The sequence below is a fragment of the Rhizobium sp. 05L419 genome, assembly GCF_056397845.1.
The window spans coordinates 57,672-139,155 of the sequence record NZ_JBFTOF010000017.1 but is presented as its reverse complement, the minus strand read 5'-3'; the positions used below and the strand labels follow the sequence as shown (position 1 = coordinate 139,155).

Annotated in this window: 74 protein-coding genes and 6 pseudogenes (1 of these 80 running past the window's edge); 34 read left to right on the top strand and 46 right to left on the bottom strand. The window is 56.9% G+C overall.

The window, feature by feature from the left end:
* The 4 genes and pseudogenes from AC1DMK_RS20705 to AC1DMK_RS20690 all read left to right on the top strand — a co-directional run.
* Positions 1 to 1,025, top strand: a pseudogene (locus tag AC1DMK_RS20705) (ABC transporter substrate-binding protein); the annotation flags it as partial.
* 88 nt (positions 1,026 to 1,113) lie between these two features.
* On the top strand, positions 1,114 to 2,067 hold the full coding sequence (locus tag AC1DMK_RS20700) for a carbohydrate ABC transporter permease (RefSeq protein WP_477861568.1): 954 nt from the start codon (positions 1,114 to 1,116) through the stop codon (positions 2,065 to 2,067).
* Positions 2,064 to 3,008, top strand: a complete 945-nt coding sequence (locus tag AC1DMK_RS20695; protein ID WP_477861567.1) for a carbohydrate ABC transporter permease — start codon at positions 2,064 to 2,066, stop codon at positions 3,006 to 3,008. The genes AC1DMK_RS20700 and AC1DMK_RS20695 overlap by 4 nt, the downstream gene beginning before the upstream one ends.
* A 3-nt stretch (positions 3,009 to 3,011) precedes the next feature.
* Positions 3,012 to 4,124 carry an ABC transporter ATP-binding protein gene (locus AC1DMK_RS20690; protein WP_477861565.1) on the top strand — a complete coding sequence of 371 codons (1,113 nt, stop codon included), beginning with the start codon at positions 3,012 to 3,014 and terminating at the stop codon, positions 4,122 to 4,124.
* Positions 4,125 to 4,161: 37 nt separating this feature from the next.
* Here the strand turns inward: AC1DMK_RS20690 and AC1DMK_RS20685 are convergent, their stop codons facing one another.
* On the bottom strand, positions 4,162 to 5,415 hold the full coding sequence (locus AC1DMK_RS20685) for a D-amino acid dehydrogenase (RefSeq protein ID WP_477861563.1): 1,254 nt from the start codon (positions 5,413 to 5,415) through the stop codon (positions 4,162 to 4,164).
* Positions 5,416 to 5,439: 24 nt separating this feature from the next.
* Positions 5,440 to 6,558, bottom strand: coding sequence for an alanine racemase (alr, locus tag AC1DMK_RS20680; RefSeq protein WP_477861561.1), 1,119 nt, complete (start codon positions 6,556 to 6,558; stop codon positions 5,440 to 5,442).
* Between the two features lie 131 nt (positions 6,559 to 6,689).
* Between alr and AC1DMK_RS20675 the strand changes: the two genes are divergently transcribed.
* Entirely contained in the window at positions 6,690 to 7,145 is a 456-nt protein-coding gene (locus AC1DMK_RS20675) for an Lrp/AsnC family transcriptional regulator (protein ID WP_477861559.1), read from the top strand.
* Positions 7,146 to 7,408: 263 nt separating this feature from the next.
* On the opposite strand, the gene AC1DMK_RS20670 is transcribed toward AC1DMK_RS20675, so the two are convergent.
* From AC1DMK_RS20670 to AC1DMK_RS20655, 4 genes are all read right to left on the bottom strand, one after another.
* On the bottom strand, positions 7,409 to 7,777 hold the full coding sequence (locus AC1DMK_RS20670) for a phosphomannose isomerase type II C-terminal cupin domain (RefSeq protein ID WP_477861557.1): 369 nt from the start codon (positions 7,775 to 7,777) through the stop codon (positions 7,409 to 7,411).
* 366 nt (positions 7,778 to 8,143) lie between these two features.
* Positions 8,144 to 10,063: a polysaccharide biosynthesis protein gene (locus tag AC1DMK_RS20665; protein ID WP_477861555.1), complete on the bottom strand. Its 1,920-nt coding sequence runs from the start codon at positions 10,061 to 10,063 to the stop codon at positions 8,144 to 8,146.
* A gap of 331 nt (positions 10,064 to 10,394) precedes the next feature.
* Positions 10,395 to 10,970, bottom strand: coding sequence for a sugar transferase (locus AC1DMK_RS20660; protein ID WP_477861584.1), 576 nt, complete (start codon positions 10,968 to 10,970; stop codon positions 10,395 to 10,397).
* A gap of 183 nt (positions 10,971 to 11,153) precedes the next feature.
* Positions 11,154 to 12,086 carry an NAD-dependent epimerase/dehydratase family protein gene (locus tag AC1DMK_RS20655; RefSeq protein ID WP_477861553.1) on the bottom strand — a complete coding sequence of 311 codons (933 nt, stop codon included), beginning with the start codon at positions 12,084 to 12,086 and terminating at the stop codon, positions 11,154 to 11,156.
* A gap of 471 nt (positions 12,087 to 12,557) precedes the next feature.
* Here AC1DMK_RS20655 and AC1DMK_RS20650 point away from each other — a divergent pair, with 471 nt between their 5' ends.
* Entirely contained in the window at positions 12,558 to 13,376 is an 819-nt protein-coding gene (locus AC1DMK_RS20650) for a Wzz/FepE/Etk N-terminal domain-containing protein (protein ID WP_477861551.1), read from the top strand.
* Positions 13,377 to 13,443: 67 nt separating this feature from the next.
* Here AC1DMK_RS20650 and AC1DMK_RS20645 read toward each other — a convergent pair whose 3' ends face one another.
* The 21 genes and pseudogenes from AC1DMK_RS20645 to AC1DMK_RS20545 all read right to left on the bottom strand — a co-directional run bounded on the left by AC1DMK_RS20645 (position 13,444) and on the right by AC1DMK_RS20545 (position 34,935).
* Complete coding sequence (locus tag AC1DMK_RS20645; RefSeq protein WP_477861549.1) at positions 13,444 to 14,211, bottom strand: glycosyltransferase family 2 protein; 768 nt, start codon at positions 14,209 to 14,211, stop codon at positions 13,444 to 13,446.
* An 86-nt stretch (positions 14,212 to 14,297) separates the two neighbouring features.
* Positions 14,298 to 15,470: a glycosyltransferase family 4 protein gene (locus tag AC1DMK_RS20640; RefSeq protein WP_477861547.1), complete on the bottom strand. Its 1,173-nt coding sequence runs from the start codon at positions 15,468 to 15,470 to the stop codon at positions 14,298 to 14,300.
* Positions 15,467 to 16,417 carry an NAD-dependent epimerase/dehydratase family protein gene (locus AC1DMK_RS20635; protein ID WP_477861546.1) on the bottom strand — a complete coding sequence of 317 codons (951 nt, stop codon included), beginning with the start codon at positions 16,415 to 16,417 and terminating at the stop codon, positions 15,467 to 15,469. The genes AC1DMK_RS20640 and AC1DMK_RS20635 overlap by 4 nt, the downstream gene beginning before the upstream one ends.
* Complete coding sequence (locus AC1DMK_RS20630; RefSeq protein ID WP_477861544.1) at positions 16,417 to 17,280, bottom strand: class I SAM-dependent methyltransferase; 864 nt, start codon at positions 17,278 to 17,280, stop codon at positions 16,417 to 16,419. Before AC1DMK_RS20630 ends, AC1DMK_RS20635 begins: the two co-directional genes overlap by 1 nt.
* Before the next feature lie 38 nt (positions 17,281 to 17,318).
* Positions 17,319 to 17,471, bottom strand: a pseudogene (locus AC1DMK_RS20625) (LbetaH domain-containing protein); the annotation flags it as partial.
* Positions 17,472 to 17,588: 117 nt separating this feature from the next.
* Positions 17,589 to 17,855, bottom strand: a pseudogene (locus AC1DMK_RS20620) (acyltransferase); the annotation flags it as partial.
* An 11-nt stretch (positions 17,856 to 17,866) separates the two neighbouring features.
* Positions 17,867 to 18,958, bottom strand: coding sequence for a glycosyltransferase family protein (locus AC1DMK_RS20615; RefSeq protein ID WP_477861542.1), 1,092 nt, complete (start codon positions 18,956 to 18,958; stop codon positions 17,867 to 17,869).
* Positions 18,959 to 18,964: 6 nt separating this feature from the next.
* Entirely contained in the window at positions 18,965 to 20,353 is a 1,389-nt protein-coding gene (locus AC1DMK_RS20610) for an O-antigen polymerase (protein WP_477861540.1), read from the bottom strand.
* Positions 20,343 to 21,503, bottom strand: a complete 1,161-nt coding sequence (locus AC1DMK_RS20605; RefSeq protein WP_477861538.1) for an N-acetyl sugar amidotransferase — start codon at positions 21,501 to 21,503, stop codon at positions 20,343 to 20,345. Before AC1DMK_RS20605 ends, AC1DMK_RS20610 begins: the two co-directional genes overlap by 11 nt.
* Positions 21,504 to 21,508: 5 nt before the next feature.
* Positions 21,509 to 22,258, bottom strand: coding sequence for a HisA/HisF-related TIM barrel protein (locus AC1DMK_RS20600; protein ID WP_477861536.1), 750 nt, complete (start codon positions 22,256 to 22,258; stop codon positions 21,509 to 21,511).
* A complete protein-coding gene (gene hisH / locus AC1DMK_RS20595; protein WP_477861534.1) occupies positions 22,255 to 22,869 on the bottom strand; it encodes an imidazole glycerol phosphate synthase subunit HisH in 615 nt (204 codons plus the stop codon). Before hisH ends, AC1DMK_RS20600 begins: the two co-directional genes overlap by 4 nt.
* Positions 22,870 to 24,453, bottom strand: coding sequence for a lipopolysaccharide biosynthesis protein (locus AC1DMK_RS20590; RefSeq protein ID WP_477861532.1), 1,584 nt, complete (start codon positions 24,451 to 24,453; stop codon positions 22,870 to 22,872).
* Positions 24,450 to 25,553, bottom strand: coding sequence for a DegT/DnrJ/EryC1/StrS family aminotransferase (locus AC1DMK_RS20585; RefSeq protein ID WP_477861530.1), 1,104 nt, complete (start codon positions 25,551 to 25,553; stop codon positions 24,450 to 24,452). The genes AC1DMK_RS20590 and AC1DMK_RS20585 overlap by 4 nt, the downstream gene beginning before the upstream one ends.
* A 46-nt stretch (positions 25,554 to 25,599) precedes the next feature.
* Positions 25,600 to 26,091 (bottom strand): acyltransferase, encoded by a 492-nt coding sequence (locus AC1DMK_RS20580; RefSeq protein ID WP_477861528.1) that lies wholly within the window; start codon positions 26,089 to 26,091, stop codon positions 25,600 to 25,602.
* Entirely contained in the window at positions 26,088 to 27,152 is a 1,065-nt protein-coding gene (locus AC1DMK_RS20575; RefSeq protein ID WP_477861526.1) for a Gfo/Idh/MocA family protein, read from the bottom strand. The genes AC1DMK_RS20580 and AC1DMK_RS20575 overlap by 4 nt, the downstream gene beginning before the upstream one ends.
* A gap of 30 nt (positions 27,153 to 27,182) precedes the next feature.
* Positions 27,183 to 28,301 (bottom strand): GDP-mannose 4,6-dehydratase, encoded by a 1,119-nt coding sequence (gmd, locus tag AC1DMK_RS20570; RefSeq protein WP_477861524.1) that lies wholly within the window; start codon positions 28,299 to 28,301, stop codon positions 27,183 to 27,185.
* Between the two features lies 1 nt (position 28,302).
* A complete protein-coding gene (locus AC1DMK_RS20565) occupies positions 28,303 to 29,283 on the bottom strand; it encodes a GDP-L-fucose synthase family protein (protein WP_477861522.1) in 981 nt (326 codons plus the stop codon).
* Positions 29,284 to 29,511: 228 nt separating this feature from the next.
* Positions 29,512 to 31,668 carry an O-antigen ligase family protein gene (locus tag AC1DMK_RS20560; RefSeq protein ID WP_477861520.1) on the bottom strand — a complete coding sequence of 719 codons (2,157 nt, stop codon included), beginning with the start codon at positions 31,666 to 31,668 and terminating at the stop codon, positions 29,512 to 29,514.
* Positions 31,669 to 31,988: 320 nt separating this feature from the next.
* A complete protein-coding gene (locus AC1DMK_RS20555; RefSeq protein WP_477861518.1) occupies positions 31,989 to 32,744 on the bottom strand; it encodes an ABC transporter ATP-binding protein in 756 nt (251 codons plus the stop codon).
* Positions 32,738 to 33,802: a FecCD family ABC transporter permease gene (locus tag AC1DMK_RS20550; protein WP_477861516.1), complete on the bottom strand. Its 1,065-nt coding sequence runs from the start codon at positions 33,800 to 33,802 to the stop codon at positions 32,738 to 32,740. Before AC1DMK_RS20550 ends, AC1DMK_RS20555 begins: the two co-directional genes overlap by 7 nt.
* A 2-nt stretch (positions 33,803 to 33,804) precedes the next feature.
* Complete coding sequence (locus AC1DMK_RS20545; protein WP_477861514.1) at positions 33,805 to 34,935, bottom strand: ABC transporter substrate-binding protein; 1,131 nt, start codon at positions 34,933 to 34,935, stop codon at positions 33,805 to 33,807.
* 111 nt (positions 34,936 to 35,046) lie between these two features.
* On the opposite strand from AC1DMK_RS20545, the gene AC1DMK_RS20540 reads away from it, so the two are divergent.
* Positions 35,047 to 35,859 carry a class I SAM-dependent methyltransferase gene (locus AC1DMK_RS20540; protein ID WP_477861512.1) on the top strand — a complete coding sequence of 271 codons (813 nt, stop codon included), beginning with the start codon at positions 35,047 to 35,049 and terminating at the stop codon, positions 35,857 to 35,859.
* A 10-nt stretch (positions 35,860 to 35,869) separates the two neighbouring features.
* On the opposite strand, the gene AC1DMK_RS20535 is transcribed toward AC1DMK_RS20540, so the two are convergent.
* The 6 genes from AC1DMK_RS20535 to AC1DMK_RS20510 form a co-directional block, all read right to left on the bottom strand.
* Positions 35,870 to 36,220 (bottom strand): hypothetical protein, encoded by a 351-nt coding sequence (locus tag AC1DMK_RS20535; RefSeq protein WP_477861510.1) that lies wholly within the window; start codon positions 36,218 to 36,220, stop codon positions 35,870 to 35,872.
* A 197-nt stretch (positions 36,221 to 36,417) separates the two neighbouring features.
* Positions 36,418 to 36,606 (bottom strand): hypothetical protein, encoded by a 189-nt coding sequence (locus AC1DMK_RS20530; protein WP_158447638.1) that lies wholly within the window; start codon positions 36,604 to 36,606, stop codon positions 36,418 to 36,420.
* 297 nt (positions 36,607 to 36,903) lie between these two features.
* Positions 36,904 to 37,074: a hypothetical protein gene (locus AC1DMK_RS20525; RefSeq protein ID WP_477861508.1), complete on the bottom strand. Its 171-nt coding sequence runs from the start codon at positions 37,072 to 37,074 to the stop codon at positions 36,904 to 36,906.
* Entirely contained in the window at positions 37,075 to 38,253 is a 1,179-nt protein-coding gene (locus tag AC1DMK_RS20520) for an acyltransferase family protein (protein WP_477861506.1), read from the bottom strand. It lies immediately after the preceding gene.
* Positions 38,254 to 39,148: 895 nt separating this feature from the next.
* A complete protein-coding gene (locus tag AC1DMK_RS20515; RefSeq protein WP_477861504.1) occupies positions 39,149 to 39,292 on the bottom strand; it encodes a hypothetical protein in 144 nt (47 codons plus the stop codon).
* Between the two features lie 2,315 nt (positions 39,293 to 41,607).
* Positions 41,608 to 41,796 carry a hypothetical protein gene (locus tag AC1DMK_RS20510; RefSeq protein WP_477861586.1) on the bottom strand — a complete coding sequence of 63 codons (189 nt, stop codon included), beginning with the start codon at positions 41,794 to 41,796 and terminating at the stop codon, positions 41,608 to 41,610.
* Between AC1DMK_RS20510 and AC1DMK_RS20505 the strand changes: the two are divergent.
* Positions 41,788 to 41,877, top strand: a pseudogene (locus AC1DMK_RS20505) (3'-5' exonuclease); the annotation flags it as partial. The gene AC1DMK_RS20510 and the pseudogene AC1DMK_RS20505 overlap by 9 nt on opposite strands.
* A 30-nt stretch (positions 41,878 to 41,907) precedes the next feature.
* On the opposite strand, the gene AC1DMK_RS20500 reads toward AC1DMK_RS20505, so the two are convergent.
* Together AC1DMK_RS20500 and AC1DMK_RS20495 are read right to left on the bottom strand one after the other, a co-directional pair.
* Positions 41,908 to 43,893 carry a CHASE2 domain-containing protein gene (locus AC1DMK_RS20500; RefSeq protein ID WP_477861502.1) on the bottom strand — a complete coding sequence of 662 codons (1,986 nt, stop codon included), beginning with the start codon at positions 43,891 to 43,893 and terminating at the stop codon, positions 41,908 to 41,910.
* The gene (locus AC1DMK_RS20495) at positions 43,893 to 47,594 is read right to left on the bottom strand and encodes a FecR domain-containing protein (RefSeq protein ID WP_477861500.1); all 3,702 of its coding nucleotides are present in this window, start codon (positions 47,592 to 47,594) and stop codon (positions 43,893 to 43,895) included. Before AC1DMK_RS20495 ends, AC1DMK_RS20500 begins: the two co-directional genes overlap by 1 nt.
* A 112-nt stretch (positions 47,595 to 47,706) precedes the next feature.
* Here AC1DMK_RS20495 and AC1DMK_RS20490 point away from each other — a divergent pair, with 112 nt between their 5' ends.
* Together AC1DMK_RS20490 and AC1DMK_RS20485 are read left to right on the top strand one after the other, a co-directional pair.
* The gene (locus AC1DMK_RS20490; protein ID WP_037066958.1) at positions 47,707 to 48,246 is read left to right on the top strand and encodes a Pycsar system effector family protein; all 540 of its coding nucleotides are present in this window, start codon (positions 47,707 to 47,709) and stop codon (positions 48,244 to 48,246) included.
* Positions 48,247 to 48,506: 260 nt separating this feature from the next.
* Positions 48,507 to 49,478 carry a 3'-5' exonuclease gene (locus tag AC1DMK_RS20485; RefSeq protein ID WP_477861497.1) on the top strand — a complete coding sequence of 324 codons (972 nt, stop codon included), beginning with the start codon at positions 48,507 to 48,509 and terminating at the stop codon, positions 49,476 to 49,478.
* A gap of 61 nt (positions 49,479 to 49,539) precedes the next feature.
* Here the strand turns inward: AC1DMK_RS20485 and AC1DMK_RS20480 are convergent, their stop codons facing one another.
* Positions 49,540 to 49,737 carry a hypothetical protein gene (locus AC1DMK_RS20480; RefSeq protein WP_477861495.1) on the bottom strand — a complete coding sequence of 66 codons (198 nt, stop codon included), beginning with the start codon at positions 49,735 to 49,737 and terminating at the stop codon, positions 49,540 to 49,542.
* Between the two features lie 438 nt (positions 49,738 to 50,175).
* On the opposite strand from AC1DMK_RS20480, the gene AC1DMK_RS20475 reads away from it, so the two are divergent.
* The 6 genes from AC1DMK_RS20475 (at position 50,176) to AC1DMK_RS20450 (ending at position 55,355) form a co-directional block, all read left to right on the top strand.
* Positions 50,176 to 50,619: a helix-turn-helix domain-containing protein gene (locus tag AC1DMK_RS20475; protein WP_477861493.1), complete on the top strand. Its 444-nt coding sequence runs from the start codon at positions 50,176 to 50,178 to the stop codon at positions 50,617 to 50,619.
* Between the two features lie 3 nt (positions 50,620 to 50,622).
* The gene (locus AC1DMK_RS20470) at positions 50,623 to 52,461 is read left to right on the top strand and encodes a peptide antibiotic resistance protein (protein WP_477861491.1); all 1,839 of its coding nucleotides are present in this window, start codon (positions 50,623 to 50,625) and stop codon (positions 52,459 to 52,461) included.
* Positions 52,462 to 52,485: 24 nt separating this feature from the next.
* Complete coding sequence (locus AC1DMK_RS20465) at positions 52,486 to 52,701, top strand: hypothetical protein (protein WP_037066948.1); 216 nt, start codon at positions 52,486 to 52,488, stop codon at positions 52,699 to 52,701.
* A gap of 48 nt (positions 52,702 to 52,749) precedes the next feature.
* Positions 52,750 to 53,904 (top strand): YcaO-like family protein, encoded by a 1,155-nt coding sequence (locus AC1DMK_RS20460; protein WP_477861488.1) that lies wholly within the window; start codon positions 52,750 to 52,752, stop codon positions 53,902 to 53,904.
* Positions 53,905 to 54,164: 260 nt separating this feature from the next.
* Positions 54,165 to 54,422, top strand: a complete 258-nt coding sequence (locus AC1DMK_RS20455; protein WP_051974177.1) for a hypothetical protein — start codon at positions 54,165 to 54,167, stop codon at positions 54,420 to 54,422.
* 438 nt (positions 54,423 to 54,860) lie between these two features.
* Positions 54,861 to 55,355, top strand: a complete 495-nt coding sequence (locus AC1DMK_RS20450; protein WP_477861486.1) for a hypothetical protein — start codon at positions 54,861 to 54,863, stop codon at positions 55,353 to 55,355.
* A 313-nt stretch (positions 55,356 to 55,668) separates the two neighbouring features.
* Here the strand turns inward: AC1DMK_RS20450 and AC1DMK_RS20445 are convergent, their stop codons facing one another.
* The gene (locus AC1DMK_RS20445; protein WP_037066940.1) at positions 55,669 to 55,944 is read right to left on the bottom strand and encodes a DUF4242 domain-containing protein; all 276 of its coding nucleotides are present in this window, start codon (positions 55,942 to 55,944) and stop codon (positions 55,669 to 55,671) included.
* A 67-nt stretch (positions 55,945 to 56,011) separates the two neighbouring features.
* On the opposite strand from AC1DMK_RS20445, the gene AC1DMK_RS20440 reads away from it, so the two are divergent.
* The gene (locus AC1DMK_RS20440; RefSeq protein ID WP_477861483.1) at positions 56,012 to 57,397 is read left to right on the top strand and encodes a tetratricopeptide repeat protein; all 1,386 of its coding nucleotides are present in this window, start codon (positions 56,012 to 56,014) and stop codon (positions 57,395 to 57,397) included.
* A gap of 246 nt (positions 57,398 to 57,643) precedes the next feature.
* On the opposite strand, the pseudogene AC1DMK_RS20435 reads toward AC1DMK_RS20440, so the two are convergent.
* A pseudogene (locus AC1DMK_RS20435) lies at positions 57,644 to 57,783 on the bottom strand (IS6 family transposase); the annotation flags it as partial.
* Between the two features lie 229 nt (positions 57,784 to 58,012).
* Between AC1DMK_RS20435 and AC1DMK_RS20430 the strand changes: the two are divergent.
* The 12 genes from AC1DMK_RS20430 to AC1DMK_RS20375 all read left to right on the top strand — a co-directional run bounded on the left by AC1DMK_RS20430 (position 58,013) and on the right by AC1DMK_RS20375 (position 68,923).
* Positions 58,013 to 58,267 carry a hypothetical protein gene (locus AC1DMK_RS20430; RefSeq protein ID WP_477861481.1) on the top strand — a complete coding sequence of 85 codons (255 nt, stop codon included), beginning with the start codon at positions 58,013 to 58,015 and terminating at the stop codon, positions 58,265 to 58,267.
* A complete protein-coding gene (locus AC1DMK_RS20425; protein WP_477861479.1) occupies positions 58,264 to 59,088 on the top strand; it encodes a COG4705 family protein in 825 nt (274 codons plus the stop codon). Before AC1DMK_RS20430 ends, AC1DMK_RS20425 begins: the two co-directional genes overlap by 4 nt.
* An 82-nt stretch (positions 59,089 to 59,170) precedes the next feature.
* Positions 59,171 to 59,848 carry a winged helix-turn-helix domain-containing protein gene (locus tag AC1DMK_RS20420; protein ID WP_477861477.1) on the top strand — a complete coding sequence of 226 codons (678 nt, stop codon included), beginning with the start codon at positions 59,171 to 59,173 and terminating at the stop codon, positions 59,846 to 59,848.
* Entirely contained in the window at positions 59,835 to 61,217 is a 1,383-nt protein-coding gene (locus AC1DMK_RS20415) for a HAMP domain-containing sensor histidine kinase (protein ID WP_477861475.1), read from the top strand. Before AC1DMK_RS20420 ends, AC1DMK_RS20415 begins: the two co-directional genes overlap by 14 nt.
* 110 nt (positions 61,218 to 61,327) lie before the next feature.
* The gene (locus AC1DMK_RS20410; RefSeq protein ID WP_477861473.1) at positions 61,328 to 61,930 is read left to right on the top strand and encodes a hypothetical protein; all 603 of its coding nucleotides are present in this window, start codon (positions 61,328 to 61,330) and stop codon (positions 61,928 to 61,930) included.
* 1 nt (position 61,931) lies between these two features.
* Positions 61,932 to 62,594: an ABC transporter ATP-binding protein gene (locus AC1DMK_RS20405; protein WP_477861471.1), complete on the top strand. Its 663-nt coding sequence runs from the start codon at positions 61,932 to 61,934 to the stop codon at positions 62,592 to 62,594.
* The gene (locus AC1DMK_RS20400; RefSeq protein WP_477861469.1) at positions 62,587 to 63,258 is read left to right on the top strand and encodes an ABC transporter ATP-binding protein; all 672 of its coding nucleotides are present in this window, start codon (positions 62,587 to 62,589) and stop codon (positions 63,256 to 63,258) included. The genes AC1DMK_RS20405 and AC1DMK_RS20400 overlap by 8 nt, the downstream gene beginning before the upstream one ends.
* The gene (locus tag AC1DMK_RS20395) at positions 63,255 to 65,909 is read left to right on the top strand and encodes an FtsX-like permease family protein (RefSeq protein ID WP_477861467.1); all 2,655 of its coding nucleotides are present in this window, start codon (positions 63,255 to 63,257) and stop codon (positions 65,907 to 65,909) included. The genes AC1DMK_RS20400 and AC1DMK_RS20395 overlap by 4 nt, the downstream gene beginning before the upstream one ends.
* A gap of 211 nt (positions 65,910 to 66,120) precedes the next feature.
* Positions 66,121 to 66,372: a DUF1344 domain-containing protein gene (locus AC1DMK_RS20390; protein ID WP_477861465.1), complete on the top strand. Its 252-nt coding sequence runs from the start codon at positions 66,121 to 66,123 to the stop codon at positions 66,370 to 66,372.
* A gap of 265 nt (positions 66,373 to 66,637) precedes the next feature.
* Positions 66,638 to 67,180 carry a Chromate resistance protein ChrB gene (locus AC1DMK_RS20385; protein WP_037066916.1) on the top strand — a complete coding sequence of 181 codons (543 nt, stop codon included), beginning with the start codon at positions 66,638 to 66,640 and terminating at the stop codon, positions 67,178 to 67,180.
* A 50-nt stretch (positions 67,181 to 67,230) separates the two neighbouring features.
* Entirely contained in the window at positions 67,231 to 68,490 is a 1,260-nt protein-coding gene (locus AC1DMK_RS20380) for an MFS transporter (protein ID WP_477861463.1), read from the top strand.
* Position 68,491: 1 nt separating this feature from the next.
* Positions 68,492 to 68,923, top strand: a complete 432-nt coding sequence (locus tag AC1DMK_RS20375; protein ID WP_477861461.1) for a YkvA family protein — start codon at positions 68,492 to 68,494, stop codon at positions 68,921 to 68,923.
* Positions 68,924 to 69,026: 103 nt separating this feature from the next.
* Here the strand turns inward: AC1DMK_RS20375 and AC1DMK_RS20370 are convergent, their stop codons facing one another.
* On the bottom strand, positions 69,027 to 69,776 hold the full coding sequence (locus tag AC1DMK_RS20370; protein ID WP_477861459.1) for a phosphatase PAP2 family protein: 750 nt from the start codon (positions 69,774 to 69,776) through the stop codon (positions 69,027 to 69,029).
* Positions 69,777 to 70,573: 797 nt separating this feature from the next.
* Here AC1DMK_RS20370 and AC1DMK_RS20365 point away from each other — a divergent pair.
* Together AC1DMK_RS20365 and AC1DMK_RS20360 are read left to right on the top strand one after the other, a co-directional pair.
* A complete protein-coding gene (locus tag AC1DMK_RS20365; RefSeq protein ID WP_477861582.1) occupies positions 70,574 to 72,268 on the top strand; it encodes a phosphoethanolamine transferase in 1,695 nt (564 codons plus the stop codon).
* 213 nt (positions 72,269 to 72,481) lie between these two features.
* Entirely contained in the window at positions 72,482 to 73,036 is a 555-nt protein-coding gene (locus AC1DMK_RS20360; protein WP_477861580.1) for a dual specificity protein phosphatase family protein, read from the top strand.
* Positions 73,037 to 73,172: 136 nt separating this feature from the next.
* Here the strand turns inward: AC1DMK_RS20360 and AC1DMK_RS20355 are convergent, their stop codons facing one another.
* The 4 genes and pseudogenes from AC1DMK_RS20355 to AC1DMK_RS20340 form a co-directional block, all read right to left on the bottom strand.
* A complete protein-coding gene (locus AC1DMK_RS20355) occupies positions 73,173 to 74,324 on the bottom strand; it encodes a phosphatase PAP2 family protein (RefSeq protein WP_477861578.1) in 1,152 nt (383 codons plus the stop codon).
* A 405-nt stretch (positions 74,325 to 74,729) separates the two neighbouring features.
* Positions 74,730 to 75,092: pseudogene (locus AC1DMK_RS20350) on the bottom strand (DedA family protein); the annotation flags it as partial.
* 125 nt (positions 75,093 to 75,217) lie between these two features.
* Complete coding sequence (locus tag AC1DMK_RS20345; RefSeq protein WP_477861457.1) at positions 75,218 to 75,769, bottom strand: phosphatase PAP2 family protein; 552 nt, start codon at positions 75,767 to 75,769, stop codon at positions 75,218 to 75,220.
* A gap of 227 nt (positions 75,770 to 75,996) precedes the next feature.
* The gene (locus tag AC1DMK_RS20340) at positions 75,997 to 76,278 is read right to left on the bottom strand and encodes a hypothetical protein (protein WP_477861455.1); all 282 of its coding nucleotides are present in this window, start codon (positions 76,276 to 76,278) and stop codon (positions 75,997 to 75,999) included.
* 475 nt (positions 76,279 to 76,753) lie between these two features.
* On the opposite strand from AC1DMK_RS20340, the gene AC1DMK_RS20335 reads away from it, so the two are divergent.
* Positions 76,754 to 77,137: a response regulator gene (locus AC1DMK_RS20335; RefSeq protein WP_477861454.1), complete on the top strand. Its 384-nt coding sequence runs from the start codon at positions 76,754 to 76,756 to the stop codon at positions 77,135 to 77,137.
* 100 nt (positions 77,138 to 77,237) lie between these two features.
* Here the strand turns inward: AC1DMK_RS20335 and AC1DMK_RS20330 are convergent, their stop codons facing one another.
* Positions 77,238 to 77,948: an acid phosphatase gene (locus AC1DMK_RS20330; protein WP_477861452.1), complete on the bottom strand. Its 711-nt coding sequence runs from the start codon at positions 77,946 to 77,948 to the stop codon at positions 77,238 to 77,240.
* A gap of 176 nt (positions 77,949 to 78,124) precedes the next feature.
* Here AC1DMK_RS20330 and AC1DMK_RS20325 point away from each other — a divergent pair, with 176 nt between their 5' ends.
* A complete protein-coding gene (locus tag AC1DMK_RS20325; protein WP_477861576.1) occupies positions 78,125 to 78,793 on the top strand; it encodes a response regulator in 669 nt (222 codons plus the stop codon).
* Positions 78,783 to 80,198 (top strand): sensor histidine kinase, encoded by a 1,416-nt coding sequence (locus tag AC1DMK_RS20320; protein WP_477861450.1) that lies wholly within the window; start codon positions 78,783 to 78,785, stop codon positions 80,196 to 80,198. The genes AC1DMK_RS20325 and AC1DMK_RS20320 overlap by 11 nt, the downstream gene beginning before the upstream one ends.
* Positions 80,199 to 80,285: 87 nt before the next feature.
* Here AC1DMK_RS20320 and AC1DMK_RS20315 read toward each other — a convergent pair whose 3' ends face one another.
* Positions 80,286 to 81,161 (bottom strand): ABC transporter permease, encoded by an 876-nt coding sequence (locus tag AC1DMK_RS20315; protein WP_477861448.1) that lies wholly within the window; start codon positions 81,159 to 81,161, stop codon positions 80,286 to 80,288.
* Between the two features lie 11 nt (positions 81,162 to 81,172).
* Positions 81,173 to 81,484, bottom strand: partial view of an ABC transporter ATP-binding protein gene (locus tag AC1DMK_RS20310; RefSeq protein ID WP_477861446.1) — the end only. It continues 507 nt past the right edge of the window; only the last 312 of its 819 coding nucleotides appear in the window; its start codon lies off the right edge, out of view — the gene reads right to left on this strand; it ends in the stop codon at positions 81,173 to 81,175.

Genomic DNA, 81,484 nt, shown 5'->3' with positions numbered 1-81,484 from the left:
AGCGCGCGCGGATGATGTGAAGGAAGTCCAGATGCTCCATTGGTGGACGTCTGGGGGTGAGGCGGCGGCCCTCAACGTGCTGAAGGGCGATCTGGCCAAGGAAGGTTATGCCTGGAAGGACGTGCCGGTCGCCGGCGGCGGCGGCGATGCTGCCATGACCGCGTTGAAGGCCATGGTCGCTGCGGGAACCTACCCGACGGCTTCGCAGATGCTTGGTTATACCGTGCTGGACTACGCCCAGGCGGGCGTCATGGGCGATCTGACCGAAACGGCGAAGAAGGAAGGCTGGGACAAGTCGGTTCCGGCGGCCCTGCAGAAATTCTCCGTTTACGACGGCAAGTGGGTTGCGGCCCCTGTCAACGTGCACTCCGTCAATTGGCTTTGGATCAACAAGGCGGTGATGGACAAGATCGGCGGCACCGAGCCGAAGACCTTCGACGACCTGATCGCGCTGCTCGACAAGGCCAAGGCAGCCGGCGTCATTCCGCTGGCRCTCGGCGGTCAGAACTGGCAGGAGGCGACGATGTTCGATTCGATCGTGCTGTCGACGGGCGGTCCTGRATTCTACAAGAAGGCCTTCAACGATCTCGACGAAGCGTCGCTGAAATCAGACACGATGAAGAAGTCTTTCGACAACCTTGCCAAGATCAAGGAATATGTCGATCCGAACTTCTCCGGCCGTGACTGGAACCTTGCCACCGCCATGGTCATCAAGGGCGATGCCCTCGTTCAGGTCATGGGCGATTGGGCCAAGGGCGAGTTCGTCGCGGCGAAGAAGACGCCGAACACGGACTTCCTTTGCTATCGCTTCCCCGGCACCGAYGGCAGCGTGATCTGGTATTGCCGATCTCAAGGCTGCCAACGAAGGCGGCACGCTGTTCGGCTCGCTGGCACAGGGCTACGGCGCTCCCCCGGCAGTCGCCAACGCTTACAAGGACGTCGTGTCGAAGTTCGTTCATGGCCAGATCACGACCTCCGACCAGGCTGTCGAAGAACTCGTCAAGGCAATCGACGACGCCAAGTAGGCATTCGTTCATCGAATAGAAGCCTTCCCCGCGCGAGCGGGGGAGGCATTCAGACACACGGATACGGCCCTGGGAGGGGACGAACTACATGAGCACCGTCGCGACGCCCGAAATCAACCTGACGTCGGAGCGCAGAACACGCAATTCCATCCGCTCCCGTCTTCAAGATGCGTTGCCGAAGATCGTCCTGGCGCCGAGCTTCGCCGTCACCGTGATTTTTGTCTATGGCTTCATTGTTTGGACGGTCTATCTGTCCTTCACCAATTCCAAAACCTTCCCGTCCTATGTGCTGACCGGGCCACGCGCCTATCAACGGCTCTGGCGCTGGACGTTCGAGAACGATCCGCCGTCGAGCTGGTACACTTCGATCACCAACATGGGCATTTTCGGCTTCCTCTATGTCGGGATCTGCCTGGCGCTTGGATTGTTTCTGGCGATCCTGCTTGATCAGAAGATCCGCGGCGAAGGCCTCCTCAGGCCCATCTATCTCTATCCGATGGCGCTGTCGTTTATTGTGACGGGCGTTGCCTGGAAGTGGTTCCTCGATCCCGGTCTCGGTCTTGAGCAGACGCTGCATCAATGGGGTTGGACAAGCTTCCACTTCGATTGGATCAAGAACAAGGATTTCGTCATCTACACCGTTGTCATCGCCGGCGTCTGGCAGGCCTCCGGCTTTGTCATGGCGATGTTCCTTGCCGGGTTGCGCGGCATCGACGGTGAGATCATGAAAGCCGCCCAGATCGACGGCGCGACGACCTGGCAGCTTTACAAGCGCATCGTCATTCCGATGCTTCGGCCGGTGTTCCTGTCGGCCTTCATCGTGCTCGCTCACATGGCGATCAAGTCCTACGACCTTGTTGTGGCGCTGACATCAGGCGGACCCGGCGGTTCCGCCTGGCTGCCGTCCAACTTCATGTATGAATACACGTTCAAGCGCAACGAGATGGYGGTGGGCTCGGCGAGCGCGATCATCATGCTGATGACGATTACGGCGATTATCGTTCCCTACCTCTATTCCGAACTGCGGGAGAAATCGCGATGAGTGCCGTCGTCGCCTCCGGCAGCGCCCAGCGCCGCACGGCCAACGCAAGAATGCTCAATCGCATCGTCATCTACGGGCTCCTTCTATTCTTTGCGATAGTCTATCTGATGCCGCTGTTCGTGATGCTGGTGACCTCGTTCAAGACTATGGACGAGATCCAGAACGGCAACATGCTGTCGCTGCCAAAGGCTCCGACGCTCGATCCCTGGTTCAAGGCATGGGGTGAAACCTGCGTCGGCCTGACCTGCGCCGGCATCAAGGGTTACTTCTGGAATTCCATCAAGATGGTGGTTCCGGCGGTTGCGATTTCGACGCTGCTCGGTGCTCTCAATGGCTACGTGCTGACCAAATGGCGGTTTCCCGGTCATACGCTGGTCTTCGGCTTGATGCTGTTTGCCTGCTTTATCCCGTTCCAGTCGGTGCTGCTGCCGATGGCGACTATTCTTGGATCCCTCGGCCGCTTCGGGACAACGCTTCAAAACATGACGGGCTCCTCGTTCGGGTTCGGCAATCCGACCGCAAACCTTGTCTTCGTCCACGTCGTCTACGGTCTCGGCTTCACGACGCTGTTTTTCCGCAACTACTACGAGGCCTTCCCGACCGAACTGGTCAAGGCCGCCCAGGTCGATGGCGCCGGGTTTTTCCAGATCTTCCGGCGGATCATGCTGCCGAACTCGCTGCCGATCATTGTCGTGACCGTGATCTACCAATTTACCAACATCTGGAACGACTTCCTGTTTGCCTCTGCCTATGCGGGCACCGGTGAGTCCATGCCGATGACGGTCGCGCTCAACAACGTCGTCAACACCTCGACCGGTGTCGTCGAATACAACGTCAACATGGCTGCGGCGATGATCGCCGCCATGCCCACGCTTCTCGTCTACATTCTCGCCGGCCGCTACTTCGTTCGCGGACTGATGGCGGGCGCCGTCAAAGGATAATCAATGGCTTTTCTCGAAATTTCCGGCCTCAGGAAACGCTTCGGTTCTGTCGAAATCCTCAAAGGGATCGACCTCGAACTGGAGAAGGGTGGGTTCCTCGTCCTCGTCGGTCCATCGGGTTGCGGCAAGTCGACCTTGCTCAATACCATTGCCGGGCTGGAGTCGATTACCGAAGGCCAAATCCGTGTCGATGGACGGGCGATTGACGATCTGCATCCCTCGAAGCGGGATATCGCCATGGTGTTCCAAAGCTATGCGCTCTACCCCAACATGACGGTCGCCGGGAACATATCCTTCGGCATGGAGATGCGCGGCGTACCGGTAGAGGAGCGCAAGAAGGCCATCGACAAGGTGGCCAAGGTGCTGCAGATCGGCCATCTTCTGGATCGCAAGCCGAGCCAGTTGTCGGGCGGCCAGCGTCAGCGCGTTGCCATGGGACGGGCGCTGGTGCGCGATCCGAAGCTCTTCCTGTTTGACGAGCCCCTGTCGAACCTCGACGCAAAGCTTCGCGTCGACATGCGCATCGAGATCAAGCGCCTCCACCAGGCGACGGGAACCTCCATCGTCTACGTCACCCACGACCAGATCGAGGCCATGACGCTTGCGACCAAGATCGCCGTCATGCGTGACGGCGAGGTACAGCAGTTCGGAACGCCTGCGGAAATCTACAACAATCCGGCCAACCTGTTCGTCGCCGATTTCATGGGCTCACCCGCAATGAACCTTCTGACGGCGACCGTCGGCACCGACAGCAAGGGGCTTCACGTGTCGCTGGAAAGGCCGCATGCCGCACCGCTGAGCCTCGCCTTGCCGCAATTGGACGGGCTTGCCGCCTATGTCGGCAAGCAGATTGTCTTCGGCATCCGGCCCGAAGCATTGACTGACCCCGATGGCGCAGATCGTAACGCCAGATCGCTGGCAGAGGGTGATTGCCTCATCGAGGTCGTCGAACCGGCAGGTTCCGACACCTTCGCCGTGACGAAACTTGGGGGAAAGGAGGCCGTCGCACGGCTGCGCGCCGACATTCACATCACCGCCGGTCAAACCACCCGACTTACCTTCAACCTCGACAAGGCAGTCTATTTCGACCCGCAGAGCCAGCAGCGGATCGCATAGAGATCATTCGGATTTCGAGCCTCCAGCGACCGGTCCTCTAGCCGCGATATCGGGCAAGAGAGAGATCGGCCGTTTCGATGTCGGCCTTCCTACCACTGACGATGTCGGTCAGGACACGTGCCGATCCGGTGCTCATGGTCCAGCCAAGCGTGCCGTGGCCGGTGTTGAGGAAGAGATTGCGGATCTTGGTTGCGCCGATGACCGGCGTCCCATCTGGTGTCATCGGCCGCAGTCCGCACCAGTAGTTGGCCTTTGCGAGATCCCCGCCCGGGAAGAGATCGGTCACGGAATGTTCGAGCGTCCGGCGCCGGGCAGGGCCGAGGTCGTTCGTGTAGCCCGATATCTCGGCCATGCCGCCAACGCGGATCCGGTCGCCGAGGCGGGTGATGGCGATCTTGTATGTCTCATCCATGACAGTCGATTCGGGCGCACGCGATGCATCAGTAATCGGGATCGTCAGCGAGTAGCCTTTCACCGGGTAGACAGGCAAGGCTATGCCGAGCGGCTTCAGGAGCAGCGGTGAATAGCTGCCGAGCGCTACGACAACAGCATCAGAGCGTAGGGCGCCGCGATCGGTGACGACGGCCCGTGCCTCGCCGCCATCGACCTGGATGCTCTTGATGGTGCGCTGATAGTCGAAAATGACGCCCATCTCGACGCACTTTGCGGCCAGCGCATTGGTGAATTTGAAACAATCACCGGTTTCGTCCTTGGGTGTGAGGAGGCCGCCGACAATACGATTGCCGACATGTTTCAGCGCCGGCTCGACGCGCAGGCAGCCCTCGCGGTCGAGCACCTCAAAAGGAATCCCGTCTGCCGCGAGTGCCTTGACGTCCTTGGCGCAGGCATCCAGTTGCGCCTGGGTACGAAACAGCTGCAGCGTGCCCTGCATGCGCTCGTCATAGGCAATGCCGGCCTCCGCGCGCAATTGGCCAAGGGAAAGGCGGCTGTAGTCCGCCAGACGCAGCATGCGCGACTTGTTGATTGCGTAGCGTTCGGCGGTGCAGTTTAAGAGCATCCTCGCCGTCCAGGAGAGCATCGCGATATCAACCTTCGGCCGCAGGACCAGCGGCGCATGCTCCATGAACAGCCACTTGAGCGCCTTCTTTGGAATGCCGGGGGCGGCCCATGGCGAGCAATAGCCGAACGAAACTTCACCGGCGTTGGCAAAGCTTGTCTCCAGCGCAGGCCCGGTCTGCCGGTCGACGACCGTGACCTCATGTCCGGCCTTGGCCAGGTAATAGGCGCTCGTGACGCCGATAACGCCGGCGCCGAGAACTGTCACTTTCATGGTAGCCCCTGTTATGAAGGTTAGTCAGATGTATTGGCGATGATAGCGCTGACCCAGTCCGGTCAACATTTCGTAGGAGATGGTTCCGGCATCACGGGCGATATCTTCAAGTGTCTGATGCGACCCGATCAATTCGACTAGACTCCCGAGACCAAGAGCGTCGTCCGGCAGGGAACTGATGTCGACCGTCATGCTGTCCATTGAGACTCGCCCGACGATTGGAAGGCGGCGACCGAACGCATAAGCCGCACCGCTGGCGCTAAGGCTCCGTGGCAACCCGTCCGCATAGCCGGCCGCAAGGGTGGCCAACCGCATCTCAAAGGGAGCGCGATGACTGCCGCCATAGCCGATGAGCGTTCCTTCAGGCACGGTGTGCGTTTGAATGACTCGCACGCTGAGGCTGACGACGGGCGTTGTCGGATTGGGGACGCCGTCGCTGGCAATCCCTCCGTAAAGTGCCAATCCGGGCCTGGCCATGGCGCCGTGGAAACCACGGCCGAGAAAAATCCCGCCGGAATTTGTAAGGCAGACACGCATCTCCGGGAAACGCGCGGCAACCGCGCCCATTGCTGAAAGCTGGTCGGTGTTTTGCAGGTTCAGGCTCTCGTCGGCGCTTGCGAGATGGCTCATGATGAACTCCACATCGACATTGCGCAGGAGGTCAGGATCGCTGCAGAGCGCATTTGCTTCAGTCGGGCTCAGTCCAAGCCGTGACATTCCGGTGTCGAACTGCAGGACGGCCGGAAGTCGGGCGCCATAGCGCTCCGCCTCTTTGGACCAGTTCCTCAACTGTGCCAGGGAGTTGAGCACCGGAATGAACCCGCTGGCAGCAGCAAAAGGTTCGCCGCCTGGCAGAAGGCCGTTCAAGACGACGATCTTTGCCTCGCGCGGCAGATACCGTTTGAGGTCTTTTGCCTCAACGAGGTGGGCGACAAAGAAATCCCGGCATCCGGCCTCGACCAAAGCCGGGCCGACGCGATCAGCGCCCAGGCCGTAGGCGTCTGCCTTGACAACCGCTCCGCAGATGGCCGGAGAAACCTTGGCTGCGAGCAGCCGGTAGTTCGCCTTGAGAGCTTCAAGATCGATCGAGAGAATGCCCGAAAGCGCGCACTTGTTGACATCGTTTGCCGCGCTGGCGTCCATCGTCATTCCCCTGGTTTCATGATGGCCAGCATAGCGAGACAATCGAGCAATATCCCACCGATCGGATCGTTTTTATTGCAAATCTGGCAATGAAATAGAATAATTGAGCGTGCAACAGAGGATTTGTGCGCGTGACATTTGATACAATCGATCGCAACATCGTGCGGCTGCTGCGGCTCAATGCACGGATTGCGAACGCGACTTTGGCCGCGGAAGTGGGCCTGTCGCCGTCAGCATGCCTTCGCAGGATCGCGAAGCTTGAGCAGTCCGGTCACATACGTGGGTATACGGCGCTGATCGGCACCTCCGACAGCGACGACGCGATTGCCGTGATCGTCAACATTACACTGGAGCGGCAGACGGAAGAGCATCTCAACCGGTTCGAGGCCGCAATTCGCAAGCATCCCGAAATTCAGGAGTGCTTTTTGATGACGGGAGGATCCGACTACATTCTGAAGGTCGAGGTCGAGAGTGCGCGCGACTTCGAGCGCATCCACAAGGATATTTTATCAGCGCTTCCGGGCGTTGCTCGCATCCATTCAAGTTTCGCTATTCGCGACGTCCTGAAAAGATCGCGTGGCAAGTGACCTTGCCCCGTCGAAATAATCCATTTTGAAGTGAGCTTTGGCCCCATTGAATGACTCCAAGCATGGCAACAGTGCGATCTCCATTCCGTTCCGCTCCTGTCGATGAAGGAGCATATCTCGCGGCCCCGGTGCTCCGGTCAGCAAAGGAAGGTGGAGTGTTCGTCTCGCACATTCAGAACGCCCGAGAGCTCCAATTGGGCGGCTGCGCGACGAGTTCTAGAATGAGAGGCTCGTCTCATGCATTCGGCCGACCGAGCGCGGGATTAGACTCGGCCATAGTCGTCGCTCAGGCGAATGATGTCTTTTTCGTCCAGCAATTCACCGTACTGAATTTCGATAAAGACAAGAGGCTGATCTCCAGTGCAGGAGACGCGATGCTTCGTTTTGACGGGGATCTCGACAGTGCGCCCAATCTCAAATCTGAAGTGCGCACCRTCAATTTCGGCAACACCTTGTCCGGATACTGCAGTCCAACGCTCGGTTCGGTGGTTGTGATACTGGAGCGAAAGCCGCTCACCAGAATTGACAACAATGCGCTTGACGACGTGGCGCTCGCCAACATCCAGGACGCGCCAGGTGCCCCAAGGGCGCTGATCATGGTCACCGACTTCATAGAGGCTGCCCGACTGCATTACATTACTTCCTAGTCCGCTGGGTTCACTCCGCGACTAGTATGATTGAGGGGCTTCTTCAAGCACCCTTAGTTCGATATCAACATATCAACGAGGAAACCGATAGCTTTGATGCACGACGCTAACCATAATAGGAGGTGCCTTGTGATCGACGTTCGCGACGGCCACACGCCACGAGTGCTGATTTAGCATCCCAACGCCTCATCTCCGCGGCTACAGATTTCAGCCCTAAAACTGGTCGCGTTAACCGAAAGTCGGATGAGCTCGCGGCCAAGTCCGCCCCCGCCAACGCGATCTGTGCGACCAGAGGCAATGCATTTTACGCATCGGAAGGGAGTACCGCTGCATTCTAGCTCGCAGGAGGCCTCACTCTCCGAGCCGGTTCCTAACTGATACAAGATCTACTATTTCCGCAAACGCACTGTAGTCGCCGACTAGCTCTGAAAGTTTCGCCCGGAGGCGATTTACGTCGCCATCGATTGCTGCCATCTCGAGTTCTTGTAACTGTGGAACCAATGCGGCCAATGACAGGAAGCCCTCGCGAGCCCGCATAATCATCGGGTGTTCAGTTGGCTCAGGGTTGTCCCCGATGAGCAATTCCTCGTACAATTTCTCGCCCGGACGTAGGCCAGACATAACAATCGCGATATCTCCATCGGGGTGATTGGAATCTCGAACGGTTTGCCCCGACAATTCGATCATTCTGCGAGCAAGATTGTATATCTTGACTGGCTCACCCATATCGAGGACATAAACGTCACCACCTTTCGCCATCGCCCCGGCTTGTATAACAAGTTGGCTTGCTTCCGTTCCCGTCATGAAGAAACGGGTGATCTCAGGGTGGGTCAATGTGACGGGGCCACCTTTTTGGATCTGCTGTCGAAACAGGGGGACGACTGAGCCGGACGAACCGAGAACATTTCCAAATCGCACCATTGAGAAGGTAGTAGAACTTTGTGCTTCCGCCAGCGACTGAAGAACCATCTCGGCGAGCCGCTTTGTTGCGCCCATAATGTTTGTCGGTCTGACGGCCTTGTCTGTGCTCACCAATATGAACGTCGCGACTAAGGAATCGATCGCGGCTTGTGCAATTGTCCTAGTGCCAATCACATTGGTTTTCACTCCCTCGACGGGGTTCTGCTCAACTAGCGGTACGTGCTTGTAAGCTGCGGCATGATAGACAGTATGAGGCCGCCATGTGTCGAGGATCTTGCGAACTCTTAGATCGTCACAGACGCTTGCAAGTAAAGGAACTAGGGGCACATCATGTCCCACTTCGCTTACTTGAAGTTCATTCTGGAGCGCGTAGAGACCATACTCGTTTTGGTCGAGAAGCAACAAGCAGGCGGGCTTTAGCTTCACGAGCTGCCGGCAGAGTTCGCTCCCAATTGACCCAGCAGCGCCGGTAACAAGTACCACTTTGCCGAAAGCGTTCCGCTCCAGTAGCATCTGATTTGGATCCACCGGCATTCGACCCAAAAGGTCCTCGATTTCAAGTTCTTGAAAGTCTGAAATATGCGATTTGCCACCGGCGATCGCACTCAAGTCGGGTACCGAACGGACCGCGACCTTTGCTTCTCTCAAGCCGTCGAGTATTGCATTCCTGCGGGCGCGATCGATGTGCGGCAACGCCAGGAGAACGGCTTTGACTTTTAGGCGGCTGGTCAGCCCGCCTATATCCACGGGGCTGTAGACCTTCACACCCTCAATCACGCTTCCGACTAAGCCGGGATCATCATCGAGATATCCAACAACTTTAAAGTCGGCATCATGATTTATGCCGCTGGTGAATTGCCTTCCCTTTCGTCCGGCACCATATACCAGCACATTTGACTGCACCCTTTTCCTCAGTGCGCGATTATACGCGTCGTGCAAGAAATATCTGGGAAGAAAACGAGATATCCCAATGGCAAGCAACAACAGCAAAGGCTGGAGGATTCCAATGGTACGCGGGATACCAGGAACGCCAATGACCGTAAATATGATGGCAAAAGCCAGGCCGTAAATTACGACGGCCTTTGTAACCGTCCAGAAAGCGGCCAAGCCGATGAATCGAAATATGGCTCTATAAAGCCCCATCACTACGAATATTGGTAGCGCCAAGCACAGTGATATGGGGATAGGCAGGAACTGTATCCCCGAGAGTGTCACCCAATCATTCAGACGAAAACAGTAGGACAACCATATCGTTAGAATGCATAGATTGCTATCGACCAACAATGCGAGCGCACGTTTGGTTGGTCGTGGCAGGCCCAGAATACTGTGGATATATTTTTCGGAGATCATGAGCTTTCTGGATGACGATTAAGAACTAAGCATTTTAGAATCCCTGGGTGGAATTGGGAACTCATCAAGTAAATGTATCCCACTTTCTCGGTGTTGGACAACCAAAGAAAGAGAATTCACTTTGCCAAACGCTCTCAGGTTGATCCACCCGCGCGAGCCGTTCGGTCCAGCAAAAAAGCAGGACAGCAATCTGACAAAGACGATCGCTGGGTTGGTGGTATACTGACGTTTCCATGAAAGCTCCGATTATCCTCTAGTTAGTCTACTTAGCTCCCGGCCGTTAGAGTCATTCATCGCACAATGGTTGCAGAGCCACGCCTATTGGATAAACTCAATGCGAGATCCCGTCTCTCTGCACGACTTTCAATGCCGTTTGGATGATAATTTGAATGTCGAACAGACACGAGCGGCGTTGTAGGTACTCTAAGTCGAACTCGACCTTCTCACCGATCGGCAATTCATCGCGCCCGTTGATTTGCGCCCATCCGGTGAGACCGGGTAACAGGACCTCGATACCATGTTCCGTGCGAAGCTCAATGAGGTCGCTCTGATTGAAAAGTGCCGGCCGCGGCCCAACCAAGCTCATGTCACCATTTAGTATGCACCATAGTTGGGGCAACTCATCGAGACTGGACTTCCGAAGGAAAGAACCTATGGGTGTCAGGTAATCGGCGGGAGTCCCTAGAAGGTGGGTAGCAACGGCGGGCGTATCGATCCGCATGCTACGAAATTTTGGCATCAGAAAGATCTGGTTGCCTCGTCCCACGCGGTTCGACCAGTAGAGAACCGGTCCCTCGGAGGTGATCTTAACCGCGCATGCCACCAAGAGGCAGGGTACTAGGAAAAATACTGCGGCTACGAGGGCGACAATAAAATCAAAGACGCGTTTGCACAGTGAATACCACATCATGGCGCGTCACATTTTTGATTGTGCGCGTAGGTAGGCTTGATGGCCAAATAGGTGGCATATGCAGTCATAGATGGTGCTGAAACCTGTCCGCTCTCGATTTATGTCCTGATAGCTTTCTGTGTCCGTGTCAGCAACTGATTTTTCGCTTCTTGCCAGGTCTATGACCAGGCGGTCACGCAGCTAGCTATTTTTTGTTGCTAAATCCGCGAGCGAACGGCGTAGCCCTTCCGAGACCGAAAAGGGAGCACGCCAGTCGAGAAATTGCCGCGCTTTGCTCGTATCAATTTGAAGCGAAGCCAATAGCCGCGTAGCGGCTTCGTCTTGGGCGAGGCACCTCGCGAGTAGCTTGAGTGTGCCAGCTGGAAATGGAACGAGACGCGACGGTCGGATCATAGCATGAGCCATCCTTCGGAGGAGATCGGTTGTTGATATGTCTTCGCCGTCGCTGACGAGGAAGGTTTGATTCTTCGCGGCAGGGTGATCGACGCAGGTGATCAGCAGATCGACCAGATTTTCAACGTATATGAAACTACGCCTATTGTTAATCGATCCCAAAGGCAGTGGCATTCCAGTTCCAACCAGGCGTTTGAGCAGTGCAAAGTTTCCGGGGGCATCTCGGCCGTAGATCAGTGGTGGCCTTATGATCACCGCATCCATGTTGCTGCGCTCAGCTATGGTTTGAAGGCCTATTTCCGCTAGGTGCTTGGACCTTGCGTAAATGGAATGTGGGTTTGGTATTGCCTCCTCCGTAAACGGCAGGTCTGTTGTAAACGATCCATTCACACCAATCGAGCTTACGAATACAAACCTGCGAACCCCAGCGGATTGAGCCTGGCGCGCCAGATTCTGGGTACCCTCCGTGTTTATCGAAAAGAACGCGCGGCTCGGATCCGCAGCGTCTTCGCGAAGAACGTGCGCTCTTGCAGCGAGATGGATGATAGAATCCACTCCGGTGAGAATGTCCTTCCAATTAGTTTGGCCATCTATCACCTTCACATGGTGAAAGTCATGGTGCGACGTTCGGCTTGTTGCCTTGTATGAAATACCACGTAGCGAGAGTTCGCGTGTCAACGCTCGTCCGACAAATCCCGTGGCACCGGTTATGAGAATCATTTGCTCTGCCTGTATTAGTCAACGCCGCGCTGGCAGCTCTTTCGGTTGTTTCAGCCGCGATTGGGTCACCTACACCCCATCGGCGGCTTAGATCATATATCACTGTCTATCGCTACCGCGCTTCTTGATTGTGTCCTGCGCGCCGCTCATCCGTCTTTCGCGCGAAATTGGCAAGAAAACCGCGAGCGAGTGCTAGCTTCTCAAGTCGAACGGACGAAGGTAGCACGACCCTTGTCCGTTAAGGCGCTCAACGGGGGCCTTGCTCACTAGCGCAAGTGCTAACCGAGCTGACCCCATTCTAGGCCGCTTCATCCCGGAGTTGCATATGTCGGCGAACGAGATTCCGACCATGTTGCCGCCGCATCCGGTTTCTCGATTGACATATTGACCCTTATAGGTTCGAAAATGCAGTTAAGGTTGCCTTGGATCTCCTTCCAGGTTTCAGTTTCCATTGAGTTTTAGGAAGATAAGATGACAGAGCGGAAGTTGTTCGATGAAGAAATTAACCTCTTTGCGCTCGTCGGTTTTCTGAGAAGTAGCGCAATGACCGTTGTCGCATGCGGTCTAGTTGGTGCGATTCTCGCAGGTGTCTTTTGGGCGACGAGTGAACCGAAATACGAGGCCACTGCACAGCTTGTGCTGGCGAAGGTCAGCATGCCCTCGCGTGACGATCCGGATGCGATCGGATTAGTGGAATCTCGTGAGCGCTTATTGCTTCGCCTGCGATCGCCGTCGATCTTTGACGCAACGACGGTTTCAACCTGTTCCGAGACAGGCAGCGCAAGTTCTCAGCAGCTATCACGTGATTTTCGCGTAACCTCTCCGTCGGTACCCGGTGACGTCATCGCACTGTCTTTCACCGCACGTACGGCCGCCTCCGCAGGGCGATGCCTGGAGGCGATAGTGCAGTTTGTGGAGTCGGCGCAAATGGCCGCGGCCGCTCCTAACTTGAACAATTTGAAGGCACAGATTGCCGCCGACGAGGCCCGGCTTGCAGATAACGTTAAATTGCTCACGGAGACACAGAGTTCTGAATGGCAGAAGGCCATTTACCTTACGACCAGGGACGATGCCATCTCTCTTCGTGAAGATATATCACGGCTTGAATTTAAGTTGGCACTAAGCGAGTCGGCAAAGCTTATTGCACCGATTTACACCGAAATGCCGGCCGGCAAAGTCAGAATTGTGGCCGCGGGCCTGTTGACGGGGCTTTTGATTGGCCTCGGCGCTTCGTTCGCCAAGCGACTTTATACTTCGCAGCGTGCTCGATCGCAGAGGGTCAAAAAATAATCCTCGCCCTATTCGACAGTTTTACTCTTGCGGCGGGGGGACCTTGACGTCTCGCCCTCGTAGCAGGCTATAATCGTTTTGCGCGCAAGAATTGCATCGACCGAGAGGCAAACTTTCGCAGCAAGAAAGTCAGCGCACTGACATTCGATCCGTGGGACGCAAGCGCGCGCAGTATCTCCCTATTCTGCGCAATGATGTTTCGAATGCTGCGATTCGTGGTTCCACCCATTCTCATCTTCACCATGGCGCCGGGGAGATATCTCGAATGAACGCGGTGTCGTTCGAGAAAACGCATCATTAGCTCGAAATCAGCAGCGATTGCATAGTCCAGATCAAAAGATCCAAAACGTTCGTAGATTTCGCGACGAACAAAGAACGTCGGGTGAGGCGGGCACCAACCGCTTTCGAAGGCTCGTGGCACGTGGGGCGATGAGCGCCAATGTCTAACCACCGTCGACACGTCTTCCTGCTTTACATAATATAGATCGCCATAGCAGGCCTGTAGTTTTGGATCTTCGAATGCTTCGGCCACCTTCGCAAGTACGCCGGGAAGGTAGAAATCGTCACCGTTTATAAAGCCAATCACGTCACCCGTGGCTAGACGAATTCCCTTGTTCATGGCGTCATAGATGCCCTTGTCCTTCTCGGACACTAGCTGACTAATGAACGCTAGGTTTTCACGAACCCGATTCAGGGTGCCGTCGTTGGATAGGCCATCGACAACTATATACTCTAGATCCGAATAATTCTGAGCGCGAACAGAGTCGATTGTGTCAACAAWCGTTTCAACGTTGTTAAACACCACAGTGATGATCGATATTTTCAATTTGCTCATTCGCTTGCTTTCAAACGCCGAGTGCAAGACCAAAGCCTGTGGAGCCTCGCGACGACTCCGTGGCTCGAAGCCTGCTTAGCGGCTTCTTACGATCTTTTCTCAGAAATCTTCCGGATGAGCGCAGTAAATTCGGAAACAAACCGTGAGACGCGTTCATTGGCAATGGTGCGCGCGGCTACCGCGCGAGCGCGCGCTGTTTCCGGCAACGCCGCGGTTGCTGTGACGAGGGCGTCGGCTAAGGAAGTTGCGTCGAAACGGTTGAAGTAGGTAGCGGTTTCGCCCGCCTGCTCGCGGTTGACATCTAGATCGGATAAAATCAGCGGAACCCCCCATGAAAGCGCTTCCTCCACCGTGGTGCTCCACCCTTCGAACAGAGAAGGATTCAATAGGGCCATACTTGAGAGGGCTAGCGGCGCCAGGTCGTCGTAGGGGATTAGCCCCAGAAAGGTAAAGCTCTCTCCAAGATCTGCGTTCTCTATGGCGGCGTTAAAGCGGGAAAAATACGACGGATCGCGCGGATCCGATGGATTTCCTGATGCGACAACTGTCACTGACTCGCCCCGCGTCCGCAGAATTCTGAGCGCCTCCACAACCAACAGATGGTTTTTATGCTGCCAAAATTGGTTGGGTAGGAAGACATATCGCTCTGGTAACGAATATCTGTCAGCAGTAATGCGCGCCGTGGCGGGATCAATTATCCCCCTAGGTGGTACGGCAAACCTGACAACATGCGTGTGCCCTCGCGAAGTAGGGTAAAACAACTCGCAAGATTTGCGGGAATCTTCGCTGCTCAACATGATCGCGCGGTTTCCCGCTATCTGAACTCTGAATCCTATTTCTCTTTTCCAATAGGCGAGTTTGCCAAATAGGTGCGGCAAGAACCGGTGCTGAAAATCGGGAATCCAAGCAATCGTCGGTATGCCGAGGCGGAATCCTAAAAAATGGGCGACTTCAAAGACGACGTCAATTCGATTTGAGCGGAACAATCTGCGAACGCCCTGGTCGGCGCCCGTCGAAAGACTAATCAGTAGCGACCGAAGATTTCGAGATTTGTTGAAAAGCGAACTACGCACCACTTCCACTCTAGGGAGGGACGCAAACGGCGCAATATCAGTGTCGTTCACATCCGTCCCAAAGAACATCACGGGCGACACTTCTTCGCTTGGATCGGCCGATAGCAATGTGATCAGGTTTAGCAGATAGTTGTACCCACCGGTCCAATTTTTGCCGCCGATCATCATAAAGGCGACGCGAGTCATGATTTTTCTCTCGCTTCCGATCGAAACCAATTCACGTAAGCAGCTAGCCCTTTCGGAACGTCTATCTCCCATTCAAAGCCGATAGCAGCGAGCTGTTCGGAATGGGCGACGAGGCTTTGAGGGTCGCCGGCGCGGGTCTCACCCGAAAACCTGATCTCTGCAGGTAACGTTTCTCCTGCAGACCAAGCGTCTACGATTCCCCGGGCAATCTGACTAATATTCGTCCCGTGACCGGTCCCAATATTGATGATCCGAAAAGCCACGTCGATATTGTCACCCACCAGCCCAAGGGCCCGGGCGACATCATTAACTTCAGCCCAATCCCTTAGCTCACCTCCGCTTCCTCCAAGAATGAGATGGCCTGGATGAAGCGCGAGTTGCGAGCAAATATCCCACAGGAGTTGCTTTCGCAGCCCAGGACCGTAAACCGAAAAGAGTCGCGCGATTGCGACGCTTAGGCCGTAGCTATCGCAATAGGAGCGGCAAAGTAACTCCATGATGTTCTTGTGGTGGCCGTATGGCGAAAACGGGTTGGTCGGAGTTGTTTCAGCGATTGGCCCAATGTGACCTCCACCGTAAACGGCAGCGCTTGACACCGCGACCAATCGGCTTTGCGCAGCATCCAGCCGCAGCCACTCAAGCAGCTCGATCGTCGAACCTACGGTCCGATGAAAATCCTCACGCGGATTGGAAATTGCAATTCCAACCGACGAGCCACCAGCGAGATGGTAAACTAAATCCGGCGTTCCGAACCGCTGTTGAATTAACCTCAGGTTGGGCCCGTCAATCTCGCCATTGTGCCAATGGCTAATACCCCATCTCTCTGCATACTGGCTCGGCCAGATCCCATGACCAAGGCCAACTACGCAGTTGCTTGCAAGTGCAAGCGACTTAGCAAGATGTCTTCCTATAAAACCATGGGCCCCAGTAACTAATATAAGTGCCATTATTTCTCTTTGTCGGGCCTGGTGGCAACGAATGAGTATAGCCGACCAGGGCGATGATCCAATGCGGCCGCAATGCGAGAAACAATAGCCCAAATCGGCCGAAAGTTCAAAGCAATGGAGGCAGCCTTCTTAACGAAAGGAAGCCGCGCGGCGACACGCACCGACATTTCCTCATTTAACTCCCGTCGTGTGTAAGGTGAGAAGTTTATTTCACTTTCAAGCGGCGCGAGAATTTTGTCCACCTTGAAGCCGGCGGACGCGATTGAGTGCCGATACTTTTCGAGGAGGAAGGCATTTTCTCCGCCATACAGTTTGTGCAGCGGATGACGTTCCAAAAAAGTTGGCAGATCGCTTTCGCGCGAAATCACATGTTCGCGCACAGCTACGAACCGCCCACCAGGCTTCAAAACGCGAAAAAATTCGCGACAGGCTGAAGCAAGATCAGTCGTATGATGTAATACAGCTCTCGCAAATACAATGTCGAAGCTTTCATCGGCGAAGGGCAGTCTCTCGGAGAACTCCTCTACCACCGAAATTGGAAGTCCAGCATCTTCCGAGAGCTGCCGAATCGCGCCAGCGCCAACCAGGTTGCTCGCATCTGGCTCAAGTGCGGTAACTTCGTAGCCATCCTTCGCCAATGCGTAACTGGCGATGCCTCGACCCGCGCCGATATCAAGCGCTAATGCTCGAGCTCGCGGGAGAAAATGACGGATAGCCTTCCATTCGCTACTGCGCCAATAGCGGTCGGCAGCTTCGAGCAAAGGGTCGTCGTAGTACGCATCATGAACCAGCTTCCGCTGGTCAGGCTGCTGACGGAGCCATTGGACGGCCTTCTCCCATGTATCCAACTCTTGCGCGGTCATAGATCAGCCTTCGTCTCTGCGTCTGTCAACTTCATATTCCGTACGACACGGGCAGGGTTTCCCACAACAATTGCGTATGGCGGAACATCGCGCGTCACAACAGCGCGTGCTCCGATAACCGCCCCTTCACCAATTGTCACCCCCTTGAGGATGCTCACACCAAACCCGATCCACACCTTGTCCTGAATAACAACAGGTTTGATGGCGACGTCGGTCCAGTCCTTCAAACCTTTTGCCCAGTCCCTAACGTCGTTCTTTCGAGACTGCCAGTCTAGTGAATGGGAGTCGTGGTCAAAAATCGTCACGCCCCAGGAAATAATGACGTCGTTTCCAATTGCTATCCTAGAGTGGCAGACAAGCTGGCTGGCACCAATGTAGCACCGATCCCCAATCGTGACAGACCCGCCTGCATCGTCAAAATTGAAGGCGCAATTGATAATGGAATTGCGACCAATTTCGACCTTGCCGCCGCGGGTGGATCGCAACGCTATCCAGCGCACGCGGCTACCAACCCCGACAATAAACCTGCTCCGTTTGCGAACCAACCACCCCGCTAAAGCATTCACGAATAGCATCACTCTAGAACTCATGCGTTCTCAGCCAGGCGCTTAAATTGAAGCCATTGAGCGTCTTTGCTAAAATTTGTGCTTATCATATTGTGTCCGTTTTCTGCCACCGAGCGGAGATGTTCCGGCTCATTGAGCATCTCGGCGATTTTCAATGCAGCGGACGCAGGGCTGTCGTAAGTTATCATGGTGACATCGTTCGCCATACCTTCAGGATATGCGCCGACGTCCGAGACCATAAGTGCCGCACATCCCATCGTTTCCCAGCATCGCATGTTGCCTCGTTCAGCGCCCGCCATGTCGACGGCGCCGTTAAGTACTATCTTTGCGTTCGAGATCGCCGCATAAAGATCGCGTCCAAACACCGGAGGTTTCGATACCGCTCGAATGTTCTTTGGTCGTCGGTGCTGTCCAAGTGGAAGTAGGGCACCGATCGTACTTTCGGCCAGTCTAGTCAGAGACGACTGGTCAAGATGGTACTCGACTCTAAAATGCTGTCCAAGAGAAGATACTGCCTCGAGCACTTCCGAGCGATTTCTATGATGACGACTATAGCCGCCGACAAATAGGRCATCGACGGGTCGATCCTTGTTTGCTGCGTAGATGTCCATTGCGGGATCATGGGCGGGTGAGAAGTACTCGGCACGCCACCCAAGGCTGCGATATCCCGCCAAGATAAGAGGAAAGTTACACAGTATCATATCAAATGCCCCGAAATCGGCATTTCGCGAAGGCGCGGCCCTCCACATTATGGATTTGCGTACATTCCCTGGCAGTTTGCGAACAAAATCGCTGCCATATCGCATGGGGTCCATGTTGTAAAATATCTCAGTGCGATGATGTTCAATCTGACTGAGCAGAATCGCTTCCATTTTTGTCGACGGTGGAAGGCCGTTCTCGTGTGCCCAACGCCTTTGAAGTTTCTCGTCGTCGCCGTTTGTGAAGAACATCTCAGGATGACTATCGAAAACCGGCTTGAGTACATGACATGCACCATATCTGTCACCAAGGAATACGTTCAGCCTGTCGGAAAAGCTCGTTGCATTTGCTGCAAGCTTATCAAGCCGATGCATGTAGGCGGTGTAGACGCCAGAATTCTGAAAAACACGCATGCTGTCCTAAACCTGCCGGGATTGGACAGATGCTTCGTGCCCAATGTTGTCTTCATTGGAGGGCGCCCATCTCAATTTGCTGGATAGGACTATGACAAGTGGCGCAATCAATATTAACCCCCCCGTCAACATTGCCGTTTGAAGTGCCGTCGACAGCATCACGAAAATGCCATAGTGGCCGAGAGCAATGCCCGCTATTGATGCGGCTGTCTTCCCGCGATTAATTATGAGTTCTACATCAAGCCAACGGATGAAGAAACCAGCAAAAAGCGAGAACACGCAGACACCGAACCATGAGAAGTCGGCCCAGGCATCTGCGATGAACATCGCGGTGGAAGTCGAGCCCTCTACGCCTCGGTGCGCGGCACCGACCAATAAGTAGGTTGGATGCGTAGGTTGTGTGCTCAGTAAGCCGACAAGCCAGCTGAATTTCGTTCCCCATGTGTGCGGAATGACACTTGGAATCGCGGCATAATATTCAAGCAAGCTCTCATTCGGTATCATGAATATGCGGTAGAAGAGGAATCCTAACGTATCGTCAAATCCATGCAATTCTCTGATCGCGATCAGCGTCATCGCGCCGAATAAAGCAATGCAAATGACAAGAAATTTTACGATCGTCCTCATCGGGAGATCCAGAGACCTGCGCATATACTCAACGACGAACAACTGCAAGATGAATATGGAGGGGGGAGCTTTGCTCAACGTTGCTGTTTTTGCCAGCATGAGTGCGGTGACGAACAACCACGCGAAACTCTGCGGCTTCATGGAGCGTTCCCGCAAGGCAACGTAACAACAGAACGCGAAGAATGGAAAGATGCTCGATACTGCGAGGTTTAGAATATAAAAACGGCTTCCGCCGAATTCCCGGCGCAACGCTATCTTCGCAAATTCACCAAGATCAGAGGCATAAAACATTATGAGCCCCGAGAACTTGTTCTCAACCGCCGCGAAGGTGACAAGCAGAAATAAGCTTATCGCCGCGACGAATTGAAGTCTGTTGGCAACACCCGGGGTTACCCGGGTAGGCTGAGAAGTCCAATCCCGAAGCCCTGCCCGCATACGCCGACCGTCTATTCCAAACGCAAAGTCTGCCGCGACAACGCCAAGGCATATGCTAGCAAAGGAAATCGCGAGCGCCAAATCGAGCGTTCCAATAACGTCTGTGTAGGGTGCGGCCGATAGGATTTTTTCGAAGAACGGAGACCTCGGCTGCCATGCAGTCGGTCTGTAGTCGCTTCCCCATACCCGCGTGTAGTAAAGATATGCAGGACCGTGCAGTGTGAGCATCAGACCAAGGAGAACAGATGACAGAGTTAAATTTATACCAACCCGCCAGACATAGAACCCCGCCGAGAACATCAGCGCGGCGACAAAAACGAGGCTAGTCGACATTTGTACCCTTTGCTGTCGTCTGACGTGTTCGCGAAAATGTTCTGATCGTACTTTGTAATCGCAAAAGTAGTCTATGAACACGCATGCCATTCGGATAGCGGCTATGTGGGACCGGCGGGGACTCGGTGTAAGACTGAAGTTCTTCGACTTTCAGTCCGAGCTTTTTAGCGACGAATTTCGTTTCACGGCGAGCGTCTTGAGTAGTTATGATTGGCTTCGAGAGCTCTACCAATGCTTCCTCTCGACTCATTTGGCCGGCAACTATCAGACTCGAAAGGTGAAGCCTTCGTTTGTCGAAGTTAAATTTAGTTGGGAGATAGATATCCTGATAGAATTTAGTAAATCGAGATTCGCTGTGCTTGCTTCCATAATCACGCCAGCCATAATCATTCTTCAGCTCGGTTCGAGCGCCTTCCTTATTATAGTCTATATAGTTAAGAGGCCGATGAACCGTAAGTTGCCGGCGGACGCGCGTTAGCCAAATGTACTCTACAGGAGTCATAAAAGGGTAGGTCGTCAGCTTCATCGTGCCGAAGCGTTTATGAATCGCCCGCGCATGCGTGCCATCAATCGAGGGGTATCCGAAACCGCGAGGGACCACGGATTCAGACGCAAAGTTCACACCGCTCAGGAAATGGCGAATGCCGAACTTTGTTGCGGTCTGATAGAGCGTAGAAAAAAACGCATGGTCTTGCGGGATGTCTTGATTGAGTACAGATGCTTTCAAAAAAGCCACCTGTAAGTCTCGCATTTCCTGCCATTCCACGACATACGTGTGGAGATCGAGATTTAGTTTTCGGACTAGGAGTTCGATGTTGTGAACTGCTGGTTCGGAATTCCACCCCCCGTCAACATGGACCGCGAGCAAGCGGAGGCCGTGTTTACGGGCAGCAAGGTGTGCAAGGAATGCGCTGTCAATGCCGCCGCTGAGGCCCACCATTGCGTCGTAGGGCTTTCCTTTGCCCTCTGTCTTCAGGGTGGTGACTAAACGCTGCATCCGCAAGTCGCCTTCAGCGCCGGTCCACCATTCATGCGGACGCCGCTTCAGAGCATCGCGGCAGCAGTTGCACTGACCATTGACGTCGAATTCAATTGATGGATTGGAATCATCCATTACGCAAAACGAGCATACGATCTGCTTATTGCCCATCGCGCTTACTCCGTTCGCTCAAGCATTTCGGGAGCAGGATAGTTAATTAGAACGGCGCGCAATCGGCCAACAAAGGTAAACGCACTTCCCGAGGCAGCAGCAGAAGCGCCTGCCTTGAGGCCTTCCAAGAGATGGTCATAAGTGCCGGCGCCGCCCAGAGCAATAACGGGAATGCTCAACTTGCTCGCAATTGAGCTAATTAGCTCAAGATCATAGCCGTTACGCGTTCCATCGAGAGTGGTGGATTGGAGGATAATTTCGCCAACGCCCATTTCCTGCAGCTTGAGGCAGAACTCAAGGGGGAGTTGGTCAACCGGTTGGGCGACTGATCGCCTCATGCATGTTGCAGATGCTCCGCGCCCGGCAACGTCCACACAAACAACCAGAGCTTGACTGCCCATATCGCTCGCAATTGCTGTCAGCAATGCCGAATTAAATGCGCCAGCGCCAAGAACAAACTTCTCGACACCCGAGCGGTTAAGCTCCTCGCATTGCTTCAATTGGCTGATCCCGCCGCCGTAGGCGAGCGGCATGAAGCATTCAGTTGCAAGTTCACGCATGAAGCCGAGATCAGGGATGCGACCTGTCTTCGATGCATCAATGTCAAGTATGCATATCTCGTCCACCTCTTTTTCATTAAAAAGGCGTACGACATTGAATGGATCGCCCACATAGGTTCGGTCGCCGAATTGCACCGTCTTAACGAGGCGGCGTCGCTCGTCAATCAAGAGAACTGGTATCAGTCTTTTTCTCATTGAATCTTTCCGAACGCTTCAAGGACCCGCATCCCAAAGCGATGACTCTTTTCCGGATGGAACTGAACGCCAGCTACATTGCCTGAGTTTACTGCGCAACATAGTTTGCCTCCATAGTCGATAACTGCGGCGACATCTTTAGGATCATCACACTGAACGTGATAGCTGTGATCGAAGTAAAATCGTTCAATTCGGCTCGGCTCATCGAATAGCTCACTGGAACGAACTGGATTGACCTCGAGCCAACCGATATGCGGCACCTTAAGTGGAGATGACGATGGCAGGTCAATGCGCCGGACATCCGCTTGAATCCAGCCAAGGCCGCGCTCAACGCCTTCTTCGCTTGATCTTGCAAGAAGCTGCATGCCCAGACAAATGCCCAGTACGGGCACTCGCCTGTTCAATACCGCATGATTGAGAGGGTCGACTAGGCCTCTGTTCCGTAGTGTCACCATTGCTTTGTCGAAAGCGCCAACGCCCGGCAAAATTAGCTTGGACGCGGCCTCAATTACCTTTGGATCGCTGCTGGTCTGAGCGTCTAGACCCAAGTATTCTGCCATGTTGACAATCGCGCCGATATTGCCCACACCGTAGTCCACAATGGTGATCACTCAGTGTCCCCTCTTGTCCTGATTAAACGGATTTTTCCTGCTGGCAAATCGCCGTGCGAGTAGCGCGTTTATAAATGATATCCAAATGCCGGATAGAATAATACGACCTGTTTTCGACAAAAGTCCGACGAAAACAGTTGCGCCGGCGACAGCGAACGAAAAGAGACAATAAGCGAAACCGAGCACCAACCAATTCTGAATCCAAATAAAATCTGTCGAATAGAAAGCTAGGGCGCACAACGAGCCCACAAGCGTTGGCGCGATAGTGCTCGCAAACATCTGTTCGAAAGTGAAAACGGAGAAAAACCGTTTGCGTGCCATCAAAAGGATCAACGGGATTCGCACAATGCTCGCGGCAAGTAGACCAGTGCCGGCCGCATGTGGGCCGAACTGCCAGATCAAGACAATGGAGAACGCGACGGTCATAGTAGAGTAAGCTAGCGACATGGTCGTCGCCAGAGCATTTTTCGCCATTCCGAGTGCGTAGTAGAAGAAGACGTTGGACGCACATCCAACGACTCCACCAACTACCAGTATTTGCAAGAGACGTGTCGCTGCGACGGCAGTCTCTCCGCCAACCCATAGTGTTAGCAGTGGCTTTGCAAGAATTGCAACGGGTGAAAGCACTATAGCGCCAAATGTCGCTCCTACCCAAGAAGCCGCCAAAAAGAAACTAAGCCGCGCATCTTCTTCGCTATTCGCAAGGCTCCCAAATCGCGGAAAGATCACCTCGCAGACACGTATGACGGCAACATAAGCAGCTTCCTGAATGCGGTTGCAGATATTGTATTGTCCAACAAAGGCAGCTGGCGCGAGCGAAGCGAGGACATATCGGTCCATTTGGTTGCCAAAGATTCCCGCAAGCTGGGCGATCCCTTGCCATTTCCCAAAGTGCAGCAGCGATGCTCGTTCACCGGAGTTCGACGCCCGCCTCGGTCCTTTGACCCTCAAAGTTTCGGCAGTCACAACAAACCAGCCGGCTGAAGTGAGGATCAGGCTTGCTGTAAAACCTATCAGGTAGCCGTTAACGGTGGGCACAAGCCAAGAGCATCCAAGCGTTGCAACGACTGTCGAGAATGAACTCCAGGCGGATGCCTTCGCTACGTTTCGAAAGTTCTGGCAACCGACGGAAATGCCCTGCAACACAAGTGAGAACTGCTGCGCAAATATACCGCATGCAACGATCAGAAATGGAAGGGTACTGTTCAAGTTTGTCGGCGCATCGTGCCCGCTAATTCCCGAGGTGATCCACGGCCCCACGATCAAAAGTGCAACCCATGAGACTACGGAGGTTGCAAGGCAGACCTTCAGCGCCTCCCGTGACACGTATGCGGCCGCGTTATGCTCTTTCCTGCCGATTCTTGCAGAAACCTCTCTGATGGCAGCTTGTCCAAGAACGGTGCCGGCCAGGGTGAATGGCGCCGCGACAGCAATCACAATGCCTGCACGGCCAAACTCCTGTAGTCCTATCCATCTCAAAACGAACGGAACCGTAGCCAAGTTGGCTATCAATGTGAAAACGAAGGCAGCAAGGTTCCAGCCGGAGTTTCCAAGGAGAGAACTCCGTCGGTTCTCCGGTGTCACGAAGAAAACTGCCTGATTGTATCAATGACGTGGACCAGTTGATCGTCGTCCATCTCCGGAAATATAGGAAGCGACAGAATCCGAGACTGATCTCTAAACGCGTTTGGGAATTCGCCCGGGTTATGTCCTAGCCGTTCATATGCAACTAGGAAAGGCAATGCGACAGGGTAATTTATAACCGTTTGAATACCGTTCCGTTTCAGGTAGGCCGCGAGGTCGTCTCGGTGATCGTGTTTGATAACGAAAAGGTGGTAAACATGCCTTCTTCCAGGGCCTACCTTTGGCAATTCGAGACCGCTGACCTGCTCCAGAGCGCTGGTGTATCGGGCGGCGATATGTTGCCGCTTTGCGGTCCAATCCGCGAGTCTGGGCAATTTGGCTGAGAGTATTGCAGCTTGCAGTCCGTCGAGACGGCTATTGATGCCCTCGATGTGGTGATCGCCTTTGGTAAGGCCGCCGTGCCGTGCGAACATCGCCATGCGTTCCATTAGCGATTTGTCGTTGCAGGTAATTGCACCTGCATCACCCATGGCACCAAGATTCTTACCGGGGTAAAATGAATACGAGGCGGCATCGCCGAAGCTGCCCACCATTTTCCCATTTATTTCTGCCAAGTGTGCCTGGGCGCAATCCTCAATTACCCAGAGCCCATGCCTCTCCGCTATTGCCATAATCGCGTTCATGTCGGCCGGTTGGCCATAGAGGTGAACTGGAATGATACCCACAGTTCGGGGCGTAATCTTCGCTTCAATTTTAGCCGGATCAATTGTGAATGTAGATGCCTCCGTATCACAAAAAACGACCTGACCACCCGCTTGAGTAATCGTCTCGCTCGTGGATATCCACGAATGAGCGGTTGTGATGATCTCATCACCCGGTTTGACGCCCAACGCATGCATGGCAACAAACAGAGAATCCGTTCCATTCGCGCAAGAAACGCAATAGGTAGCGCCCACGGCAGACGCAAATTCTTCCTCGAATTTTTCGACGAAGGGCCCCCGGATGAATGCGGAGGACTCGATCACTGCCGCGATCGCGCTATCCACCGGCTCCTTTAACGATAGATATTGCTTGTGCAGATCGGCGAAGGGAACTTTCATGATGTCGACTCTCGGTAGGTTCGATTGATATCTAAATCGTCCGCTGTCAGGAGATATCGGTAGCGTCCGAATCTAGGGTTCTCAAAAGTCGGGCCGGATTGCCGACGTAAATCCCGGAAACGTTGATATCTCGAGTAACCACAGATCCAGCGCCAACAACCACATGGTCACATATAGCAACCGGCAGAATTGTGGCGTTGGACCCAATGGAAACGTGGTTGCCCACTCGTGTTTCCTGCCAAAGCGTGCGATTTCCCTTCGCAGGGCCGCCTACGGAAAACAGGTCGTTTATGAACATGACCCCATGACCAATGAAACAGTCTTCGCCAATTTCGACAAGTTCGCAGATAAAGCTATGAGACTGCACTTTCGTACGAGCGCCGATGCGGACACCCTTTTGGATTTCCACGAAAGGCCCCACGAAACAATTGTCAGCGAGTTCGCAGTCGTACACATTGGCGGGTTCAACGATCTTTACGCCAACACCGCAAACTACATCTCTGATCTGCGCTTTCCAAAGTGTAGGTGGATGGGTCACGACGACGACCGGCCCAGCTTTGAATACTTTACTTCCAGCGGCAAGCTGACTTCTTGTTTCGAAGCAATAGACTCATAAAGTGCCATAATAAGCTCAAGGCTCTGGCGCCCCTCGTGGCCGTCGACAAGTGCCGTTTTGTCGTTGGACAGGCAATCAACTACGTGCTCGTAGTAGGCTTGGTGTCCAAATCCATATACATTTGGCGGATTGACCGAATACTTCTCCATCACCTCGGCATCACTATCATTGCTGTCGCCAAATTGCCAAGTGCGTATCTTATTGACCGCAAAGCCGGCAATCTCAACCGATCCTCCAGCGCCAAGAATCGAAATTGATCCTTCGATGTCCTTCGGTCTCGTCGCTGCCGTAGCTTCGATTATTCCGAGTGCCCCATTCCGGAATTTCAATGTTGCGACAGCTGTGTCTTCCGCCTCGATATTGACAAGCGCCGTCGTGCCACGAGCGTGAACACTCTCGACGTCACCCATGAACCAAGTCAGCATATCTATGTGGTGGCTCGCCTGATTGGCGAGAACGCCGCCATCATATGCCCAAGTTCCGCGCCAGCTATCCTGGTCATAGTAGCTCTGATCCCGACACCAGCGCACCCGAACCGTGCCAAGCACCAGCTTTCCGAAGCGGCCGGCGTCGAAGGCCTCTCGCGCCTTTACAACAGGGACGTTGAAGCGGTTCTGCTTAACCACGAAGAGGCGAACACCGTTTTCATCGCACGCATTGATCATGGCGCTTGCGTCTGTCAGCGTCAGCGCCATCGGCTTTTCAACGACCACGTGTTTTTTTAGGTTTGCAATTTTGATCACATGCTCAGCATGCATGCCGCTGGGCGTTAATACTGAGACGACATCAATGTCAGCTTTGCTAAGCATCGTCTCGATGGATTGGTAGTAGGGGACATTAAACCGCTCCCCGAATTCCTTCGCCCTTTCCAGGACTACGTCACAAACAGCGACAAGCCTCGCTCCATCTATTTGTGATAACCCAAGGAGCTCGGAATGTCTCTTTGCGATACGACCGCACCCGACAATAGCAAAATTAATCACGGTTCTTCCTAACAGACATATCTCTGGCGGCTATTMAGCACTGACGTTGACTTTAAAGCCATGTTGTCTCAAGAGGGCATTTTTTTTCGCCTGTCCCAAGTCATGCGCAATCATTTCTCGGCACATTTCTCGCGTCGAAATTTCTGGAATCCAACCGAGCAACTCCCGAGCCTTGCTTGCATCTCCCAAGAGCGTTTCGACTTCGGCGGGCCGAAAATAGCGAGGGTCTATCTTAACAACCACCGCACCCGGCTTCAGCGCTGGTGCATTGTCGCCGACCACAGAATCGACGATGCCAAGCTCCTCCAAACCCGTTCCCTCAAACCGAAGCCTAACACCCAAATCTTCGGCCGCCCAATGAATGAACTGCCGCACGCTGTACTGAGTTCCCGTCGCGATCACGAAGTCCTGTGGGTGATCCTGCTGCAGCATCATCCATTGCATCCGGACATAGTCTTTGGCGTGACCCCAATCGCGCAAAGCGTCGAGATTGCCCATGTAAAGACAATCATCAAGACCCTGTGCAATATTGGATAGGCCTCGAGTGATCTTTCTGGTGACAAAGGTCTCGCCGCGCCGCGGACTTTCATGATTGAACAAGATTCCGTTGCATGCATACATGCCGTACGATTCGCGGTAATTTACGGTAATCCAATAGGCATAGAGCTTCGCAACGGCATAGGGGCTCCTTGGATAAAAGGGGGTCGTTTCTTTCTGCGGCGTCTCTTGGACAAGGCCATAAAGCTCGCTAGTGCTGGCTTGATAGAAGCGCGTCTTCTTTTCAAGTCCAAGGATGCGGATGGCCTCTAGAATGCGAAGGGTACCTAGCGCGTCAGTATCGCCTGTGTATTCCGGGCTTTCAAAGCTCACTGCGACATGGCTCTGCGCACCGAGATTGTAAATCTCATCAGGTTGAGTTTCCTGAATTATGCGGATTAGGTTGCTAGTGTCGGTTAAGTCTCCAAAGTGGAGCTTGAACGACCTGGTATCGCTATGCGGATCCTGGTAAATGTGGTCAACGCGCTGCGTATTGAACGAACTCATTCGACGCTTCACACCATGTACCTCGTACCCCTTCTCCAGCAGAAACTCCGCTAGATAGGATCCATCCTGGCCGGTGACGCCAGTTATAAGTGCGACTTTAGTCATTTTAAGCGGCTCTCTCCCGAGACAAGAAATCGTCATAGGCCATCTGCAGGCCTTGCTCCAGCTTGATCGCTGGTGACCAACCTAGGCTCTTGGCGACTGCGCTGTCCATAAGCTTTCGAGGGGTACCATCTGGTTTCGACGCATCGAATTCGATGATCCCCTGGAAACCGACAAGTTGGCTGATGATTGTCGCAAGTTCACTAATCGATACGTCACTTCCAAAGCCGACATTGACGTGAGTCTGCTCGTCGGGCACCGAAATCTTGTAACGCTCGCGTGACAAGTTCATAACATGAACGCTGGCAGCGGCCATATCGTCTACATAGAGGAACTCTCTCATCGGCGTTCCGCTACCCCAAATTGTTACGCGCGGTGCATTGCTAATTTTGGCTTCGTGAAACCGTCGCAAAAGGGCCGGAATAACATGTGAGTTTTCAGCATGATAGGAATCCCCAGCTCCATAGAGATTGCTGGGCATCACCGATCGATAGTCAATGCCGTGGCTGTCGCCGTATTGCCGGTTGTAGCTCTCGCAGAGCTTGATGCCTGCAATCTTTGCAATAGCGTATGGTTCATTGGTAGGCTCAAGCGGACCGGTCAGCAGAGCATTCTCTTTTATCGGTTGATCAGCGAGTCTTGGATAAATGCAACTCGACCCAAGTAGCAGGAGTTTTGAGATCCCCGTACGGAAGGCCGTCTCCACGACGTTTAACTGGATCATCAGATTGTCGTAAATGAAATCGGCCGGATAGGTGTTGTTCGCGTGGATGCCACCAACTTTCGCCGCAGCAAGATAAACCTGGCTCGGGCGTTCTCTTTCGAAGAACTGCCGAACGTCAGTCTGCTCCTTTAGATCCAACTCCTTATGAGAAGCAGTAACGATGTGGCTGGCGGGATGGCCATGGGCGATTAAGTGACGCACAATAGCTGAACCCACCATGCCGGTGTGGCCAGCCACAAATATCTTAGGAAAATTGTTCACAGTTCGCTCGTATATTCCTGGCATACCGAATTTACTGGCGGCGACAAGCCAGCGTCACTGTGCTGCGCTCTTGTAAACGCTGGCAATGGGCTTCATTGGGTGTTTCAACAGTAAATGTCAATCTTTCAAGGACCCTTCGACAGTGACTTCCCCAGCGAATCTACGAAATGACGAACGCTTTTCATAGGGCGAAGTCGCTCTGGCGGTCGAGTTTATGCGACCGAGGCATCATGAAAATGAATACCTTGCTCGTCGGCCGAGTTCGGCGATGCGAAAAATGTGGGTGGGTATCTTCTTATAGCCTCTCACCTTGATCGACCGGTATCGCGCGCGATCAGCTATCTGGCTTTCGAGCGCCCTCACCGAAAGCTCCAAGAGATTGCGCCTCACCGTGAAGATCTGAATGCCGGTGTCCCAACCCCGCTCAAGACCTACATCGAAGGGGAACTTTATTTCTTCCATGGACCTKAGTAATTTTTCAGCACCGCGGCGGGTCACAAGATAACAGGCTGCAGAACCTTGCGGGCCAAAGGCACATTTGCCTATCACGTCACCCCGACGGGTGCGCGCGACCGGGCGATGCAGCACAGTGCGGTGGTTAAGTAGCTTTACGGCCTCAGCAAATGGAGCTGCCTCCAAAATCGCCTCCACACGCTCCAGCAGATCAGCCTGTAGCTCTACATCGTCTTCCATAATCACGGCGCATTTTGCGTTGCTCCTGAGGAAGGTTCGAAGAGCACTCAAATGGGCCAAGTAACAGCCATACTCCTGCGGAAGCATTGGTCGCCCATTTCCACGAACAAACTTCTCATGGTTGTGGTGCAAACCCTCTTCTACGGATATTTTGCTGCCATCGACGCCAGGCACGCGCTCTATATCTATGCCCAGCTCTTTCGCTTGATCGCTTACGTGCCGCCATCGATCAACAGATCTGTCCAAATTGATGACATAGGCGACCACTAGAGGGCGTTCAGTCGGTGTGACAGGGTCCTGTTCATCGTAGTGTCCGTGCTCACCGTCGGTGATTGACGGCTCTATCGCCTCGCTGGACGCAGAACCATTTGTGCCCGCTGCGTTTTTGCGCAAACGCAGGCTGCACCAGCAGGCAAAGGCGGAACTGATCAACGCCAGGCTCTCGCCGATAGCCAGCCTGTTGTTGGAATTGCTTAGAAGGGTTAGTGCAAAGAAAAAAAGGCATACCAAATATGTGTGCATCGCCGCAGGCGGAATAATGCCCACGCGCTTGGCTCGCCAGACCGACCTTGCTAGGCTGGCGAGAATAGCGGTCATGATCAATGCGCCGAAGAGGCCGAAGCGAACCAGGATTTCTAGGTAGCCATTGTGGAGCAGTGTATAGGAAACGCCCGTATAACGGGCCTGATGCCAGCGCTCCAGCCATTGGTTTCCCCAGCCGAAGACCGGCGCTTCCGAGAATACTTCCCAGGCGTTGGACCAGAGCTGCAGACGCTCATCCATCGAGGTGGGCGTGGCGGCGGATGCGATCGCTTGCGTCATCGTTTGTGAAATATCACCACTGCCGACGACGTTCCCTATCATCGAAAGTGCGGCGAGCGTTGTCGGTCCAGCTGTCTGGTCGATATTGTGCCGCACTGCATAGAGCCCGGCAATCAGCAGTGCTGCGGCGCCGCCGACGATGAGTACGGCCGCCCGCGCGTTGACGTACCTTAGTGCAGCGAAGGCGAGCAGGGGAAGGGTGATCCCCAACGCCAGCCAGACGCCCTTCGATTTTGCACCATAGATGGCGATAAGGCACAGCAACACTATGCAAGGGACGACGATGTAGGCGATCCTCGCGAAAACGGGGTTGCCCGACGGTGACGTCAGATAGTGAAGGAGCCAGAAGGTCGACGCCACGATGATGAGGCCACAGGCCACAGCACCGTGAATTTGGTTGTGCATGATTAATGGTCGGACGGCTTCACCGCTGACGATTTGCGGAGCATCGATCGAGACCGTCACGGCAAGCATCGCAAGTGAAATGAGGAAAAAGGATGCGATGATCTTTTCCATTTCGCTCTCGTAAAGCGCAAAGGCCACCCCGAGAATCGGAAAGAAAAACGGAAAGGCGTAGAGCCAGTCTGAGGCTCCAATATCGTGATGCGGCGTTACTAGATATATGAATGCGAAGCGCAGGATCACGTAAGCACCCCAGCCCATGCAGAGCCAGCCCAGCCAGTTGGTTCGCGGACGCAACGGCTCTTTCATGTAGTACACCAGCGCAATGCAGACGAGGATCAACGAGGCGTAGCGATATGCATCGCTCTCAACCAGCACGGGTGATATGCCGATCAGCCACAAAAGACAGCCAAAGATCGTGAGGGAAGGGCGCATCGCGCTGGCTGAAACGTTGAACCAGTTATTCAAGATTGGTCTTCCACGTGCGTGCTTCGTTTGATCCGGCTTAGACGGCACCTTGTCTTAGACGCGCCGCGCCAGCGTTGCTCAGACCATTTTGGTCGGATCACCAAACGCATATCTATGAAAACAATGTGGCCGACAAGCGTTTTCGCGTCTGTCGGCCGCCTCCGATCATCTCAAAACGCAATCCGGGGGCGACGACTGCCGCGGCCGACCTTCAAAGGCGGTGCCGGGCAGCGATCCCCAATGATTGGAGCCATTGCAGACTTGATCACACCTCATGTGCCATCCGCGGTGTTGTGATCTCCGACAATCGCCGTCACCCCCTAATGCAGCGCACCGTCGACTATGACCATTGCCTTGCCCTGTGAGCAGTGTTCGATGCGAGCATCGATCCTGTAGATGTCGCGCAGCATCTCTTTCGTCACCACTGAAGACGTGGTGCCGCTGGCTGCCATTTCGCCGTTGGCGATGACGATCGTGCTTTCGCAGTAGCGAAGCGCGTGATTGAGGTCGTGAAGCGCGATCAGGACGATCATACCATCGCGTTTTGCGACGTTCGTGATGAAACTCAGCACCTCGACCTGACGATGCAGATCAAGCGCCGATGTCGGCTCGTCCATCAAAAGCACTTCGGGCTTGCGGATAAGCGCTTGCGCAAGCGCAACCAGTTGCCGTTGACCGCCGGATAACTCTCCAAGCCCTCGAAATGCCAGGTCGTCGATGCGCAATGCCCTGAGGATCGTGTCGATCTCGATGAGCTCCTGGTCGGCAACCCGCCAGCCGCCGCCTTGCTTTGCGGAAAGGAGCACCGACTCGTAGACGGTAAGAACCGCGTTGGCACCGGTATCCTGCGGCATGTAGCAGATCGTGCGCGTGCCACCCGCGGTCGCCGAGAGCTGTACGAGGCCGGGCCCTTTCACGAGGGAAGCGATGCGCTTGAACAGCGTCGATTTTCCCGCAGCGTTGGGGCCGATGATCGCAGTCACGCTACCGCCCGTGAGGTTATCTATGCTCACGTCCGACAAAACCTTCTTGCGGCCATAGGTGGCGCCCAGATCTTTAAGCGTGAGCGCTACCATGCGCGCCTCCTGTTGCTGAAGATGAGTACGAAGAAGAACGGCACGCCCACCAACGCCGTGATGACACCGATGGGAAGGATTGCGCCTGGAATGAGCACCTTGCTGACGACAGATGTCACTGACAGCAGAAGCGCGCCCGAGATAACGGCGCCGGGAAGGAAGAACCGCTGGTCCTCGCCGACAACCATGCGTGCGATATGCGGGCCAACAAGGCCGACGAAGCCGATTGTCCCGACGAATGAGACCGGGATAGCGGCAAGTAGGCCGACGAGCATCATTGTCTGAAGCCGCAGTCGCCTGACGTTGACGCCCATGCTGGCAGCCTTGTCGTCCCCAAGGCGCAAAGCGGTTAGTGCCCAGGCATTTTTCATGAAGAGTGGGATGGTGACGACCAGCACGGCAGCCGTGAACCAGACCTTGGGCCAGGTTGCCTTGGTGAGGCTCCCCATGGTCCAAAAGACTACGGCTGCGAGCGCCTGTTCGGAGGCAAGATACTCCAGGAGGGATAGAGCCGCGTTGAACGTGAAGACCAGCGCGATGCCGAGCAACACGATTGTCTCGACGCTGACACCGCGCATGGTCGATGCGAAGTGAATGAACAAGGCTGCTGCCATCGCCATCAGGAAGGCATTCAAGGGTACCATGTATTGGACAGCACCCGGAAACAGAGCGACGCCGCCGACAAGGGCCAGCGCTGCTCCGAAACTCGCGGCAGCCGAGATGCCAAGCGTAAACGGGCTTGCGAGCGGGTTGGAGAGAATCGTCTGCATCTGTGCCCCGGCGACCGACAGCGAAGCGCCGACGGTCACCGCCATCAGGGCGATCGGCATGCGGATATCCCAGATGATCACACGCAGCTGGTTGGCTGCTGCTGCCGGGTCCAAAAGAGCCGAAACCACGTCCGAAAGCGAATAGTTCGCCGGCCCGAGCGCCATATCAAACGCAATGCTCAAGCAAAGCGACACGGTCAGAAGCACCAGGATCATGATCCGGCGAAACGCGAGGGCGCGATACTGCTCGCGCCCTGCCACACCTGCCTCGACAGGGCTTGCTGCCATTCTCATTCAGCCTTCAGCGAGACGAAGTAGCCCGGCTTGTAGTCCAATGGCAGGAAGCGGGCATGCAATTCCTTGAACGTCGCTTCCGGATCGAGGTCGGCGAACAGGTCCGGATGCAGCCACTTTGCCATCTCCTGGATGGCGACGAACTGGTAGGGATTGTTGTAGAACTGATGCCAGATTGCGTGGACGTTGCCATCAGAAACTGCCTTGACGCCCGTAAATGCGGGGCGCTTGGTCAGTGCTTCCAGTTTGCGATGCGCTTCCGTGAGATCGGCACCGTATCCAACACCCACCCAGGCACCACCCGGAACAAATTTGTCCCAGTTCCCGCCGGTGATGATGATCTGATCAGGATTTGAGGCGATCACCTGTTCCGGGTTCACCGTCCCGAAGGTTCCGGGGATGATACCCTTGGCCATGTTGATGCCGCCGGCGATCTCAACCATCTTGCCGAAGTTTTCGTTGCCGAACGACATGCAGCAATCGTCCGAATAGCCACCGGCGCGCTCGACAAAGACAACCGGCTTTGGCGGGTTGTTCTTTTCCAAGACGTCCGTCACGCGCTTGATGCTGTCGGCGCGGAACTTGATGAAGTCGTCGGCGACGGCTTCCTTACCCATGAGCTGGCCCATGATGCGCATGCTCGGCTCGGTATTTTCCATCGGCTTTTCGCGAAAATCGACGTAGACGAGCGGAATACCCACCTTGGCGAGCTTTTCGATGTAGCCTGCTTCCTCGGTGGCTGTCTTTGCATCGACGTTCATGAGGATGACGTCCGGTTTCAGCACAACAGCCTGCTCGATATCGAAGGTACCATCCTTCATGCCGCCGAACGTCGGCAACCTGGAGATTTCGGGGTACTTCTTGAGATAGGCGTCGTAGGTTTCGGGGTCTGCCTTCGGCAGATCGTCGCGCCAGCCGACGACATGCTCGAATGGAGCATCCTTGTCCAGGGCGGCGAGGAAGTAGATCTGCCTGCCTTCGCCAAGGATCATGTGCTTGACCGGCGCATTCACGTCAACGCTGCGTCCTGTGACATCAGTGATGGTAACCTTGTCGGCCAGTGCCGGCCAGGCCACGGAAACAAAAAGGGCGGCCGCTAGGGTGCAGACTTTGGCTGTGAGGCTCATTGATATATCGCTCCGGTGGAAAACTTGCTCCGTCTAAGATTTTATGACTTAAATCGTCAAGTTATATCTATTAGAACGATTCCAACGAAACAGCACATTGGAGTGGCATTGATGAAGCGGGACGCCGAGAGCCGAATCAACTTCGGTCTTCGGGAGGAGATCAAGGCCTATTGGTCGGCGCGGGCGGCAACGTTCGATCTGTCGGCAGGCCATGAGATATTTTCCGACGAGGAACGGGATGCGTGGCATCGTCTTGTCCTGAAGCATCTGGGACAGGGAGAGGGAAGGCGGGCACTTGACCTTGCGAGTGGAACCGGCGTGGTATCTCATCTGATGGATGATTTGGGCTTTCAGGTCACCGGATTGGACTGGGCCGAACCAATGTTGGAACGCGCGCGTTCCAAGGCGAATTCCAGGCGTCGCTCGATCCGCTTCCGAATGGCCGACGTCGAAAACACCATGGAGCCTGACGGCGCTTATGACGTTATCATAACGCGCCACCTTGTCTGGACCCTTGTCGATCCCGCGGCTGCCTTTGCCGAGTGGCTGCGTGTGCTGAAGCCCGGAGGCAGGATCCTGATCATCGATGGGGATTTCGTGAGTGTGAGCAGAACGGAGCGTGTCTTGAAGGCACTGGCTCGGGCCATGGAGAGGCTCGGCCTCGTCAAGCCTGATGCCCCTCATGCGCCAACCGGCATGGCGCAGACCCACAACACCATCTTGTCACGCGTTTATTTCTCGGGTGGCGCCCGCGCAGACCTCRTGGCGGATTTGCTCGAAAAGGCAGGCTTCGAGAGTATTTCGGTCGACACGAACCTGCGGGAAATCCACAGGGCACAGGCAAGGCACTGGAGCTATCTAAAGGCGCTTTCGCGGGGAATTCAGCACCGTTTTGCACTCAGTGCGAGGAAGCCGATCGGCTAGCCACTGCCTACTATGCGCTCCTAGCACTTCCAGCTGTCTTGCCGGTCTCCATGGGGGTAATGCGCTGCCAGCCTTGATCCAAGGTATTGTAGGCGGCTTGGATCATGTCAATGTCATGAGAATATCCGATGCCAGCGAGTTCGCCCATGAGGTCCCCGAGCTTGGTAGAGACAGCGGATGCCGGCTTCGATATGGCGGCTGAGACAACGGCGCTGGCCTCTTCGGCGGAACCACCCATTGCGTGAAACAGTTCGATCGCTTGCCGCAGAAACCGGATCCTCCGATCCACATGATCCAAGACTGTCGCTTCTCCAATGGTCGCGATCAACAGCTCTACGGCCCTATTTTGATATTCGCTCATGCACTGTGTCCCGCATAAATCCGAGTCGCCCTTGGTTAGGCACGGTGCAACGATAAGGTGAACGAAGTTTGAAGATTCGAGTTCAGGTGTCCGCAAAAACGCAGTCGTGTGCCGTTCGTCCCGCCGCCACGATATCCGTGTGTTGGGAGGGTACTCCTCCTCCAACGCGGTGAGTAGCGCCACGCAACAGGGGCACCTTAGTTTGGATCGATATTCACTTCATCGGTGATCCGGGTCCGACGCTCCGCCTCGACTGCTTGGCGCAGCAACGCGAATCGAAGTTCCAGGGCCGTGGTCTCGACCGACGAGGGAAGTTTGCTCAGCTCATCAGCGAAAAGGTCAAATTCCTTAACGAGCAACGGGATGCTAAAAAGATCATCTTTCATTCTGGCCGCCTTGCGATTCATGCAAGCGATTCTTGCGCTTATCCGTTTACACTCTGTCCCACGTCACGCGTCGCACGGCCTGATGTGTCGTTAATATCCAATGTCTGAAACCTGGACCTATGTCTCGCTGTGAGACAAGCGATGTGAAAAATGGTACAGAAGGGTTCGCGCAGGCCAGCGAAATCGATTTCACCACGAGATCACCAGGGCGTTGCCGGCAAGACCGTCGAGCACATGCGGATCGGCTTGTCTATCCGGCGGCGACAGGCGTGCAGCCGGCGTTCCTCGCAAAGATCGCTATCCGGATGTGGGCATCCATTTCCCCGGCGGCAACATCAGCGATATCTCCGCAGCCTGGAAGGTGGTCAGATTAATCTCGCCTTCATCGGCTTTGCTGGCGGCCTCAAAGGCGAGCCGGTTGGCAGCAAGGGAAGAGATCGGCATCGAGGGATACACCCCAAGGTCCATCTATTGCGCTTTTCCCACTTGAAGTCCGGCGCTGGCCGATCGCTGGTCTCCATATCGGAATCTCGTCCTACCGACATCGCGTAGTGGTTTCTCTATCACCCAGTACGATAACCAACTGGCGGCAACTGCAATCACCAATGCGGATGCTGCTAGAGCAGCGTCGGCCACAGAGGCTACCATCTCTCTTCTGCCTGCGACGACAAAGAGAAGGCTCAGAAACAATGGGTGCAGCAGGTACAGGGTGTAGGATATCTTCCCAGCGCTGCGCAGGATTGGGGTTCTCAACAGGCGCACGCGATCCGTGCCTTCAAAAAGCAGCACGGATGCGATCATAAGGCAGCCCGTCGCCGCCAGAAAAGCATGACCCCAAGTGTACATATGAAAAGGCAGTTTATTGCGCAGCACACCGATAAGAACAGGGACAAGTGCCGCCATAATGACGGTGGCTTTCCATATAGCGGCGCGGTTGACCGCGATACGGTCCCAAAGCCTACGGTCTCTGTAGGCCAACGCGAGCAGCCCGCCAATGGCTAGGCCGTCAAGACGGAACGGCATGAGAACGTACGGCGCCATGTAAAGGTCTGGTCTCATCGTATAGAAGGTCGCTCGACCGATCGCGGAGGCTGATGCAATGCAAAGCAGAAGAGACGGAAGTGCCTTACGCGGAGTGGCGACAATTATGGCCGGAAAAATCAGATAGAACCATTCCTCAATGGCCACCGACCACGTGACCGAGAAACCGCTTGCAATCCCATCGTTATACCGCGCCATCAGCCAGTTCCACGTAAAGGTTAGCTGGGCGAGAAGCTGCACAAGGAAAGTCGGGGCAGCGTTGAAAGCGGCGTTCGGGCCGGTCGCCGCGTAACAGGCCCAATATAGGATAATGAGAACGATGTAGGGCGGGTGGATCCGCACAAGTCTTCTGGCGTAGAATGTCCGAAACAATCCCGGTTTGCCTCTCTCGTCGGCGAGAATGCCAATGATCAAGAAGCCGGATAGAACGAAAAATAGATCGACTCCGGTCCTTCCGAAAATCGTAGCGGCGTAGATAAATTCAGGAACCGCGCCCGCAGATCTGTCCATCATGGAGCCGATAAAGTGCCAGGCTAAGACCATAACGACCGCTAGGCCTCGCAAGCCATCAAGCTCTCCTATGTGCCGTTTGCTGAATGGTTGCATGGTTTCCTCTTATGGCGGTCTCGGCCCTCGATACACCACAACTCGAAATCCCACAATCTGGAGCCCCTCGTGCTCGTGGACAACCGGCGCCTGGCGTGCTTGATCGGTGCGTCTTGTGACGTCCGCCTTCGTCGTAATAGCGTTGCCGTTGATCTGCGCCTCGACCACGCTACCAAGGCGCCTCGCCAAACTCGCTCTTCTGATCCCGGCGGTGTCAGCACCCTGTATTTGCCCGGGTCGATCGCAACTCGAGTCCAGCATATCGGTACAGATGAGGGATGGACCTGCATGGCATCGTCCCACTCAGCAGACGCGACTGAACTTGGCGCTTGGTGATTCGTTCGCAGGCAAATGAAGTATTCAACGGAGCCGTTATTCCATGCGCCGATCCTATAGCAGCCCTCAGCTATGCGTGAGGCATCGCGAGCCTGGCGACAGAACCTTGTGAGATAGGCCAGCCCGCATCGAGAGACCGTAGCGGTCCTCCCGGCTAGTAGTAGATCGCAAACACGCTGGCTATTGCGACTATCGCAACAGAAAGACCAATCGACAGAGCGACCATCGTTTTCTCCTCGCGTGCTCGTCTATGCGTTGTTTTTACGACGATGAATACCAGCTAGGCTAGTGCAAACGCGCAACAACGGGAGAGTTTGACCACCCCACAACGAAAAAGGCCCCGCGGGGCCAGTTTAGAGTCTCGACCTTTTGGATTGCGCCCGAGGGAGAAATGGGAAGTCCATGAAATCCCGAGTCATTTCTCCTCAACCTCCTCTAGCAATGTGTGGGACGTCATCTACTTTGGTATTTGCAGACGTACCTTCAAAAGGAAGATCTGTCGTGATTTCCTGCTGGATTTGAGAGCAGCGCATGGAACGCATCGAGCGCCAGCGGCTTTCTACGGTGCAGGGTGGGTAGCCCGGCCGTAACTCCCTGCAGCTCGCTCGATGACCTCCATCGAATTCAGGAGGTCGACGAACTCGCATGCCTCCCGCCAGCAAAGCCCGGCAACCGGAACATCGTCGAGCTTGGCGGGCTCCATGGTTAGCCCATCCACGACCAACCACTGGTCATCTGAATCTCGCCTAAGATTGAATCGCCGCACAGCACGCCTCCAAAAGCAATAATACATTAGAGATAGTTAAAATGCATATGAACTCGCAAATCAAGGAGGGAGAGGGAATTGGGTCGCCTCGGTACGGTCGACATAACCGCCTCTGTAGCGCAGCACAATGGAAGTGGCTTCGTCTGCACTCGGTGCGGCAAACCCACCTGCGACACCTCAGGCGGAGTAAGACCTCAGAGCAACATGTTTAGAAAATGGGCTGAGAGTGCCTGCAACCCGCCGAAAGTGGCGGTGCCTTCGTGAGTGCTGAACATCGCGCAACAGTGCTACGATTGCAAGGCGCGCACCTGCCGTCACGTCGACGGCACGGCGTCTCTTGCGGATAGTGCCGGCGTGCCCACCGGGTGGGGCCGATGACGTGCCAAGATTTGGCGACTGGTCATTGGGTTTTTACGCTGAACCATACCCACCACTGAAATCATTCGGGGTTGGGCCGTGGTCGCGCCAGCATATCCCCGCCCGCGGCTTGCATGCGACCTTTGAGGGTCGAAGATGTAAACCATCTGGCCAGAACGCATCCAGTCGGTTGTACCGGCATCGGCATGGGACGAAATGAATTGATGAATGAAAAACGTGGCTTTCAACATCGCGTGGCGTCCTCCGGATCCCCGTTGAATTTGAGCATCACGAGGAGTGTCGCATTCATCGGCGCGGAAAGCTAACGCTCCGCACCCGCTGTAAGGGATGGACTTGGGGCGAGATCGAAGCGCCGCAAAGTTGCAGAAACTCCGAGCCATCGAGATAAATGGGGGCCACCGTCGTATATCTTGGGGAGGGAGGAGAAGGTCGTCCGGCGGCCCGAAGCCCATTTTGCATGCTCGCCATCGCGCTATCCGATTTCGGGGCAGCCTCGGGTGTTTGCGAAGATCATTCTATCACGACCGCGGTCAGTAACACCTTGAACCGTAATGCTACGGGCGTTTTGGCTGGCGATGGATACGCGAGTCAACCCAGCGTCGCGTGCTCGATCCAGCGCTAAGCCGGGATTGCAACCGCCTCGACCGCGATCACGGCGATCGTAATCGTACCGGTCGCGTTCTCGCTCGCGGTCCCTGTCATAGACGCGAACACCGTCAGGACCAATTCGAAATTCGACGTCTTGGGCGGTCGCGAACGAGCAACCGAAGGTCAGGCTGCCAAAAGCGATCGCTCCAATCGCAAAAGACTGAAGAATACAGCGCATTGGTGCCTCCATTTCTGTTTTCACTCGGAAAACGGTCCAAGGGCAATTTAGTTCCGGGGAGCGCCTAACGCCTGAGGAGGCGCAACGGTCACCAGGAGATGACCAACGTTCCCGTCGGCACCCTAGAGGATCGCAGCAGTGCAATTAAGGCCGACGAGCAATCGTGCGCTGAATACGCTGCTTCCTCGCGTGTCCGACCAGTTCATTCGCTATGAGGCCATAGACACGAATTCTATCTCGGGTGAAATCATTTTCCTCGAGCGTCTCTTTCAGCTTGGCCGCCAACGCCGCCAACCGGCACGATACGATCCGTGAAAATCCCCTCTGGCAAGAATTATGCGGATCGAATGCCTCATAGTAGGAGACTGTCGGATAGCTTCGAACTAGACCGAAGGACTGGATCATCGCGTTCCCAGAAATCGTCGCGACGGCATTGCCGGCAGAAGTCAGCAGCAATCGCTCCAAATCCGTCTTCGCAACGCGGGATGTTTTGCCGAAGACGCTGTCGGCGGCGAGACCGATCGAACTGTTGCCTGGATGGGCTCCGGCGGCACTCATTTGCGGCGGTGGCGTCGCGCGCACCGATTGGTCATACCGTCAATGCTTCGGGGTCAACTCCAACGAAAAAGCACAAGGCTCAAGATCTTCCTTAGATTCGGTTGTGTTTTGACCGGCATGGGCGCCCGGAGGTCCACAATCTCTCACAAAAAACCCGCCGACGCGGGGCTGATCTTTGCTTGGGAGGCACTAGAACTTCACGCCTAGACCAAAGCTTTACGACGTTTTGGTCAAGGTCAACATCAACGCCCAGGATGTCCTTGCTACCGTAGCCATCGTAGCGATATTCGCCACGAACGAAGACGTTATTCGCAAAAGTGTAATCGATACCAGCACTGTCGTGTAGACACTGAAGGTCTTTGTCTCATCGTCAAAGCCTGCTTCTTCCACGAAAGCGCGGCTGGCCATCCAGCCGGCAGCGCCGTAAGGGCATTGTCCAGTGCGTGGCCGACGCGGGCGCGAACTTTGTTGGACCAGTCCGTTCCGACGTTCACGCACCGAAATCCTTGTCGTTCCAACGGTATTCGAGGCTTCCTTCGACTCCAAGCACAATGCTATCGAATTGCCAGTTGTAGCCAACAAACGCGCCAAACAGACCACCGTTGAAGTCTTCAGTCGCTGTGGCGCCACCACCGGAAAAATCGCCGTTCAGCCAACCTACGCCGCCGTMATTGCCCATAACGCGGGATTCGACCGGCCATTCTGCGACCGTTTCTCAAACGCATTTGCCAACAAAGCCTGGGCGTGCTCGGTCCGCGAGGGATTGTCCCTGAGCGCTATGTGGATACACTCAGTCATCCTGTGAGCTCGAGAGCTCGTTGCGAACAATCTCGTAGTAGGGGCCTAGCGACGGGATCATCGCCGGCAAGGTTTCGAACAGCACGTCGAGCGGTGTCAGCGTCCTGTCGTATTTCGCATCGAGAAAGGACTTGTGGGCGGCCAGGCCTAGACCGTCGGCATCGTCAGCGACTGTGAAGATGGGCGAGGGCACGGTGCGCCCCTTGACGATGATACGATCGAGTTCGACGACCGTGTATGCGGCAGCAACCCGCTTTGCGGTCTCCTCGCCGAGCAACAGCGCGACGGCGTAGTTCTTCGAAGCGCTCTCGAGGCGGGAGGCGAGGTTCACTGCGTCTCCAAGACAGGAATAGTCGAAGCGCCGGGTCGAACCCATGTTGCCGACCACACACTCGCCGGTGTTGATACCGACGCCCATACGCAGCATATGAAATGGCGCGCCGGTTGCCTTTGCTTCCCGCTCGAGCTGAATGTTCAACCGGGCGATTGCTGCCTGCATCGCGAGCGATGCCTTGACCGCATGACGTGCATGTTCAGGGTCGTCGAGCGGCGCATTCCAGAAGGCCATAATGCAGTCGCCCATATATTTATCGATTGTCCCGCCTTGATCCATGACAATATCAGACAGAGGCGTCAGCAAGCGATTGATCAGGCCAGTCAGCCTTTCTGGGTCGTCTTTCATTGTTTCAGCGATCGTCGTGAAACCGCGGACGTCGGAGAAGAGTATGGAAAGTGTGCGTCGCTCACCCCCAAGCTTCAGTTGCGATGGATCGTCGGACAGCCGTTTGACGAGATCGGGCGATAAATACTGCGAAAAGGCGCGTGTGATACGCTGCTTGTTCCTGCGCTCTTCCGCGTAGTCGAGTGCAGCCTGTCCAAAGGTCACCGAAACGTATGCCACGGTTGGTCCGAGCGGTGATACGAACAGCTGGCCGAAGCGAATGCCGATGTAGCTCAGAGCGCCAAAAGCGCAAATGGCGACGAGAGCCGAGACCAGTGTTCGCCAGCCCGTCGCTCGCCAAACGGTTGCTGCGGCGAGTAGCGCGGCGGCCAATATGGAAGCGGCGAGGGTGAGGGGGCTCGATTGCGTGATCGCCATTTCACGACGGAGGTTGTCGTAGATGGTGGCCTGTATTTCTACGCCGGCAGTGAGCTTGCCCGTGTTCATCGTATAGGGCGTGGAAAAGGCGTCCGCTCCACCTTTGTCGATCTCCGGCGCGTTTTGGAGGCTGAGGCCAACCAGCACGACACGATCCCTGAAGATCCCCTCCGGCAAGAAATTATGCGGATCGAGCGCCTGATAGTAGGAGACCGTCGGATAGCTGCGGGCCGGACCGAACGACTGGACCATCGCGTTTTCAGGAATGGTCGCCGCCGTATTGCCGGCAGCGGACAACAGCATCGCTGCAAATCCGTCTTCGTAATGCGGGATGTTGCGGAAGACGCCGTCACCGCCGAGATCGATCGAAGCGATGCCTGTGCGGGCTCCGGCAGCGCTCAGCTGCGGCAGTGGCGTCGCACGCACCAGTTGGTCAGCCTGGGGCGTCGTGATCAGGGTTTCGTCGCCGGCAAGCACGACGTCCGGTCCGACCACTGCTGTTATCGCTGCATCATTTTCCGGTGTGGACGGCTCGGCCATGATGATGTCGAGGCCGATGGCCTTGGCGCCTGCCGCCCGCAACTGACGAACCAACTCGGCGTGCAGGCTCCGCGGCCAGGGCCACTGCGCGTTGATGGCGGCGAGCGACGGCTCATCGATCGCAACGATGACGGGGCCGTCTGCCGGCGGCGGAAGCTTGTCGATGGTCGATAGATAATCGAAGGAGCGAAGCTCGAGCAACGGCCATGCCGGCAATCGAGACAGTAGCGATATCGCGACCAACGCAACGACCACCAATACCAGCAAGTGCAGGCTGCGGCCGCTGAGTGGCCAGCCAGAGGAACGAGATGATTGGCCGAGGGGTGCGTCAGCGTTCATCAGAACCGAACTTTGAGTGTGCCCTTGAAGGCGCGGCCCCAGCCAGGGACCGCCGGCGCCACCTCGAAATCGTCATCAAGAAGATTGTAGGCCGCCGCCTCGAGGGCAATGCGCTTGTCGAACGGCTCCCAGATGAGGCTTGCATCGAGCGTCCAGTAAGCATCGAGCTTGGTGCCGATATCGTCTCCGTTGCGTTCGCCGACATAGTTGGCCGCAAGGATGGTCTTCACCTTTGCTTCATTGACCCACGTCAGCGCGATCTGGCCCGAATTCCGTGGAATGAATGGCAGTGCACCGCCGAAACCGATGCTTGCATCATCCTTGTTTTCCGAATTCATATAGGCATAGGTCGCCGAAAGACCGAAACCATAGCCGATAGCAACATTGGCCGTGATGCTTGCTCGGTCCAGGCGCCCTCTGGAAAGTGGCAAGCTGTCAATCGAGGCGAGTTGCGTCAAGGGAAGCCCAATCGAGAAATCGTGCAATTCCTGATGCTGGTACTCAACGGCGGTGAAGAACTGGTCGCTCCACTGCCCATCCCACTGGAGCGCGATTGTGTCGGTGTATCCTTCTGTTCCCACGGTAAACTGGTTGGGCTGCAAACCAAGGATACCGATTGGCGCGAGGGTTGGAGACCCGGTCTCGGTGCCCTGCCGAATGAACGCTGCGCGCAGCCACTGATTTTCGACAGGGGCCCACGCCACGCCGAAGCGAGGCTCCAGCCGGCTGACGTCAACGCCGTCGCCGTTCATGTAGGTACCGAAGAGCGCATACTCCGCCTTGATGTTCGGCTCTAGGTCATGTAGCGCGTCGACATAAATACGGCCGACACCAAGATGCTGGTCGGCTGCGACGAATGTTGCGTCGGGTGGAAAAAACGTCTCGGCATAGATGCTCGCCGTTGAATCGGTCCAGCCCCCTTCGATACCGTACCGCCATGTCAGGTCACCTGCGCCATAGGTATGGTTGAGAGCGGCGATATAGTTCTCCAGCCGGGTATTTTGAAACCCCTGTCCGTAGGGAACGAGAAGTGGATCCGGCAGCGCGAAGATTGGTGCCAGATCGAACTCAAAATTGCGGTCGCTGTCTGCCTTGGTGCCAGTGTATAGGAGGGCGGCATTTACGATGTTTTCGAAGCCGAACGTATGGCTCCAGCCGATACCGGCGTTGGTGAACCTGCTTGCATCGGTTCGGTTGCTGTAGAACGGTAACGGGAAACCTATCGCCAGAGGGTCTCCCTCGGTGAGTGCATTAAGGTCGAAGTTGGCGTTGGAATGATTGACGAATGCAACCGCACGATCGTCGGGGGTGATCGTCGCTGTCAGATACCCGTTACCGCTGAGAATTTTGTTTTCCGTCGAGAACCCGCCGAATACTCCATTGTAGTTCCCATCGCCAGGAATTTCCTCCCAGCGCAGGTTGCCGTAAAAACTCATCGGAATGGTCTTGTTGGTGAAACCCTGTATCTCGGCCTCCCCGATGCGCCCGGTATGGCCGCCCACGCTGTTTATGCCGCCGCCGATAGATCCTTCAATAAAAGGGGTGCGCAGAAGCGTCGCCGAGCGTGATCGCCCCGACAGCATATGAGGATCGAGAAGCAGGCCCTGGAACAGAGAGGAAAAGCTGGAGGTGTTTGGCAGGTATTCGACGATACTCGAGCCGAATACGGTAGCGTTTTGGAATGGATTGATACTGCCCTTGATCGACTGGTCCGCATAGCCGCTGCCCTGGAATGGATCGAAAACCACGTCTCCATAATAGCGTCCCCAGGCGTCCAGCCCTTGCAAGCGGAAGGCGTTGTTCAACGTCGAGCCTGCATCCTGGTTGGCGCCGAGTGCGCTATAGTCTCCTCCACGTGCCCGCGCCCGTCTCAGAAACTCCTGCGCGTTCCTGATCGCCCCATCCGCATCGTAATCGTCGATGGCGACCGCGGTGCGGAAGGCCGAAATCACAGGATCGTTCTTGTCGAGGCGGTCGGCGTTGTCGAGCGCCTGGTTCGACGGGTCGCGGTCACCCTGTTCGTAGTGGCCTGCCGCCAGCATCAGCTGCGCCTGCGAATAGCAGGGATTGGCTGTCGAGGCAGCGAGCAGGTCGTCGATCGCCTTGTCCCTTTCGCCCGTCTGTAGATAGTAGCGACCGCGGGCCAGGAGGGCGACGTCGAATGCCGGATCGGCGGCAAGCGCCAGATCAATCTCGCGCTTTGCTTCCTTCATGCGCGACTGGTCGAGATAGAGCACTGCGAGATTGGAGTGGCTGATCGGGTCGTCGGGATCCAATTCTATGGATTTCTTGAAGGCAGCCTCCGCCTCGCGCCTCGCACCCCGGGCATCTTGAAGCAGGCCGAGATCGTTCCATGCCATGGAAGAGCCGGGCGCGATCTTGATCGCATTGTTGAGGTCTTCAAGCGCAGCGTCGAGATCGCCCTCGAAGTCTGCACGCATGCGAGCGCGTGCCTGAAGACCGTCAGGATCCGTCGGATCTATCGATAAAGAACGGTCTATCGCATCCTTCATCTGAACGCGGTCGTTGATCAGAAGCGCAAGCTGGGCGCGCAGTGCCGGTAAGCGGGAATCGGAGGGGTACTGGGCTTCCGCCTGTTTCATCGTCTCGATCGCGGCTGGAATGTCTTCCAGGAACCCGGCCGTATAGGCTTTCATCACGGCGGCGTAGGGGCCGGTGATGTTGGCGGGTGGCTTCTCCACGTGATTGGGGTCGCGCAGCGACCTCGAATAATAGCCGCCGTATGCCGCAATGCTGCGACGTTGCGGATCGAGCGCCGGTTCCGCTCTGGAAAACAGCTTTGCAGCATCGTCATAGCGTTTCTCCGCGCCGGCAATCAGGGCTTCGATCAGGTCGACGCGGGCTCGCTGGCGGGCTGATAGTTGAAACGCTCGAGCTCTTGCCAAAGATTGGAGTGCCTTCTGGCGGCCATCCATGGATAGCTCTATCTCTGCCAGCGACAGCCAATCCTCCGCACCTCGGGTCTGCGGCGATTTGGCCTCGATGCGGCCTCGCTCGGTGCGCATCTTTTGGAGCGGTAGTGGCGAGGCCGGCATGAATGTGAAGCCGCTACGCAGAGTGAGGTAAAACAGCATCTGCTCGCGGTCGTCGGGGGTGACGATCACAAGCTTGCGCGGCGCCTGACCAATGGTGGCGACCGCCGCTTCGCCTTGCGCCACCTCAACGCTGCCAAGCTCGTTTTTCAGCTGTACGTGGCCCTCCAGCACGATCAATGAAGTCTGGTTGCCCTTGACCGTCAGGGTCCAGTCGGTGCCCCGGATTGCTGCAGCTGCTGCTGGCGTTTCGACGGTCAAGCCCTGTCCACCGCGCTGCGCGCGGCCCCACATCGTGCCGGACTGCAGGTTCAGGATCGTGTCGCGCGTCGTACCCATCTGTTTAACCTGAAGTGCCGAATTCCGTCCGAGACGGACCTGGGTGTGATCGGCAAAGAGGATCGCGAGTTGGCCGTTGGCATTGGTGCGAAGCACATCGCCCCCGAGGAGATCCTGGTGGAGGTCGACGCTTTGCCAGTTGGATAGGTCAACGAAGCGGACTTCCTCGCCGATCTTTCGATCGACGACGGAACCGGCGGCGCGGGCCGTGCGGCCAAGAGGCTCCGCGGCTGCCGGCTGCGTCGAACACAACATCGCCAGCGCGATCGCCGTGCCCCCGCACGCGTATCTCGTCAATTTACCCCTCATACTGGAAGGAATTGTCCGTCTGCGGTGGAAAAGTCAATCGGTCGCTTCGCGTTGGATTTGCTTTGCTAGCCAAGTGTAATATCAGGGTAACACTTTGAAGTGGGGGAATGACGTGAGCGACTTTGAAGGTTCCTCGGATTTCTTGATGAGTTCTCCGTCAACGGAGGATGTCGGCGCCGACTATTTTGATCATATCAAGAAGGTGAACGACATATTTTACGACCAAATCAAGATATCTGACCAGAAAGCCGCCTATATCTTTACTTTCATGCTCGCATTTCTGGTGACGTCGAGTGAAGGACGCGAGGTTTTTACCTGGGCGCGTTATGCACAAGGCACGCCGCAGGGCATCCTATTCTCAGGGGTACTGGCGGTCGCCTCCGTCGTTTCGGTGTTGTCGGCGATCATGGTAGTGCTGCCCCGGCATGTAAACTCCTCAACCTCGCTCTTCTGGGGCGCATGGCCGAAGCACCGCGATCGTTTCCGGGAGGCGGCGGCGCGGCGCGATACAGCCTATCTCTTCGGCCAGTACATGGAGAACGCCGATATCCTGTCTGCCATTGCGCGCGGCAAGTATCGCTGCGTGACCTATGCTTTCCGCGGATTAATGGTGACTGTGGTCGCCTATGTCCTCTTACTCGTCACCGTATAGAGTTCACGCAGCCATTTGGTGACCCCGACATTGCACCGTACGGGCTCTATGCTCGACCCAAACCGACAGGATCACGTAGTCGCACTTGCTCTGACATTGGAGGAACTCCGATTGGCCAGAATCAATCAATCGGTGATTGATCGACATAGCGGTCCGCTACGCCCCCGTAGCAAAGCAGTGCAGAACGGTCCGCTGCCAGTTGTTCTAGCCCTTTCCGTTTTCTATTCTGGGGCATGGCCAGCAACAGCACAGCAAACAGAATGATCTCGCAACTCGACATGTTTGCCGATGCGGCGTCCTCCCTGGATGAGCCGATCGAGGTGAGGTCGCAGAGAAAGCGGGGAGTTGGAGCGCCCCTATCCCCAGAAGACATGGCGCGAACCCTTGAAGAAAGCGGGAACTACCGCATCCTGCGCAAGCTGCCTCAGCGTCAGATCGTACCGACCAAACGGCCGGGGTTCTCGCAAGTCGGCGTCATTATCGACACGGAAACAACGGGCCTCAATCACAAGACCGACGAGATCATCGAGATCGGCGCGATCGCATTTTCCTTCGATGACCGTGGCAATATTGGCGAGGTGCACGGCGTCTACGGCGGGCTGCAACAACCGAGCGGACCAATACCGGCGGATGTCACCAGGCTTACGGGCATTACCGACGACATGGTTGAAGGCCAGGCAATCGATATGGCGGCCGTGCGCAGTCTGATCGAACCGGCGGATCTGATCATTGCCCATAACGCAGGTTTCGACCGGCCATTCTGCGAGCGTTTCTCAAACGTATTTGCCAACAAAGCCTGGGCCTGCTCGGTCCGCGAGATCGACTGGAGCGCGCGCGGCTTTGAAGGAACCAAGCTCGGCTATCTCGTCGGCCAGGCCGGATTTTTTCATGAGGGACACCGCGCCGTCGACGACTGCTTCGCGTTGCTGCAAATCCTCGAGCGCCGCGAAGAACCGGACGCCGCCCCGTTTGCCGAGTTGTTTCGCACGAGCCAGCAATCACGCGTGCGCATCTTTGCCGAGCACAGCCCGTTCGACATGAAGGACCATCTGAAGGCGAGGGGATACCGTTGGTCCGATGGCAGCGACGGCCGACCGAAGTCTTGGTGGATCGAGATGAATGAGGATGCGTTTCCAGATGAGCTCGCCTATTTGCGAGCAGAAATCTACAATTGGGATGAGGCGGACCCGCCAACCCAATACCTGACTGCGCTTGATCGCTATAAGGCGTGACGGCAAGAGCCAAGCGTCCGCCGCGAAGCTGTTTGCCGATCGGCTCCTGCAACAGGCAGGCTTAGTGGGTCGCCGCCTGCCGCTTGGACAGCTTCAGGATATAATCGTCGGCGATGTCAGCGATCGCCATTGCGATTTCCGCCGAGGAAAATTCCGCCTGATCGTTGCTAAAAATAATCTTGTGGACAGCATCCTCGATCTCCTGTCGGCACGCTGACAGTCGATCGGCATGGCTGATGTGTATGGCAGGCAACTCCATGACATTCTATCTCCGATTAAATGGCAGGCGCATGGCGGTGTTTTGCCCGGAGCTTCAGACATGTTGAACAGAATCGTCAGCGATGATGATCTCGGCACCCCAGCCTTTGGTCGGGATTATAGGGACAAAGCCAAGGATCTCGCGTGAAATCGACGTGACACTACGTTAGGTAGTGGCCAATGCCAGCGTCCCGTTCAGAGGGAGTTCTGTCGTCGCAATGGTGTCAGCGGCGTTCCGGCTGTTCATACCGGTGGACCAACCAAGGAGCGTGCGGCGAAGGCGGCACACAAGAACGCGAGCCCGTTCACTTAATTCAATTCGCCCACACGACGAGGATCCGAAAAGAATTGTGCAGAAAACAATTTACTTTTGGTTGCATTTTCTTGGGAAGCCATCAATATGAATTCCGAAATCCTAATACTGCAGACGAGGGAGACCATGAAGGCGAAATCTACGAACGCCGTTGATGCCTATGTCGGCGAACGCGTCAGGTTCCGACGCAAGATGCTTGGTATGAGCCAGTCAAGCCTCGCGGAGGCCCTGGGTATTACGTTTCAGCAGATACAAAAATACGAGAAAGGTATCAACCGGATCGGTGCCAGCCGGCTGCTGCGCATAGCGGAGATTTTCGGCGTCGCCGTTGGTTTCTTCTTTGAGAACGGCGATGCCCAGCCACGTGACGGTGCCACAGCTTCGGATGTCGATGCAGTGGCACAGTTCATGGCATCGAAGGAAGGTTTGGCGCTTGGCAAGGCGTTCATCGCGATCGAAGATGCCAATGTGCGACAGAAATTGCTCGCTTTGGCGAGAAGCCTTGGCTCGGCAGGGCAGACGGGCAGCAATCGCGATGTCTGGGATCAGGCGGAAACGGTACAGGGGTAGCGCGTGTACCGTTTACAAACATTTGGCGACCTGCAGCTGACAGATGCGAATGGCAATGCCGTTCGCTATCCGGCCAAAGGTCTCCTGATGATGGCCTACCTCTTCACGCGCAGGCCGCACGTCCTCACACGCCATGAGTTGGCGAGCTTTCTGTGGGCCGATGCCGATGCCGAGCTCGCAGGTCTCAACCTGCGCAAATTGATTTCACGTGTTCGGCGCATCGATGGTGACGCCATCTCGCCGCCATTTGAGATCATGTCGAATTCGATCCGTCTCGTGACATCGGTCGTGTCGGTTGATCTGCAGGTGCTGGACGCCACCGATCCCCCACTGAAAAGGTTGCTCGCAATCACCGATCTCCTTCAGCGCGGCTTCTTGGAAACCTTGCGGCCGGCGACCAAACCCATTGATGACTGGATCAGGACGGAGTGCAGGAACCAAAGACTGAAGCTGCGCGAGGCGCTCTTCGACGCTTTGCCGGTCGCCAACGGTCCCAATCATTTTCGCATGCTCTCCGGTGCCGGCCTTCATCTGTTGGAGAAAGATCCCAACGACGAAGAGATCAGGGCAATGCTGCGTCGACTGCCTGGAGCAGCGAGCCTGGGAGAGAGAGAAAAGACGAGCGGATCAGAGACCTATCCGGTGCTGAGGAGCCTGACCGACACGGATCTGCGCGCTGAACCGGCCGCTCCGCCTCGCCCGGCGCTTCCGCGCCTGGTGCTGCTGCCGCCGACGTCACAAGGCGATGCACCGGGGCTGCCGCTTGCAAGCGCCCTGATCGAAGATGTCACCATCGAACTCTGTGCCCTTCGAAACGTCTCAATCGTGGCGCCGCATACTGCCGAACAGATCCGCCGCGACTCCAACAAGGCTGTGGTCGTCGCACGGCATTCGATATCCTATCTTCTTGATACAAGGCTGTCGGGTGAGGGGCTTTACGCCCAGCTTGTCTATTTTCCCACTGACGAGATCCTGTGGGCAAGCCGCTTTAGCATGACAGCCGAGACCCTCCCCACGCAGAGGCGCCTGATTGCGCAGCAGCTGACCTCCTCGGTCGTCCGCGAATTGGCCAAGAACGAGGAGGCACGCCTGAGCATCGAGGCGAGCCCTCAAGCCTACCACTCGTATTTGATTGGCGCGAGCTTGATGGGCAAGCTTACTCTGCCTCATATCCGAAGGGCGCGTACTGCATTCAAGGAGGCCCTTCGCCATCACGCTGACTTTTCCCCCGCGTTCACCGGGCTTGCGAGAACATACACAAGCGAGTGGCTCGTGACTGCCCAGGGCAACGCGGAACTGCTGCAACTGGCCGAAACGAATGCCATGAAGGCAATAGAGAGAGATGCAGCCCTGCCGGGCGGCTACCGTGAGCTGGGCGTGACAAAGCTCTATCTTGGCGATGTGGACGCGAGTGTAGCAGCGCTCAGCCTGGCCGAAGAGCTAAGTCCCCATTTTGCCGACGTCATTTACAGCCATGCCGACACCCTCGTGCATGCCTCCCGCCCAAAGGATGCGCTGGCGAAGATACAGAGGGCGATGTCGCTCAATCCAATATCCCCCGATGCCTATCTCTGGTGTGCGGCGGGAGCGAGCTACTTTCTGGAGCGGTATGAAGACGCCATCGCATATGTGGAGGCGATGAAGGACAAAGCTCCCGCCCACCGTATCGCCGCTGCCAGCTGCGCGATGATGGGGGACCGGAAGCGAGCACAGTTCTATCGGCAGCGCGCCGAGATCTTGAACCCCGTCTTCGATCTGGAAAAATGGCTCTCTGTCGTTCCCTTCAAGGAACAGTGGCAGAAGGAGCTTTACCGCGAGGGCCTACAGAAAGCCGGATTCTGAAATCAACCCTAAGGAGAAACGTCCATGGCAACAGCTGTCGTTTTTGGTATTGCGGGAGAAGCAGGCCTTTGGGTCGCAGATCTCGATGCAGGCACGGTAAAACCCCTTGATGCTGCGACAGGAGATCTGGCGAAGGCCGCCGACATCCGCAAGGCAGGCGGGACCTTTGTCAAGAAAGTCGACTTCGCTGTTGCTGTGTCGTCGGCAAAGGCAGTCTTCTCCGGCCACGTAGAGAGCTGAGGCACTGCACTGATTGCCGGTTGCGCCGCTCCATACTCCGACCGGATCATGGCTGCCTCAGAAACGCTGGCGCGTGTTCGACCGATCCTCGCTGATTTCGGCATCACCCGCCTTGCGCGTCACACGGGCCTTGATCGAATTGGCATACCGGTCTGGTGCGCCTACACGCCCAATGCGCGCTCGATTGTCGTCGCTCAAGGCAAGGGCTTGCATGACGACGACGCCAAGGTGTCAGCCGCCATGGAAGCACTGGAGCGCACTGTCGCCAACAAACCATTTATCGAACCTATCTGGACAAGCGCGCTTCGTCTGCGTGAATTGGGGCATCGGGTCGAGCCGCTGAGTGGCCTGATCGCTCTCCACGGGAAGGATATCGATCAACAGGAAGTGGTTGCGTGGGCGGTTGCGAAAGAACTCCTCAGCGCGACCGATATCTATGTGCCGCTCGAAGCCGCAATCCTCGATCGGACACGCAGTGGTCGGTTCTGGATGTCCTCCGATGGGCTGGCTTCGGGCAACAACCTTGAGGAAGCGACCTTGCATGGCATCCTTGAACGTGTCGAGCGCGACGCTCACGTCCTTTGGCAGATCGGCAGCGATGAACGCAGGTTTTCGCAGTGTATTGACCCGCGCGCCTTCCGGGATCCGGCCTTGGATGGTTTGGTCGAGAGGATTGATGCGGCAGGTTGCCTGCTTCGGCTTTTCGATATCACCAGCGACATCGCCATTCCATGCTTCACGGCCATTTTGGGTCCGCCGAACGTTCGCTCAGGACCCGACGTCCGCTTCGTCGAGGTAACGGGGGGCAGTGGCGCTCATCCATCGCCGGTTCGCGCGGCGATACGCGCGATCACCGAAGCGGCGCAGTCCCGGCTGACCTATATCAGCGGTGCACGTGACGATGTATTGCCCGAGACATTTCTGCGGCCGCTGCCGGTGCAGACCCGGCGCGCTTTTGACGCTGTGGCGACCGTCGGGGCAACGCCGACGTCAACGGGACCGCAAATGTTGCGGCAACTTCTGGAGTTTACATTGAATGCGCTGCGGGAGGCGCGCGTCGATACGGTCGCTGCTCTGCCTCTTGGCGATCCCAGCCTTCCCTTCAGTGTCGCCAAGGTGTTCATTCCTGCTCTCGAAAATCCCGACGGCCAACGGGCGCGTCGCTACGGCAGCCGAGCAATTTCAAAGGCTATTATGTCATAAGGGTCCCCGTCGCAGCTTCGAACCTCACCGTCTCGGAGGGAACTTGGGGTCTTACCACGCCCAAATGTTGCACTCGGTGTCGGAGCACGCGCTATGGCTGTTGCTGCTCGCTAGAGGATACGCGCCACAGTCCCGTTGCGGCCTCAGATCCTCGCCAGATGCGCCTTCGCGTGCAATGCACCTATAACTTGTTTCACGCCTTATTCACGGGCCGCGACACCCTCTATCCAATATGCTCTCCTCATTGTTGGAGAACGTGGATGAGCGCTACATCTGAAGGCGACCGGGCCGGCAAGGGCCCAAACGAGAGATCCGCGGAGGATCTGACTGAGCTTGTCGCGCTGGCGCGCCTCATCACCTACGCAAAGTGCGCTGCCCAGGATGTTGAGCTTGTCAGTGCAATGCACTGGCTTGATCTTGCGATACAGGCGGTCAATCGTGAGATACTCGATGTGCCAAACGCCGAGATATCGATCCCGGCACTATCAGCGGTGGCCACAAGCCGGAACACACATTAGGTCTGTCCAGTACCACGAAGGTCTGTCCAGTACCACGACGTCGATGACTCGGACGCTTGGACCGGCCGGGACAGCAGCCGAGGGTGGTTGGGTCGCCATGGGCGAAGGCATCGTCGATTGGGCTCCGGATGGAGACCGATATCCAGGCTGTTAGCTAGTTGGGATTGGAGTTGCCACCTTCCTGTATTGAATACTTCCTCCCGCTCTTCGTCAGCAAGCTCTCGCACCACGTCGATGACATCGAAAACGCATTGAAGACGCAACGTGAGGAGTGCATGCGCGTCCTTGGCGAGGGCGGACCCCCAGATCGGTGCCCATGGCGCGATCGCCGACGATGCCAAAATCGACCGACGACCATGGCGGGAGTGATGCCGACCTTCAGGCCGTTGTCAGGTTCCGACGGTAACGCATTCAACCAAGTATGGCGGGAGATATACTATGCTTGGTCTTGAGGCTTGGCGAATCGACACGGTCGACGGTCTCGCCATGTTCAATCGGATTTTGGCACTGACAGCCTGGGGGAGTACTGCAGTTTTCTTCGCCGTCGTTCTGATGCTCTGGTGGTCAGGGCGAAAGAGGGACTACAGCGCACATGTGCCCCTGGCAGCACTGATTTCCGCGTCGATGGCGGTCTTCATCGAGTATTTCATCCCTGTCGGAAATACCGTTGCGGCCGCCTTCGCGACGGCGTTTCTGCTAAATGGCAAATTCAGGGCCGCCACAGTCTTCGGGGGTGCAACGCTCGTCGTCGGCGTCGCTGAGATTGGGATCGGTGCTCAAACCGTTGCCACTGTTCTTGGCGGAGCGACCATCGGTGCTTCTGCTGCGGCGTTCATCCACCTGATTTTTGCGGCAACGATCTTGACCATGTCCCTCCGCACCAAAGCCACGCGAACTGCTATCCAGCACCGATCGACATTCACTGACGGCTAACGCGAGCGTTGGCGCAGTTGGCAAACTTCCACCTTTCGTACCGTCCGGCGTCGGCGGTCCTGCGCTGTCTTCGATACGCCATGCTCGAGGCTGGCGCGCAGAATCAGTTCCACGCCCACGGGGATCTTGTGACTGCGGTTCGGCGGCGGCGATCAGGTCGTCTAGAATTGCACGATGATAGCGAGGCAGCCGATCTTGCGCTTCGATACGTCGATAGTCGTCACGCCCGAGACCCTATGCGAGGATCACCCACGCAACCCTTGATACCTACATGCTGTGAGACGGCTCGCCCGGTCCCAGGTGAATATTTAGTCTAGCTCACGTCATCGGCCGATATATGGTTGACCTCCGTGATGCGGATAAGCGGTATGGCAGCACGCTTGTTTGCTTCCTCAACGTTCTGTTTCGATGGTGCATCAAACAGACAGAAAGATCGTTCCTCGGACGGAACGAATGTTGAGCGGAGGTAGCGGACCGGCTTTCCTTGCTGCGTCATCTCCGACGTGACGCGCTTTGCGCGGGATGCAGCGGCGGAGAGCTGTTCTGGAGTTATCCCTGGTAGGTGTCTTTCGACCATGTACTGTGGCATACTGAAACTCCATCCGGTTGATTGAGAATAGCTTCGTTCGGTGAGAAACGACATTCGGCAGAGGCAGATGGATATCTATTTCGCCGCGGTATTCACGGATCTGGTCAGGCATTCGGCAGTCTGGAACAAGGTCTCGCGAGACAACATTACCAACATCATCGCCGAGTATCGCTATCTGTCGCAGACACTTGCTGGTCAGTACGGGAGACGGCACGAGAACTTTACAGGTGATGGTCACCTTTTTCTATTCGAATCTGCTGACGTGGCAGTGCATTTCGGACTCAAGCTCATTGCGTATTGGAAACAGCGGCGGCGATACCTGACAACGGAGCAGGCTTGCGATCTTCCCATTCGGATCGGATGCCACTTTGGCGAATGTTCTCGCATGGAAGACGATGATGCTTGGGTGGGGCGGGCTCTCAATATCGCCAAACGCGTCGAAGCCTCAGCACAACCGGACTCGTTCTTCGTCACACAGACGATCCTCGATTTGATCGACCTGCCGATGTACCAGTTCGAGGAAGCCGATGTTCACGAACTCAAAGGCGACTTTCTTCACAATCGGCAGCTTTATAGGCTGACGTCTGTCGACCAAGCTGCCCTCACTGCGCGGCCGGAGGAGCGGATGACTGCCGAAGACTGGTTTTTGAGAGGAGTCGGATTTGCAGGCGAGGAAAACGGGGCGCAGGAAAGGCAATGCTATCAACGTGCGTTGGAACTACGTGCCAACTACCCCGAGGCGCATAACAATCTCGCTGTCGTACTTAAAGCTGGAGGCGACTGGGAGGCCGCCACGATGCACTACCGAGAAGCACTTCGTTTGTGGCCGCGCTACGCGGAATGCCACTTCAATTTCGCAATTTTACTCGAAGAGAAGCGAGAGCTTGAAGCCGCTGCCAACCACTATCGAGATGCTATCAGGCAGAGGCCTGATTATGTCGACGCGTGGCTTCGTCTGGCAGGTCTTCTCGGTTTTTGGAACGACCGCTTCGAAGCCGAGCGTCACTATCAGGAGGCGTTGCGACTTCGTCCAGGTTTCCCGCAGGCGCATAACAACTACGCGGTCTTCCTCGAAACAGATGGAGACGTCCGCAACGCGGAGGCACATTACATCGAGGCCCTTAGGATTAAGCCGGATTATGCCGAGGCGCACTACAACTATGCGATGTTCGCGGAAGGCCGTGACCGAGAACAAGCCGAAACACACTACCGTGCGGCAATAAAAGCATCACCGGAATATGTGGAGGCTCACAACAATCTGGCCGTACTGCTTCACGAGAGCGGAGATCTTGCTTCCGCTGAGGTTCACTATCTCGCCGCGCTCCGGCTGCGTCCAAACGATCCACAAACACATCACAATCTGGCTCTTGTCGCGCAAGCAATTGGTGACGAGGAACGGGCCGCTGTCTACTTGCAACGAGCGAAAACACTGATGAACGACACACGCTCGTGAGTAAGCGGTATGCCTTATGTTGACAGTCTGCACCGACTCCCAGTGTCCTGCAGGCGTCGGTGCAACAGGACTGACGGAGGCGTTATGCAGGCCGGCTGCAGCGCTCCCACATAGCTTGCCGGAGGCCGGCCGGGATATCGCCGGGTAAGTTGAACTCGCGAGCATCGTGCTCTCATGGTGTTCACACGGCATCGTAAACTTAATTGCAATTTAGGTCAGGGGGCATGTGCCTGCCGATTTAATCGTTCACGCCCGAGCGATTCTCGCCCATAGGTTCATCGCCGCCGCGCGCAGTCTGCGATGATGGCTGGAGGTAATGTCGCGGCGCGGGATGTGGAACAGGTTGGCAATCGGTCATGGATGGAGACGAAGCGCTGGAGATGTCGGGCCAACTCCCGTGGCACAGCTACGACGCGTCTCTCATCACGCCGAGATCGCGGTATAGACATACTGAACTATACGGAACCGATGGGTCGCTCTGTGATCCTTACAAATTCGTAAGGCGCCGGACAGACGATGGTAAATCACGGCCGGTATTGATCCCCGCCGGCGACCGCGTCTTTCGGCGCCTTGTTTCCATCCGCCGATATCGGTATCGATAGAAGGACTGCCATCGTGAAAAAACTCATCTTCGCTTTGCTCGCCGCCGGCGCCATAGGCATGCAAGCCTCGAGCGTTGTGGCGGCCACCACACCATGCGAAATCATGCTGAAGGATCTGCGAGCTGCGACCGCCAAGGCAAAGCTGAGCGACGGCGACAAGGCCCAGGTCGCGGACCTCGAGAGCAAGGGCATTGAGCGCTGCAATGCCGACGACGACAAGCGCGCCGACGACTTCTTTGCCCAAGCGATGAAGGTGGTTGGCAAATGACCTCTGTACGTATCCCCCAACACCCGGCTGCCACCGGTAGGCGATCGTCTGCCGAAACTTCGCCCAATCGAGTGCCCGAGGTCACAGCCGCGTTCTGGCTGATCAAGCTCCTGGCTGTGACGATGGGCGAAACCGCGGCGGATTATCTCGCCGTCAATCTTGGCCTTGGCCTGACCTTGACGTCGCTCATCATGACGGCGATCCTGGCGGTCGCCCTGATCTTGCAATTCGCGCAGAAGCGTTATATTCCATGGGCCTACTGGCTTGCCGTCGTGCTCATCAGCGTCGTCGGCACCCTGATCACCGACACTCTCGTCGACAATCTCGGCGTGGCGTTGGAGACGACGACGATTGTCTTTTCCGTTGCGCTGCTCGCCACCTTCGCTGTCTGGTACGCGGGCGAAGGCACGCTTTCGATCCACACGATCTTTACGACAAGGCGCGAAATTTTCTACTGGCTGGCGATCCTGTTTACCTTTTCGCTTGGTACCTCGGTCGGCGACCTCCTGGCGGAGCAATTCAGCCTGGGCTACCTGACCACAGGCATTCTGTTCGGCGTTGTTATCACCGGCATCGCCTTCGCCTTTCACAGGTTCGGCCTCAACGGCATCCTTGCATTCTGGCTTGCCTATATCCTKACACGGCCGCTCGGCGCATCGTTCGGCGATCTGCTTTCGCAGCCCGTCGAATATGGCGGCATTGGCTTCGGCACCACCTATACCAGCCTGCTGTTCCTCAGCTGCATAGTGGTGACGGTCGTCTATATGAGCCTGTCAGGAAATGATGAAGACGTCGAAGCAGTCGCTCTCGATCCCGAATAGAATGCCTTGCTCGGCCCTCCTAATTTCGCTGTTGCGGTGGTAATTTGCGAGCAGATGCAAGCAATCGAAAGTGAATGAAGTCATGCGGCTACTCCTCGTTGAGGATGATCGAAAGACTGCCGACTATATCGTTCGGGGCCTGACCGAGGCCGGGCATGTCTGCGACTGCCTGGGCGACGGCCACGACGGTCTGTTTGCCGCAACGCGGGACAGCTATGACGTGATCGTAGCCGACCGCATGGTCCCGGGGCTGGATGGTCTTTCGATGGTCAAGGCGGCGCGCGCGGCCGGCGTAAAGACGCCGGTCCTCTTCCTTACTTCCATCGGCGGTATCGATGACCGGGTGGAGGGGCTGGAGGCCGGCGGCGACGACTACCTGGTTAAGCCTTTCGCTTTTTCCGAACTGCTCGCTCGCGTCAACGCCCTTAGCCGCAGGCCACCCGCGCAGGAACAGAAAAGCACACTGCGCGTTGCTGATCTGGAAATGGACCTGATGAGGCGCCGCGTGACGAGGCAAGGCAATGTGATCGAGCTTCAGCCGCGCGAATTCAGGTTGCTCGAAGTGCTGATGCAAGGCGAAGGACGGATCGTCACCAGAACGATGCTGCTTGAGCGGGTGTGGGATTTCAACTTTGATCCCAAGACCAGCGTCGTCGAAACCCATATCAGCCGGTTGCGAACGAAGATCGACAAACCGTTCGAGACCCCGCTCCTCCATACCGTGCGCAACATAGGCTACAGCCTACATGCGCCGGCTTGACCTATGGCGCAGTACGCCCTTCAGGCTGGCGTTGAGCTTCGCATTCCTCTTCGTGCTCGCCTTTCTCCTGTCCGGCCTGATCGTCTACCAGTTGATGCGCACGGATTTGTCGGACCGCCTTGATGCGGCCGCTCGAGAGACGTTCTCGGTGATTTCCGCCACCTATGCCGGCGGCGATCTGGAAGATCTTGTCGCCACGGTCGACAGCCATAGTCGCTTGGTGTCAGGCAAGGAGCAGCTTTTCTCTCTGACCGGCGCGAACGGCCAGTATCTGGCGGGAAATTTGACGGTTAGCGGCTTTCTGGAAGGCTTTTCCGTCATCGATGATCGGATGACCGGCGTGCCGGCTGGGGTGAGCTATAGGGCTTATTCCGGAAAGGTGGGTGCCAACAGCCTGACTGTGGCGCTCAGCGTTTCCCAGACCGAGGCACTGGAGGAGATCATGCTGAACGGCTTTGGCTGGGCGACAGCGATCGTCGCTTGTGTCGCCGTGGCGGGCGGCGCTCTCCTGGCCACCCGTGTGCAGCGCCGACTGGACGCCATAGCCCTCACCATGGGTGACGTCTCGCAAGGCAGGCTCGACGCGCGCATTCCTTTGATCGGCAGTGGCGACGACATCGACGGCGTATCGGCGCAGGTAAATGCCGCGCTCGGTCGTCTTTCGGCGTTGGTGGAAGGCATGCGGCAGGTCTCAAGCGATATCGCGCACGATCTGAAAACCCCACTGAACCGCCTTCTGATGACCCTCGAGGCGGCCGACGAAAAGGCTGCCTCGGGCGCGGGTGTTTTAAAGGAGATCGCCGAGGCTCGTGCGGAAAGTGGGCAACTCAACGAGACCTTCGAGGCGTTGCTGCGCATCGCCCAGATCGAGGCGGGAGCACGTAAGGCGCGTTTCGCCGACCTCTATTTGGACATCGTGGTCGACGCAATCGCAGAAATCTACGCTGACGTTGCAGAAGACGCCGGGATGTCGCTTTCGGCGAGGAAGACACTTCAAGGTCCCGGCGGGCTGATCCACGGCGACTCCGAACTCCTGACGCAGATGTTCGCCAATCTGGTGGAGAATGCCCTTCGCCATTGCCCTTGCGGCACTGCAATCGAATTGTCCGTAAGGAGGGACGGCGATCGGGTCGTCGCAACCGTCGCCGACAACGGAGCAGGTATTCCCCAGAAGGAGCACGACAAGGTCTTCCAAAGACTATATAGGCTCGACAAGAGCCGCACCACGCCCGGTAACGGCCTTGGCCTCAGCCTTGTGCGTGCCATCGCCGATCTGCATGGCGCAACGATCAGACTGGAGGACGGCAGACCGGGGCTCGTCGTCATCGTGGATTTCCCGGCCCGGACGGCAGCGGCGCATAGGTCATGACCCGTGCTGCGCTATCGTCGGAGCTTACCGAATCGTATGATTCCAGCGAACCGTCCGTAAACTGGCGGTCCTACCATTGGCGCGTCTCTTCACATGGAAGGATCGCATCGATGGAAAACATGTCTACCAATACGCCGCGGACGAATCTGGGGACTATCCTCTTCTCGCTTGCCTGCCTTGGCCTTGTTTTCACCTTTGCCGGCAGTTCGCCGGCCTTTTCAGCCGAAAAGGCCGTTCTGGTGGAAAAGAACCCTCCCGGCGATATTCCGGATACGCAGGTCTTCATCGACTACGCATCTTCCCAAGGCTTCAAGATGAAGGTCCCCGAAGGCTGGGCGCGTTCTGACCGCGCCGATGGCGCGAGTTTCGTCGACAAGCTGGATGGTGTGATCGTCTCGGTCTCAAAGATCACCTCGGCACCAACCATAGAGAGCGTCAAGGCAAACGAGGTGCCAAACCTTAAGGCCACCGAGCGGGCGGTGATGGTGGCGTCCGTCAATGCCGTGAAGCTGCCTGCGGGGCCGGCGATCCGCATCGTCTATACGTCGAACTCAGAACCGAACACGGTGACCAACAAGCAGGTTCGGTTGGAGAACGAGCGCTATCTCTATTTCAAGGACGGAATGCTGGTCGCGCTCGAATTGTACGCACCGAAGGGTGCGGACAATGTCGACCAGTGGCAATTGATGTCCAAGTCGTTCCGGTGGAACTGACATGGCGGTGCTCGTCGCGCACGAACTCTACCGATTTTTCCACACAGGCGAGGACGAGACATTCGCGCTGCGTGGGGTCAGCCTATGTCTGTCGCCGGGCGAGTTCGTTGCCTTGATGGGGCCTTCGGGCAGCGGCAAATCCACGCTGCTTTCATGCCTCACGGGTTTGGACGAGCCGGATGGCGGCCACGTCCAGGTGGACGGCATGCGGCTGACCCGGCGATCCGAGGCCGCACGGGCGCGCATTCGCGCCACGAATTTCGGCATCCTGCTTCAGTCGGGCAATCTGTTCCCGCATCTCAACGTGGAGCAAAATATCCGCTTCCAGATGAGCCTGGCCGGAAAGACCGACGACGCGCGCGTTGGTCAGCTTGTCGAAATGGTGGGGTTACCGCATCGTGCGCATGCCGTTGCCACGCAGCTTTCCGGTGGTGAAACGGCGCGCGCCGGTCTTGCGGTTGCGCTTGCCGTCAACCCGCCGATCCTCGTCGCCGACGAGCCTACCGCCGAGGTCGATGCCGACACGGAATCACGACTGATCGATCATTTCGAAACCAGACGCCGCGACGGCCTCACCACCTTGCTTGCAACCCATAGCAAGGCGTTGGCTCGAAAGGCTGACAGGATCATCCGGCTGCACGACGGGAGGGTGGAGGATGACTGACATCCTGACGGTCTGCCGGAAAGTCGGCCGGAATTTTTCAAGCGGCAACGAGCATATGTCCGTGCTGCGCGACGTAGACTGTGAGATCAGGGTAGGTGATCGCATTGTCCTGGCCGGCCCTTCCGGCTCGGGCAAGACCACCTTGCTGCATATTCTTGGTGGGTTGGACCRCCCGACGAGCGGTGAGATCGAGTGGCCCGGTTTGGGCAGTATCGAGCAGCTTCGTCCGCGCCGGATCGGCTTCGTGTTCCAGTCTCCCAGCCTGTTTCCGGCCTTGACGGCGGCACAGAATGTCGATCTGCCGGCGATCCTCGCCGGCAAGGGTGCCTTATCCGGCGGCAGCGGCGCTCTCTTGTCCGCCTTCGGCCTTGGCGAGCTTGCAGACAAGCTGCCCGAGGAGTTGTCGGGCGGCCAGGCGCAAAGGGTCGCAATGGTGCGAGCCTTGGCCCTTCGGCCGAAACTCGTCCTGGCCGACGAGCCGACAGGACAGCTGGACGGTGTCACGGCGCAGTTCTTCTTGGATGCGGTGATGGAGCACCTTGACGGGATGGGGGCAACCCTGGTCGTTGCCACACATGACGAGGCGATCGCGGCCCGGATGGCGACTCGCTGGGCGATCGATCATGGGCGGCTGACCCGCGACGAAATGAAAGCAGTGGCATGATGTTTGCTCTGTGGATCCGGGGCATCCTTGCCCACCGGCCCACCCGCGTTGCGGGTTCAGCGGCGGGCATTGCGCTGACCGTGGCACTTCTTGCCATATTGGTGCTGTTCCTGGTCGGTGCGGGGGCTTCCATGACCTCGCGTGCGATATCGGCTGTCCCCATCGACTGGCAGGTCCAACTCGTGCCAGGCGCGGATCAGGACGCGGTGCGAACGATATTGCGTCAAACGGCGCTCATCCAGGCGGTGCATCAGGCAAGCTATGCCGATGTCGGCGGGTTCGAAGCCAGCACCGGCGGTACTGTCCAGACGACCGGGCCGGGACAGGTGATCGCCTTCGACGACAATTATCTGGGCGATTTTCCCATGGAAGTTCGATTCCTTTCCGGCAATCGCGACGGCGTCCTCGTCGCGCAGCAGACCGCAGCCAACCTGCATGTCGGGCCTGGAGACCGCGTCGTGATCAGGCGGATGGGCCTGCCGCCGCTGACGGTGAAGGTCGCCGGCGTGATCGACCTCCCCGATGCGGATTCGCTGTTCCAGGCCGTCGGCCTGCCGCCCCAGGCAGCTGCGCACGCCCCCCCGGACAACGTGCTCGTGCTGCCACAGACCGAATGGGAGCAAGCCTTCGGTCCGCAGGCGAAGCTGCGTCCTGACACCGCCCGCCAACAGTTGCATTGCAGGCTCGTCCACAGCACCCTTCCGGCGGATCCGGTATCGGCCTTCGCCTTTGTCACCGGCGCTGCAAGAAATCTGGAAGCGAAGGTAGCGGGACAGGCGCTCGTCGCGGACAATCTCGGCTCCCGCCTTGGCGCTGTGCGCGAGGACGCACGATACGCATCCGTGCTCTTCCTGTTTCTCGGATTGCCGGGCGTCGCATTGTCTTTGGCTCTCACCTTCGCGGTGACGTCGTCGGGTGCCGCGCGCCGTCGCATCGAGCAGGCGCTGCTGCGTGTTCGTGGCGCCACCTCCCGGACAATCCTCGCGTTGACCGCCGCCGAGGCAACGGTTGCCGCGGGCGCCGGTACGATGCTTGGAATTGTAGCAGCGTTGTGGCTAGCGCCCTTGGTACCGGGACTGCGCTTGATTGTGGGAGTTACTGCTCCAATCCTGGGCCTCGTTGCCATCGCGGGCATCCTCGCGGGCTTTGCCGCCTATCTCTATCCTGCCTGGCGCGACATGCGCCTGAGCACGGTCAGCACTGCGAGACGCGTTGTAGATGAGCCCGCACAGCCGCTTTGGCGGCGCCTGTGGCTGGACGTGCTGCTGCTTGCGGCGGCAGGTCTGTTCTTCTGGCAATCGGCAAGCACTGGATACCAGATCGTTCTCGCGCCAGAGGGCGTCGCCGCGACGGCCGTGGATTACAAGGCGTTCACCGCGCCCGCCTTGTTCTGGCTTGGGCTGGCACTGCTGGCTATGCGGTTGTCGAACGGCGTGATCGCGGGCAACGGTTCGCTTCTTCGAGCTCTCATAGCGCCGGCCTGCGGTGCGCTCGCGCCGATCGTGGCCGCAGCGTTGTCCCGGCAAGCCCGCCGGCTCACCGCTGGCATCGCCATGACCGCTCTGGCAATCTCGTTCGCTGTCTCGACCGCGATCTTCAATGCCACCTACAACGCACAGTCGCGTGTTGACGCAGAGCTCACCAACGGAGCCGACGTCACCGTATTCGGCACGTCCGAAAGGCCCGCCGATGCACATCTGGCCGCGCTCGCCGCCTTGCCGGATACGGCAGCGGCCGAACCGATGCAGCATCGCTTCGCCTATGTCGGAGCCGACCTTCAGGATCTCTACGGCATCGATCCTCTGCACATCGGGCGTGCGACGAGCCTCTCGGATGCCTATTTCATCGGCGGAAACGCCGCAGCCGCACTCGCCAAGCTCGCCGCAACGCCAGACGGTGTGCTGGTGTCGGAGGAGACGGTTCAGGATTTTCAGCTCCAGCAGGGCGACACAATCAACCTGCGGCTGACGGACGCCCGAGATCATCAACAGCATCCGGTACCGTTCAGGTTCATCGGAGTGGCACGCGAGTTTCCGACCGCGCCAAAAGACTCGTTCCTTGTGGCCAACGCTCGCTACATTGCCGAGAAGACTGGCTCGGCAGCGTCGGAATATGTGTTGATGCGAGCCAAGGGCGATCCAGCAAGTCTGGCCGCGCGGGCTTCATCCCTCCTTTCAAACGACCCGTCGATGAAAATCACCGACATCAGCCAGGCCGCCCACCTGATCGGTTCGAGCCTGACGGCCATCGATCTGGCCGGCCTGACGTCGATTGAGCTGGCATTCGCCGTGATGATGGCCGCCGCAGCGGGCGGGTTGATGCTGGCGTTGGGGCTTCTCGAGCGGCGGAGGAACTTCGCCATTCTGAGCGCTATCGGCGCTACGCGCTCGCAATTGTCGGCCTTTCTGTGGAGCGAAGGCCTTCTCGTTATTGTCGGGGGTATTGTTTTCGGCCTGCTGTCGGGCCTTGCTACGGCCTGGATGCTGGTGAAGCTGCTGACCGGCGTATTCGATCCGCCGCCCGGAGCTCTGTCCATACCTTGGGCCTATCTCGGCATCGTTCTCTTTCTGGTTGTCGCGGCGGTCGTCGTGGCGGTTATCGCCGCAAGACCGCCACGAGGGCATGACGCAGAATATTTAAGGGATTTCTGAGCGGTTTCGATGTGCGCCCATGCCTTTTTGGCAGCGCCGGCGCACCTTACCCATTTGTATGGTTCCTGAAATGCGCCTGCAAACAACGGATTCCAATCTGGGTCGGCTCCCCCATCCAAGGCAAGGAGCCCGACAGACCAAAGTTCGTGGGGCGTTACCCAGCGAGCCCAAGTCCTTGCGGACGAACAATCAAACGAACAGGAGCGTGGATATGAAGAAAACAATCATCGCCATTGCATTGATTGTAGCTGCGTCGACGACAGCTGCCTTTGCGAAGGAAATGACCGGGACCGTCAAGGCGATCGACAAGAGCCATGACTCGATCACGCTGACGGACGGAAAGACCTTCACGCTGCCTGAGGGCATCGAAGCCGAAACCCTCAAGGTCGGGGAAAAGGTTAAGGTCATCTATTCGAGCAAGGCCGGCAAATTGCTGGCCTCGGGGATCCATGCGGCCCAGTAGGCGTCGTATCACCGGAATGCACTCAGAATCCGGCGGTGGTTAGCTTGCAGCAACGCGCAGCACTAGGTGGTGTCGCTGCCCCGCTATCGGACGTTCGCGCCGACATGATCGGCGCGGGACGCCTGATGGCGGCTGGTTCGATCGGCGCGGCGTTTTCGCTCTTGACGCCCGCAAAGTCGTCGCCCCCGCCGTGCAGGGACGACCGCACGGCAATTTTCCGCTCGCATAGTTGAAATGTTACGACTGTTACACTATGATTATACTAATGGTAACTCCAACTTGGCTGCTCCTGACCTACAAGGTTCCTTCCGAACCTGCCTCGAAGCGGATCGCGCTCTGGCGCAAACTGAAAGGTATGGGTGCTGTCTATCTTCAGAACGGTGTCTGCCTGCTTCCGAAAACCGACGATCATGTCAGACGGCTCAAAATGCTGGAGAACGACATCGCCGAAATGTCCGGCGAGGCGGTTCTTCTGGAAACCATCGCCCTCGATCGGGCGCAGGAAGACAAGGTCACAGCGCGCTTCAAGGCAGATCGTGACGAGGCCTATCGCGAGTTCATCGATAAATGCGACGACTTCGAAGGCGAGATCGCCAAGGAAACGGCCGCCGAGCACTTCACCTACGCCGAACTGGAAGAGAACGACGTCGATCTCAAGAAACTTCAGGGATGGTTCGAAAAGATCGGAAGGCTCGATTTCTACGGTGGCGCGCTTGCGGAGGAGGCCACGCAGCGCCTGAAGGGGTGCGAGGTTTTGCTTGACACCTATGCCCAGCGCGTCTTCGACGCACACGACGAAAACCGCTAAACGCCGGCCGGGCGTGCCGGTCGCTCCCAGACTGAGACCGGGAGAAGAAAATGCGTGAATCCGACAAGGCCGTTGTGGCGGCACAAACCGAAACGGGTGCCAAGGGCTGGCTCAACCGCACGGTCGTCGGTGCTGGCCTCACCAGTGCACTTGGTGATTTCTGCTACGAGACGACGACCGTCATCCTGCCGGGCTTCCTTGCCGTCCTCGGGGTGCCGGCAGCTGCACTGGGGATCATCGAGGGCGCCGCCGACGCGGTTGCGAGCTTCACCAAGATGATCTCCGGTTACGCCGCCGACAGGTTCGGTCATCGCAAATTCCTGGTGCTGGTCGGATATGGCCTGACGCCGCTCGGCCAGGCGTTAATCGCGCTTGCCGCTGGCTGGCCGCTGATTCTGCTCGGACGCATCGTCTCGTGGTTCGGCAAGGGATTAAGGGGGCCGCTCCGCGACGCGATCATGGTGCAGGCGATCACACCGGAAACACGTGGCCGAGCTTTCGGATTCCATCGGGCAATGGACACGATCGGCGCGGTGGCCGGGCCGCTGCTCGGGGTCTTCCTGCTCGGCTGGGCGCAGGGCATTCAAGGGGAAGCGGCCGACGGACCCTTCCGGCGGGTGTTCTGGCTGACCCTGATTCCAGGAGCGTTGGCAGTTGTCGCCTTCCTCACATTGGTCCGCGATCCCGAGCAGTCGGCCAATCCCGCCCTTAAATTCTTCTCGACGCTACGAGGGCTGCCTGCGCGGTTTAAGCGCTATCTGGCGGCGGTCGGCATCTTCGGGACCGGCGACTTCTCGCACAGCCTGCTCATTCTCGCCGCAACGCAGTTGCTGACGCCCTCTCTGGGCATCGTCAAAGCCGCTCAGGTTGCCGGCCTTCTCTACGTCTGGCGCAACGTCGTCCAGGCCACGACTTCCTATCCGATCGGCATTCTGGCGGATCGCTACGGCCAGCAGCGCGCGTTGGCTATTGGCTACGTTCTCGGCGTGCTGACCGCGATCCTGACCGCACTCGCTTTCGCAATGAGCGTCGACAGTCTCACGCCCCTTGCCGGCATCTTCTTCGTCGCGGGGCTCTATGTTTCCGTGCAGGAGGCGATCGAATCGACGGTGACGGCCGAGATGGTCAGCCAGGAGATACTCGCCACGAGCTACGGCGCGCTCGGTACTGTCAACGGCGCGGCCAAGTTCGTGTCGAGTGCGGCTGTCGGGGTGCTGTGGACCGTCGTTTCGCCGGTGTTCAGCTTCGGGGTTGCCGCGGTGTTGATGGCCGCGGGGACGCTGACGCTCCTGCGTGTTCGCGGAGATTGAGATGATGGCAGCGGGAGACAAGCAACGCGGGGAAATACACTCTACTCAACGCGCTTCCCTGAAAACGCGGCTTCGAGGCTGGGCGCGAGGGATCAAACAGGATGTTCACGCCCTCTATCTCTCCGCAAGGGACCCGCGCGTGCCGTGGTTTGCGAAGGTGGTTGCGTTCGTCGTCGCCGGCTATGCTCTTTCGCCCATCGATCTCATTCCGGATTTTGTACCGGTCCTCGGATACCTGGACGATATTGTCATCGTCCCCTTGGGCATTCTCCTGGCAGTCAAGCTGATCCCGCCGGAAATCCTTGCCGAGCACCGCGCGACGGCGGCGCGCTCGGAAAGACCGTTGAGCCGCGCCGCCATGGTCGCCATCATCGCGATCTGGGTTGGGGTCGGTGTGATCACAGTGGCGCTGGCGCTGAGGCAGGTTGCGTAGACAGACCCCGGCGTGCCAGGTCGAGAGCGTCGCATCCGAGATTAGCGTCCCTACTTCGAAGGTTCCCCCACATGATTTGAGCAAGGGATTCCGATGCTGCGTTTCATCGAAGGCTTGGAAAGCGAGCTGAGCCCCAAGATTCCTGTGCAGTTAAAAGTCCGTGGAAGACGACAATGGAAAGGAGCCATCCAAGCAGAACATCCGATGCAAAATGCGAGCCAACGGCTACGCGCAAAAACGCTGTCGTGACTGATGCAACGATGATTGGTGGGCCCAGCCACCGGCGATGGTCGGGTGGAAGCAGGAAAAGCAAGCATAGCAGCCACCCCGCACTTGAGGCCTCGCCTGAAACAAAAGAGCAATTTCGCGTACATTCACCAGAAAATGAGCCGGCGGGCACGAACTCCATGGGCCCACCGAAAAAGATCGTCTGGAATGGGCGCGGACGCCCGGAGAAGCTCTTCAAGAACAGATTGACAATAAGACCGGTGCTGAGGCCAAGGCTGGCAAGCGCGAGCACTAGCCGCGCGAGCGGAAGGCGCTCGCGAACCTGTCGAACGAGCAAACCACCAACAATTGCCAGGATGATGATCGCAAAGGCAATATGAGGCAAATAATAAAGAGCCCATCGCAATGCCGTGACCGGCTTCAGCGACCTCAAAGGGAAATACCCGCACGCAAGGTCCTGGAGTTTTACGGTGCAGCCAGGACCGGTGAAGAAGAGTGATGATATCCTGAGATCGAGTGCGGGTATCGCGTAAAATATCCAAAGCAACACGATCCATGCGGCAATCAGAATAAAGAATGTGGCTGACGGCTTGTAGGGACGCCCCAGAATTGCTTGGTGAGTCATTTATGAAATCTCGAGAATGGCACCGACCTTCGATGTGTGCTCATTCTTGAAGATTTGGCTGACATCAGCCTGAATTTGGACCCGAGGGCGCTGCAAATTGCATGATTTAAGGCCTCTGATGCCAAGCACAGCGGCTTTGAGCGTGACAACAGGCTTGGCCAAGGTAGCTGCAAGATGAAATGTGTAAATTCAATACATCTTGTTAAGCGCCCCCACCAACACGCCACGTTGGATGAACTCGCCGGAAACCGATTCCCTCACGCGCTTACTGCTTGAAACCGCACCGGCGACCGCGATAGTCGCTTAGCACGTCGGCCGCCTCATGGGCGATCGCCAGCGTTTCAAGCCATCTGGCAAGTTTCTCTGGGATTTCTTCTTCGCCGGATTCCCACGCATCAACCAGTGCCAGATCGCATTGCAGCAGGTTCGCCAGATTTTGCCGAAACCGAGCTCCTCGTCAAGTTTCCGCTTCAACTGGCATCTGCCTGCTACTGGCCCGAGAATGTCGAGGGAGGCGGGATGCGCCCGTAGGCGAGCGCCAGATTTCTGTTCGCCATGACCACTTGGCGAACCCTCACTTTTCATCGGTGTATGCCATGACCTCGGTGGGTTAGCGGCATTCAGCCTCAAAGGTTTGAATTGCGAAACCGTCACGTGATGCCGAATAGCAACACCGGTTTCAGGCTGATGTCAGAAAAGCAGGTCATCCGGTGGCCATTGGTGGGAGGCAAGTCTCAGATTCTGGGGCCTTCCGCGTTGGCTGTTGCGGAGACATTGAGTTGAACGAGATCACATCCATGCGTAGGGCGAAGGTTTTCCGACCTGAAATTGGAAGCGTTATGCTCTGTCTGCTGACGACGATCTATCTGCTGATTGCCACAAACAGGACCTTCTGGTCGAAGGCCTTTGGGTATTTTACGGCCGATCACTTCGCCTTCGCTCTTTTCGTTCTTGGCATCGCCGCGGCCAGCATGGCTGTGGTCACCGCAATTTCTGCGAAGTACGTAACCAAGCCATTTCTGATCTTCTTCGTCGTTGCCGCTTCAGCGGCATCCTGGTTCACCGATGAATTCGGCGTGATCGTGGACAAGGAAATGATCCGAAACGCTACGGTGTCGACTGGCGCAGAAGCGGGACACCTGATCACCGCGAGATTTGCTCTGCACCTGTTGCTTACCGGCGTTGTACCATCGCTCATCATCCTTTGGGTTCGGGTCCGGCATCGCCCGTTTCTCCAAAAGTTTGCTTACAACACAGCCGTTATTCTGGCGTGTGTCGCGATTTTTGCGGTGGTGGGCCTCGGAGACTATCGAACATTCGCGGGTGTAGGGCGCGCGCACAAAGACATATTGGATACTCTCAACCCGTTCTCGCCCATCACCAGCGCGGTGAAGTTCGCCGTGTCATCAGGACGCGATGCAAACGTGGTCGCGCAACCTCTGGGAACCGACGCTCACCTTGTAAGCCGCAGTGGAACGAGCAAGCCTCGCGTGACGATTATCGTGGCTGGGGAAACAGCGCGGGCGGAAGATTTTGCACTCGGCGGATACAAACGGGACACGAATCCAGAGTTGGCGAGGCAGGGTGTGGTCTACTTCTCGAATACCAGCAGCTGCGGCACCGCCACCGCTGTATCCCTGCCATGTCTATTCTCGGTGTACCCGAGGACGGACTATACTCATCGGAAAGGTTTGGAAACGCAAAACCTCCTTGACGTGCTCGGTCATGCGAAAGTGAATGTTTCCTGGCTAGACAACGATACGGGCAGCTACAATGTCACCGAGCGGGTTCCTTACGAGTATCTCCCAGATACTGCAGACAAGCGCTTTTGCAAGGATGGTGAATGTCTGGATGCGATCCTCCTGGACAAGGTCGATGGATGGCTGGATCAGGTCAAGGGCGACAGTGTGCTTGTCCTGCATCAGCTCGGTAGCCACGGCCCCGCTTACTTCGCACGATATCCCGAAGAGTTTCGTCGTTTCCAACCGGATTGCCGCGCGAACGATTTCGGAAGCTGCTCCCCAGAAGAAATACGAAATGCCTACGACAATACGATACTTTATACCGACCATGTCGTTTCCACGGTGATTGACAAGCTGAAACGACGTTCTGACCGGTTGGCTGCATCCGTCGTCTATCTCTCCGATCACGGAGAGTCTTTGGGGGAGAATGGCATCTACTTGCACGGTGCACCGTATTTCATCGCTCCGCCGCAACAGACACATGTGCCTTTTTTGGTCTGGTTGTCACAGGATTTGCAGACGTCGGCCGGCTACGACATGGGTTGTTTGGCAAAGAACGCGAACGGGGAGCGCTCGCACGACAATTTTTTCCATAGCGTCCTTGGGTTGATGGACGTCGCCACCAAAGTCTACCAGCCCGAGCTTGATGTCTTTTCGGGCTGCAGGAAAGGAAGTACGCACGTCGCCAGTGCTGACGCGAACTTGGGCTGGAGGGAAGGCACCGCCCCTTCCAATTTGCCTAGGCTATAGGCTAGATTGACTATGCCGAAGAGGGCCGCCGCGCCGCGCGACCTTCTCAGAGGCTTTTGGCCCTTGCACCGGTGGAGCCGCGACCTGTAGCCGTGTTGCCCCGCAGTCGAACGCTTCTCCTTTCAGGTTGCCGTCAGTCTTATCGTCCACATTCAATCAGTGCTTTGATTGTTGAGGGTCGCGGTGAAGAACTTCTGGAAGACGCGGAGGATTGTGTTTCGGGTGGTCGTGGCCGGAGTGCTGCTGACCGGCGCCCTTTTGGGCGGCTATATCGTCTATCTGCAGTTAAGCGGGAATTTTCACAGCGTAATCGCCGGGGAGCTTTATCGATCTGCGCAGTTGTCGCCTGCACAGTTCGAACGATATGTCCGGGCAGACGGCATCAAGACGATCATCAATCTGCGCGGCGAGAACGTGAACGCCAAATGGTACAATGCTGAGATTGCGGCCGCTCGCGAGCTAGGCGTCGAACACATCGACTTTGGAATGTCGTCAGGAACAGTCCTCGGACCCGAGCGCGCCGATCAGCTGATCGCGATCATGAGAGCTGCTCCAAAACCGATCCTCATCCATTGCCAAAGTGGTGCGGATCGCACCGGTCTGGTGTCGGCTATATACAGCCAGCAAATTGCAGGCATCAACGAGGATATTGCCGAGCGTCAGCTTTCCATTCGCTATGGCCATGTCGCCATCCCGCGTATTTCGTCCGTCTACGCGATGGATGTCAGTTGGGATCGTCTTGAAACGCACTTCGGTCTCAAGGGATAGCGCGCTGGATGCCGGACGCGACACAGCTCACGCTCTTGCCACCGAAAGGTCCTCCGTCCTCTCCTGAAGCCCCGATTTTCCCTTCAGGCTAGGCCTGGTCGCGTATCGGATGATCGTCGTCAATGCCGCCGTCTTGTCAGCGCTGGCTGCCGAGCAATACACGCCCGTCCCATTCAGCCGTCGGGGACGATGCCACTCGCTCCGCGCTGTGCATATTGCCCAGCATGGCCGCGAGCGCTTTCCGTGGACCATTGAAGTCACGTTCGGTTGAAATCCAGTTAATCAGAGACAGAGGCCGATATACCCGTTCCCGGGTTGCCGCACCGATCCAAACCGGCACGGGCTCGCTTCCAGGAAGCACCGTATTGGTTGACCAGACTCGCAAAACGAGCCTGGTGTTGTCGCTACCTTGTTCGCCGTATGGATGCACCAGTGTCAACTGTGGAAGCCGTCCGCTTGCAAGCGATGGAAGGACCGGAATACTGCCTGCGTCGGATGTTGTCGCAAGCAAGGCTATGGCAGCGGATGTCGTCCAGCCGGTAGAGGTGGACGGTTGCCAACCACTCTCTTGCAGAGCGGACGCCAGGCTTTCCAGACTGCCCGCCCATTGAAAGTTCAAGGGTTCCTCAGCCTCCCCCAAGAGACTTATCCTCCTGTTAGGAAGATTTCGAAAACCGATGTTCCACCAATCAGCCATCGCCACTGTTTTTTTCGGGACCTTCGATGCGTATCGCTCGACGTCTGCAGAGTGACTTTCATAGATGTTGCTGCCCCCGGCGATGGCAACTGCAAGGAGTGTGACAACCGACAGTGCGCCCGTTCGTAAGCCGTTGAACGGTCGTTGGAGATAGAACAGTCCGAGAAGTGCTAGCCACGCGAAGCCGAAAGCCGCTCCCGCGACGACGTCTGAAAACCAATGAGCCCCCAAGTAGATGCGAGAGAAAGCTATGAGGAGAACCAGCGATGCCGCGATGGCAGTGACGATAATTCTCCAGGCCGGTCGTAGCTCGCGAGCGATCAAAAATGCAAGAAATCCATAGACCACCATGTTGGTCGTGCTGTGACCGCTCGGGAATGAGAATGCACTCCAGCCGGAGTAAAGGAGGTCATCAGGTCTTGCCCTGTGAAGAGACACTTTGACGACTGTATTGAGCGCTGATCCGCCGGCGACAGCGAGCAGCCAGAAACCAGCTGTTCTCCAAGCCCCGTTCCAGACAAGCCACACGAGGACAACCGACGTCACGACTACGACAACCCGGGTGTCGCCGAGTTCGGTGATTCCGATCATGACGGCGTCACCGACAGGCGTCCTGAGATTCTGTAGGGCTTGGAAAATTGCGTAGTCCCTCAGAACGAGGCGATCGTTCGTTATGACGTCTTCTAGGATCGCCACAAACAACCAGAGTGCGCCGCTAAACAGGACAGAGACAACGGCGAGTATCAGCGCATGGGAGTGRCCAGGATCGAGTAGGCGGGCGACCGCCCTCCCTAGCCAGGTCTGTCGCCGGGATGCCCACAGTCGCAATCGTTCCAGTCTAGGGCCTGGCCGTGAAACGCCATATCGCACGACAAACTGTGTCAGACGAAGTATCAGCCAGCCGAGCACGACGAGGACCACAACCAATATAGCGAGCGGCTTTACTGATGTTCCCAGCATACCGAATGTGGCTCCAACGAGAACTCCGGGGACGATATGAGACGGAGCCCATACCAACGCAGACAGGACGTTGACTGTATAGAACCTCACAACCGGCATGGCCAGCATCCCGGCGATCAGTGGGACGAACGCACGGACTCCGGGTGCGAAGCGTGCAAGAAAGACGCTTTTGTCGCCATGTCGCCGAAAGAAAACCTCGCTGCGTCCGACAAATGTGGGGTATCTGTTGATGGGCCAAAGCGACAGGATCTGGCTGTGGTAACGGCGGCCAAGCCAGAAGGCGACGCCATCGCCGACGATAGCGCCTGATACAGCAGCACCGAGCAAAGGCCAAAACCCGAGGACGCCGCTGGGCACCAATGCACTAATGGCGACGATAATTGCGGTCCCGGGAACCACTGCGCCGACCACCGGAATGGACTCGCTCAGTGCCAGCAAAAGCACCGCGATGTATGTGGCGTGAGGCTGGGCGCCAAGGATATTGAGGGCTGATGTGACGATTGACACGGCCAATGTACAGTCCCCTAGAGGATGCTGGTGATAATCCGGTCTGCGCGTGAACCTTCCCGGTAGACGGCACACACAACAAGAGCTGCGATGATCCCAACCAAGGCCCCGCCCGCGGCGTCGCTGACGAAGTGAGTGCCCACATAGACGCGGGAAACAGATATCAAGATGGCGATGGCGAGGAAGGCCAGCCCGGCGAACCGCGAGCCGTGGAGCAGAAATGCTGCTGCGATCGCAAATGCTGCCGTCGAATGGTCCGAGGGAAACGAGAAGTCCGCGGTACGATTGATCAAGAGGCGCGTCACACCGGTTTCATAGGGGCGGGCGCGCTGAATGAATAGAAGAATGACCTGGTTCATCCCTAAACCCAACAGAAACGAAAAACCCGCGGTCACGACGATATGTCGATTGCTCGATCTATCTGCCTTACGCCACCACTGGAGAGCGACCCAAAGTACCATCAACGGGACGCCGAATATTGTCAGCGAAAGCATGACCAGATCACCAATGGCGCTTTGGCCAGCCAGTCCGTTGATTGCGTGGGTTGAAGCGGCGTCAACTTCATACATTCTTGGGCTCCTCTTGTGCTGTTGAGAGCTGTTCTGGACCGTCTCTCGTTGGTCTGTCGGACGGCGTTCACCGCTATCGGCGTTCCAGAGGATTCTTCAGCAGGCTTGCTGTTGCATCACCGGCGCCGCCAAGAACGACCTGCGGGGCTAGCGATCACGGGAAGCTGACAGGGACCTGAATGTCAGCGCCCTCCTAAACGGCGGTTCAGAGCCGAGACGGCCCTGCCTCATGGAGTTGCCTTGTCTCTCAATCCTATAAATGTCTTGGCCTCGACGAGGAGCTTGTCTGCGCGAACATCGTCCTCATTGTTGCCCTCCTCGACCGCGTTAGCCACGAGTGCAATGACCCTGTGTGCGTAAGTATCAGTAAGCTCTGCAGAGAACTGAGCGGCACGCGCATGCCGCAATAACTGTTCACACGGAATTGACGCCCGCGCCGGGATCGACACGATGATGAAGCCCATCGCCACGATCACATACAAAATTGCGGCGGCGACTATGGTCCTCATCGTCAGCTCCTCTCGCCAGGAAAGATAGGCGGCGAATTCGCAGAGTCGCGGAAGGCTTCACTCTAGTCGGGCCCATATACTCCCACTCTTCGGAAAGCATACGTTTTCGTAAGGTTCGGGTTGCGATGTAGAAGTTGCGCTCAACCGTTCACCCCTGCAAGCACTATGGGCTCGATGAATCCACCTACACGACGCGCAAGCGGCTCGCGATGTCGTTAACGGTGCGGGCCAAGCGAACGAGCGTCTGCCATCCCACCTAAAGGTCCGTGTCGGAAAACGGTTAACCCCAGCGTTGTCCGGATCGAGATCATTCTTCTCCCCGCGAAGCGGGAAGGCGGCTTTCGCGGTTGCGGGATCAAGACATGCCACCTTTTGCGCTGCTTTTCAGGTAGCTGTCAGTCCAGGCAGCCATAAAAGGCTCGTATGTTTGGCAGCTTGCTCCATCACACCGCGGCGATGCGAAAGGGCGAACTTCATGAATGTCTTGTTGGTCGAAGATAATGTCGTGCTTGGAGACGCTGTTCGCGACCATGTCTGCGCAAAGGGTCATTCTGTCGAGTGGTGCTTGACACTTGCGGACGCAACGGTAGCAGCAGACGCTGGTCACCACGGCGTCGTCTTGCTCGACCTGCGCCTGCCTGATGGAAACGGACTATCGCTTCTCCAGCGGCTGCGCACCAACCGAAATGCCGTGCCAGTCATTATTCTGACGGCACACGATCAGGTTTCCGATCAGATCGGAGCTCTTTCGTGCGGTGCAACCGACTACCTCATCAAGCCATTTAGCTTGTCGGAGCTGGATCGGCGTATTTGCGCAGCCACCGACCAAGCTATCCCTGTTGCGCGAGCAGAGGCTTAGTCACTTCGGGTCACCCGTCGTCAGGTGATGACATCTGGGTGGCGGCCGGAGAACAAACCGCCCGGCCAAACCGGGCGTTTCGCTCGACCACAATAGTAGTTTAAAGGCCGAGTACGCCCCTGAGTTCTGTGCGGGCGGCTTCGTACTCTGCTTTGTAATCGTCATGCGTCGTGATGGCTTGCGCGATGAGCATCCCCGAAATCCGACCGGCTTCGATATCGCTGGCATAGTGAATGCCGCCGACGATCCGGTTGCGGCCGTATTCCCAAGCACGAGCCATAATCACATCCCGCTTTTCTGGAAGCATGTTGGCGAGAACGACCCCCATTAGGGTTCCGACCGTTGTGTGGCCAGACGGATATGCACCCGACTTGGAAAGAGGGACGATTGGTTTGACCAGGTCGGGATAGAGGAGATGCGGGCGAGGGCGCTTCCACGTATCTTTCGCTGGATCGACGACAGCAGCTTCTGTTTCAACGATGCGATCGAAAAATGCTGAGAACTTCGGCAAACTCTCCTTCGAAAATTTGTCGTTGTTTACCACGTCTGAAAAACGCCAGATGGTTTCGTCGGCGTCGGCGACTGCACGCGCTGCCATTTCGGGTGTGCGCGTGACCTGGAGCGTGAGTATTTCGCCGACCTCCGCTTTCGTCTGTGCGGAGTCATTGGCCGGAGGTGGAGGGAGCAGGCTTACGAGGCTGACTTCCTTGTCGTCGGTAAAGGGCTTCGCCTTGTCTTCGGCCCAGAGCGGCAAAGCGAATGTGACCGAAGCGACTACGCCGATAGCTATGAATTTCGATAGGCTGCGCATGAGCAACTCCTGTGAGGGCAAGTAGTCGCGTTCCCCTAGCGGACGTTTGTATGCGTATGATGACAGGAAATCGGTTGCAATCGGAGATGCGGAGGGAGCGAACGTGAAAAACGAGGATAGAGCCCACGTGACCCATCTTGTTGCTGCATTCCGGAAATTCGTTGTATCATGAGACCATGAGGGTTCTGGTCGTTGAAGACAATCATGCATTGGCGTCCTGGCTTGGCATAGCGTTGCGCCAGGCCAATTACACCGTCGACATCGCCCATAACGGCGAGGATGCCGATCACCTCCTGGCCGTTGCTGAATACGCAATTGTTGTGCTTGATCTGTCACTGCCGAAATTGGACGGGATGTCTCTGTTGAAACGCCTTCGGCGGGCTGGAAACAAGGTGCCAGTCATCATCTTAACCGCCAACGCGAGCCTCGAAGGCAGGGTTGCCGGACTAGACAGCGGTGCGGACGATTATCTTGCGAAACCCTTCGAGATCGCGGAACTGGAGGCACGTATCCGGGCGCTGGTTCGCCGAGGGCATGATCGCGCGGCGCCCGAAATTCTGGTCGGCGACCTGCTCTTCAACGGCGCCAGGCGGCAATTCAGTATTGGCGCCAATACCCTTACGCTGACCCCGCGCGAGCACGCGGTGCTTGAACATCTCATCATGCGCGTCGGGACAACGGTCACCAAGGCGGCGCTCTCTGACAGCGTTTTTGGCATAGACGACGTGGCCGATCCCAGCGCAATCGAAATCTACATTCATAGGGTGCGCAAGAAGCTTGAAGGCAGTTCTGCGCAGATCGCGACGCTACGCGGCCTCGGATATATGTTGCGCCATGGTACGTAAGGCGTCCGGCGCGTCTGTGCGCTCCCCGTGGACCACGCTCCTCCAACTGAGCGCCAGCATGCGCATCCAGCTTTTGACATGGGTGTCCCTAACCCTGATTAGCGCGATCTGCATCAATCTTTACCTGAGTTTCCTCACAGCCAACGCGACGTCGGACTTGATTGTCGATCGTACGTTGATGGCGTCAGCCCGCGTAATCGCGGAGGACGTCACGGTCGATGCCGGTGGCATGGTCCAGGTCGATATCCCGCCAGCCGCGCTGGAAATGTTCGATACCGGCTATCAGGATCGCGTCTATTATCAGGTGATGACGGCATGGGGAAATCTCGTTGCCGGGTTTCCCGACATGCCCGTGCCAAGAGCGCCGGGAGTGGGTGAAGACGCGATTTTCCGCCGTGATCCTGTCCGCATCATGACGCTTTTTCATCCGTTGGTGGGCCTGCACAACCCGGGCGATATTTCGGTGACGGTTGCCGTTACTCAGCACGGCCAGATCGCGCTGAGGGACCAGCTGTGGCTTTCGGATTTCAAGAAGCAGCTCGTGCTATTGCTGCTGGCCGGCCTGGTGACGATTTTCGGTCTGCAGCGCGGACTGGCCCCTGTCCTCAGACTGCGCGACGCGGTCGTCGAGCGCGGCCGAGATCGCCGGGATCCGGTGTCGCCGGAGATGGTGCAGACAGAGTTGCGGCCGCTCGTCCACGCGCTCAATGATCATATGGAGCTAGTCGAGAACCAGATTGCAGCCCAAAGGCGCTTCGTCTCGAATGCTGCGCATCAATTGCGCACACCTCTCGCGTTGATTGCTACGCAGGCGAGCGTCGCCGCACGGGAGCCGGACCCGGAACGGCGCGACGATGCTCTGCGGGGCTTGCGCAACAGCGTGCGGCAGATGACGCGGCTGGCAAGCCAGCTCCTCACGCTGTCGCGGGCCGAGCCGGGCAGCCGAGCGCCCCGGAGCGACAGGGTCGACATAGGGGCCACCGTGCGTCAGGTTCTCGAAAATCTCGCTGAGGACGCCCTCAGACGCGGGCTCGACCTCGGCCTGGAGGCAGATGAAGCGTCGATCCTTGTCGAAGGCGATGGTACAATGCTGCGCGAGATGGTGGTTAATCTCGTCGACAACGCCCTACACTACACCCCGAGAAACGGCACCGTGACTGTGCGTGTCTACAGCAGGGATACGCAGGCTATCCTGCAGGTCGAAGACAATGGGCCGGGCATTCCGAAGGAAGAGCGCGGGCCGGTTTTTGAACGTTTCTACCGTGTCATTGGCACACAGCAGGAAGGAAGCGGTCTCGGTCTTGCCATTGTCCGCGAGGTCGTCGAGGGTGCTGGCGGCCATATTCGCCTCGAGGATGCGCCAGGCGGCGGTCTGCTCGTAACCGTGGAACTCCCCTCCCTGTGAGGCGGCCTTTTTAGCCACCATATGGCAAAGAGCCGGCGCTTGTCGCACCGGCTTTTCAGGGAGGAAATTGGATCTAGCGATTGTTCGCTAATGGATGTCCATCTGCTGCTGAGGACGCCATTTCGCCAGCCGGTTTTCAATCTGGGTCATGATGAACTCTGCGACCAGGGTGACGATCATGACCAAGATGATGGCGGCATACATGCCGGCTGCGTCGAATGTGCCCTTCGCGATCGAGATTAACTGACCGATACCGAAGCGTGCGCCGACGAATTCACCGACAATCGCGCCGATAATGGCAAAGCCGAAGGACACGTGAAGGCTTGCAAAGATCCAGCTCATGGCCGAAGGAACGATGACGGCCCGGGTGACCTGCCAATCGGATGCACCCAGGATCCGCGCGTTGGCGATCATGTTACGGTCGGCTTCGCGGACACCCTGGAAGGCATTGGCGAAAACGACGAAGAACACCATGATGAAGGCAAGCGCCACCTTTGACGGGAGGCCCAGGCCCATGATCATTATGAAGATCGGAGCCAAGACGACACGCGGAATGGAGTTGATGGCCTTGATATAGACCGAGAAGACATCCGCGAGGAAACGGTTGCGGCCGAGGCTGACGCCGACGACCACGCCGGTGATCGAACCGGCGAAGAAGCCGATCAGAGCTTCTTCCATTGTGACCCAGAGGTTGTACCAGAGCGAGCCCTGGCTGGTGCCATTGACCGCCCAATCGGTAAGCCGGCGAATAATCTCGCTGGGGCTCGAATAGAAGAATGGGTCAATCCACATCAGATTGGACGAGATCTGCCAGAGTCCCAGAACCCCAACGAGAATGCCGATCTGGAGGAACCGCACCTGCAGCTTGCGCCGCTGAATTGATTGAATGGCGGCGGCCTCGATTTCGGCGTCAGACGTGCCGGCGCGAAAGACGGGGGCGGTCCCAGTGAGTGTGTTTGCCATGGTCATATTCCTCACGCCGCTTCGCTGGAACGGCGATAGCTGGTTTCGACCTCCTGGCGAAGGTCTTCCCAAATGGTTTTGCAATAATCGATGAAGGTAGGTTCGTAGCGGATTTCCGACACGATGCGCGGGCGCGGCAGATCGATCATATAAACCGACTTCACGGTCGCGGGGCCCGCTGTCAGGACGTAGACCTTGTCGGCAAGCGCTACGGCCTCTTCCAGATCGTGGGTAACGAACACGACGGATGCCTTGCGGTCTGCCCAGAGCTTCAGGAGCTCCTCGTGCATGACGGTGCGGGTCTGCACGTCCAGCGCTGAGAA

Coding starts and splice junctions, on each gene's coding strand:
- AC1DMK_RS20695 (WP_477861567.1), top strand. CDS start 2,064: ATGAGTGCCGTCGTCGCCTCCGGCAGCGCCCAGCGCCGCACGGCCAAC.
- AC1DMK_RS20690 (WP_477861565.1), top strand. CDS start 3,012: ATGGCTTTTCTCGAAATTTCCGGCCTCAGGAAACGCTTCGGTTCTGTC.
- AC1DMK_RS20685 (WP_477861563.1), bottom strand. CDS start 5,415: ATGAAAGTGACAGTTCTCGGCGCCGGCGTTATCGGCGTCACGAGCGCC.
- alr (WP_477861561.1), bottom strand. CDS start 6,558: ATGGACGCCAGCGCGGCAAACGATGTCAACAAGTGCGCGCTTTCGGGC.
- AC1DMK_RS20665 (WP_477861555.1), bottom strand. CDS start 10,063: ATGATCTCCGAAAAATATATCCACAGTATTCTGGGCCTGCCACGACCA.
- AC1DMK_RS20660 (WP_477861584.1), bottom strand. CDS start 10,970: ATGTGGTATTCACTGTGCAAACGCGTCTTTGATTTTATTGTCGCCCTC.
- AC1DMK_RS20655 (WP_477861553.1), bottom strand. CDS start 12,086: ATGATTCTCATAACCGGTGCCACGGGATTTGTCGGACGAGCGTTGACA.
- AC1DMK_RS20650 (WP_477861551.1), top strand. CDS start 12,558: ATGACAGAGCGGAAGTTGTTCGATGAAGAAATTAACCTCTTTGCGCTC.
- AC1DMK_RS20640 (WP_477861547.1), bottom strand. CDS start 15,470: ATGACTCGCGTCGCCTTTATGATGATCGGCGGCAAAAATTGGACCGGT.
- AC1DMK_RS20635 (WP_477861546.1), bottom strand. CDS start 16,417: ATGGCACTTATATTAGTTACTGGGGCCCATGGTTTTATAGGAAGACAT.
- AC1DMK_RS20630 (WP_477861544.1), bottom strand. CDS start 17,280: ATGACCGCGCAAGAGTTGGATACATGGGAGAAGGCCGTCCAATGGCTC.
- AC1DMK_RS20610 (WP_477861540.1), bottom strand. CDS start 20,353: ATGTCGACTAGCCTCGTTTTTGTCGCCGCGCTGATGTTCTCGGCGGGG.
- AC1DMK_RS20605 (WP_477861538.1), bottom strand. CDS start 21,503: ATGGGCAATAAGCAGATCGTATGCTCGTTTTGCGTAATGGATGATTCC.
- AC1DMK_RS20600 (WP_477861536.1), bottom strand. CDS start 22,258: ATGAGAAAAAGACTGATACCAGTTCTCTTGATTGACGAGCGACGCCGC.
- AC1DMK_RS20585 (WP_477861530.1), bottom strand. CDS start 25,553: ATGAAAGTTCCCTTCGCCGATCTGCACAAGCAATATCTATCGTTAAAG.
- AC1DMK_RS20555 (WP_477861518.1), bottom strand. CDS start 32,744: ATGGTAGCGCTCACGCTTAAAGATCTGGGCGCCACCTATGGCCGCAAG.
- AC1DMK_RS20550 (WP_477861516.1), bottom strand. CDS start 33,802: ATGGCAGCAAGCCCTGTCGAGGCAGGTGTGGCAGGGCGCGAGCAGTAT.
- AC1DMK_RS20545 (WP_477861514.1), bottom strand. CDS start 34,935: ATGAGCCTCACAGCCAAAGTCTGCACCCTAGCGGCCGCCCTTTTTGTT.
- AC1DMK_RS20535 (WP_477861510.1), bottom strand. CDS start 36,220: ATGAGCGAATATCAAAATAGGGCCGTAGAGCTGTTGATCGCGACCATT.
- AC1DMK_RS20530 (WP_158447638.1), bottom strand. CDS start 36,606: ATGAAAGATGATCTTTTTAGCATCCCGTTGCTCGTTAAGGAATTTGAC.
- AC1DMK_RS20525 (WP_477861508.1), bottom strand. CDS start 37,074: ATGGACCTTGGGGTGTATCCCTCGATGCCGATCTCTTCCCTTGCTGCC.
- AC1DMK_RS20520 (WP_477861506.1), bottom strand. CDS start 38,253: ATGCAACCATTCAGCAAACGGCACATAGGAGAGCTTGATGGCTTGCGA.
- AC1DMK_RS20515 (WP_477861504.1), bottom strand. CDS start 39,292: ATGGAGCCCGCCAAGCTCGACGATGTTCCGGTTGCCGGGCTTTGCTGG.
- AC1DMK_RS20500 (WP_477861502.1), bottom strand. CDS start 43,893: ATGAACGCTGACGCACCCCTCGGCCAATCATCTCGTTCCTCTGGCTGG.
- AC1DMK_RS20495 (WP_477861500.1), bottom strand. CDS start 47,594: ATGAGGGGTAAATTGACGAGATACGCGTGCGGGGGCACGGCGATCGCG.
- AC1DMK_RS20485 (WP_477861497.1), top strand. CDS start 48,507: ATGATCTCGCAACTCGACATGTTTGCCGATGCGGCGTCCTCCCTGGAT.
- AC1DMK_RS20480 (WP_477861495.1), bottom strand. CDS start 49,737: ATGGAGTTGCCTGCCATACACATCAGCCATGCCGATCGACTGTCAGCG.
- AC1DMK_RS20475 (WP_477861493.1), top strand. CDS start 50,176: ATGAAGGCGAAATCTACGAACGCCGTTGATGCCTATGTCGGCGAACGC.
- AC1DMK_RS20465 (WP_037066948.1), top strand. CDS start 52,486: ATGGCAACAGCTGTCGTTTTTGGTATTGCGGGAGAAGCAGGCCTTTGG.
- AC1DMK_RS20460 (WP_477861488.1), top strand. CDS start 52,750: ATGGCTGCCTCAGAAACGCTGGCGCGTGTTCGACCGATCCTCGCTGAT.
- AC1DMK_RS20455 (WP_051974177.1), top strand. CDS start 54,165: ATGAGCGCTACATCTGAAGGCGACCGGGCCGGCAAGGGCCCAAACGAG.
- AC1DMK_RS20450 (WP_477861486.1), top strand. CDS start 54,861: ATGCTTGGTCTTGAGGCTTGGCGAATCGACACGGTCGACGGTCTCGCC.
- AC1DMK_RS20445 (WP_037066940.1), bottom strand. CDS start 55,944: ATGCCACAGTACATGGTCGAAAGACACCTACCAGGGATAACTCCAGAA.
- AC1DMK_RS20440 (WP_477861483.1), top strand. CDS start 56,012: ATGGATATCTATTTCGCCGCGGTATTCACGGATCTGGTCAGGCATTCG.
- AC1DMK_RS20420 (WP_477861477.1), top strand. CDS start 59,171: ATGCGGCTACTCCTCGTTGAGGATGATCGAAAGACTGCCGACTATATC.
- AC1DMK_RS20415 (WP_477861475.1), top strand. CDS start 59,835: ATGCGCCGGCTTGACCTATGGCGCAGTACGCCCTTCAGGCTGGCGTTG.
- AC1DMK_RS20410 (WP_477861473.1), top strand. CDS start 61,328: ATGGAAAACATGTCTACCAATACGCCGCGGACGAATCTGGGGACTATC.
- AC1DMK_RS20405 (WP_477861471.1), top strand. CDS start 61,932: ATGGCGGTGCTCGTCGCGCACGAACTCTACCGATTTTTCCACACAGGC.
- AC1DMK_RS20395 (WP_477861467.1), top strand. CDS start 63,255: ATGATGTTTGCTCTGTGGATCCGGGGCATCCTTGCCCACCGGCCCACC.
- AC1DMK_RS20390 (WP_477861465.1), top strand. CDS start 66,121: ATGAAGAAAACAATCATCGCCATTGCATTGATTGTAGCTGCGTCGACG.
- AC1DMK_RS20385 (WP_037066916.1), top strand. CDS start 66,638: ATGGTAACTCCAACTTGGCTGCTCCTGACCTACAAGGTTCCTTCCGAA.
- AC1DMK_RS20380 (WP_477861463.1), top strand. CDS start 67,231: ATGCGTGAATCCGACAAGGCCGTTGTGGCGGCACAAACCGAAACGGGT.
- AC1DMK_RS20375 (WP_477861461.1), top strand. CDS start 68,492: ATGATGGCAGCGGGAGACAAGCAACGCGGGGAAATACACTCTACTCAA.
- AC1DMK_RS20370 (WP_477861459.1), bottom strand. CDS start 69,776: ATGACTCACCAAGCAATTCTGGGGCGTCCCTACAAGCCGTCAGCCACA.
- AC1DMK_RS20365 (WP_477861582.1), top strand. CDS start 70,574: ATGCGTAGGGCGAAGGTTTTCCGACCTGAAATTGGAAGCGTTATGCTC.
- AC1DMK_RS20355 (WP_477861578.1), bottom strand. CDS start 74,324: ATGATCGGAATCACCGAACTCGGCGACACCCGGGTTGTCGTAGTCGTG.
- AC1DMK_RS20345 (WP_477861457.1), bottom strand. CDS start 75,769: ATGTATGAAGTTGACGCCGCTTCAACCCACGCAATCAACGGACTGGCT.
- AC1DMK_RS20340 (WP_477861455.1), bottom strand. CDS start 76,278: ATGAGGACCATAGTCGCCGCCGCAATTTTGTATGTGATCGTGGCGATG.
- AC1DMK_RS20335 (WP_477861454.1), top strand. CDS start 76,754: ATGAATGTCTTGTTGGTCGAAGATAATGTCGTGCTTGGAGACGCTGTT.
- AC1DMK_RS20330 (WP_477861452.1), bottom strand. CDS start 77,948: ATGCGCAGCCTATCGAAATTCATAGCTATCGGCGTAGTCGCTTCGGTC.
- AC1DMK_RS20325 (WP_477861576.1), top strand. CDS start 78,125: ATGAGGGTTCTGGTCGTTGAAGACAATCATGCATTGGCGTCCTGGCTT.
- AC1DMK_RS20320 (WP_477861450.1), top strand. CDS start 78,783: ATGGTACGTAAGGCGTCCGGCGCGTCTGTGCGCTCCCCGTGGACCACG.
- AC1DMK_RS20315 (WP_477861448.1), bottom strand. CDS start 81,161: ATGGCAAACACACTCACTGGGACCGCCCCCGTCTTTCGCGCCGGCACG.